Consider the following 87,083-nt stretch of genomic DNA (forward strand, 5'->3'; position numbering starts at 1 on the left):
AAATAAACCGCAAACCATCAAATCAAAGGAGAATTCGTATTAGGCCTTTGCCTTTTACTTCAGTAAAAGAACGTTCAGGAACAGACCGATCAAGCTCTGCGCGGCAGAGGTCTTGGCCAGTTTGACGAAACCGGCGGCTTCGATTTCCAGCGCCTTGTCACGACCGAAGTTCGCGGCTTTCTGGATGGTCTTGATCGCTTCGACCGGTGCCGGGTAGTTCGGACCGGCTTGACCAGCCACGAAACCTTTGGCGGTTTCGAAAGCCATCATTTGTTCGATGGCGTTCAGTTTCAGCTTTTCCAGCTTCGGCTGACGCTTGGCCTTGTAGTCAAACTCGCCGGAGATGGCGCGCTTGATCAGCTCCAGGGCCGCTTCCTGCAATTTCTCAGGGGCAACCACTGCATCGACGGCGCCGACTTTCAGCGCGTCTTCAGGACGGTTTTCCTTGCCGGCGGCAATCCACTCGATGGCGTTGTCGGCACCGATCAGGCGCGGCAGACGCACGGTACCGCCGAAGCCCGGGTAGATGCCCAGTTTGACTTCCGGCAGACCGATCTTGGCCTTGGTGGACATGACGCGGTAGTCCGCCGCCAGGCACATTTCCAGACCGCCACCCAGAGCGATGCCGTTGATCGCGGCGACAGTCGGGACGTTGAGGTCTTCGAAATCGCTGAAAATCTTGTTGGCTTCCAGGTTGCCAGCAACAAGCTCTGCATCAGGCAGCTTGAAGTTCTCGACAAATTCGGTGATGTCGGCGCCGACGATGAAGACGTCCTTGCCACTGCTGACGATCACACCCTTGATCGAAGCATCTGCCTTGATGGTGTCTACGGCCTGACGCAGTTCGTTCAGGGTTAGACGGTTGAACTTGTTGTCGGACTCACCCTTGAGGTCGAATTTCAATTCGACGATGCCACTTTCAAGAGCCTTAACCGTGATGGCTTTACCTTCGTAAATCATCAACTGATCTCCACGATATGGAAGCTGAACAGTACACGTCGGACGCAGGCGAATGGCTCGGCAGGACGCTTATCGTCGATGCTAACGCCAATCCACCCGGCACACCCGCCAACGCGATAGTCGGGATTCTGTAGGAGCGGTCTGAAATACAAACGCTCAATTCATACGCCCGTTTGATTTGGGTACGCCACCTTCACGGAATTTCCGACAATTGTCAATCGCCCAAAATGCTGGTTGAAACGCGACTTTGCGGTCACTTCCGTACTGCGAAGATCTTCAACACGCATCTGCATGTGAAGCCATTCATAGGATCAATAGTTAGAAAAGTCGCCCTAATTCGCTGCAGCCTTTGTTTAAAAGGCTACGCTGGCGGGAACCTGAGGAAAAAATATTGAACACTTTTGGTGAACGCCCGGCGTAAGATCAGCGGCACAAAGAATTACCGGCCTGCCTGGCCAACCCCGGCCCGATGATGATGTCGGGCTTTTTATTGCCTGTCTGTCGGAGGTTTCGCACCATTGCAGCGCGAAATGTCCGTGAGTCATGCCAGCGCTTTCAGCACCCCATCGATGTCCTGCAACACCGTCGCTTCGCCCTTCTCGCCCCAATACAGAGTGATCATCTGTTTGTCAGCTTCAACCTTGTAGACGTTGGCTGGCAATTTTTCGAAATGATTGAGCAGCGCACGATCTTCGCAAACCTCCTGCCACTGGTTCACCCACACACCCGGCGACTTTTGCCAGTAACTCCAGCACGCCGGCTGATTGCCACGACGCGGCCGATGATACTGAGCGCAAGGGCTCGGCGGCTCCTGGCTCAGCCAGTGCGGCCACTCCTGGGGCGCAAGCTGCATGGCCAGGCCGATACGCCGCGCCTCCATGCGCAGGGCCATGCGTCCGCTCTGTCCACGGGACGGTCGCAACCATGCCAGCGGACTCAGTACCACCAGCAGGATTGACACCACTATCCAGACCGTCATATCTGTACTCCCGATTCTTGATGGGCGCTTTGAGTCACTTTGAAACCATTGCGCTTGAAACCAGCCATACTTACCAATATTGCAATCCTCAGGAGGAGCACCTCATGCCCTACAACCACATTCTGGTCGCTGTAGATCTAACCGAAGAGTGCGACCCTGTAATCCACCGTGCTCGCGAGCTTTCAGTGAGCAATGGCGCGAAATTATCCCTGGTCCATATCGTCGAACCGATGGCGATGGCCTTCGGCGGCGATGTCCCCATGGACCTGTCACAACTGCAACAGCAGCAGTTCGATCAGGCCAAGGAACGCCTGGACCGACTGATCGTGAAGTATCCGGAGCTCTCCAAAGAATACAGCCACCTGACCTACGGCCAGCCACGCCAGGAGATCCACCACCTGGCCAAGGAACAAACCTGCGACCTGATCGTGGTGGGCAGCCATGGCCGACACGGCCTGGCATTGCTGCTGGGCTCGACGGCCAATGATGTACTGCACGGTGCGCCATGCGATGTGCTCGCGGTGCGCCTGATCAAAAGCTGAAACACTGCGCCCCTGTGGGAGCGAGCTTGCTCGCGATGAGGCCCTATCAGTCGATATCAGTGTTGGCTGACAGACCGCCATCGCGAGCAAGCTCGCTCCCACAGTAATCTTTGTCGACCCGTAGATCGCATTCCATATGAAAAGCCCGGCGCTCATCACTGAACGCCGGGCTTTTTTATTACAGGATCAATCAGGCATCCAGCTCGGCCCAACGCTCGACCATCACGTCGAGTTCAGCCTGCAACTGCTCAAGCTGAGCGATCACGGCAGCGGTCTCGGCCGCAGGACGCTGATAGAAACCGGCATCGGCCATCTGGGCCTCGACGGCAGCGATCTGCTGTTCCATGGCTTCGATCTGGGCCGGCAACATTTCCAGCTCACGCTGCAACTTGTAGCTGAGCTTCTTCTTCGCCACCGGCGCTTCGACTGTCGCAGCAACCGGTGCCGCTTCCGCCGTCACGACCGCAGAGGTCAGATCGGCCTTGCCGGACTTGCTCTCGGTCACGCCCAGCAGGCGCGGCGAACCGCCCTGACGCAGCCAGTCCTGGTAACCACCGACGTATTCGCGCACCTTGCCTTCACCTTCGAAGACCAGAGTGCTGGTGACCACGTTGTCGAGGAATGCCCGGTCGTGGCTGACCATCAGCACGGTACCGTTGAAGGTCAGCAAGACCTCTTCCAGCAGCTCGAGCGTTTCGACGTCGAGGTCGTTGGTCGGTTCGTCGAGGACCAGCAGGTTCGCCGGTTTGCTGAACAGTTTCGCCAGCAACAGACGCGCACGCTCACCACCCGACAGCGCCTTGACCGGCGTGCGGGCACGCTGCGGACTGAACAGGAAGTCGCCGAGGTAGCTCAGCACGTGACGGCTCTGACCATCGATATCGATGAAGTCGCGACCTTCGGCCACGTTGTCGATCACGGTCTTTTCCAGGTCCAGTTGATGGCGCAATTGGTCGAAGTACGCCACGTCGATGCGCGTCCCCTCTTCCACTGTACCGCTGGTCGGTTGCAGACCGCTGAGCATTAGCTTCAACAGGGTGGTCTTGCCGGTACCGTTGGCACCCAGCAGGCCGATACGGTCGCCGCGCGTCAGGACCATCGAGAAATCCTTGATCAGGAACGGGCCACCCGGGTGAGCGAAGCTCACGTTCTCGAGGACCATCACCTGCTTGCCGGATTTGTCAGCGGTGTCCAACTGAATGTTGGCCTTGCCGGTGCGCTCGCGACGTTCGCTGCGCTCGACGCGCAGGGCTTTCAATGCGCGTACACGGCCTTCGTTACGGGTGCGACGGGCCTTGATGCCCTGGCGGATCCAGACTTCTTCCTGGGCCAGTTTCTTGTCGAACAGCGCGTTGGCGGTTTCTTCAGCGGCCAGGGAGGCTTCCTTGTGCACCAGGAAGCTGGCGTAGTCGCCGTTCCAGTCGATCAGACCACCACGGTCCAGCTCCAGAATGCGCGTCGCGAGGTTTTGCAGGAAGGAACGGTCGTGCGTGATAAACAGCACGGCGCCCTGGAAATCCTTCAGTGCTTCTTCGAGCCAGGCGATTGCACCGATGTCCAGGTGGTTGGTCGGTTCGTCGAGCAGCAGCAGATCCGGTTCGGAAACCAGGGCCTGGGCCAGCAGGACGCGACGGCGCCAGCCGCCGGACAATTCGGCGAGGGTCTTGTCGGCCGGCAACTGCAGACGGCTCAAGGTGCTGTCGACCAGTTGCTGCAAACGCCAGCCATCGCGGGCTTCGAGGTCATGCTGGACATGCATCAGCTTGTCCAGGTCGGCGTCGGTGACGATGTTCTGGCTCAGGTGGTGATACTGCGCGAGCAGCTCGCCGACACCGTCCAGGCCTTCAGCCACGACGTCGAACACGGTCCGCTCGTCGGCTACCGGCAATTCTTGCGGCAATTCGCCAATCTTGAGGCCGGGTGCACGCCAAACGGAGCCTTCGTCGGGCTTCTGGTCGCCCTTGACGAGCTTCATCATGCTGGACTTGCCAGTGCCGTTGCGGCCGATGATGCACACCCGCTCACCACGGGCGATCTGCCAGGACACCTTGTCCAACAACGGCATAGCGCCGAAAGCAAGGGACACATCGCTGAATTTGAGCAGGGTCATGAGCTTCTCCAAAAACCGGGCGCGCATTCTACCTGACTTGAGGCTTCAGAAGGCCGGCAATTTCAATGTCGAAGCACTCTGCATGACAATTGTTGCGAACTTGTGCAGAGAGGGCGGCAAAGCTTTCGCCCGTTGCTGGCAAAAGGCTAAGCTACAGACAATTCAGTGCAGGTTAAGCCTGCACTTGTCGTGATTTCTCTGCCCGGACGTCTCATGCGCAGTCGCCTTTTCAGTCTTTTATCTTGTTTGCTTCTTTCTGCCACTGCCGTTCAAACCGCCCAGGCGGTGGACCTGTCCACCCAGCGTCAATATTACGATGAGGCCAAGCGAGCCCTGGCCAAGGGCGATACCGGCCCTTACTTTCGTTATAGCCAGGCCCTCAGCGATTATCCGCTGGAGCCGTACTTGGCCTACGACGAGCTGACTGCGCGACTGAAATCCGCCAGCAATGCAGAGATCGAAAAATTCCTCGCCGAACACGGTGACCTGCCCCAGGCCAACTGGATGAAGTTGCGCTGGTTGCGCTGGCTGGCGGAGCGCGGCGACTGGGCGACCTTCGTCAAGTACTACGACCCCAAGCTGAATTTCACCGAACTGGACTGCCTGAACGCGCAGTACCAGATCGGTCATAACCAGAAAACCGAAGGCTACGCCAACGCCAATAAACTCTGGCTGACCGGCAAATCCCAACCCGCCGCCTGCGACGCGCTGTTCGGACAATGGGCCGCCGAAGGTCAACTGACCGAGCAAAAACGCTGGGAGCGCGTCAAGCTCGCCGCCCAGGCGCGCAACTATCCGCTGGCCAACAGCCTGGTCAACGGCCTGAGCACCCTCGCCCCTCGCGGTCGTTTGCTGGTGGATGTGGCGCAAAAACCTGAATTGCTGAACCAGCCATCGCGCTTTACTCCGGCCGACGAACCGATGTCCGACGTGGTCAGCCTCGGCCTGCGCCGCCTGGCCCGCCAGGACCCCGACAAGGCCATGGACCTGCTCGACGGCTATGCCAGCAGCATGCACTTTTCCCGCGATGAAAAAGTGGCCATCGCCCGCGAAATCGGGTTGACCCTCGCCAAACGTTTCGACCCTCGCGCGCTGGACATGATGACCCGGTACGACCCGGAACTGCGCGACAACACCGTGTCCGAATGGCGTTTGCGTTTGCTGTTACGGCTGGCCCGCTGGGACGATGCCTATGAGCTGACTCGCCGCTTGCCGCAGGACCTGGCGACCACCAACCGCTGGCGCTACTGGCAGGCCCGCAGCCTGGAACTGGCGCAGCCGCAAAACCCGGAAGCGCAGACGCTCTACAAGAACCTCGCCCGCGAGCGGGATTTCTACGGTTTCCTTGCGGCCGATCGTTCGCAATCCCCTTATTCGCTGGTCAACAAACCGCTGGTCCTGAGCCAGGCGCTGATCAACAAGGTGCGCAACACGCCAGGTGTGCGTCGCGCCCTTGAGTTCCACGCCCGCGGGCAGATCGTCGACGGTCGCCGCGAGTGGTACCACGTCAGCCGGCATTTCAGCCGTGACGAAATGGTCGCCCAGGCGAAACTGGCCTACGATCTGAAATGGTATTTCCCGGCGATCCGCACCATCAGTCAGGCGAAGTACTGGGACGACCTGGATATCCGCTTCCCGATGGCCCACCGCGAAACCCTGGTGCGCGAAGCCAAGGTGCGTGGCCTGCATTCGAGCTGGGTGTTCGCGATCACCCGTCAGGAAAGTGCCTTCATGGCCGACGCCCGCTCCGGCGTCGGCGCCAGCGGCCTGATGCAACTGATGCCCGGCACTGCCAAGGAAACCGCGCGCAAGTTCAGCATCCCGCTGGCCTCACCGCAGCAAGTGTTCGATCCGGACAAAAACATTCAGCTCGGCGCCGCTTACCTGAGCCAGGTCCACAGTCAGTTCAACGGAAACCGCGTACTCGCTTCCGCCGCCTACAACGCCGGCCCCGGCCGTGTTCGCCAGTGGCTGCGCGGTGCGGATCACCTGAGCTTCGACGTGTGGGTGGAAAGCATTCCGTTCGACGAAACCCGTCAGTATGTGCAGAACGTGTTGTCGTACTCGGTGATCTACGGCCAGAAACTCAACTCGCCACAGCCGCTGGTGGATTGGCATGAGCGGTACTTTGATGATCAGTGAAATTGGTTTGACGCTCTAAAAAAATGCCCGCATTGAAAAATGCGGGCATTTTTTATGATGTTCAAACGTTGATCAGTACCGCGCAGCCGTTCGTTCGCCAAGCTCGGTCAGGCGATACCTTTGAACTGGACTGCGGGGGGAATCAGGGTCAGTCATTTCAATCAAGCCGACAGCCAATGCAGGCTTGAGATAGTTAGCCCGAAAGGTCGCCTTGTGAGCTAGCCCGACCTCAGTCATCAGCTCGTTAACCTTGAGTGGAGCGCCTCCACGCAGAGCAATGAGCAGTTTCGTTACTTGGTCGGTTACTTGGTCGGTCGCAGGTTCGCTTTGGGCCCCGTAGCAGATCGGCCCGGTTGCTCGACCGCCACTCAGGCATGGCTTCATACGCCGCAAAAGCGTTACGCACTTCCTGGATTTCTCGTGGCAGGCCAAGTACTCGTCGCCCAGCCAGAACGGCGGTCACCTGCTCGATACTAAGCGTGTTGTTCTCGATCGCCAAGGAAGCCTGAATCGTGCGAATTCGATTGCTACGACGCAGTTGAGGTGTCTGCAGGCGTTCTTCCACAGCCGTTAGCTGACCGATTTGTTCGCTGACCCCGGCGATCAACGCCAGCATTCGGGTGGTCAGGGTCAACGGTGGTTGATAACGGCTCATATCCTCATCCAGGCTCGCAACTGAGGTCGACATAATGCCCGAACCCGATCGCATTCAGCAGCTCTCATTCATGCCGCTTCGTGCCCATCACTAAACTGCAACGCCGCCAACCGCGCATACAGCGCGTTACTTGCAATCAACTCCTGATGCGTCCCTACCGCCACCAGTTTTCCTTGGTCCATCACCGCGATCCGGTCGGCATTTTTTACCGTGGCCAAGCGGTGAGCGATGACCAGGGTGGTGCGGTTTTTCATCAGGCTCGGCAGGGCTTGCTGGATCAGGTGTTCGCTTTGGGCGTCGAGGGCGCTGGTGGCTTCGTCCAGCAACAGGATCGGCGCGTCCACCAACAGCGCCCGTGCGATGGCCAGGCGTTGGCGCTGGCCGCCGGACAACCCGAGGCCGCCATCGCCCAGATGGGTCTGGTAGCCGTTGGGCATTTGCTCAATGAAGTCGTGGGCGTAGGCGATTTTCGCCGCTTCCTGGACCTGGGCCAGGGTCGCCGTCGGGTTGCCGTAGCGGATGTTCTCTTCGATGCTGCCGAAGAATAGTGCCGGGTTTTGCGAAACCAAAGCAAAGCAGCGACGCAGGTCGAGAGGATCTAGTTGGGTCAGTGGCACGCCATCCAGCAGGATCTGTCCGGAGGCGGGATCGTAAAAACGCAGCAGCAGGTCATACACGGTGGATTTACCGGCACCGGACGGCCCGACCAAAGCGAGGGTTTCGCCCGCTTTGATGGCCAGATTCAAGCCATCGACGGCATAGCTTTCCGGCCGCGACGGGTAGGAAAAGCGCACATCGTGCAATATCAGATTGCCTTCCACCCGATCAGGCAAGGTGACCAAACCTGAGGTGGGCGGCTGGATGATGTTTTCCGAGCGCAGCAATTCGGCAATCCGCTCGGCGGCGCCCGCCGCGCGCTGCAACTCGCCGATCACTTCGCTCAACGTGCCGAAGGCGCTGCCGACGATCAGGCTGTAGAAGACGAAGGCCGCCAGCTCACCTGCCGAGATCCGTCCGGCGATTACGTCCATGCCGCCAACCCACAACATCACGCCCACCGCACCGAGCACCAGCACGATCACCAGCGTAATCAGCCAGGCCCGTTGGAAAATGCGTTTGCGCGCCGTGTTGAACGCCTCCTCCACGGTCACGGCGAAGCGTTGCTCGTCCTGGACCTGATGGTTGTAGGCCTGCACGGTTTTGATCTGGCCGAGGGTCTCGGAGACGTAGCTGCCAATGTCGGCAATCCGGTCCTGACTCAGGCGCGACAGGCTGCGTACTCGACGGCCGAAAATCAGGATCGGCGCGATCACCAGCGGCAACGCCACGACCACGATGCTGGTGAGTTTGGGGTTGGTGATAAACAGCAAGACGATCCCGCCGATCACCATCAGCAAATTGCGCAGGAACAGCGACAACGAAGAGCCGATCACTGATTGCAGCAACGTGGTGTCGGCAGTCAGTCGTGACTGGATCTCGGAGCTGCGATTGTCTTCATAGAAACCCGGATGCAGATAAACCAGGTGGTTGAATACTTGCTTGCGGATGTCCGCGACCACACGTTCGCCAATCCACGACACCAAATAAAAGCGCGCAAAGGTGCCAATCGCCAGCCCGACCACCAGCACCATGAACAGGCCGATGGTCTGGTTGAGCAAATGCGCCGACTGAGTCATGAAACCCTGATCCACCAGCAAGCGAATGCCCTGCCCCATCGACAAGGTGATGCCGGCGGTGATGATCAGCGCGAGCAAGGCGCCAAGGGCCGGCCAGCGATAAGGGGCAAGAAAACGGCTGGTCAGGCGAATCGCGCGGCGGTGACGGGCAGAGAGCATCGGGTTATCCAGTACGCAATTGATGGGGCCAGCCTATACCGCTTAAGTGGGGTGGAACTCTGTAAATCACAATGAGTCAGGTTAATTATGACCACAACGACTAGCGCCTAGACGCTATTGGTCTAAAGTCCGGGTGGCAACACCGCGGTATTTCTGGTGGACTGATGTTGCCGCCTTGGAAAGATCGCAGGGAGTTGTCACAGCCCGGTCACCTGGCGGTTTTAAAGTAGGCACACAACCTGATGAGGAGACAGGCCATGTCCTTGCAAAACAGCAGCGAAGACAAGATTGAAGTGATCCGCACGCAGCCAAACCAGTCTCTGGGTTGCTCAATTATTGATAAGGAAGGGCGCGAAGTACCGATCACTGAAGGCATGATCCAGGACGCTTGCTGCGAACTGGAAAAGTTGTTGGTCGAGCCTGCCGAACAAAAGTGATATAGCCACCGTCTTCTTGACCCGGCCCTGATGGCCGGGTTTTTTATGGGTGCTTATCCGGGAATTGCGGTGCGGCCATTCGCGGACAAGCCACGCTCCCACATGTTTTGCGTCGTCCGCCTATTTAGCGAACGCCCAAATCCTGTAGGAGCGAGGCTTGCCCGCGAAAGGGCCAGCTCGATCTCTAGACAGCCGCCGCACCCAATGCCGCCACAATCTTCAGCAACTCCGGCGAATCCCCCTCAATCCGCACTTGCAACCCATCAATCTCCCTGCGCGAAGGATAATGCTTGCGCAACGCATCAAACGCCGCACGCTGCTCACTCACGTTGCCTACAAGGCTGCGACGGAAATCCGCATCGTCCCGGCGCGGGTCGTACACGCCGCGGCACAACATCGCCAGTGCCCAGGCCGGATCGCTGTCAGCGTGAAGGGTCACGTGCGACAACCACGGCGCCGGCAGCAGATCGCTCAAGCTGACCTGGGCCGGTTGCCCGATGAATTCGCAAAACGCCTGATAGATCTGTGCTGTCCCCCGTTGTTTGCCATCGAGGCTATAACCGGCGATGTGCGGCGTCGCCAGCACGCAGAGTTCCGCCAACGGCACATCGACTTCAGGCTCGCCCTCCCAAACGTCGAGCACCGCTTGCAAGTCTTCGCGCTGCAACAACACCTGGCGCAGGGCGGCGTTGTCCACCACCGGGCCGCGACTGGCGTTGATCAGCCAGGTGCCAGGCTTGAGTTGGTTCAGGCGATTTTTATCGAACAGATGCCAGGTCGACTGTGAGCCGTGTTTCTTCAAAGGGGTGTGCAGACTGATGACATCGCACTGCTCGATGATCTGCTCGAGGCTGACGTAATCGCCACCTTCTGCCGCTTGCCGTGGCGGATCACACACCCGCACGTTCCAGCCCAGACCTTTCAAGACCTTGACCAATCGGCCGCCCACTTCGCCGGCACCGACGACGCCGTAAGTGCGCTGAGTCAGGTCAGCGCCTTCGATTTCGGCCAGGGTCAGCAGACTGCCGAGCACATAGTCGACCACGCCCCGGGCGTTGCACCCGGGTGCGCTGGACCAGGTGATGCCGGCCTGCTGGAAGTAATCCAGATCCAGGTGATCCGTGCCGATGGTGCAGGTGCCGACAAAGCGCACCTTGCTGCCTTCGAGCAACGCTCGATTGACGTTGGTCACCGAACGCACCAGCAGCACATCGGCCTGCTCGACGGTGGCGCGGTCGATGGAACGTCCCGGCACCCGGCGGATTTCGCCGAAACCTTCGAAGAAGGCATCGAGCAGCGGGATATTTTCGTCGGCAACAATCAGCATGGCAGGCTCCTTTGGCGGGTTGGCAGTGTAGGCGGAGATGACTGTAGTGGGCCAGCGGGCATTGCGCGCCCTCTGTAGCAGCTGGCGAGCCTGCGTTCGGCTGCGAAGCAGTCGTGGAATCAGACGCTGCGGTGATTCAGGAAAACCGCATGCTCAGGCCTCGCGACTGCTACGCAGCCGAATGCAGGCTTCGCCAGCGGCTACAAAGTTGTGCTCCACAGGGAATGTCGCTACGTTCGAAAACCGATTACAAATAGCTAACACAGCACTTTTCCTGACCACTGCGTCAAGGCGTAGAATGCGCCGCCTCGTGCCTCAAACTCTTTGGACGTTTCGCCCTTGAATTCCGTGACTGACCGCCCCGCCGCTACTTCCCTCACCCGCCCGGCCCGGGTTCGCCTGGAGCTGAAAAACCTGCTCGGCCTGGCGCTGCCGATCATGATCGCGCAACTGGCGACCACCGCCATGGGCTTCGTCGATGCGGTGATGGCGGGTCGGGTCGGCCCGCACGACCTGGCGGCCGTGGCGCTCGGCAACTCGATCTGGGTGCCGGTGTTCCTGTTGATGACCGGCACCTTGCTGGCCACGACCCCGAAAGTCGCCCAGCGCTTCGGTGCCGGCACCCACAGCGAGATCGGCCCGATTGTGCGTCAGGCACTGTGGCTGGCGTTGGTGGTGGGTTTGATGGCGACCGGCATGCTGTTCAGCGCCGAGCCGATTCTGCACTTGATGAAGGTTGATCCCGAGCTGATCGGCCCGTGCATGCAGTACCTGCACGGCATCGCCAGTGGTCTGCCCGCCGTCGCCCTCTATCATGTGTTGCGTTGTTTCAGTGATGGCCTGGGCCGAACGCGTCCGGCGATGGTCCTCGGCCTGTGCGGGTTGGCGCTGAACATTCCGCTGAACTACATCTTCATTTATGGCCATTTCGGTGTGCCGGCCATGGGCGGCGTCGGTTGCGGCTGGGCTACGGCGATCGTGATGTGGGTGATGGCGCTGGGCATGGCCGGCTGGGAGCGCTGGGCACCGGCCTACCAGTCGAGTCAGTTGTTCAGCCGTTTCGACTGGCCGCAATGGTCGGTGATCAAACGCCTGCTCGGTATCGGCCTGCCGATCGGCATCGCGGTGTTCGCCGAGTCGAGCATCTTCGCCGTGATCGCCCTGCTGATCGGCAGCCTCGGCGCCACCGTGGTGGCCGGACATCAGATCGCACTGAACTTCAGCTCGCTGGTGTTCATGATTCCTTACTCCCTTGGCATGGCCGTAACCGTGCGCGTCGGCCAGGCACTCGGTCGTCAGGAGCCGCGTGAAGCCCGCTTCGCTGCGGGTGTCGGCATGGGCACGGCGCTGGCTTATGCCTGTATTTCGGCGAGCATGATGCTATTGCTGCGCGAGCACATCGCAACGATCTACACCGCTGACCCGACGGTCATACGCGTGGCGGCGATGTTGATTGTGTATTCGGCGCTGTTCCAGTTTTCCGACGCGATCCAGGTCACCGCGGCCGGCGCACTGCGCGGCTATCAGGACACTCGGGTGACGATGATCCTGACCCTGTTCGCCTATTGGGGCATCGGTTTGCCGGTGGGATACGCCTTGGGCCTGACCGACTGGTTCGGCACGCCAAGCGGCCCGAGCGGGCTGTGGCAGGGTTTGATCGTGGGTCTGAGCTGCGCGGCGCTGATGCTGTCGATCCGCCTGACGCGCAGTGCACGCAAGCGGATCCGCATCAGTCATTCGGCGGGTTAAGCAAGTTTCTTGCGGATCCAGTAGAGGTAGGTGCCTGCCTCTTCGTGCTGCGCGACCAGCTCGTGGTCGAGAAACACGCAGAACTTGGGAATATCGCGACGGGTCGAGGGATCGGTCGCGATCACCTTGAGCAGGCCGCCGGGCGCCAGGTCACGGATGTGCTGGTGCAGCATCATGACTGGTTCCGGGCAGTTGAGGCCGGTGGCGTCGAGGGTGCCGTCTACCGGCGTATCAATCATTTCACTCATGATTCACTCCTGAAACTGGCCGACATTGTCGCGCATTGCCGGGATAAACGTCATCTGTGGCATACACCGCTGATCGTTCCCACGCTCTGCGTGGGAATGCCGCCGGGGACGCTCCGCGTTCCGCCTTTGGATGTGACGCAGAGCGTCACGGGATGCATTCCCACGCAGAGCGTGGGAACGATCAGTGCACAAAATCAACGGGACTTGGGTTTCTTCACATCGAGTCGGCGCAAATGGCAGGTCACTTCTTCACGGTCGTGATACAGCTGCTTGCAGCCGATCTCGACCCGAATGCCGCGCTCCTTGAACCCGTCGGCAATACGCTCCAGCAAGCGTTTCACTTCGGCGTAACGCTGTTTCATCGGCAGTTTCAGGTTGACCACCGCCTCGCGGCAATGTCCCTCGCCAATCCATTCTTCCAGCATCGCGGCGTTGCGCGCCGGTTTCTCGACGATGTCGCAGACCATCCAGTCCACCGGCTGCTTGGGCTTGAAGGTGAAACCGTCGGCCATCAAGTGCTGCACCAGACCGGTGTCCATCAGGCTTTCGGCCATCGGACCGTTGTCGATCGCAGTCACCAACATGCCACGGTTGACCAGTTGCCAGGTCCAGCCGCCGGGGGCGGCACCGAGGTCGACGCCGGTCATGTCGCTGTGCAAGCGCTCATCCCACTGATCGCGGGGGATGAAGTGGTGCCACGCCTCTTCCAGCTTCAGCGTCGAACGGCTTGGCGCTTCACGCGGGAACTTCAGACGCGGAATGCCCATCGGCCACATCGCCGAGTTGTTGGATTCGGCCAGGCCCATGAATACTTCGCGGCCGCTTTTGAAGGTCAACAGCAGGCGCGGCTTGTGTGCATCCTCGACCAATTTGCCGGCCGCCATCAGCGCCTTGCGTAAGTGGCCTTCGAATTTCTTGCAGAAGTTCGACAGCTCCTTGCCATCGTTGGTGTCGACCATTTCCAGCCACAGGCTGCCGCACAGCGGGAAGTCCGCCATGTGCGCGAGGATCACGCTGATGCGGTCGGTTTCCGGCAAATCGATGAAGATCCCGCGCGCCCACTGGCGCGGGAAGATCAGCTCGGCGAAACGCTGTCCGCGCATCAGGCGCTCGGCGCCGTCTTCTTCGGTGCAGATGAATTCGGCGCAGGCGCTGGCGGTCTTGGCCTTGGCATAACCGGCCACGTTCAGCCGTGCGGCGTGTTCGGAAATCTCGGAACAGACTTCGCTTTCGAAGCCCGGCCGGCAATGCATAAAGAGGGTGTTCATTCTTTACTCCTGGGCAGTTGGCGAATAATTCAGCCACTGCGCGATGCCCAGGCTTGCGTTGAAGCAAAGCCTGTCACGAAAACCGGCGCATGATAGCCGAGTTCGGAACCTCGGACTTGGCCATAGAGTCCAGTTATTAGCTTTAACGAATGAACAGGGCTAGGTTAAAGGCTCTGTCTGTCCCGTCAGTCCGTAGCCGTGCGGACCCAAAGGAGTCATTTCAATGCCGTCCCTCGATAGCCTGAAAACCCTTAAAACCTTACAAGTCGACGACAAGACCTATCACTATTTCAGCTTGCCGGATGCCGCCAAAAGCCTGGGCGACCTGGACAAGCTGCCGATGTCGTTGAAAGTGCTGCTGGAAAACCTGCTGCGCTGGGAAGATGAAAAAACCGTCACCGGCGCCGACCTTCGGGCGATTGCCGCCTGGCTCAAGGAGCGTCGCTCCGACCGCGAAATTCAATACCGTCCCGCCCGGGTATTGATGCAAGACTTTACCGGCGTGCCTGCCGTGGTCGACCTGGCCGCCATGCGCGCCGCCATGGCCAAGGCCGGCGGTGACCCGCAGCGCATCAATCCGCTCTCCCCCGTGGATCTGGTGATCGACCACTCGGTGATGGTCGACAAATTCGGCAGTTCCAGCGCCTTCGAACAGAACGTCGACATCGAAATGCAGCGCAACGGTGAACGTTACGCGTTCCTGCGCTGGGGCCAGAGCGCCTTCGACAACTTCAGCGTGGTGCCGCCGGGCACGGGCATTTGCCACCAGGTCAACCTGGAATACCTCGGTCGCACGGTCTGGACCAAGGATGAGGACGGCCGCACCTATGCTTTCCCCGACACCCTGGTCGGCACTGACTCCCACACCACCATGATCAACGGCCTGGGCGTGCTCGGCTGGGGCGTTGGCGGGATCGAAGCGGAAGCGGCGATGCTCGGGCAACCGGTGTCGATGCTGATTCCGGAAGTGATCGGTTTCAAACTCACCGGCAAGCTCAAGGAAGGCATCACCGCCACCGACCTGGTGCTGACCGTCACGCAGATGCTGCGCAAGAAAGGCGTGGTCGGCAAATTCGTTGAGTTCTACGGTGACGGCCTCGCCGACCTGCCGCTGGCCGACCGCGCGACCATCGCCAACATGGCCCCCGAATACGGCGCCACCTGCGGCTTCTTCCCGGTCGACGACATCACGCTCGAGTATCTGCGCCTGTCCGGTCGCCCACTTGCAACCGTGAAACTGGTCGAGGCCTACAGCAAAGCCCAGGGCCTGTGGCGTCTGCCGGGCCAGGAACCGGTGTTCACCGACACCCTGGCGCTGGACATGGCCAGCGTCGAAGCCAGCCTGGCCGGGCCGAAACGCCCACAGGACCGGGTTTCGCTGCCGAATGTCGCGCAAGCGTTCAGTGACTTCATCGACCTGCAATTCAAACCCACCAGCAAGGAAGTCGGTCGCCTGGAAAGTGAAGGCGGCGGTGGCGTCGCGGTGGGCAATGCCGATCTGGCGGGCGAAGCCGACTACGAGTACGACGGTCAAACCTATCGATTGAAAAACGGCGCGGTGGTGATCGCCGCGATCACCTCTTGCACCAACACCTCCAATCCGAGCGTGATGATGGCCGCCGGGCTGGTGGCGAAGAAAGCGGTGGAGAAAGGTCTCAAGCGCAAACCGTGGGTCAAGAGCTCGCTGGCCCCCGGTTCGAAAGTGGTCACCGACTACTACAAGGCCGCCGGGCTGACCCAGTATCTGGATGAGCTGGGTTTTGACTTGGTCGGCTACGGCTGCACCACGTGCATCGGCAACTCCGGCCCCTTGTCGGAACCGATCGAAAAAGCCATTCAGGCCGCCGACCTGACCGTCGCCTCGGTGCTGTCGGGTAACCGTAACTTTGAAGGTCGGGTGCATCCGCTGGTGAAAACCAATTGGCTGGCGTCCCCGCCGCTGGTCGTTGCTTATGCGTTGGCCGGTACGGTTAGGACCGACATCAGCAGCGAGCCGCTGGGCAACGACAAGGACGGCAATCCGGTGTACCTGCGGGACATCTGGCCAAGCACCAAAGAAATTGCCGATGCCGTGAGTCAGGTCAACACCGCAATGTTCCACAAGGAATACGCCGAGGTGTTTGCCGGCGACGAGCAATGGCAGGCAATCGAAGTGCCGCAAGCAGCGACCTATGTCTGGCAGGACGATTCGACTTACATCCAGCATCCACCGTTCTTCGATGACATCGGCGGCCCGCCGCCCGTGGTCAAGGACGTCGCCGGCGCCAGGGTCCTTGCGCTGCTGGGCGACTCGGTGACCACTGACCACATCTCCCCCGCCGGCAACATCAAGGCGGACAGCCCGGCCGGTCACTACCTGCGCGAGAAAGGCGTGGAGCCGCGGGACTTCAACTCCTATGGTTCCCGTCGCGGCAATCATGAAGTGATGATGCGCGGCACTTTCGCCAATATCCGTATTCGCAACGAGATGCTCGGTGGCGAAGAAGGCGGCAACACGATCTACATCCCGACTGGGGAAAGGATGCCGATCTATGACGCGGCCATGCGCTATCAAGCGTCGGGCACACCGCTGGTGGTGGTCGCCGGGCAAGAATACGGCACCGGCTCGAGCCGCGACTGGGCGGCGAAGGGCACCAATCTGCTGGGGGTTAAAGCGGTCATCGCCGAAAGCTTCGAGCGGATTCACCGTTCCAACCTGGTGGGCATGGGCGTGCTGCCGTTGCAGTTCAAGCTGGATCAGAACCGCAAGAGCCTGAACCTGACCGGCAAGGAGACGCTGGAGATCCTCGGTTTGACCGGCGTGGAGCTGACGCCGCGGATGAACCTGACACTCATCATCACCCGCGAGGACGGCAGTCGCGAGAAAGTCGAGGTGCTGTGCCGGATCGATACGCTCAATGAAGTGGAATACTTCAAGTCAGGGGGGATTCTGCATTACGTGTTGCGGCAGTTGATTGCGTCGTAACCGCTTGCTGACACAGACACCGCCTTAAGGGCGGTGTTTTTGTTTCAGGCGCGTACGTCCCTATAATTGCGCGCCTATTTGGCATTGTTCACGAGTATGTGCCCCACACAAACCACTGTGGGACCGAGTCAACCCGCAACACTTCGGACACAAGGATTTTCAATGATTGCCCTGCCATGGACTTACCTGGCCCTTCTCTCCCTCGGCTACGCCCTCGCTCTGACCTACGGCCAACTCGGCTGGCTCGCCGGCATCTCGGTCGCGTTGCTGCTGGTCGCCGGTTTCGCTGTCCGCCAGCAAAAGATTCCCGTTGCTCGCTACATCGGCCATGGCGTGTTTATCATCCTCGCCCTGGCGCTGGCTATGCACTGGCTGCCCGGTTTCTACAACGGTCGCGGCATCGCCCCGCAACGCTTCACCGTCGATGCCGTGCCGTTTTCCATGTACCTGAATCAGGACAAACCCCTGATCGGCTTCTGGCTGTTGCTGGTGTGCCCGTGGATTGTCGGCCGGCATTCACTGCGCCTTTCCATCTACGCCACCGCGTTGGCGCTGACGTTGAGTGCCGTGCTGGCCTTGGGTGGTGCGCTCTTGCTGGGGGTGATCAGTTGGGCGCCGAAGTGGCCGGATCAAGCCGGGTTGTGGGTGCTGAACAATCTGCTGCTAGTGACGTTGGTGGAGGAAGCGCTGTTTCGCGGGTACGTCCAGGGTGGGCTGAGCCGACACTTCAAACACCTGCCCTACGGTGAAAACCTGGCATTGCTGCTCGCCTCGCTGTTATTCGGCCTGGTGCATGTGGGGGCGGGTTGGCATTGGGTGCTGCTGGCGGGTCTGGCAGGTGTCGGCTATGGTCTGGCCTACCGTTTCGGCGGATTGGGGGCGGCCGTCGCCACCCATTTCGGCTTGAACCTGCTGCATTTCGCCCTGTTCACGTACCCGATGCTCGCCGGCTGATGCAATGGCCGTTTTGCGACGCGCCACTGATTATTGAAAAATATTTTCAATAAAATCCTGACGCCGCCGACAACCTCTGAAAGCCTTGCGGATTGAAAAAGCCATGCGTAACAACCAGCCCACCACACAACGCGAACGGACCTTCCCGGCTCAGCAACGGTTGATTTCCACCACCGATGCCAAGGGCGTGATCACCTACTGCAACGACGCCTTCGTCGAAATCAGCGGGTTTTCTCGTGAAGAACTGATCCGTGCGCCGCATAACCTGGTCCGTCACCCCGACGTCCCGGCCGCGGTGTTCGCGCACATGTGGGGCACACTGAAACAAGGCTTGCCATGGATGGGCATTGTCAAGAATCGCTGCAAGACCGGTGACCACTACTGGGTTAACGCCTATGTCACACCGGTGTTCGAAGGCAATCAGGTGGTCGGTTACGAATCGGTGCGGGTCAAACCCACCGCCGAGCAGATCCGCCGTGCCGAAGCGCTCTACCAACGCATCAACCAGGGCAAGTCGGCGATTCCATCGACGGACAAATGGCTGCCGGTGCTTCAGGACTGGCTGCCGTTCATTCTGGTCAGCCAGCTGAGTTTCATGATCGGTGCGTCGCTCAACTCCCAGTGGGGCTTCGCCCTCGCCGCCGGCCTTTCGGTGCCGCTGGGCCTGTTGGGCTTGAGCTGGCAACAGCGTGGCCTCAAGCGCTTGCTGCGCCTGGCCGAGCAGACCACCTCCGATCCGCTGATCGCGCAGATGTACACCGACAGTCGTGGCGCCCAGGCACGTCTGGAGATGTCGATTCTCAGCCAGGAAGCGCGTCTGAAAACCTGCCTGACACGTCTGCAGGACACCGCCGAACACCTGAGCGATCAAGCGAAACAGTCCGACACCCTGGCTCACAGCAGCTCCAGTGGCCTGGAACGTCAACGCGTCGAAACCGAACAAGTGGCCACCGCCGTCAATCAGATGGCCGCCACCACGCAGGAAGTCGCCAGCCACGTACAGCGCACCGCCGACGCCACTCAGGAAGCCAATCGCCTGACCGGTCGCGGTCGCGACATCGCCGGGGAAACCCGCGAAGCCATCCAGCGCCTGTCGGTGGTGGTCGGTGAAACCGGGCTGACCGTGACCCAACTGGCCAAGGACAGCGACGAAATCGGCGGCGTGGTCGATGTGATCAAAGGCATCGCCGACCAGACCAACCTGCTGGCCCTGAACGCCGCCATCGAAGCGGCGCGTGCCGGCGAGATGGGCCGTGGTTTTGCGGTGGTGGCTGACGAAGTGCGTCAACTGGCGCAACGCACCAGTGAATCCACCGGGCAAATCCACGCCCTGATCGCCAAGCTGCAGCAAACCGCCAGCACCGCGGTGCAAACCATGGAAGCCGGGCATCGCCAGGCTGAAGAAGGCGTGGCGCGGGTACTGGAAGCGGATCAGGCACTGGTGGGGATCAGCGAAGCGGTGGCCAACATTACCGACATGACCACCCAGATTGCGGCGGCGACCGAAGAGCAAAGCGCAGTGGCCGAGGAAATCAGCCGTAACATCAGCAACATCTCGCAGCTGGCTGACCAGACTTCGGAACAGGCACAGCACTCGGCGTTGTTGAGTGAAGAGCTGACGAAGACGGCGAATACGCAGTATTCCTTGGTGGAGCGGTTTAATCGCTGATTAGTGCTGGAATGAAAAAAAACCGGAGGTTGATACTTCCGGTTTTTTTTGGCTCATGGAAAGTAATACCGGGATGCACGATTGGCCGCTAGCCAGTGCACCCACATTTGAAATCCGGCGTCTAGCTGTCAGGTCTGACAGTAGACGCACCCGTACGGGCGGGATATCAATTGAGTGCCGGTATAGCCCGTCGGCATTTACTTCATACCCATTCCAGAGAAGGATTTCGCAATGACCACTAAAGATTTTTTCATCCCTAAGGAAAATACTATTCAGGTACCAGGAGACGAATTTAACTGGAACTTCGAAGGTAAACCGATTCATGCAAAAGACACCTCTTTTTACCGAAGCCTATTCGAACCTACCGGCGAAGAAAGCTGGGTTTTCGCCGGCTCGATCGGCTCAGGTGATGAAGAGAACTACTTCAGTTTTCTCCTGATAGTGCCTTACATCGATGACAACCCGCTGGAACAGACCTACAAGCTTGGCGACGGGCAGGATCTGCACCTGTCACATACCCACTCAATTCCCGCCCCTCCAGGGTTCACCGGCTTTAGGGTTGTATACGCGGATGATGCGGAACTGACAATCACACTCGATCCGGTCAAGGGAACTGTAAAAGGTGACTACAACGCCACGTTCAAAACCTATCGTTTGAGTCCCAACGGTACTTTCAATCTGAAAAGAGACGATCAACAAGCAAATACAAAAAAGGTGGATGTGCTGTCGTTGTTTATTACCAGATCGTTGAACAATGACGCCTGACTGATCGCCTTCGCGGGCAAGCCTCGCTCCTACAAGTAATCAGTGTCCGTGAAATCGGCGAACCGTCTGTAGGAGCGAGGCTTGCCCGCGAAGGGGCCCTGACAGGCACCGCACCTCTCACTGAAAAAATGCAGCAACCTTGTCAGCCGCAGCCGCCAAATGCTGCTCATGCGTAAACCCCGAAGCCTTCAACGGCTTCAAATCATGATCACCCGCCACCAGCCAAAACACCTCAATACTCGGTGCCAACGTATAAGCCTCGACCGCCTCACGATTGCCCAGCGCATCCCGCTCACCCTGCACGATCAATGTCGGCGTCTTCAACGAAGACAAATGTTCGACCCGAGGTTTCTCCGATTTACCCACCGCATAAAACGGATAACCGAGGCACACCAGCGCATCCACCTCCAGCTCATCCGCCAAAAGACTGGCCATCCGCCCGCCCATGGACTTGCCGCCAATGGCCAGACGCCCAGTGACATGGCGTCGCACCTCGGCGTACACCTCTCGCCAGCATTCCAGCAGTTTCGGCGCCGGATTCGGTGGACGCTTGCCCCCGTCAATACGCCGCTGCGCCATGTACGGAAACTCGAAGCGCAGGACGTTGACGCCTTGATCGGCAAGGCGCGCAGCCATGTCGTTCATCCAGCCGCTGTCCATCGGCGCACCGGCACCATGGGCGAGGATCAACGTGGCCGATGCAGGTCCTGAGGCGGCGTTCCACAACCATCCATGATCCTGCACACACCGCGCCCATTGATCCCCGTCAATACTGGCCTTGTGCTCTTTGTCCATGCTTGCCTCGCTTTTAGTCTGCCTATAACTCCAGGCGAAGGACACGCTGCCTTTTTGTTGCAAGCGTGCTCACTTCGGCTGAACCGTGGATGGGGAACCATGAACACTTCTATCAGTACCGCCTACAACTACAAGGTGGTCCGCCAATTCGCCATTATGACGGTGGTGTGGGGCATCATCGGCATGGGGCTCGGGGTTTTTCTCGCGGCCCAATTGGTCTGGCCTGAACTCAACTTCGATTTGCCGTGGACCAGTTTCGGCCGGTTGCGCCCGCTGCACACCAACGCGGTGATCTTCGCCTTCGGTGGTTGCGCCCTGTTCGCCAGTTCGTTCTATTCGGTGCAGCGCACCTGCCAGACCCAATTGTTTGCGCCGAAAATCGCCGCGTTCTGCTTCTGGGGCTGGCAAGTGGTGATCCTGCTGGCGGCCATCAGCCTGCCGCTGGGGTACACCAGCTCCAAGGAATACGCCGAGCTGGAATGGCCGATCGACATCCTGATCACCATCGTCTGGGTCGCCTACGCCATCGTGTTCTTCGGCACGCTGGCCAAGCGCAAGACCAAACACATCTACGTCGGCAACTGGTTCTTCGGTGCGTTCATCATCACCGTGGCCATTCTGCACATCGTCAACAACGTTGAGCTGCCGGTGAGCTTCACCAAGTCCTACTCGGTGTATGCCGGTGCCACCGATGCCATGGTCCAGTGGTGGTACGGCCACAACGCCGTGGGCTTTTTCCTCACCGCCGGTTTCCTCGGGATGATGTACTACTTCGTGCCGAAACAGGCCGAGCGTCCGGTGTATTCCTATCGCCTGTCCATCGTGCACTTCTGGGCGCTGATCACCCTGTACATCTGGGCCGGTCCGCACCACTTGCACTACACCGCGCTGCCGGACTGGGCGCAGTCGCTGGGCATGGTGATGTCGCTGATCCTGCTTGCACCGAGCTGGGGCGGGATGATCAACGGCATGATGACGCTCTCGGGCGCCTGGCATAAGTTGCGTAGCGACCCGATCCTGCGCTTCCTCGTGGTCTCGCTGGCGTTCTACGGCATGTCGACCTTCGAAGGGCCGATGATGGCCATCAAAACGGTCAACGCCCTCTCCCATTACACCGACTGGACCATCGGCCACGTTCACGCCGGCGCCCTCGGTTGGGTGGCGATGATTTCCATCGGCGCGCTGTACCACATGATCCCGAAAATCTTCGGTCGTGCGCAGATGCACAGCATCGGCCTGATCAACGCGCACTTCTGGCTCGCGACCATCGGCACCGTTCTCTACATCGCCTCGATGTGGGTCAACGGCATCGCCCAGGGCCTCATGTGGCGCGCCGTCAACGAAGACGGCACGCTGACCTACTCCTTCGTCGAAACCCTGGTGGCCAGCAACCAAGGCTTCGTCGTGCGCCTGGTCGGCGGTGCGATCTTCTTCAGCGGCATGTTGCTGATGGCCTACAACACCTGGCGCACCGTGCGGGCCTCGCAGCCTGCCGAAGTCGCCGCTGCCGCGCAGATGGCCTGAGGAGTCCGCCATGAAACACGAAACAATCGAGAAAAACGTCGGCCTGCTGATGCTGCTGATGGTCCTGGCCGTGAGCATCGGCGGTCTGACCCAGATCGTCCCGTTGTTCTTCCAGGACGTGACCAACAAACCGGTGGAAGGCATGAAGCCCTACACCGCCCTGCAACTGGAAGGCCGCGACATTTACATCCGCGAAGGCTGCGTCGGTTGCCACTCGCAGATGATCCGGCCTTTCCGCGCCGAGACCGAGCGCTACGGGCACTACTCGGTGGCCGGTGAAAGCGTCTGGGATCACCCGTTCCTCTGGGGCTCCAAGCGCACCGGACCGGACCTGGCCCGGGTCGGCGCGCGTTACTCGGATGACTGGCACCGTGCGCACTTGTACAACCCGCGCAACGTGGTGCCGGAGTCGAAAATGCCTGCCTACCCATGGCTGGTCACGCAAGCGGTCGACAGCAACCACACGGAAACCAAGATCCGCACCATGCGCACCCTCGGCGTGCCGTACACCGATGACGACATCAGCGGCGCCGTCGCCAGCCTCAAGGGCAAGACCGAAATGGACGCACTCGTCTCTTACCTGCAAGTGCTCGGCACTGCCATCAAGAGCAAGAGGTGAGCCATGACCATACCCTTCGAAATAGTGACCGTGATAAGCAGTGGAATGATCCGCGGTCTCGGTACGGTCGTCGTGTTCGTGGCCTTCGTCGGCCTGACGCTGTGGGTGTTCAACAGCAAGCGCAACCCGGAATTCGCCGAAGCGCGCCTGCTGCCGTTCGCCGATGAGCCACAACCCCCTAGCACCCAAGAACCTGTCACAAGGAGTACCCGGCCATGACCACCTTCTGGAGTACGTGGATCTGCGTACTGACCATCGGCAGCCTGATCGGTCTGACCTGGCTGCTGATTGGCACCCGCAAGGGCGAAACCAAGGGCAGCGTCGACCAGACCATGGGCCACAGCTTCGACGGCATCGAGGAGTACGACAATCCGTTGCCGCAGTGGTGGTTCATGCTGTTCGCCGGCACGCTGGTATTTGCCGTGGGTTACCTGATTCTTTATCCGGGCCTGGGCAACTGGAAAGGCATCCTGCCGGGTTATGAGGACGGCTGGACCGGCGTCCACGAGTGGGAAAAGGAGATGAACAAGGCAGACGTCAGGTTCGGGCCGATCTTCGCCAAGTTCGCGGCGATGCCCGTTGAAGAAGTGGCCAAGGACCCGCAAGCGCTGAAAATGGGTGGGCGCCTGTTCGCTTCGAATTGCTCGGTGTGCCACGGCTCGGATGCCAAGGGCGCTTTCGGCTTCCCGAACCTGGCCGACAGCACCTGGCGCTGGGGCGGTGAGGCCGAGATGATCAAGACCACGATCATGGGTGGTCGCATGGCGGCCATGCCGGCCTGGGGTGAAATCCTCGGTGATGCCGGCGTCAAGAACGTAGCCGCGTATGTGCGTCACGAATTGGCCGGCCTGCCATTGCCGGCTGACGACACTGCCGATCTGCACGCCGGACAGCAAGCGTTCAGCACCACGTGCGTAGCCTGTCATGGTGCGAACGGCCAGGGCACTGAGGCCATGGGCGCGCCGAACCTGACGCAACCGGCCGGATTCATCTACGGTACAAGCCTGGCGCAACTTCAGCAGACCATCCGCCATGGCCGCCAGGGCCATATGCCGGCGCAGAACGAACTGCTCGGCAACGACAAAGTGCAACTGCTGGCCGCTTACGTTTACAGCTTGTCTCACGGTCTGAGCACCGAGCGTTTGCAGGCTGAAGGCAAACACGAATAAATCTCGACCGCTCTGCTGCCGTATTCTCCCGGATGCGGCAGTTCCCTGCCTCTTTGCGACCAAGTGTCGCACCCCTCCGCTGGTCCTCCTTTCGGTTCCCCGGATTCGGGGCTAAGCTTGCTCCGATGCGGACTGGCATGAGCCGGTTCCAGGTCATCCTTGCCCGATGTGTTCGACGAATCTGCTCGATGACAGGCCGCAAAGGCTGGTAGATACCGGCTGTCGTGCCAATTGCCGTCGGTCACCCGATCGTTGGGTTTGAACACACCCCGTAACAACTGACCTGACCCCCTCACCCTTTTCGTTCGCTGCGACATTTTGTCCGAGGCCAATTTTGTCCTTACGCGGCGCATGGAAAGGCCGCAGAATCAGCTTTTGAAAGCATTGACCCAGGTCATGGCGCGTTGCAATGACCCCCCGCTTTCTCCATACTTGCGGCCGATTTTTACTCCTAATAAAACACCCAAACCGTGGAACCTTAGAATGAGCACAGCAATCAGTCCGACTGCTTATAACTATAAGGTAGTCCGCCAGTTCGCCATCATGACGGTGGTCTGGGGGATCCGGGGCCTGGGGCTCGGTGTCTTCCTCGCCTCGCAACTGGTCTGGCCGGAGTTGAACTTCGGTCTGCCGTGGACGAGCTTTGGACGCCTGCGCCCGTTGCACACCAACCTGGTGATTTTTGCCTTCGGTGGTTGTGCACTGTTTGCCACTTCTTATTACGTCGTGCAGCGAACCTGCCAAACGCGACTGATTTCCGACAGCCTCGCGGCCTTCACCTTCTGGGGTTGGCAAGCGGTGATCGTCGGCGCGATCGTTACCTTGCCGCTGGGTTACACCACCACCAAGGAATACGCGGAACTGGAATGGCCCCTGGCTATTCTGCTGGCCATCGTCTGGGTGACTTACGGTCTGGTGTTCTTCGGCACTATCGTCAAGCGCAACACCAAGCACATCTATGTGGGTAACTGGTTCTACGGTGCCTTCATCGTCGTGACGGCGATGCTGCACATCGTCAACCACGCGTCCCTGCCGGTGAGTTTCTTCAAGTCCTACTCGGCCTACGCCGGTGCGACTGACGCGATGATCCAGTGGTGGTACGGCCACAACGCGGTGGGTTTCTTCCTGACCACCGGCTTTCTGGGGATGATGTACTACTTCGTTCCTAAGCAGGCCGAGCGTCCGATCTACTCCTATCGCCTGTCGATCGTGCACTTCTGGGCGCTGATCACCCTGTATATCTGGGCCGGTCCGCACCACCTTCACTACACCGCGCTGCCGGATTGGGCTCAATCCCTGGGCATGGCGATGTCGATCATCCTGCTGGCTCCAAGCTGGGGCGGCATGATCAACGGCATGATGACCCTGTCAGGCGCCTGGCATAAGCTGCGCACCGACCCGATCTTGCGCTTCCTCGTTGTGTCGCTCGCCTTCTACGGCATGTCGACCTTCGAAGGCCCGATGATGGCCATCAAGACCGTGAACTCGCTGTCGCACTACACCGACTGGACCATCGGCCACGTACACGCCGGTGCCTTGGGCTGGGTAGCGATGATCTCGATCGGCGCCATCTACCACATGATCCCGAAACTGTTCGGTCGCGCGCAGATGCACAGCATCGGCCTGATCAACGCGCACTTCTGGCTCGCGACCATCGGTACCGTCCTGTACATCGCTTCGATGTGGGTCAACGGCATCACCCAAGGCCTGATGTGGCGTGCAATCAACGACGACGGCACCCTCACCTACTCGTTCGTCGAAGCCCTGCAAGCCAGCCACCCGGGCTTCATCGTTCGCGCCCTGGGCGGTGCGTTCTTTGCCAGCGGCATGCTGCTCATGGCTTACAACGTATGGCGGACCGTACGCGCCTCGAACCCGGCTGAAGCCGAAGCCGCCGCTCAGATTGCTGTAGTTGGAGCTCACTGATGAAGCATGAAGCAGTCGAGAAGAATATTGGCCTGCTGGCCTTCTTCATGGTTATCGCCGTCAGCATCGGCGGCCTGACCCAGATCGTTCCGCTGTTTTTCCAGGACGTCACCAACAAGCCGGTCGAAGGCATGAAGCCGCGCACGGCCCTTGAACTGGAAGGCCGCGACGTGTACATCGCCAACGGTTGTGTCGGCTGCCACTCGCAGATGATCCGCCCGTTCCGTGCTGAAACCGAACGTTACGGCCACTATTCGGTTGCCGGTGAAAGCGTCTGGGACCACCCGTTCCTGTGGGGTTCCAAGCGTACCGGTCCGGACCTGGCCCGTGTCGGCGGTCGTTACTCCGATGACTGGCAGCGTGCGCATTTGTACAACCCGCGCAACGTAGTGCCCGAGTCGAAAATGCCGGCCTACCCGTTCCTCGTGGAAAACAAGCTCGACGGCAAAGACACCGCCAAGAAAATGGAAGTCTTGCGCACGCTCGGCGTCCCTTACACCGACGAAGACATCGCCGGCGCCAAGGATGCTGTGAAGGGCAAAACCGAAATGGACGCGCTGGTGGCCTATCTGCAAGGCCTGGGCACCATCATCAAAAGCAAACGGTGAATTAGATGGATATCGGGATGATTCGTGGCCTGGGCACCGTTGTTGTGATGGTGGCCTTCATCGGTCTGGCGTTGTGGGTGTTCAGCCCCAAGCGCAAGTCGGAGTTTGAAGACGCGACCTTGCTGCCTTTCGCGGATGATCCCGAAGCCATCAAGCACGTCGAGCAAGCTTCTAGGAGTAACAAAGAATGACTACGTTCTGGAGTCTGTACGTCACAGTCCTCAGTCTCGGCACCATCTTCGCCCTGACCTGGCTGCTGCTGTCCACCCGCAAGGGCCAGCGCAGCGAAGCCACCGAAGAAACGGTTGGCCACTCCTTCGACGGGATCGAGGAGTACGACAACCCACTGCCGAAATGGTGGTTCATGCTGTTCGTGGGCACCATCATCTTCGCCCTGGGCTACCTGGTGCTGTACCCGGGCCTGGGCAACTGGAAAGGCCTGTTGCCAGGTTACAACTACCTGGATAACGAGAAGCAGACCGCGTTCGCCAACGGCCAGACCGGCTGGACCGGCGTTCACGAGTGGGAAAAGGAAATGGCCAAGTCGGACGCCAAGTTCGGTCCGATCTTCGCCAAGTTCGCTTCGATGCCGATTGAAGAAGTCGCCCAGGACCCGCAAGCCCTGAAGATGGGTGGCCGCCTGTTCGCCTCCAACTGCTCGGTCTGCCACGGCTCCGACGCCAAGGGCGCTTATGGCTTCCCGAACCTGACCGACGCCGACTGGCGCTGGGGCGGTGAGGCAGAAACCATCAAGACCACCATCATGGGTGGCCGCCACGCGGTCATGCCGGCGTGGGCTGACGTGATCGGCGAGCAAGGCGTTGCGAACGTTGCCGCGTTCGTACTGACCAACCTCGATGGCCGCAAGCTGCCGGAAGGCACCAAGGCCGACCCGGTTGCCGGCCAGAAGCTGTTCGCCGCCAATTGCGCGGTGTGCCACGGGCCGGAAGGCAAAGGCACCCCAGCGATGGGCGCACCTGACCTGACTCACCCGGCAGCGTTTATCTACGGTTCGAGCTTCGCTCAACTGCAGCAGACCATCCGTTACGGCCGTCAGGGCCAGATGCCTGCGCAAGAACAGCTGCAAGGCAACGACAAGGTTCACTTGCTGGCCGCTTACGTCTACAGCCTCTCTCACGGTGAGAAAGCGCCGGCGGAAGACGCTCAGTAAGGCAAACGCCTGACGCAACAAAGAAGGCCCCGCCAGTGATCTGGCGGGGCCTTTTTCATGGGCGGCTGGCCCAGATCGATTTCACCGGTACCGTATCCAGCAGCTTGCGGGTCTGCCATTGATTGTCCTTCACCAGGTTGATGTGCAACTGCTTGCGATCCTCCGAGAAACTGGCAACCAGGTAGGTTTGCTGAGAAGTGGCACCACTCAGGTACATCGGCACGCCATTCACGTCATAGGCATCGCCACCTTGATCATGGAGATGGCCGGCGAAAATAGCAGTGACCTCATACTTCCTGATCATCTGGTAGAAGCGCCACACTTGCTCACTGTCACCCATCATTTCCATTGGCTTGTGCATGTTGATAATGATGGCGTAACCCTGAGTCCGAGCGACTCTCAAATCGTTTTCAAGCCAATCCAGAGTACTGGTGATGTCGAACGTCGTCGGGTTTAACGCGTGAGAAATCCTGGTGGCATAGGTCGGCTCATTATTGAGTTGCACCATATGGACGTCACCCATGTTCTTGGAATAGGCGAGACTGCCGGAATACAGCCGGCTCAGGAAATTACCGGCAACTTTCAAATCAAAATTATCAACCTTATTCTCATGATGCTCTTTAAACTCCACGATACTGCCGGCTGCACAGTTATTACTGAAGCAATCATCCACGTTATTCTCATAATCGTGGTTACCCAGGCCATACAAGAAATCGCCATTGAAGTATTTTTTCAACATCGAACTCATGTAAGAGCGCTGCCAGCCGTGACCAAAAGCGGTGATATCGCCATTGATCATCAGTGGCACATGGGATTGCGCATGGTTTTTCCTGAAGTCGACAATACTTGCAAACTGGGTCTCCACCAGCCATTTCGAGCGCTTATCGAAATCCGCCTCGGACTCGGGCTCTCTGCGGTCGAGTTTATCCGTCCACGGGTATTGCGTATCCGACGCGAAGATCATATGACGTGGAGCACCGTCTATTGAATAAGCCAAAGGCGCCATAGACAGCAGGCACACGCCTAGAACAAACCGCTTAACTTTTTTAGAAATCATAGAATTCCATTTCCATTAGTATTAGATAAAATGCGCAACCAACCAGCCGCGCCCAATCAATTTATTGGAAACAGACCAAAACTTCAAACAACCAACTAATCTTAATTAAATAAATATATTTCCATCACTCACCGACAAACAATCGCTCCGCCAACTTAAACTTGGCCAGCTATGAGTTTTGCTGATTTGAAACTGCTGTGCATTACACTATGAAGTTACTGCTGCCATGGCGTGCACTCCAGCGGCAGACCTGCCGGACGGATGAGATCCGCAGCTCGCCCTCACCTCGTCGGCCACGCGACGACCAGGAATCGCCCCAACCTCTGATTCTGCATCACGAAAAACCGTCCATAATCCACAAGTCAATTGATTCAAGTCACTACACCATCAATTGAATTTGCCCAACGCGACCAAAGGTCGCACCCTTGAGCTAGAGCGACAGGCGTATCATTGCGCCACTGCAACACCTCTTTTTGACCGCGGTCGGCATGTACTGACCGAGGCATTTTTCCACTGCCGTGGGATGCAATGATGAGCAATCAGATTCCGGTACACGACGTCACACCGCCCGCCAAAGACGCGAACAACAGCGTCGATCTTTATGCCTCTCGAGAAAAAATCTACACCCGCGCTTTCACTGGCCTGTTCCGCAACCTGCGGATGTTTGGCGGTGCCGGTTTGTTTCTGCTGTATTTCGGTACGGTCTGGCTGAACTGGGGCGGTCATCAGGCCGTCTGGTGGAACCTGCCGGAGCGCAAATTCTTCATCTTTGGCGCGACCTTCTGGCCCCAGGACTTCATCCTGCTCTCCGGGATCTTGATCGTCAGCGCCTTCGGCCTGTTTTTTATTACCGTGTACGCCGGTCGCGTGTGGTGCGGTTATACCTGCCCGCAGAGTGTCTGGACGTGGATATTCATGTGGTGCGAAAAGGTCACCGAAGGCGACCGCAACCAGCGCATCAAGCTCGACAAGGCGCCGATGAGCGCCAACAAATTCCTGCGCAAACTCAGCAAGCACTCGATGTGGCTGTTGATCGGCTTCGTCACCGGCATGACCTTCGTCGGTTACTTCTCGCCGATCCGCGAGCTGACCATCGACTTCTTTACCGGCGAAGCGGATGGCTGGTCGTATTTCTGGGTCGGGTTTTTCACCCTCGCCACCTACGGCAACGCCGGCTGGCTGCGTGAGCAGGTGTGCATTTACATGTGCCCGTATGCGCGTTTCCAGAGCGTGATGTTCGACAAGGACACGCTGATCGTTTCCTACGATCCGCGCCGTGGTGAAAGCCGTGGCCCGCGCAAGAAAGGTATCGATTACAAGGCCCAGGGCCTGGGCGATTGCATCGATTGCACCATGTGCGTCCAGGTCTGCCCGACCGGCATCGACATTCGCGACGGTCTGCAGATCGAATGCATCGGCTGTGCGGCGTGCATCGATGCCTGCGACAGCATCATGGACAAGATGGACTACCCGCGCGGACTGATCAGCTACACCACCGAGCACAACCTGTCCGGGCAAAAAACCCATAAACTGCGCCCGCGCCTGATCGGCTATGCCCTGGTGCTGCTGGCCATGATGGGATTGCTGGCGGGTGCGTTTTTCATGCGTTCGCTGGTCGGTTTCGACGTCAGCAAGGACCGCGTGCTGTACCGCGAGAACGCCGAAGGCCGGATCGAGAACGTTTACAGCCTGAAGATCATGAACAAAGACCAGCGCGACCATACCTACGTACTGGAAGCCTCCGGTCTGCCGGACCTCAAGCTGCAAGGCAAGCGCGAGATCAAAGTCGCTGCCGGGGAGATTTTCAGCCAGCCAGTGGAACTGTCCATGGCACCGGAAAAACTGCCGTCGAGCACTAACGAGGTGAAATTCATCCTCAAGGATGCCGACGACAACAGCGTCCACGTTGAAGCCAAGAGCCGATTCATCGGCCCACAAATTCGTTGAGAGAAATGATCATGCCCGCAGCAAACGCCGCAAGCCCTTGGTACAAGCATCTTTGGCCATGGATCATCATCGCCATCCTGGCCTGTTCCGTGACCCTGACCTTGTCCATGGTGACGATCGCGGTGAACAACCCGGATAACCTGGTCAACGACAACTACTACGAGGCCGGCAAAGGCATCAACCGTTCCCTTGACCGTGAGCTGCTGGCGCAGACCCTGTTGCTGCGGGCCAGCGTTCATCTGGATGACGTCACCGGCGAAGTCGACCTGCGCCTGAGCGGCAACAGCCGACCTGAAACCCTGGAGCTGAACCTGATCTCGCCGACCCAGCCGGAGAAGGATCGCAAGATCACCCTCGCCCGCAGCGAAACCGAACAGGGCCGCTACATCGGTCAGTTGAGCGACAAGGTCGACGGTCGTCGCTTTGTCGAATTGCTGGGCACTCAGGACGACCACATCTGGCGTATGTTCGAAGAAGAGCTGGTCAGCCATGATAAGGACCTGCTGCTCGGGGATGAGCCGCTGCAAGGCGCCGAAGACCTGAAAAAGTAAAAGCCTCACCTGATCGTTCCCACGCTCTGCGTGGGAACGCAGCCAGGGACGCTCTGCGTCCCAGCCGAAGCGGACGCGGAGCGTCCGGGGAGGCATTCCCACGCAGAGCGTGGGAACGATCATCGGACAACACGCTGTGAAAACCCCATGACCACGCCAACCCCCTGCTACCACTGCGCCCTGCCCGTCCCGGCCGGCAGCCGCTTCACCGCTGCGGTCCTCGGTGAAACCCGCGAGTTCTGCTGCCCGGGTTGCCAGGCCGTGGCTGAGGCGATCGTCGCCGGTGGGCTGGAAAGCTATTACCAGCACCGCAGCGAGTCATCGGCCAACCCCGAAGCCTTGCCGGTGCAGTTGGTGGATGAGTTGGCGCTTTACGACCGCGCCGACGTGCAAAAGCCCTTCGTGCGCCACGACGGCGAACTCGCCGAAACCACCCTGTTGATGGAAGGCATCAGCTGCGCCGCCTGCGGCTGGCTGATCGAGAAACACCTCCGCGCCTTGCCGGCGGTGGCCGAGGCGCGACTGAACCTGTCCAACCATCGCTTGCACGTGCGCTGGACCGATGCGCAATTGCCATTGAGCCAGGTGCTCAGCGAATTGCGCCACATCGGCTACGCCGCGCACCCCTATCAAGCCGACCGCGCCAGTGAGCAACTGGCCAGCGAAAACCGCCTGGCCTTGCGCCAACTCGGCGTCGCCGGATTGCTGTGGTTCCAGGCGATGATGGCGACCATGGCCACTTGGCCGGAATTCAACATCGACTTGAGCCCCGAGCTGCACACCATCCTGCGCTGGGTCGCACTGTTCCTCACCACGCCGATCGTGTTCTACAGCTGCGCGCCGTTCTTCAAGGGCGCCATGCGCGACCTGCGCACCCGTCACCTGACCATGGATGTGTCGGTGTCACTGGCGATCGGCGGTGCCTACATCGCCGGAATCTGGACTTCGATCACCGGCGTCGGCGAGTTGTATTTCGATGCAGTGGGAATGTTCGCGCTGTTCCTGCTGGCCGGCCGATATCTGGAACGTCGCGCCCGGGAACGCACCGCCGCCGCCACCGCACAGCTCGTCAACCTGTTGCCCGCCTCATGCCTGCGTCTGAGTGCCGATGGCCAGAGCGAGCGGATCCTGCTCAGCGAACTGCGCGTCGGCGATCAGGTGCTGGTGCACCCGGGCGCGATCCTGCCGGCCGACGGCAAGATCCTCGATGGCCAGTCGAGCATCGACGAATCGTTGTTGACCGGCGAATACCTGCCACAACCGCGCACCCAGGGCGACGCGGTCACCGCCGGTACCCTGAACGTCGAAGGCGCGTTGACCGTGGAAGTGCTGGCGCTGGGTCAGGACACACGGTTGTCAGCCATCGTCCGCCTGCTGGACCGCGCCCAGGCGGAGAAGCCGCGACTGGCGGAAATCGCCGACCGCGCCGCGCAATGGTTCCTGTTGCTGTCATTGATCGCGGCAGCGGCAATCGGCCTGTTGTGGTGGGAACTGGATTCGTCGAGAGCCTTCTGGATTGTCCTGGCGATGCTTGTTGCAACGTGCCCGTGCGCCTTGTCGCTGGCCACGCCGACTGCCCTCACTGCCGCTACCGGCACGTTGCACAAACTCGGTTTACTGCTGACCCGTGGCCATGTGCTGGAGGGGCTGAATCAGATCGACACGGTGATTTTCGACAAGACCGGCACGTTGACCGAGGGTCGCCTGGCGTTGCGCTCGATCCGTCCTCTCGGCGCGCTCGACAGCGATCAATGCCTGAGTCTCGCCGCCGCCCTGGAAAACCGTTCCGAACACCCGATCGCTCGCGCATTTGGCCGGGCGCCATTGGCGGCCGAAGAAGTCCTCAGCACGCCAGGGCTTGGCCTCGAAGGCGTGGTCGGCACGCAACGCCTGCGCATTGGCCAGCCGGGTTTTGTCTGCGAACTCAGTGGCGCGGCCGCACCAGTGATGCCCGATGAAGCGGGCCAATGGCTGTTGCTTGGCGACGACCAGGGGCCGCTGGCGTGGTTTGTCCTCGATGACCGTTTGCGTGCCGATGCACCGGCGCTATTGGAAGCCTGTAAGGCCCGTGGCTGGCGCACCTTGCTGCTGTCCGGCGACAGTTCGCCGATGGTCGCCAGCGTGGCGGCCGAACTGGGCATCGACGAAGCCCGGGGCGGTTTGCGTCCAGATGATAAATTGCAGGTCCTGCTGCAGCTGCGCAAGGAAGGCCGCAAGGTGCTGATGCTCGGTGACGGCGTCAATGACGTGCCGGTACTGGCCGCTGCCGACATCAGCGTAGCGATGGGCTCGGCCACCGATCTGGCGAAAACCAGTGCCGATGCGGTGTTGCTGTCCAATCGTCTCGATGCGCTGGTGCAAGCCTTCAGCCTCGCGCGGCGCACCCGTCGGGTAATCATCGAGAACCTGCTGTGGGCCGGGCTGTACAATGGCCTCATGTTGCCGTTCGCCGCCCTCGGCTGGATCACCCCGGTATGGGCCGCGGTCGGCATGTCCATCAGTTCGTTGACCGTGGTACTGAACGCCCTGCGCCTGACTCGCCTGCCGAGTGCGCCTGGCGCCCGCCCCACGCCAGAAACCCGCCCGCTGCCGGCCTGAGCCGCGCGGGCATGGAGTCCAGATGCCAGCTCTCTACGTGATGATCCCGGCCGCGCTGCTGATCGTGGCCATCGCTATCTATATCTTCTTCTGGGCGGTCGACAGCGGTCAGTACGATGACCTCGACGGCCCGGCCCACAGCATTCTGTTCGACGACCAGGACCCGAACCACAAAGCCGCGGTCGATGAAGCCAGCGGCCATCCGGCCAAACCGGACGACAAGGCGCCTCCGCATGCTTGAGTTGGCGCCACTGCTGGTGTCTGCGGTGATTCTCGGCCTGCTCGGCGGTGGACATTGCCTGGGCATGTGCGGCGGCTTGATGGGCGCGCTGACCCTGGCGATTCCCAAGGAGCAGCGCAGCCGCCGTTTTCGCCTGTTGCTGGCGTACAACCTGGGGCGAATTCTCAGCTATGCAACGGCCGGTCTTCTGATCGGTCTGGCGGGCTGGGCGGTGGCTAATAGCCCGGCGGCCATGTTCATGCGCGTGATCGCCGGATTGTTGCTGATTGCCATGGGCCTGTACCTCGCCGGCTGGTGGAGCGGCCTGACCCGTATCGAAAGCCTCGGACGCGGCCTGTGGCGGCATATCCAGCCGGTTGCCAACAAACTGCTGCCGGTGTCGAGCCTGCCCCGCGCGTTGCTGTTGGGCGCGCTGTGGGGCTGGTTGCCGTGCGGGTTGGTTTACAGCACGTTGCTGTGGGCAGCGAGCCAGGGCAATGCGCTGGACAGTGCGTTACTCATGCTCGCGTTCGGGCTCGGTACGTGGCCGGTGCTGCTGGCCACGGGGTTGGCGGCTGAGCGGGGCACGGCGATGTTGCGCAAGCGCAGCGTGCGCATGACCGGTGGGTTGCTGGTGATGTTGTTCGGCATCTGGACCTTGCCGGGGCCGCATCAGCATTGGCTGATGGGTCATTAGATCAGCGGTGCGCCCTTCGCGGGCAAGCCTCGCTCCTACAAAGGGATGCGAACTCCTGTAGGAGCGAGGCTTGCCCGCGAAGCGGCCTTCATCAACAACACAAATCCTGACCGTTGATGCAAATCAAGATGCCCCGGCGTCGCACCCCATAGACTTGCGAACACTGCCAGCCTATCCGGGGGAATGCCCGCATGATGCTCGACGCCATTCGTTGGGACACCGATCTGATCCGCCGTTATGACTTGGCGGGTCCGCGCTATACCTCTTACCCGACCGCGGTGCAATTCGACGGACAGGTCGGCACGTTCGACCTGTTCCACGCCCTGCGCGACAGCCGTAAGGCCCTACGCCCATTGTCGCTGTACGTGCATGTGCCGTTCTGCGCGAACATTTGCTACTACTGCGCCTGCAACAAAGTCATCACCAAGGACCGTGGCCGCGCCCTGCCCTATTTGCAGCGCCTTGAGCAGGAAATCCAGCTGATCGCCTGCCATCTCGACCCGGCGCAAAAAGTCGAACAACTGCACTTTGGCGGCGGCACCCCGACCTTCCTCAGCCACGACGAACTGCGCCAGTTGATGGCTCAGTTGCGCAAGCACTTCAATCTGCTGGACGACGATTCCGGCGACTACGGTATCGAGATCGACCCGCGCGAAGCCGACTGGTCGACCATGGGCCTGCTCCGTGAACTGGGTTTCAACCGGGTCAGCATTGGCCTGCAAGACCTCGACCCGGCGGTGCAACGGGCGGTCAATCGCCTGCAAAGCCTGGAAGAAACCCGCGCCGTGATCGACGCCGCCCGGACTCTGCAATTTCGTTCGATCAACATTGACCTGATCTACGGCTTGCCGAAGCAGACCCCGGAAAACTTTGCGCGCACGGTCGACGAGGTCATTGCGCTGCAACCGGATCGGCTCTCGGTGTTCAACTACGCGCACCTGCCGGAACGCTTCATGCCGCAACGGCGGATCAACAGCAACGAGCTGCCGACGCCGGCGCAAAAGCTGGAAATGCTCCAGCGCACCATCGAACAACTGACCGCTGCCGGTTACCGCTACATCGGCATGGACCACTTCGCCCTGCCCGACGATGAGCTGGCAATCGCTCAGGAAGAATCGACCCTGCAGCGCAACTTTCAGGGCTACACCACTCACGGTCATTGCGATCTGATTGGGCTGGGGGTGTCGGCCATCAGTCAGATCGGCGACCTCTACTGTCAGAACAACAGCGATCTGAATCAGTATCAGAACACGCTGGCCTCCGCCCAACTGGCCACCAGCCGTGGCCTGCTGTGCAACGCCGATGACCGCGTGCGACGAGCGGTGATTCAGCAGTTGATCTGCACGTTCAATCTGGAGTTTGCGGACATCGAACAAGCCTTCAACATCGATTTTCGCGGTTACTTCGGTGACCTGTGGCCGCAACTATTGACCATGGCCGATGACGGTTTGATCAGCCTCGATAACGAGCGGATCAGCGTACTGCCCGCCGGTCGCTTACTGGTGCGCTCGGTGTGCATGGTGTTCGATGCCTATTTGCAACAGCACAATCACCAGCGGTTTTCGCGAGTGATCTAGTCATCCATCCACTTACTGGTTGGCAAAATGCTGGCTTTACGACCCTGCGGCAAAATCGCCGCGTGCCTGAATGTCCTCCCGTGAGTTACCCTTACGGCTTATGTGTGTTTTCCCACAAGGATTGAAGAAATGTCCGAGCCAGTAAAACTGCGCGCTCAAAGCCAGGTCCATTGCAAGGATTGCAGCCTGGCCCCCCTCTGCTTGCCACTTTCTTTGAATCTGGAAGACATGGAAGCGCTGGACGAAATCGTCAAACGGGGTCGCCCACTGAAAAAAGGCGAGTTCCTGTTCCGCCAGGGCGACACCTTCGATTCCGTTTATGCAGTACGTTCCGGCGCCCTCAAAACCTTCAACCTGAGCGATGGCGGTGAAGAACAGCTCACCGGCTTCCACTTGCCGAGCGAATTGGTCGGCCTATCGGGCATGGACACTGAAAAGCACCCGGTCTCGGCGCAAGCCCTGGAAACCACGTCAGTGTGCGAAATCCCCTTCGAACGTCTCGACGAACTGGCCCTGCAACTGCCGCAACTGCGCCGTCAGTTGATGCGGGTGATGAGCCGCGAGATTCGTGACGACCAGCAAATGATGTTGCTGCTGTCGAAAAAAACCGCCGACGAGCGCATCGCCACGTTTCTGGTCAACCTCTCGGCACGCTTCCGCGCCCGGGGCTTCTCGGCCAACCAATTCCGTCTGAGCATGTCGCGTAACGAAATCGGCAATTACCTGGGCCTGGCAGTGGAAACCGTGTCCCGGGTGTTCACGCGCTTCCAGCAAAACGAACTGATCGCCGCCGAGGGCAAGGAAATCCACATCCTCGACCCGATCCAGCTCTGCGCCCTGGCCGGTGGCTCGCTCGAAGGCTGATGGCAATGATTGCGGCTGAGCGAAACGGTTCAGCCGCCGTTATACTGCGTCGTTTGCAGCCTGCCAGGACACCTCGACGATGGTCATCGACTCCTTCGACATCAAAACCCTGATCCGCCCCGTGATCGACTTCCCCAAGCCGGGCGTGATCTTTCGTGACATCACGCCTCTGTTCCAGTCGCCCAAGGCCCTTCGCCTGGTGATGGACAGCTTCGCCCACCGTTATGTCGAGGCGGACTTCACGCACATCGGCGCGATGGATGCCCGTGGTTTCCTGATCGGCTCGGTGCTGGCTTATCAGCTGAACAAGCCGCTGGTGCTGTTCCGCAAGCAAGGCAAATTGCCGGCCGACGTGTTGGCCGAGGGGTATGCGACCGAGTACGGCGAAGCCTTTCTCGAAGTGCACGCCGACAGTTTGTGCGAAGGCGACTCGGTGGTGATGTTTGATGATTTGATCGCCACCGGCGGTACGCTGATTGCGGCGGCGAACCTGATTCGACGCATGGGCGCGCGGGTTCATGAAGCGGCGGCGATTATTGATTTGCCGGAGCTGGGTGGGTCGCAGCGGCTGGAAGAGATGGGGATTGCGACGTTCTGCCTGACGCAGTTTGCGTTGAGCGAGAAGTAAAGCGGCGTTCGCACTGACGCCTTCGCGGGCAAGCCTCGCTCCTACAAGATCAGAGTCGTGTCGGAAATTCGGCTTCGACCGAAACCCGTAGGAGCGAGGCTTGCCCGCGAAGGCGCAAGCCGACACACCGCAAAATTCAAAGCCCTATCTGCTTGCTGATAATCTCGTTCATCACTTCCCGCGTCCCGCCGCCGATCGACAGAATCCGGTTATCCCGATACAGCCGCTCCACCAGGCTCTCGCGCATGTAGCCGAGGCCACCGAGGATCTGCACCGCATCCGTGGTAATCCGGTCAGCCGTGTCGGTCGCGAAGTTCTTGGCCATGGAAATCTCCTTGATCACGCTCTGTCCCGCCGCCATTTTCGCCGCCTGACGGTAAGTGAACTCCCGCGATACCTCCAGGGCCGTGGCCATTTCCGCGAGGCGGTGCTTGAGCACCTGGAACTTGCAGATGGGTTTACCAAAGGCTTCACGCTGACGCGCCCATTTCAGGCTTTCCTCCAACGCCAGCTGCGCCGTCATGTTGGCCATTAACGCCAACGCCAGGCGTTCGCTCTGGAAGTTGCCCATGATGCAGGCGAAGCCCATGTTTTCGGCGCCAATCAGATTTCCTACAGGCACCCGGCAATCATCGAAGAAGAGTTCGGCCGTGTCTGACGCCCACCAGCCCATTTTCTTCAACTGCCGACCGACGGTGAAACCGGGTGTGCCTTTTTCGATCAGCAGCAGACTGATGCCACCAAAACCCGGCTCGCCGGTACGTACCGCCACGGTATAGAAATCCGCGCGCACGCCACTGGTGATAAAGGTTTTGCTGCCACTGACCCGGTAAAAATCGCCGTCACGCACAGCGCGGGTTTGCAAGTTGGCCACATCGGAGCCGCCGCTGGGCTCGGTGACTGCCAGTGCGCTGATCTTCTCGCCGGCCAACACTTGCGGCACGACACGATCACGGATTTCGGGCCTGGCCCACTTGAGAATCGGTGGCAGTCCGATGTCCAGCGAACCGAGACCGGCCACCAAGCCGCCGGAGCCACAGCGCATCAGCTCTTCGCTGGCTGCGACCTTGGCGAACAGATCGCCTTCGTGACTGCCGCCCAGGGATTCGGGATAGCCAATCCCCAGGATTCCCGCCGCACCGGCCTTGAGATAGAGCTCGCGGGGAAAGCTTTCCGCTTCTTCCCACTGATCAATGTCCGGAAGGATCTCACGCTCGACGAAACGTCTGACGCTGTCGCGGACCAATTGGTGGCTGGGATCGAAGTATTCCTGAAAGGCAGGCATCGGCGAACTCCACTGAAGGTTCAGCGAAGTTAACCGAGCGCTTGCTTGGTTTTCAACAGGATTGTTGTGAATCAGATGGACCGAGTTGCGCCCTTCGCGGGCAAGCCTCGCTCCTACAGGGTCAACGGTCCTTCTGTAGGAGCGAGGCTTGCCCGCGAAGGCGTCAGATCAAACACCACAAGACTCAAAGAGCGATCGGCTTACGCCCCGCAAACGAATGCGCCAACGTCCCGCCATCGACCAGTTCCAGCTCGCCACCCAACGGCACTCCGTGGGCAATACGCGAAGCAACCAGGCCTTTATTGCTCAGCAACTGCGCGATGTAATGCGCCGTCGCCTCACCTTCCACGGTCGGGTTGGTCGCCAGAATGACTTCGGTAAAGGTGCCCGCCTCTTCAATCCGCGCCAGCAGCTGCGGAATACCGATGGCCTCCGGACCCAGCCCGTCGAGCGGCGAGAGATGGCCCTTGAGTACAAAGTAGCGACCACGGAAACCGGTCTGTTCCACGGCGTATACGTCCATCGGACCTTCCACCACGCAGAGCAAAGTGTCGTCACGGCGCGTGTCGGCACATTGCGGGCAGAGGTCGTCTTCGGTCAGCGTGCGGCACAACCGGCAATGCCCCACCCCTTCCATGGCCTGGCTCAATGCCGAGGCCAGTCGCGAACCACCGCTGCGATCACGCTCCAGCAGTTGCAGCGCCATGCGCTGGGCGGTTTTCTGACCGACACCCGGCAAAATTCGCAGGGCATCGATCAGTTGGCGAATCAAAGGGCTGAAGCTCATGGGGAAACGTCCGACAAATCAACGAGACGCGGTTTATACCCGCGCCTCTGTATAGCGTCAATTATTCAGTCCTGGGCGACCCGCACCACCAGTTTGCCGAAGTTGCGTCCTTCCAGCAGACCGATGAAGGCCGCGGGGGCATTCTCAAGGCCATCGACCACGTCTTCGCGGAACTTGACCTTGCCGTCACGCACCCACGGCGCCATGGCACTGACGAACTCCGGCTGACGATCACCGTAGTCGTCGAACACAATAAAGCCCTGGATTCTTACGCGCTTGGTCAGCAATGTGCGTTGCAATTGCGGCAGGCGATCCGGGCCGGTCGGTGCTTCGTGGGCGTTATAGGATGCGATGAGGCCGCACAGTGGAATCCGCGCCTTGGCGTTGAGCAGCGGCACCACCGCGTCGAACACCTTGCCACCGACGTTCTCGTAATAAATATCGATACCCTCGGGGCACGCCTGGGCCAGTTCATTGGCGAAGTTCGGGCTTTTGTGGTCGACGCAGGCGTCAAATCCCAATTCCTCCACCACGTAGCGGCATTTTTCCGCGCCACCCGCCACGCCCACCACGCGCAGACCTTTGATCTTCGCGACTTGGCCGACTACTGAACCCACCGCACCCGACGCGGCCGCAACCACCAGGGTTTCACCAGCGCTGGGCTGGCCGATGTCCATCAGGCCCATGTACGCGGTCATGCCCGGCATGCCCAGCACCCCCAAGGCCATGGACGGGGACGGCAAACCGCTCGGCACCGGAATGATGTTGCGACCGTCGCTGATGCTGTGGCTCTGCCAGCCGGTGGCGCCCACCACCAGATCGCCTTCGTGGAATTTCGGATTCAGCGAGCGCTCGACACGGCTGACAGCGCCACCGGTCATCACCTCGCCGATTTCCACCGGTGCGGCGTAGGACGGCGCGTCACTCATGCGACCGCGCATGTAGGGGTCCAGCGACAGGTATTGCGTCTTGAGCAGAACCTGGCCGTCGGCAAGTTCCGGCAGTGCTTCCCGTTCCAGGCGGAAATTCTCCGGTGTCGGCGCGCCTACGGGGCGGGACGCCAGGACGATACGTTGGTTGAGGGTCAATGCGTCTGGCATGTGAGCGTCTCCTGTGATCGATGAATTCGGCGGTATAGGGGAGCAGACCTTTGTGGTGGTGTGGCGTTCGATGTTTCGTCAGTTGTACCGAGGTGACTTCTTCGCGGGCAAGCCACGCTCCCACAGGATACCGATCGTTCCCACGCTCTGCGTGGGAATGCAGCCCGGGACGCTCCGCGTCCCATCCAGAAGCGGACGCAGAGCGTCCATCGAGGCATTCCCACGCAGAGCGTGGGAACGATCGTGTGGGCTAGAAACAAAAATGCCAGGCGCGATGCCTGGCATTTTTTTGTAGCTCATCCGACACGCTTTGGCGAATCAGAACGGCAGTTTCATACCCGGTGGCAGTTGCATGCCAGCGGTCATGTTGCCCATTTTGTCCTGGCTGTTGGCTTCGATCTTGCGCACGGCATCGTTGACGGCGGCGGCGACGACGGCTTCGAGCATCTCTTTGTCGTCTTCGCTCAGGCCTTCGACCAGGCTCGGGTCGATGGTCACGCTTTTAACGTCGTGACGACCGGTCATCACCACGGTGACCATATCGCCGCCGGCTTTACCGGTGACCTCGGCGTTGGCCAGTTCTTCCTGCATCTTGGCCATTTTTTCCTGCATCTGCTGTGCCTGCTTCATCAGGCCGGCCATGCCACCTTTCATCATGGGAATCACCTCAAAAGTACTTGGATTTAAACAGCGCCCGGCCCTGGGGACCAAACGCCTTCAGTTATTAGCCCTGACTGATCAGGGCTTCGACAGGTTCAATAGTATCGTTGCGGACCACCGCACCGAACTGCTGCATCATTTGCTGGATGAACGGATCACCGTGGATCGACTCCTCGGCCTCGCGCTGACGGTTCGCACGACGACGGGAAGCGGCCTGGGCCGGGGTTTCCTGCTCCGGCTTGATCAGCTCCATGCTCAGGGTCAGCGTACGCCCGTGAAACTGGTTCAACGCATCGTTGAGACGGCGTTGCTGGGTCGCGTTGAACAAGGCGCTGTGGGCCGGGTCCAGGTGCATCAGCCAGTTGTCGCCATCAACGGCGATCAGGGTGCAGTTGGCGGCGATGCTGCCGGTCATGCCGGAGATCGGCAGTTTCGGGAACAACTCCAGCCATTGCAGAGCCAGACCGGTGGCGGGCATGGCGGCCGGCTCAGGCTCGGCTTCCGGCGCGGGTTCGGCCGTGTGTTCGCTGGCCAGTTCATCGAGGTAGCTGTAGGCCGAATCCATGTCCGGCTCGATGTAGTCTTCGTCCAGCGGCGGCTCGTCATCCAGGTCCACGCCCGGTGTGGCAGCGTCGACTTCGGCCACCGACGGTTCCGGGATTGGCGCCGCGGCCCACTCCGGCGCGTCCGGCACTACGCTGTCAGGCGTCGGCAACGGCATGGGCGGCAGATCGGGTTGTTCGCTGGCGGTTTCCAGGACCGGCTCGATGGCGGGTTGCTGGACGGGTTCCGGCTCGACCGGGTCATTCCACGGCAAGTCGACCACCGGCTCGACCGCGACAGGCTCAACCACAGGCTCGGCCACGACAACGGGTGCAACCGGTTCAGGCGCTGGAGCAATAACAGCTGCAACAACGGGCTCAGGCACAGGCGTAACGGGTGCAACTGCCGCAGCGACTACCGGCGCCACCACCGGCGCGGCAGCCACTGAATTTGCGGAATCAACTGTGGCCTGGTTGATCCCCACTGGCTTTAGCGGTTGCCTCGGGGCGTCCGCGGTGTCCGCCGGTCGGAACGCGAGCATTCGCAGCAGGACCATTTCGAAGCCACCACGAGGGTCCGGCGCCAGCGGCAAGTCGCGGCGGCCGATCAGGCCCATCTGGTAATAGAACTGCACGTCTTCGGCCGGCAGGGCCTGGGCCAGGGCCAGCACCCGATCGCGGTCGCCATGACCGTTGTCGACGCCTTCAGGCAACGCCTGGGCGATGGCGACACGGTGCAGCACGTTGAGAATTTCCGAGAGTACGCCGTTCCAGTCCGGACCTTGTTCCGCCAGATGCCGGACACCTTCGAGCAAGGCCTTGGCGTCGCCTTCGATCAACGCATGCAGAACGTCGTAGACCTGACCATGATCGAGCGTGCCCAGCATGGCCCGCACGTCGGCAGCCATGACCTTGCCTTCACCGAAGGCGATGGCCTGGTCGGTCAGGCTCATGGCGTCACGCATCGAGCCGTCGGCGGCGCGGCCCAGCAGCCATAGAGCATCGTCTTCGAACGGCACGTTCTCGACGCCCAGCACGTGGGTCAAATGCTCGACCACGCGCTCCGGGGTCATGTTCTTGAGGGAGAACTGCAGGCACCGCGACAGAATGGTTGCAGGAAGTTTCTGCGGGTCGGTGGTCGCCAGGATGAACTTGACGTAGGGCGGCGGCTCTTCAAGGGTTTTCAACAGCGCATTGAAGGAATGGCTGGAGAGCATGTGCACTTCGTCGATCAGGTAGACCTTGAAGCGGCCACGGCTCGGCGCGTATTGCACGTTATCGAGCAGCTCGCGGGTGTCCTCGACCTTGGTCCGGCTCGCGGCGTCGATCTCGATCAGGTCGACAAAGCGGCCCTCATCGATTTCGCGGCACACCGAACACTCGCCGCACGGCGTCGAAGTGATACCTGTTTCACAGTTCAGGCATTTGGCGATGATCCGCGCGATGGTGGTCTTGCCGACCCCGCGTGTACCGGTGAACAGGTAGGCGTGGTGCAGCCGCTGGCTGTCCAAGGCATTGATCAGAGCCTTGAGCACATGGGTCTGGCCGACCATTTCGCGGAACGAGCGCGGACGCCATTTACGTGCAAGAACCTGATAACTCATCGAAAACCGTCGCAACGAAGGAACAGAAGCGGCTAATGCTAGCGGAGCAAGGCCAAAATTGCATCCGGTGTGCTCGTCTAATCTGGCTAAGATGCACTTTGGGGGGCTTTTACCGGCTCAGGTTTGCGACGTACCGGAGCGTTTATGCGTTTTGCTTTGGGGGCACTGCTGTGGATAAGTCTGAACGTCGCCGCCGCCCAAGCGCCGCTGCGTTTTGCAGTGCCCGACAGCTGGGCGATGCCGATGGTGCAACTGGAACGCGGGCAAGTGACCCAGGGCATCCTGTTTGACGTGATGCTCAGCCTCGCGACCCAGGTCGGCGTCCCGGCCGAATTTCACGTGCTGCCGCGGGCGCGAGTGCAAAGCGCCATGGAACACGGCGGGGTCGATGTCCGCTGCTATGCCGCGCAGTCCTGGCTGCCGAATCAGTCCGGAGACTACATCTGGAGCATTCCCCTGTGGTTTCAGCGTGACATGCTGATCAGCCGGCAAGATCCGGGGCCCTCGGTGGTGCCTGCGAACCTGTCGCGACAAGCCGTCGGTACCGTGCTCGGCTACTCCTACCCGACGCTGCAACCGTTGTTCGACGCCGACCGACTGCACCGCGAAGACGCGCGCAACCAGGAACAAGTGCTGGAAAAACTCCACGCCGGGCGCTATCGCTATGCCGTGAGCAATCAATGGACACTGGACTGGTTCAATCAGCGCCTGTTACCCGACCGGCAACTCAAAGGGGTGGCGGTGTTGCAGGAACAGAGTGTCGGATGCTACGTGCGCAACGACCCCAAGGTGCCGGTGCAACGCATACTGCGCACGTTGCTGCGGATGAAAATGTCGGCGGAGATTGATGACATTATCCGGCTTTATATTGGTGGAGAACCCAGAGCCAATCCATAACCTGTGGGAGTGAGCCTGCTCGCGATAGCGGCATGTCAGTCACCATCAATGTTGAATGTCAGACCGCTATCGCGAGCAAGCTCGCTCCCACAGGGGTCGGTGTCGATTATGGGACTTCAGCCAACCTGATCCAGAGCCTGCCATTGCGGCGGCGCGACAAACCCCGCGACCCAACCCGGCACGTCGGCGGGCGGCATTGGCCGGGCAATGAAATAGCCTTGAGCCACTTCGCACCCCAGTCGCAACAGCAATTCCCCGTGCTCGATACTTTGCAGCCCTTCAGCAATCACCTGCCGGCCAAACGCGCGGGCCAGGCCGATCACCGCGGTGGTCAGCGCCAGGTCATCGCGATCATCCAGGATGTCGCGCACAAAGGATTTATCGATCTTGATGGTTTGGGTGCGCAAACGCTTGAGGTAGCTCAGCGACGAATAGCCGGTGCCGAAGTCGCCCAGTGAAAACTGCACCCCCAGCGCCTGACAGGCCTGCAAACAGGCGCTGACGTGCTGGATATTCTCGACCGCCACCGACTCGACGATTTCCAGGTCGAGCATCTGCGGCGCAACGTCGGCATGCCGGGCGAGGACGTGCCTGAGCCGGTCGACGAAATCCGCGCGCTGAAAATGCCGTGCCGCGATATTAATGCTGATCGGCCAGCCCTGCCCCGCCTGCTGCCAGCGGTGCAACTGCGTCAGCACCTGATCCATCACCCATTCGCCGATGTCGACGATCAGGTCCGTCTCTTCCACAAACGGCAAAAACTCCCGGGCCGGCACCATGCCGTTTTGCGGATGTTCCCAGCGCAACAACGCCTCGAAGCCGACCACCACGCCGAGGCGCATGTTGACCTTGGGCTGGAAATGCAGACGCAGCTCATCGGCGGCCAGCGCCTGGCGCACGCGCTCGACCGTCTGGTGAGTGGCCTTGACCTCCTGATCCCTGGACACGTCGAACAGATGGAATCGGTTACGCCCACGCTGCTTGGCCACGTACATGGCCTGATCGGCGTGACGCAGCAGGGTTTCGGCATCTTCATAGTCGAGGGGAAACAGCGTGACGCCGATGCTGGCGAACACATTGATGTCCTTGCCATGCAACGTATACGGCGCCGAAATCGCCCCCAGCACCCGGTTCAACGCCGCGCGCAATTCCGGCAGATCCCGCACGTAACGCAACACCAGCACGAACTCGTCGCCGGCCAACCGCGCCACGACATCTTCGCCACGCACGATGTGGCGCAAGCGCTTGGCGACTTCCACCAGCAATTGATCGCCACTGGCGTGACCGTATCCATCATTGACCGCTTTGAACCCGTCAAGGTCGAGCATGCAGACGGCGAGCGGGATGTTTTCCTGCCGGGAGAACTCCAGCGCCTGATCCAGCAGATCCGAGAGGAACGCACGATTGGGCAGCCCAGTCAGCACGTCGTGCCCGACCCGCCATTGCAGGGAATGCAACAACTGGCGTTTTTCGCTGATGTCGAAACGAATCGACAGGTATCGATCGATACGTCCGGTGTCGTCATTGAGAACCGGCACCATGGTGCTTTCGACCCAGTACAGGCTGCCGTCCTTGGCGCGATTGCAGATATCGCCCTTCCACACGTTGCCCAGCGCGATGGTGCGCCACATGCCGGCGAAGAACTCCGCGGAGTGCACGCCGGAATTGAGGAGACGATGATTCTGCCCGAGCAACTCGTCGCGGCTATAGCCGGACACGGCGCAGAACTGATCATTGACGTGGGTGATCCGGCCGCTCAGGTCGGTCTCGGAAAAAATGGCGGCGGCATCCACGGCCCTGCGGTATTTCTCATCCATGAATCAGGCTCGCTGTCGCTAGCGGTGGGACTGCGCAAACACGTTTTCACTCCATGGCCCGCATTTGATGACCGCGCAGAACCGAAGATCAGCTAGTCTCAAAAACCTCGTGCAAGGCTGGCAAAGGAGCGCAATGCTGGCGGTTTCGCATCGCCCATTTTCTGGAAACAGGTCACCAATCACCCCTTATTGGCGGCGATTCTACGAAACGCATCACATTTTGCAAAGCAAGGTGATGGATCATGCAGTTGTCTAATGCAAAAATCTATCGTTAAGTTCTTGATTCTAAATGGGAATTGAGCGATGCAAATTTCAAGTTTGGGTCCAGCCATCCGACGCTACCGCAAGGTCGCGGGGCTTACTCAGGCTGAACTCGGCGAAAAAACCGGTTTTGACCCCAAAACCATCAGCCGCTTTGAAACCGGAACCTATACCCCCAGCGTCGAAGCCTTGTTCCTGCTTGCCGACGTGCTGGACGTAAAGCTGAAAGCCTTTTTCGCGGATTTAGGCGATGAAGATGAACAGCGGGCGTATCTGTTCGGTGTCATCCACAAAGCCACCCCGAAGGATCTGGGAAAGCTGATCGCAGCGGTTGACCAGGCCTTGTCCAAGCCTTAGTGGCGGAAATGAAAAAAGGAGGCCGATGTGTCTGACACGACACATCGGCCTCCTTTTTTACGTTCATTCGGTAAATCGAACACGACAAAAAACCGCCCGGAACAAACGCCATGGCAGCACAAAAAAAGTCTTTTGGATAGATAACGCGAGAGAGGACTCGCGGTGCGTTATGGAGGCAACCCCACCAGCCACACCCCGGCACACAATGTTCCCGCTGTGGCTGCTTCCTTCCGGATCTGACCAGGTTCACGGGTAATCGTTGCGGGGGGACCGATGGGGTCACCATAACGACGCTCACCTGACGGCGAGCCGCGCCATTGTACCTATCTGAGACGAAGTTACAACCGTTCGATCCAGATTAAAAATATGAATCAGGTCAAGGACATGCACAGGCAGCGAAACACCACCGCCTGTAGCAGCTGTCGAGCCTGCGAGGCTGCGAATGCAGGCGGATGCAGGCGGCTACAGGTCTTGCAGCACTTCATCCGCCCTGCCGCCCTCTTGCTGGATCACCAGGTGGATGAAGTGCAGTTTGGCGATGACCGCTGGTGGCAGCACGAACGGATAGAAATCCGGCTGCCCCATGCTGCGCGACAACTCGTTGAGCATGCCGGCCAGTTCGATCCACGCGTTGACGAACGACAGGAACGCCGCGCCGCCGGGGTGCTGTGGATCGTAGAGCGTGCTGGACGGAAACGGCTGGTAGTCGAAATCCATCTCCCGCGCGCTCATGCCGAACCCCAGCGCCGTGTCTACCGCGTCCATCATGTGCAGGTAATGCGCCCAGGTTTCCGCCCAGTCTTCCCACGGATGCATGGTGGCGTAGGCGCTGACGCACTGTTGCTGCCAGTCGAGCGGTGCGCCTTGCTGGTAATGGCGCTCGAGGGCGTCGGCGTAACTGGAACGCTCATCACCGAACAGACTGCGGAACGGGTCCAGCCAGTGACTGTTGGCGATCAACCGGTCCCAGTAGTAATGCCCGACCTCATGACGAAAATGCCCGAGCAGCGTGCGATAAGGCTCGTGCATTTGCACCCGGACCTGTTCGCGGTGGGCGTCGTCGGCTTCCTTGATATCGAGGGTGATCAGGCCGTTAGCGTGCCCCGTGGTCGGCGGCTTGCCTTCAAGGTCGACACCGATGAAGTCGAAGGCCAGACCGGCCTGTTCATCGACGCTTTTGGGAATCACCTGCAAACCCAGGCTGACCAACTGCGCGACCAGCCGACGCTTGGCGGTTTCCACCTGGCGCCAGCGTTCGTGGTTTTCGGCAATCGACAGATCAGGGATGGTGCGATTCAGGCTACAGGCAATGCACAGCGCATCGTGGTCATTGGCCGGCAGCAGCCAATTACACGCGGCCGGGGAATCGAGGTTGGCGCAGCGCCGGAACAGACCGGCTTCGGGGTCGACGTCGAGGGACCAGGTGTCGACCTGAACACCCGGTTGCAGCGAGGACAAGCGGCTTTGCTCGGGCTGATAGCCCAACGCCGCCGAACAGGCCAGGCACTGGCTGTTGCGAAAGAACAGCGACTGCCCGCAGCGGCACTGCCAGACCTTGCTGTTGCGCGAACTTTCGCCGATGAAGGGCGCGGCGATGCGTGAGCTGAGCTGTTCGAAGAAGCGGTACATGACGATCTCTCCCTGGGGCTTGCCAAGACTAGATCATTGCTGCGCGAAGATCGTTCCCACGAGAACACACCTGTGTGAATTGCCTTTGTGGCGAGGGGGCTTGCCCCCGTTGGGCTGCGCAGCAGCCCCAGACCCGGCAATCGCATTATCACAGACAGATTGCGTGCCGGTTTTGCGACGACTGCGTCGCCGAACGGGGGCAAGCCCCCTCGCCACAGGTCCAGCGTCAGACAGAGATGCCGTGTTTTTTCAGAAAATCGACGAACGCCTCTTCATCGAGCACCTTCAATCCCAACTCATTAGCCTTGGTCAGCTTCGAACCGGCACCCGGCCCGGCCACTACGCAATGGGTCTTGGCCGACACCGAACCCGCTACTTTGGCCCCGAGACTTTCGAGTTTGTCCTTGGCGATGTCGCGGCTCATCAATTCCAGCGAACCGGTCAGCACCCAGGTCTGGCCGGCCAACGGCAACCCTTCGACGACTTTCTTTTCGCTCTGCCAATGCATGCCAAAATCGCGCAGCTGCTTTTCGGCAGCCTCGGCAATCTGACGATTTTCTGCCACGGCAAAAAACTCTCGAACCGAATTCGCCTGCTTCTCCGGCAGCGCCTGGCGCATATCCAGCCAGTCAGCGCCGAACACACCTTCCAGCGAACCAAACTTGTCCGCCAGCTTCTGCGCCCCACCCGGCCCGACCGACGGAATGTGCAGCTTGTCGAGGAAACCACCCAACGTCGTGCTGGCAGCAAACTCGGCACCCAACTCGACCTGATCCTGAATCTGCAGACCGTGCTTGAGCAGCTGCGTAATGACCTGCTGGTTATGCGCATCTTCAAAGAAGCTGTGAATCTCGTGAGCCACTTCCAGGCCGACATCCGGCAAGTACGTGAGCACTTGCGGCAACGCCTGCTGAACCCGCTCCAACGAGCCGAGAGAGCGCGCCAGGACCTTGGCCGTCTCTTCGCCGACATCAGGAATCCCGAGGGCGTAGATGAACCGCGCAAGGCTCGGTGTCTTGCTGTCCTTGATCGCGGCGAGCAGCTTATTGCTCGACAGCTCGGCAAAGCCTTCCAGATCGACAATGTCCTCAAACTTCAAGGCATACAGATCGGCAGGAGAACTCACCAGACCTTCATCCACCAATTGCTCAACACTCTTGTCGCCCAGGCCTTCAATGTCCATCGCACGACGGGAGACGAAGTGAATAATCGCCTGCTTGAGTTGCGCACCGCAGGCCAGTCGACCGACGCAGCGGTAGACCGCGCCTTCGCTGACGGTCTCGCGGCCCTTGCTGCGCTTGACCAATTGCGTGCGCTCGACATGCGAGCCGCAGACCGGGCACTTCTCGGGAATTTGCACTGGACGCGCATCATCCGGACGGCGTTCCATGACCACTTGCACCACTTGCGGAATCACATCGCCCGCGCGGCGGATGATCACGGTGTCGCCGATCATCAGGCCCAGACGCGCCACTTCGTCCATGTTGTGCAACGTCGCATTGGCCACGGTGACACCGGCGACTTTGACCGGTTTCAAGCGTGCCACAGGCGTCACGGCGCCGGTGCGACCGACCTGGAATTCCACGTCGAGCAGTTCGGTGAGTTCCTCCATGGCCGGGAATTTGTGAGCAATCGCCCAGCGCGGCTCGCGAGCGCGGAAACCCAGTTCACGTTGAGAGGCGATGCTGTTGACCTTGAACACCACGCCGTCGATTTCATAGGCCAGCCCGTTGCGGCGCTCACCGATGTCGCGGTAGTAATCCAGGCATTCGTCAATGCCGTGCGCCAGTTTCAGCTCGCGACTGATCGGCATGCCCCAGCCTTGAAGCTGCTTCAGATTGCCAATGTGGGTGTCGGCAATGTCCTCGGAAATCTGACCGATGCCGTAGCAGCAGAACTCCAGCGGGCGGTTGGCGGTGATCTTCGAATCCAGCTGGCGCAAGCTGCCGGCCGCCGCGTTGCGCGGGTTGGCGAAGGTCTTGCCGCCGACCTCCAGCTGCGTGGCGTTCAGTCGCTCGAAACCGGCCTTGGACATGAACACTTCGCCGCGCACTTCCAGGGTCGCTGGCCAGCCGGAGCCTTGCAGTTTCAGCGGGATGTTGCGCACGGTGCGCACGTTGACGCTGATGTCTTCGCCGGTGGTACCGTCGCCGCGTGTCGCGCCGCGCACCAATACGCCGTCCTGATAAAGCAGGCTGACCGCCAGGCCATCGAGTTTGGGTTCGCAGCTGTACTCCACCGCCGCGCCGCCGCCAAACAAATCGCCGGCCGGCAGGTCCAGGCCTTCCGTCACCCGGCGATCAAACTCGCGCATGTCGGTTTCTTCGAAGGCGTTGCCGAGGCTGAGCATCGGCACTTCGTGGCGCACCTGAGTGAACGCCGACAGCGCTGCGCTACCGACGCGCTGGGTCGGCGAGTCGCTGGTGATCAGGTCGGGATGGGCCGCTTCCAGAGCCTTGAGCTCGTGGAACAACCGGTCGTACTCGACGTCCGGAATGCTCGGCTCGTCCAGCACGTGATAACGGTAGTTGTGCTGATCCAGCTCAGCGCGCAGCTCTAGAATGCGGGTTTTGGCGGCGGTCATGGGTGTTCTCTCATAAAGCAAAAGAGCAGCCGAGGCTGCTCAATCTGTAGATTTTTTTTGTAGGAGCCAGGCTTGCCGGCGAAGGCGTACTTGAGATCGCCTTCGCCGGCAAGCCTGGCTCCTACAGATCAACGCTTCTGGGTCAGCGCACGACGTTCGAACTCGACGATGCGCTGACGGTAATGCTCAATCGTCTGGGCGGTCAGCACGCTGCGCTGGTCGTCTTTCAGTTCGCCGTTCAGCTCCTGGGACAGTTTGCGCGCCGCAGCCACCATCACGTCGAAGGCTTGCTTCGGATGACGTGGGCCTGGCAGGCCGAGGAAGAAGCTCACCGCCGGCGTGCTGAAGTGATCGATGTCGTCCAGATCGAAGATGCCCGGCTTGACCGCATTGGCCATGGAGAACAGCACTTCACCGTTGCCGGCCATGCTTTCGTGGCGGTGGAAGATGTCCATCTCGCCAAAACGCAGACCGCTTTCCAGAATGTTCTGCAACAGCGCCGGGCCTTTGAAGCCGGCAGCGTCACGGCAGATCACGCTGATCACCAGCACTTCTTCGGCTTGCGGTTGTTCCTTGTCGCTGACCGACGGCGAAGCCTTGGTGTCATCCGGGAAATCGTCGTCACGGCTGCTGAAGCTCGGGCCGCCGTCCAGGTCCAGGCTGAGGTTCATGTCGCCTTGGGAAGGTTCGCCATGACCACGTTTGCCGCGCTTGGAACCCGACTCACGCGGCTCACGAGCAGGCATGCTCACCGACGGCAGATCATGCTCGTCGAGTTGCGGCTCTTTATGCGTGTCCAGCACGCGGGGCGGGCCCAACAGCTCGGCGCTGGTGTCCTCGTCCGGCAGATTGGACAAACTTCGGTCAAGACGGAATTTCAGTTTTCCCTTGCCGCCGCGCATGCGACGCCAGCCATCGAAAAGAATACCGGCAATGACAATAATGCCGATGACGATCAGCCACTCGCGCAGACCGATTTCCATGTAATCCCGTGCCTCTATAAAAAATGCTGAAAAATAAGGGGTTTACAACTCGCAAACCGCTTTAAAACGTGGCGCCAACTCTATGTTCTGACAGGCGTTTTGCCCACGTATACGAAAAATTGACATTAAACTAGCACGACCAAAGGCAACTTTACACCGTCTGTCCACAATGGCTTGCGCGAATATGTCGATTGGCCAGCAAGTCGAGGCAAGTAAAAAACTCCTACAGACCAAAAATACTTGCCCTACAAGCGCTGACTCAAGCCTCCACCATCGCCATCGCCTCCTCGACATCCACGGCCACCAGACGCGAACAACCCGGTTCGTGCATCGTCACCCCCATCAGTTGCTCGGCCATTTCCATGGCGATCTTGTTGTGGGTGATGTAGATGAACTGCACCGTCTGCGACATCTCTTTGACCAGCCGTGCGTAGCGTCCGACGTTAGCGTCATCCAAGGGTGCATCAACTTCATCGAGCATGCAGAACGGCGCCGGATTCAACTTGAAGATGGCAAACACCAGGGCCAATGCGGTCAGGGCTTTTTCGCCACCGGAGAGCAAATGGATGGTGCTGTTCTTCTTTCCTGGCGGCTGCGCCATGATCGTTACCCCTGTATCGAGTAGATCTTCGCCCGTCAGTTCCAAATACGCGCGTCCTCCACCGAAAACTTTTGGGAAAAGGGCCTGTAAACCGCCATTGATCTGATCAAAGGTATCTTTGAAGCGGTTTCGGGTTTCCTTGTCGATCTTGCGGATCACGTTCTCCAGGGTGTCCAGCGCTTCCACCAGATCCTCGTTCTGCGCATCCAGATAACGTTTACGCTCGGATTGTTGCTGGTATTCGTCGATGGCCGCCAGGTTGATCGCACCGAGGCGCTGAATCCGCGCGGCAATGCGTTCGAGTTCTTCTTCGGCATCCTTCTCGCTGGCCTCGGCGGTCAGCGTGGCGAGCACGCCGTGCAAGTCGTAGCCGTCTTCCAGCAATTGATCTTCGAGGGTCTTGCGGCGCACGGTCAGGGCTTGCCATTCCATGCGCTGGGTTTCCATTTGCCCACGAATCAACTGCGATTGCTGCTCGGCCTGGTTGCGACGTTTTTCCGCATCACGCAATTCACGGTCAGCATCTTCCAGAGCGATCTGCGCCGTTTTCAGTTCTTCGTCGACGGTCATGCGCTTGTCGAGCAACTCTTCAAGTTTCAGGCGCAGTTCTTCCAGCGGCGCTTCGCCCTCCTCCAGATTGAGGCTCAGCTGTTCGCGTTTCTCGGTCAGGCGCTCGGACTGCATCTCCAGCCGTTCCAGCGCCTGACGCGTCGAGTCGTGTTGCGCCTTGAGCGACCCCAGACGCACCGCCAGTTGATGGGCGTGATCCTTGTGTTGCCGGGCTTCCTGACGCACCCGATCAAGTCGCTCGCGCAGGCTGTCACGCTGGGCCAGCAGCAACTCACGCTGCTCGGTGTCCAGCGCCATGGCGTCGAGGGCTTCCTGCAATTGCAGACGCGCCTCACCGATGTTTTCGTGCTCCAGCGCACGCTGCTCGGCCAACTCGGTGAGTTCTTCATCGAGGCGGGTTCGACGCAATGTCAGCTGTTCAACCTTGGCTTTGCCGGCGGACAACTGGGCTTTCAATTCGCCTTGCTGACGCGCCTCGTCTTGCAGCAAACGACGCAAATGTTCGCGACCGTTTTCCTGCTGACGCTGCTGCGCCCTGAGCGTCTGAAGTTGGGTTTCCAGGGTTTCGACCGTGGCTTCGCGCTCTTCGCGCTCGATGCTCAGACGCTGGATTTCCTGACCGCGGGCGAGCACGCCGCTTTCCGCTTCGCTGGCCCGGCGCACACGCAAAAAGTGTCGGCCGACCCAATAGCCGTCGCGACTGATCAGGCTCTGGCCGGCGGTCAGCTGACTGCGCAGGGCCAAGGCCTGTTCGAGACTTTCGACCGGTTTGACCTGCCCCAACCAAGGCGACAGATCGATCTGTGCTTCAACCTTGTCGAGCAGGCTGCCGGGCACGCGCACGCCATCGCTCGCCGGGCTGAGCAAACGCAAATCGCCCTGGGCAAAACCGGCCAGATCGAAATCGCCGAAGTCATCCACCAGCACCGCTTGCAGGTCGGCGCCGAGCACGGTTTCCACCGCCAGCTCCCAACCCGCTTCTACTTTCAAACCTTCGGCCAGACGCGGGCGATCCGCCAAGTGCTGTTCGCGCAGCCATTCAGCGGTGCCGGTGCCCGGATCGAGCGCGGCTTGCTGCAAGGCTTCGAGGGACGCGAGACGACCGTTGAGGCGCTGCAAATCGCCTTGAGCCTGCTGTTGATTGTGCAAAGCCAACTGCAATTCCTGACGCAGTTGCTCAAGGCGTTCGACCTGGGCTTCTTCGCTGGCCTGCAAATCTTCGAGGGTCGCTTCGCTCGCGGCCAGTTGCTCGCTGAGCTCCATGATCGCTGCATCTTCCGGATCCGCCGAGAGCAACGCGCGCTCTTCGCCAAGGCGCTTCTGGCGATCGGCCAGACGCTCCATGCTGGTTTCGAGTTGCTGAATGCGCGACTGCTGAACCTCGGACTGGCGACGCGGCTCGGCGGCGGTCAGGTTGAAGGTGTCCCACTGCTCCTGCCAGCCGTGCATGGTGGTTTCGGATTCTTCCAGCGCGGCGGCGGCTTCCTCGGCGGCGGCGCTGGTGACCTCCTGCTCCGGCGTGAGCATGGCAAGCTCTTCGCCGAGGGTCAGCAGCAACGTGCGGTCGTGACCCAGGTGCGATTCGGTTTCCAGGCGCGCGCGCTCGGCCTCTTTCAAATCATCCTGCAACTGCCGCAAACGCTGCTGACCGTGCTGGATGCTCTGCTCGACCCGGGCAATGTCGCCGCCGACCGAATAGAAGCGCCCCTGCACCAGATTGAAGCGCTCGGACAGGTCATGGTGCCCGTCACGCAAGCGTTCGATAGCCGCGTCGGCGTTGCGCTGCTCGGCGACCAAGGCTTCAAAAGTAACTTCCTGATTACCGATGATCGCTTCGCGCTGCCCGACCTGTTCGTTCAACGCCTGCCAGCGCAGCGCCGACAGTTGGGCCTTGAGCTGACGCTCCTCGCCTTTGTATTCCTGATACTTCTTGGCGGCCTCGGCCTGGCGATGCAAACGCTCAAGCTGACGCTCGAGTTCTTCACGCAGATCGGTCAGGCGGGCCAGGTTTTCGTGGGTGCGGCGGATGCGGTTCTCGGTCTCGCGCCGACGCTCCTTGTACTTGGAGATGCCCGCCGCTTCTTCGATGAAGTTGCGCAGGTCTTCGGGCTTGGACTCGATCAGCTTGGAGATCATCCCCTGCTCGATGATCGAATAGCTGCGCGGGCCCAGGCCTGTGCCCAGAAAGATGTCGGTGATATCGCGACGACGGCATTTGGTGCCGTTGAGGTAGTAGGTGGTCTGGCTGTCGCGAGTCACTTTGCGGCGAATGGAAATTTCCGCATAGGCGGCGTATTCACCGAGCAGGGTGCCGTCGGAGTTATCGAACACCAGCTCGATACTCGCCTGGCTCACGGGCTTACGGCTGGTCGAACCGTTGAAGATGACGTCGGTCATCGACTCGCCGCGGAGGTTCTTGGCCGAACTTTCGCCCATCACCCAGCGAACGGCGTCGATGATGTTCGACTTGCCGCAGCCATTAGGCCCGACCACGGCCGCCATGTTGCTGGGGAAGTTCACCGTGGTCGGATCGACGAAGGATTTGAACCCTGCCAGTTTTATGCACTTGAGCCGCACGCTTAAGCGTCCGTCAGGGCAGAAACCACCAGATCGCTGCTGCGCTGGGCATAAGCCGTCAGCACTTCGCGGATCTGCGGAAAGTCACGGGCCAGCACGGCGGCGAGCAAGCGTTCGAACAGTTCGAGGAACTCGCTCATCGAGGCCTTGCGCTGGTCCAGGGCGAGGAAATACGCACGGCTCATGGCCGGCTGCAGGTTCTCGACGGTTTCCTGCAAGTACGGATTGTTGGCGAACGGGTACGCGGCGCGCATCACGTTGAAGCTGTCGTCGACGAAGGTGCGGATGTCCTGGCGCTCGTAGCTGGCAGCCAGGCGCTGCTGGATCTGCACGAACGGCGCCATGTCAGACTGGACCTGCCAGCCTTTGGCGACGGCGTTGCCGAGCAGAATATACAGCTCGCTCATCAGCGTGCACAGGCTCTGCACCTTGTGGGCGGTGAGCTCGGTGACGTGGGCACCGCGTCGCGGCAGGATCGCGATCAGGTGGCGGCGCTCGAGGATCAGCAAGGCTTCGCGGACCGAACCGCGGCTGACATTGAGGGCCAGCGTGACCTTCTGTTCCTGGATGCGCTCCCCGGGCTTCATTTCGCCACGAATGATGCGTTCGGCGAGGTGGTGAGCAATTTGCTCGGCGAGGCTGTCCGGCGCCTTGAACGTCATGGTTGTCCTTCAAACTCTTCGATCTGCACAAGCGGCGCAGTGTAGCGCACATGAAGGGTCATGGCGGAGTGCCCACTCAGCGGTTTTTGGCACGAATCAAGCAAAAAGCAGGCTAACCCGCGAGGGTCAATAATGTAGGAACGAGTTGTTGATCGACAAAATGCTTTTTCCTGACCCTTAAGTCAGAAAATCATTGACCGCAAAGTCAGACCTGATAAATTCGGTCCAAGTCGCTTAACAACAATAATGAGTCTGCGAGGCCTTCCGTGATCCAGTTTTTACTAAACCAGGAACTCCGTAGCGAGCACGCCCTGGACCCGAACCTGACCGTGCTCAATTATCTGCGCGACCATGTGGGCAAACCCGGCACCAAAGAAGGCTGCGCCAGCGGTGACTGCGGCGCCTGCACCGTGGTGATCGGCGAGCTGCAAACGGATGACGATGGCCGCGAACACATTCGCTATCGCAGCCTCAACTCGTGCCTGACGTTCGTTTCGTCATTGCACGGCAAACAGCTGATCAGCGTCGAAGACCTCAAGCACCAGGGCGAACTGCACAGCGTGCAGAAAGCCATGGTCGAGTGTCATGGCTCGCAATGCGGCTTCTGCACCCCGGGCTTCGTGATGTCGCTGTTCGCGCTGCAAAAGAACAGCGACGAGCCCGATGCCCACAAGGCCCACGAAGCGCTGGCCGGCAACCTCTGCCGCTGCACCGGTTATCGGCCGATTCTGGCCGCCGCCGAACAATCCTGCTGCGGCAAGCAAACGGATCAGTTCGATGCTCGCGAAGCCGACACCATCGCTCGCCTCAAAGCTATCGCCCCCACCGACATCGGCGAACTCAACAGTGGCGACAAGCGCTGCCTGGTGCCGCTGACCGTGGCCGATCTGGCCGACCTCTACGACGCTTATCCACAGGCCCGCCTGCTGGCCGGCGGTACGGATCTGGCACTGGAAGTCACCCAGTTCCACCGCACCCTGCCGGTGATGATCTACGTCGGCAACGTCGCTGAAATGAAGCGCATCGAACGCTTCGACGATCGCCTGGAAATCGGCGCCGCGACCGCCCTTTCCGATTGTTACGAAGCTTTGAAAGCCGAATACCCGGACTTCGGCGAATTGCTGCAACGCTTCGCCTCTTTGCAGATCCGCAACCAGGGTACTCTCGGCGGCAACATCGGCAACGCCTCGCCGATCGGTGACTCGCCGCCCCTGCTGATCGCGTTGGGCGCGCAGATCGTTTTGTGCAAAGGCGAAACCCGCCGGACGATGGCGCTGGAAGATTACTTCATCGATTACCGGGTCACCGCACGCCAGGAAAGCGAGTTCATCGAGAAAATCATCGTGCCCCGTGCCAGCGCCGAACAACTGTTCCGTGCCTACAAGGTTTCCAAGCGTCTGGACGATGACATTTCCGCAGTTTGCGCCGCATTCAACCTGCGCATCGACAACGGCGTGATCGCCGATGCCCGTGTGGCGTTCGGTGGCATGGCCGCGATTCCGAAACGCGCCAACAACTGCGAAACCGTGCTGCTCGGTGCGCCGTTCAACAACGCCACCGTCGAACGCGCCTGCGCCGCACTGGCCGAAGATTTCACGCCGCTCTCGGACTTCCGTGCGAGCAAGGAATATCGCCTGCTCAGCGCGCAAAACCTGCTGCGCAAATACTTCATCGAACTGCAAACACCGCACATCGAGACTCGGGTGACCGCTTATGTCTAATCATCAAGCCGCAGAGAAGACCCAGGCCGAATTGGCTGAACTGTTCGCCAAGGACCTGACCACCGGTGTCGGCCGCAGCGTCAAGCACGACAGCGCCACCAAGCATGTGTCCGGGGAAGCGCAGTACATCGACGACCGGCTGGAGTTTCCGAATCAGTTGCACCTTTACGCACGCCTGTCGGACCGCGCCCACGCGAAGATCATCAGCATCGACACCCAGCCCTGCTACGCCTTCGAAGGCGTGCGCATCGTCATCACCCACGAAGACGTGCCGGGCCTGAAAGACATCGGGCCATTGCTGCCGGGCGATCCATTGCTGGCCATCGATGATGTGCAATTCGTCGGTCAACCGGTGCTCGCCGTTGCTGCAAAAGATCTGGAAACCGCACGCAAAGCCGCCATGGCCGCGATCATCGAATATGAAGATCTCGAGCCGGTGCTGGACGTCGTTGAAGCGCTGCGCAAACGCCATTTCGTGCTCGACAGCCATACTCATCAGCGCGGCGATTCGGCCGGCGCATTGTCGACCGCCGAACACCGCATTCAAGGCACGCTGCACATCGGCGGCCAGGAACACTTCTACCTCGAAACCCAGATCTCTTCGGTGATGCCGACCGAAGACGGCGGGATGATCGTCTACTGCTCCACTCAGAACCCCACGGAAGTGCAGAAGCTTGTCGCTGAAGTGCTGGACGTGTCGATGAACAAAATCGTCGTCGACATGCGCCGCATGGGCGGTGGTTTCGGTGGCAAGGAAACCCAGGCCGCGAGCCCGGCGTGCCTGTGCGCAGTCGTCGCCCACCTCACCGGCCAGCCGACCAAGATGCGCCTGCCGCGTGTCGAAGACATGCTGATGACCGGCAAGCGCCACCCCTTCTACGTCGAGTACGACGTCGGCTTCGACAGCACCGGTCGCCTGCATGGCATCGCCCTGGAACTGGCCGGCAACTGCGGTTGCTCGCCGGACCTCTCGGCGTCGATTGTCGACCGCGCAATGTTCCACGCCGACAACTCGTACTACTTGGGCGATGCGACCATCAACGGTCACCGCTGCAAGACCAACACCGCGTCGAACACCGCTTACCGTGGCTTCGGCGGCCCGCAAGGCATGGTCGCTATCGAAGAAGTGATGGACGCCATCGCCCGCCATCTGGCCCTCGATCCGCTGGCCGTGCGCAAGGCCAACTACTACGGCAAGACCGAGCGCAACGTCACCCATTACTACCAGACCGTCGAGCACAACATGCTCGAGGAAATGACCGCCGAACTGGAAGAAAGCAGCCAGTACGCCGAGCGTCGCGAAGCGATTCGTCGCTACAACGCCAACAGCCCGATCCTGAAAAAAGGCCTGGCGCTGACCCCGGTCAAATTCGGCATTTCCTTCACTGCCAGTTTCCTCAACCAGGCCGGTGCGCTGATCCACATCTACACCGACGGCAGCATCCACCTCAACCATGGCGGCACCGAAATGGGCCAGGGCCTGAACACCAAAGTCGCGCAGGTCGTGGCTGAAGTGTTCCAGGTGGAAATGGACCGGGTACAGATCACCGCGACCAACACCGACAAGGTGCCAAACACCTCGCCGACCGCCGCTTCCAGCGGTGCCGACCTGAACGGTAAAGCGGCGCAGAACGCAGCTGAAATCATCAAGAAACGCCTCGTGGAATTCGCCGCGCGGCAGTACAAGGTCAGTGAAGAAGACGTGGAATTCCACAACGGTCACGTGCGGGTTCGCGATCACATCCTGACTTTCGAAGCGCTGATCCAGCAGGCGTATTTCGCCCAGGTGTCGCTGTCGAGCACCGGATTCTACAAAACCCCGAAAATCTTCTACGACCGCAGCCAAGCGCGGGGTCGGCCGTTCTACTACTACGCCTTCGGTGCAGCCTGTTGCGAGGTGATCATCGACACCCTGACCGGCGAGTACAAGATGCTGCGCACCGACATCCTCCACGACGTCGGCGACTCGCTGAACCCGGCCATCGACATCGGCCAGGTCGAGGGTGGTTTCATTCAGGGCATGGGCTGGCTGACCATGGAAGAACTGGTGTGGAACAACAAGGGCAAGCTGATGACCAACGGTCCGGCCAGCTACAAGATCCCGGCCGTGGCCGACATGCCGCTGGACCTGCGGGTGAAGCTGGTGGAAAACCGCAAGAACCCGGAAGACACGGTGTTCCATTCCAAGGCCGTGGGTGAGCCGCCGTTCATGCTGGGCATCGCGTCGTGGTGTGCGATCAAGGATGCGGTGGCAAGCCTGGGTGACTACAAGCATCAACCGAAGATCGACGCACCGGCGACGCCGGAGCGGGTGTTGTGGGGGTGTGAGCAGATGCGGCAGTTGAAGGTGGCCAAGGCCGTGGAAGCCGAATCCGAGGTGGTGGTTTGATCGTTCCTACGCTCTGCGTGGGAATGCAGCCCGCGACGCTCTGCGTCGCATTGTGAACAGCGGACGCGGAGCGTCCAGAGATGCATTCCCACGCAGAGCGTGGGAACGATCTTGAGAGGTGAAACATGTACAACTGGATCGACGCCCTCGCCGACCTGCAATCCCAGGGTGAACCCTGCGTGCTGGTCACCATCATCGAAGAGCTCGGCTCGACGCCGCGCAATGCCGGTTCGAAAATGGTCATCAGCGCCACCCAGACCTTTGACACCATCGGTGGCGGGCACCTGGAATACAAAGCCATGCAGATCGGCCGCGAGATGCTCGCCAGCGGCAAGCAGGACACCCATCTGGAGCGCTTCAGCCTCGGCGCCAGCCTGGGCCAGTGCTGCGGCGGCGTGACCGTGTTGCTGTTCGAACCGATGGGCCAGGTCCAGGCGCAGATCGCCGTATTCGGTGCCGGCCACGTCGGCCGGGCGCTGGTGCCACTGCTCGCCAGCCTGCCCTGCCGGGTGCGCTGGATCGATTCGCGGGAAGCGGAATTCCCCGAGCAGATCCCCCACGGCGTGCGCAAAATCGTCGCCGAAGAACCGGTGGATGAAATCGACAACCTGCCCGCCGGCAGCTACTGCATCGTCATGACCCACAACCACCAGCTCGACCTCGAACTCACCGCCGCGATCCTCAAGCGCAACGACTTCGCCTACTTCGGCCTGATCGGCTCGAAGACCAAACGCGTGAAGTTCGAACACCGCTTGCGCGACCGTGGTTTCGACAGCGCTGTGCTGCAACGCATGCGCTGCCCGATGGGCATCGGCGAAGTCAAAGGCAAGTTGCCTGTGGAAATCGCCATCTCCATCGCCGGCGAAATCATCGCCACCTATAACGCCAGTTTCGGCCAGCACACTGCCAGCGCCGGATCATCGATCGCCAAACTGCTGCCTGCCTCACGCCGCAGCCAAGCCACGAATTGAGAAATTTTATGCCTCTGACTCGCAAAGCCTACCGCGCCGCCATTCTGCACAGCATTGCCGACCCCGCCGAAGTGGGCATCGAAGCCTCCTATGAGTATTTCGAAGACGGCCTGCTGGTGGTCGATAACGGCCAGATCAGCGCCCTCGGCCACGCCAGCGAATTGCTGCCGACCCTGCCCGCCGATATCGAGATCACTCATTACCAGGACGCGCTGATCACCCCCGGCTTCATCGACACCCACATCCACTTGCCGCAAACCGGTATGGTCGGTGCTTATGGCGAGCAGTTGCTGGACTGGCTCAACACCTACACTTTCCCGTGCGAAAGCCAGTTCGCCGACAAGACTCACGCCGATGAAGTCGCGGGCATTTTCATCAAAGAACTGCTGCGTAACGGCACCACAACGGCGCTGGTGTTTGGCAGCGTGCACCCGCAATCGGTGAATTCATTCTTCGAAGCCGCCGAACAGCTGGACCTGCGGATGATCGCCGGCAAGGTGATGATGGACCGCAACGCGCCGGACTACCTGACCGACACCGCCGAATCCAGCTACGTCGAAAGCAAGGCGCTGATCGAGCGCTGGCACGGCAAGGGCCGCTTGCACTACGCGGTCACCCCGCGCTTCGCCCCCACCAGCACCCCGGAACAACTGACCCTCGCCGGCCAGCTGCTCAGCGAATATCCCGACCTGTACATGCAGACCCACATCAGCGAAAACCTCAAGGAAGTCGAGTGGGTCAAGGAACTGTTCCCCGAGCGCAAGGGCTACCTCGACGTTTACGATCACTACCAGTTGCTGGGCGAGCGCTCGGTGTTCGCCCACGGCGTGCACCTGTGCGACGACGAATGCGCGCGGCTGGCTGAAACCGGTTCGGCAATTGCGTTCTGCCCGACTTCGAACTTCTTCCTCGGTAGCGGCTTGTTCAATTTGCCGATGGCCGAGAAGCACAAACTCAATGTCGGCCTGGGCACGGACGTGGGCGGTGGCACCAGTTTCTCGCTGCTGCAAACGTTGAACGAAGCGTACAAAGTCATGCAGCTGCAAGGCGCTCGACTGAGTCCGTTCAAATCGCTGTACCTGGCGACCTTGGGCGGTGCGCGTGCTTTGCGTCTGGAAGACAAGATCGGCACCCTGCAACCGGGCACCGATGCGGACTTCCTGGTGCTGGATTACAACGCCACGCCGTTGCTGAGTTATCGTTTGAAGCAGGCCAATAACATTGCCGAGACGTTGTTTGTGTTGATGACGCTGGGGGATGACCGGACCGTGTTGCAGACGTATGCGGCAGGGAATCAGGTGCATCAGCGCTAGGTTTTTTCGGTATAAAAAAATCCCCCGCAATCGATGGTTGCGGGGGATTTTTTTGTGTCCTTGAGGACGCCTTCGCGGGCAAGCCTCGCTCCTACACGGGTCACGCTGTACCTGTAGGAGCGAGGCTTGCCCGCGAAGGTCGCGACTCGGTCTGACTTACAACTTCGCGGTCGAACGCCCAGGCTTCTTGGTCTGCAACAAATGCGAAAACACCGCATGCAAATCATCCGACGCGCTTTCTTCGTCGAGGTTGAGTTTGCTGTCGATGTGATCCATGTGATGCATCATCAGGTCCACTGCCAGCTCAGCGTTGCGCGCTTCGATGGCGTCGATCAGTTGGGTGTGCTCGTCGTAGGAACAGTGCGAACGGTTGCCACTTTCGTACTGGGCAATGATCAACGAAGTCTGGGACACCAGGCTGCGCTGGAAGCTGATCAGCGGCGCATTCTTCGCCGCTTCGGCCAGTTTCAGGTGGAATTCGCCCGACAGACGGATACCGGCACCGCGATCGCCGCGGGAGAAGCTGTCGCGTTCGTCGTTGACCATCTGCCGCAACTCGGCAATCTGCTCGGCGGTCGCGTGCTGAACCGCCAGTTCAGTGATCGCCCGCTCCACCAGACGCCGCGCCAGGAACACCTGACGGGCCTCTTCGACACTCGGGCTGGCGACGACGGCGCCACGGTTCGGACGCAGCAGCACAACGCCCTCATGGGCCAGGCGCGACAGCGCGCGGCGAATGATGGTGCGACTGACCCCGAAAATTTCCCCCAGCGCTTCTTCGCTCAACTTGGTGCCGGGCGCCAGACGCTGTTCGAGGATGGCCTCGAAGATATGCGCGTAGACAATATCGTCCTGGGTACCGCTGCGGCCAGCTTTGCCTGCTCGCGGTTGTTTCTTTAGGGGCTGCAACTGTTCGTTCATGGGCACTCGAGTCGGGAGAACTGCGGCGAATTGGCCGTGACTGTAATACGGCACAGTGGGTCGCTGGCAAGTATCGCGTAAAAAACACCGCGATTGTACACAATGGATGGTGGCAACACGACTGTACGGCTGTTTGTCGCTTCTGCTGTATCGCAACGGTTGGTTACTTTTGAGTTTAGGCTTGATCGCAGAATCCGCCGCTTCCACAATCCTTTGTAGGAGCGAGGCTTGCCCGCGAAGGCGTCGTACCGGTCGACATCAATGTTGAATGATAGGACGCCTTCGCGGGCAAGCCTCGCTCCTACAGGGGGTTCGGCATTTTTGTCAGAACAAGGAACACCGCTGTCATGAACGACGCCACGAACACGCAGCTCCGCCCCTTGGCCGATACGTCTCCGTCGGCGATCGTCGCCGGCTTCATCGCGATGATGACCGGCTACACCAGCTCCCTGGTCCTGATGTTTCAGGCCGGACAAGCAGCGGGCCTGACCAGTGGGCAGATTTCGTCGTGGATCTGGGCCATCTCGATTGGCATGGCGGTGTGCTCGATTGGCCTGTCCCTGCGTTATCGCACGCCGATCACCATCGCCTGGTCGACCCCCGGCGCGGCGCTGCTGATCACAAGCCTGGGCGGCGTGAGTTACGGCGAGGCCATCGGTGCCTACATCACTTGCGCAGTGCTGGTGACGATTTGCGGCCTGACCGGCAGCTTCGAACGGCTAGTGAGAAAGATTCCGGCGTCATTGGCCGCCGCCCTGCTGGCGGGGATTCTGTTCAAGATCGGCAGCGAAATCTTCGTCGCCGCCCAGCATCGCACCGGGCTGGTGCTGGGTATGTTCTTCACCTATCTGCTGGTCAAGCGCCTGTCGCCGCGTTATGCCGTGCTCGCAGCGTTGCTGATCGGCACGGCGCTGTCCGGGTTCATGGGGTTGCTGGACTTCAGCGGTTTCCATCTGGAAGTGGCAACGCCGGTCTGGACCACGCCGCACTTCTCCCTGGCCGCGACCATCAGCATCGGTATTCCGTTGTTTGTGGTGGCGATGACTTCGCAAAACATGCCCGGCATCGCCGTCTTGCGCGCCGACGGCTACACCGTGCCCGCCTCGCCGCTGATCACCACCACCGGCATCGCCTCGCTGCTGCTGGCACCGTTCGGCTCCCACGGGATCAACCTGGCGGCCATCAGCGCGGCGATCTGCACCGGGCCGCATGCCCATGAGGATCGCAACAAACGCTACACGGCGGCGGTCTGGTGCGGGATTTTCTACGGGATTGCCGGGGTGTTCGGCGCAACGCTGGCGGCCTTGTTTGCGGCGTTGCCTAAAGAGCTGGTGCTGTCTATTGCGGCACTGGCGCTGTTCGGCTCGATCATCAATGGCCTGAGCATTGCCATGACCGAAGTGAAAGAACGTGAGGCGGCGTTGATTACCTTCATGGTCACGGCGTCGGGGCTGACGCTGTTTTCCATTGGTTCGGCGTTCTGGGGGATTGTCGCGGGGGTGTTGACGCTGGTGATTCTGAATTGGCGTAAAGCCTGAGGGACCCTTCGCGGGCAAGCCTCGCTCCTACAGGTTCAGCGTGAGGCTTTTGTAGGAGCGAGGCTTGCCCGCGAAGGCATCCCCGAGATCGACATCGCAAGCCAAGCCAAGCCATGCACCTACAAAAATCAGGCATAAAAAAACGGCGACCCTTGGGTCGCCGTTTTTCAGAACATCAAGCTACCGGATTGATCGGCTTTTCCGGGTACCAGACGTCGATCAGCGGGCTGACGGTTGCTTCGGTCAGTTCGCTGCGGCCCTTGAGCCAGGCTTCAACAGCAGCGCGCTGCTCTTCGGACACCGAGCCACGCTTCTGCAGGCAAACCAGACCGAAGTCGTCGCCGCCAACATAACCCAGACCGTTGGCTTCCATGGCTTCTTTCAGGAACGCGTCGAGGAAAGCATCAATGGCTTCATCAGCCAAATCTTCTTTGAAATCCAGGTTCAGTTCGAAACCCAGCTCTTGAAATTCATCGACGCACAGTTTTTTGCGCAGACGCTGGGAACGGTTAGTCGCCATTGGAACAATCCTCATAAGTAATAACGGGCGGCACTTTAGCAGTTTAAGCCGCTAATTGCCCGACTCTCTGGGGTGCGTCGCTGACCGTCTGTAAAAAAATTGCGGATTAGAGGGCCACGGCAAGGCACAAGCCGTTACACCTTGGGGCATAATGCCGACACTTTCATGACCACTGAGGGAATTTATCTTCATGCCCTCGTCTTTTTTCCCCTCGAATGTAGGGTTTTATTTCACATGATCAAATCTTTGCGTCCATTGTTGCTGGCCGGCTTTCTTCTTCCTCTGGCCTTCTCCGTTTCCGCTGCCTCCATCAACACCGGTCTGTCCCCCAACGTCGAAAAGGCCCTCAAGGCCAGCAAGCTTCCGGACAACGCCCTGTCGCTGGTAATGATTCCGCTGAACGGCCCGGGCACCCCGACCATCTACAACGCTGACGTGTCGGTCAACCCGGCCTCGACCATGAAGCTGGTAACCACCTATGCCGCGCTGGAAATGCTCGGCCCGAACCATCAGTGGAAAACCGAGTTCTACACCGACGGCACCCTCAGCGGCGGCATTCTCAACGGCAACCTCTACCTCAAGGGTGGCGGCGATCCGAAACTGAACATGGAAAAACTCTGGCTGCTGATGCGTGACTTGCGCGCCAACGGCGTAACGCAAATCACCGGTGACCTGGTGCTCGACCGCGGCTTCTTCGTGCAACCGCAACTGCCGGTGTTCAACGACGACGGCAATGACGACAACAAGCCGTTCCTGGTCAAGCCCGACTCGCTGCTGGTCAACCTCAAGGCCTTGCGCTTTGTGGCGCGCAACGACAACGGCCGGGTCCTGGTGTCGGTGGAGCCACCGATTGCCAGCATCAACATTGAGAACCAGGTCAAAGCGGTCAATTCCAAGCAATGCACCGGTGGAGTGCGTTACAACCCGGTGACTCAGCCTGATGGCAGCGTGACCGTGACGGTCGGCGGTCAGTTGGGCGATGGCTGCAGCTCGCAGACGTATCTGTCGCTGCTTGACCACGCGACCTACACCGCCGGTGCCGTGCGGGCGATCTGGAAGGAACTGGGCGGCAGCATCCAGGGCAAGGATCGTCTGGCGCCGACGCCGAGCAACGCCAAGGTACTGGCCCGGGCCTACTCGCCGGATCTGGCGGAAATCATTCGCGACATCAACAAATACAGCAACAACACCATGGCTCAGCAGTTGTTCCTGAGCCTGGGCCAGAAATTCCGCACCGACGCCGACGGTGACGACGCCAAGGCCGCCCAGCGCGTGGTGCGTCAGTGGCTGGCGAAGAAAGGCATCACCGCGCCGCACCTTGTGATGGAGAACGGCTCCGGCCTGTCCCGCGCCGAACGGGTGAGCGCCCGTGAGATGGCGGCGATGCTGCAAGCCGCGTGGCGCAGCCCCTACTCCGCCGAGTTCATCAGTTCGATGCCGATTGCCGGCACCGACGGCACCATGCGCAAACGCCTGAAGACCACGGCGATGCGCGGTGAAGCCCACGTCAAGACCGGCACCCTGAACACCGTGCGCGCGATCTCCGGTTACAGCCGTGACGTCAATGGCAACACCTGGGCGGTGGTGGCGATCCTCAACGACAAAGCCCCGTTTGGCGCATCGTCGGTACTGGATCAGGTGCTGCTGGACCTGTATCGCCAGCCGAAAGTGCCGGAAACGGCTTCGGTGCTCTAACCCGCCCCTCCAAACACTGAAGATCAACTGTGGGAGCGAGCTTGTGTGGCGAGGGGATTTATCCCCGTTGGGCTGCGAAGCGGCCCCAGCACTTCATAGTCAAACCGCATGGGATGGGTTGACGACTGCTGCGCAGCCGAACGGGGATAAATCCCCTCGCCACAAAGACCAGCTCCTACAGGGGTTTTGCATACACCTTTAGCTGGTCTGCGGCTCGACTCGATCCCGTCCCGCCTGCTTCGCCGCGTACACCCCCGAATCCGCCCGCAGCAACAGCGCATCAGCGCCCTCCCCGACTCGCCAACTGGCAATCCCGAAACTCGCAGTCACTGTCCCCACGCCTTCGATCGGTGAACTGCGCAACCCTTGCCACAGTTGCAAGGCCAGCACATGCGCCTGTTCACCGTCGATGTCCGGGCACAGCACCATGAACTCCTCGCCACCCAGGCGGCAGAACACGTCGGTACGACGCAGACGATGACCGATGCGCTCGCACACGACCTGCAACACCCGATCGCCCACGGCGTGGCCATGCAGGTCATTGATGCGTTTGAAGTGGTCGATGTCGAGCATGATCACCGACAACTCGCCGCCACCGCGCTCCACCCTGACCATCTCGGTGGTCAGGCGCTCTTGAAAGTAGCGGCGGTTGTGGATGCCGGTCAGAGAGTCGGTGATCGACAGCGCCCGCAGCTCTTCCTCCACCCGCTTCAGATCGGAAATGTCCGAGATGTAGCCATGCCAGAGCACGCCGCCGCCCGGCAGTTCCTCCGGGGTCGCCTCGCCGCGAACCCAGCGCAGGCCACGCTGAGGCAGTTGCACCCGGTATTCCTCGCGCCACGGGCTGAGGGTGTCCGCCGACGCGCGGATCGAGGCGCGAACGCGGGTCGTGTCCTGGGGATGAATTCGCGTGAAAATCGCTTCTGCATTGAGCAACAGCACATCCGGCTCGAGTTCGTAGATCTCGCGAATCCCGTCGCTGGCGTAGATCACGCTGAAGCGACCGTCGAATTCCATCTTGAATTGATAAATGCCACCGGGCACATGGGCGCTGAGTTTTTTCAGCAACAGGTCGCGCGCAGCCAAAGCCTCGTGAACACGCTTGCGCTCAGTGATGTCGATGCAGACCGCCAGATGCCCGACCCACAGGCCTTGCTCGTCGAGGACCGGGGTCGCGAGCATGTTCACGGTCAAATGGCTGCCATCCTGACGAACCAGCGTCCACTCCCGCGCTTCGTGACCGCCCTCTTCCCCGCCTTCGACCAACATCGCCTGACAGGTCGGAATCGGCTTGCCATACCGCGCACTCAGCTCCGCCGAGCGTGCAACCAGCTCCCGGGGAAAGTGCAGGTTTTCCAGGGTCATGCGCCCCACCACTTCAGCGCTGGAATAGCCCAGCATTTGCTCGGCTCCGGCGTTGAAGGTGCTGATGACGCCTCGCAGGTCGGTAGCGATGATCGCTACCTGGGTCGCGGCATTCAGCACGCCGTGCAACTGGCCGTGGGTGCCGCGCAATTCCTGCTCACGGGCGTGTAATTCCTCGGTGCGCTGCTCGACCATCTTCAGCGCGCGCTGGCGCTGGCTGACCAGCACGTAGAGCAACGCACTGAGCAGCACACTGAGCAAACCACCGAGCACCACCAGGCTGGTCACCGAGGAATGGTTGGCTTTCAGAAAGGTTTCGCTGGGCAGGATGTCGACTTGATAGTCGTGGTCGGCCATACGCAGCAGGCGTGTCGCGGACAATTCACTGGGCGCAGGCGAGTTAAAGGACTCGTAAAGCACTTCGTGCTGATCGTCGGTGGACAGGTCGAGAATGCGCACCGAGAGATAGTCATAACTGGCCTCCGGCAACCCGTCCGCCAGCAACTGGCGCATGCTGATCACTGCCATCACATAGCCGTAGGGTTTCGCGGCCGCCGTCGCCGCATCACTCTGACGCTTCACCGGCGCCACCAGCAGCACCCCCCGCGCATAGGCCGGTTCGATGCCGACCAGATGCATCGGTTGCGAGACGGCCATGCTGCCCAGTTTGTCAGCCCGGTCAAGGGTGGCGCGGCGCAACGGCTGAGCGAACAAGTCGTAGCCGAGCGGCGAGCCGAGTCGGCTTAGGGTCTGGCTGTAGAGCACCACCACGTATTCATCCCGTTCGGCGGCCAATTGCAGTTGGCCCTCGGCATTGAGCTCACGCAGGGTGAAGTCGCTCAAACCTTCTTCTTCGCGCACCTTGCGCTCGAACTCTGCCCGCTCGGCACGGGTGACCCGTGCAGCGAATGAATACGCCTGGGTGCGGTGCAGCAACGGTTGGGTGTAACCGTCGAACTCCGCGCGGGAGACCGACTCGGAATTGGCGAAGAACCGGCGCAGGCCGTCGAGGCGCTGCTCCTGATCTTCGAAACGTTCTTCGATGCGGCTGTAACGTTCGCTGGCGAGCAGCTGGAAACGTTGCCGCAATTGCTGGTGAAACAGATTCAGTGTCGACCAGGCCAGCAATCCCGTCAGAATTCCGCCGACGAGCAATACCAGCAGCGCGACCAGCCAGGCCGAGACATCTTCACTGATAAAACCCAGGATCTTGGGGCGCACGGCCTGAAACGACATAGAGGCAACTCAAAATGCCAGGTGCCGGAAAAGCCCATTGGCCATGAGTGAGTTATAGCCATTAGCCACTAATTTGACCAGCACTGAAAGGACCCAAGAGCCTTTAAAAATCAAGGCCCTGTGGATCCAATCACTTATCTGTCAACGGGCTGTGATTTTCCAGGCACGGTGGATCTTGCCATTACGGGCGAAATCCGGATCGATGGTCTGGGCGGTGATTTCTTCAACGGCATAACGCGAGGCGAGGTTTTCCTCGAGCGTGAACTTGCGGAAGTTGTTGGAGAAGTACAACACGCCGCCCGGCGCCAGGCGCGCCATGGCCAGGTCGATCAACTGAACCTGGTCGCGCTGCACGTCGAAGATCCCTTCCATGCGCTTGGAGTTGGAGAACGTCGGCGGGTCGATGAAGATCAGGTCGTACTCGTCACGGCAGGCATCGAGCCATGCCATCACGTCACCCTGCTCCAGACGGTTCTTGTCGGAGAAACCGTTCAGCGACAGATTGCGACGCGCCCAGTCCAGGTAGGTTTTCGACAGGTCGACGCTGGTGGTGCTGCGCGCACCGCCCTTGGCCGCGTGAACGCTGGCGGTCGCGGTGTAGCAATACAGGTTGAGGAAGCGCTTGCCGGCCGCCTCTTTCTGGATGCGCATACGCATTGGGCGGTGGTCGAGGAACAGCCCGGTGTCGAGGTAATCCGTGAGGTTCACCAGCAACTTCACGCCGCCTTCGTTGACCTCGACGAACTTGCCTTGCGCCGCTTGGCGCTCGTACTGCTTGGTGCCGCTCTGACGCTCGCGGCGCTTGACCACCACGCGGCTCTTGTCGATGTTCAAGGCCTGCGGAATGGCGGCCAGGGCATCGAACATGCGCGCCGAGGCTTTTTCCGGGTCGATGGATTTAGGCGCGGCGTATTCCTGGACGTGGACCCAATCCTGATACAGGTCGATGGCCATGGAATATTCCGGCATGTCGGCATCGTAGACGCGGTAGCAATCAATGCCCTCGCGCTTGACCCACTTGCCCAAAGCCTTGAGGTTCTTTTGCAGGCGGTTGGCAAACATCTGACCGCCTTCGCTCAAGCGCGGTTGCTCGATCACCACCGGGGCCGGTTTGATCGGGTTACCGTTCTTGTTGTACTTCTCGTATTTGCCGGGTGCCACGTCATTGTCTGCGACTTCGACTTCGGCCTGCTCACGCTCAACCTGACGCTGTTCCGGGGTGCGACGCTCGCCGGTGACGAACTGGTCCGGAGTGACTTTGATCAGCAGCAATTTGCACGGCAAGGCGCCGTTCCAGAACGAATACTGTTTGTGACTGCGGATGCCCATGCGCTTGCCCAGGTCCGGGGCGCCGGTGAACACCGCCGCTTCCCAGTTCAGGCAGGCCTGACGCAGACGCTCGCCAAGGTTCTGGTAGAGGTAGAGCAAGCTCGCCTCGTCGCCCAGACGCTCGCCGTAAGGCGGGTTGCAGATCACCAGACCTTTCTGATTCTGGTCCGGGCGCGGTTCGAAGGTGCCGACTTCGCCCTGGTAGATCTTGATCCACTCGCTCAGACCCGCACGCTCGACGTTGTTGCGGCCCGGTTGAATCAGGCGCGGGTCGGCTTCGTAACCGCGAATCCACAGCGGTGGCTTGGCCAGACCGGCTGCGGCGCGCTCGGTGGCTTCTTCGTGGAGTTTTTTCCACAGCGCCGGCACGTGACCGAGCCAGGCGGTAAAGCCCCACTGTTCGCGACGCAGGTTCGGCGCCATGTCGGCGGCGATCATTGCCGCTTCGACGAGGAACGTGCCGACACCGCACATCGGGTCAGCCAGTGCGCCGCCATCGGCCGCAATGCGTGGCCAGCCGGAACGGATCAGGATGGCGGCCGCGAGGTTTTCCTTCAGCGGCGCCGCGCCCTGCTGCAAACGATATCCGCGCTGGTGCAGGCTGTGGCCCGAGAGGTCCAGGGACAAAATGGCTTCGCCACGGTCCAGGCGCAGGTGAATGCGCAGGTCCGGGTTGAGCTTGTCGATGGAAGGACGGTCGCCTTGGGGGGTGCGCAGTTTGTCGACGATGGCGTCTTTGACTTTCAAGGCGCCGAAGTGAGTGTTGTCGATACCCGAGCCATGACCGCTGAACTCAACGGCCAGGGTGCCGTCGTTGAGCATGTGGTCTTGCCACTCGATGTCGAGTACGCCGTGGTACAGGTCTTCGGCGTCCTTCATCGGGAAACGCTTGAGCACCAGCAGCACCCGGTTCGCCAGACGCGACCACAGGCACAGACGATAAGCGGTTTCCATGGTGGCCATGCCGCGCACGGCAGAGGTGTGCTCACGTGCTTCTTCAAGGCCAAGCCCGACGGCTTCCTCGATCAGCAGGCCTTCAAGGCCTTTGGGGCAAGTGAGGAAGATTTCGAATTGATCGGACATTGGAATTTCAGAGCCTTTAGCTAAGTGAACCGGCAACGCATTGCCGGCCCGGTTTTCAATCAGGCGCTTTTCTAAAAGAGCGCCCGCGTGGCACGAAGGTGTGCCGTCCCACCTGTGCTGCTCAGGTTAGAAGAGCTTAGATGCACAGGCAGATAAAAAAGTTGATGCAACAAAATGTCATAAGCCGACCCTTCGTCGAATAGTCTTCCTGCTCAACAGGAGCCATTCTCACTAAAGGATTAACCCCAACATCCTGCGGGGGGCCGATCATACAGGGCTTTGACCAATAAACACGGGACAAACATCGTGTTACTTATGGCCTTAGCATCTTTATGGTTACGTTCTTATGACAAAACGGTCATTCCCTCGATGTGACGCATTGGTTAGAACTCAACACAGGTTGACGCCGCAACGACGTCAACACCTTGGCTCGCGACGCCGGCAGCGAGCCCCAACGGCAGGAGTTTTTCTGCCAGACCTCAATTGAGGTCGACGCGATAAATACAGTCAACAAGTGAGGGCAACACCCTATGAGAAGACTTAAGCGTGATCCGTTGGAAAGAGCATTTTTGCGCGGATATCAATATGGCGTTGGTGGCAAATCCCGTGAGCTTTGCCCATTTACTCTACCGTCGGTACGCCAAGCCTGGATTAACGGCTGGCGAGAAGGACGCGGCGACAACTGGGACGGTATGACCGGCACTGCGGGAATCCACAGACTCAACGAACTTCACGCCGTCGGCTAACACAGGGCACACACTCCGACACGACAATCTGATTACGTAACGACTTACCACGCACGCCCCATCCGGGCGGCGGGCTCCGGCCCAGGGGCTCCTTCGAGGAGCCCTTTTTTATGCCTGTAAAAATTGCGGTAGGCTTTTGTGGCGAGGGGATTTATCCCCGTTCGGCGGCGAAGCCGTCGCAAATCCTGCCAATGAGTTTTGACTGATTCACCGAGTTGACTGGTTTTGGGGCCGCTTCGCGACCCAACGGGGATAAATCCCCTCGCCACAAAGAACTCACCTCAGCCCAGAAGCACTCTTGCCACAGGGGTTCAGCGCAGGGCGGCGATGGCGTCGACGGACTCGCGAATCAACGCCGGGCCTTTGTAGATGAAGCCGGAGTAGATCTGTACCAGGCTTGCCCCCGCGGCGATTTTCTCGGCCGCGTGCTTGCCCTCGGTGATGCCGCCCACGGCGATGATCGGCAAGCGACCAGCCAGTTCCGCTGCCAGCACCTTCACGGTGTGGGTGCTCTTGTCGCGAACCGGTGCGCCGGACAGACCGCCCGCTTCGTCACCATGCTCCATGCCTTCGACGCCCACGCGGCTCAGGGTGGTGTTGGTGGCGATCACCGCGTCCATCCCGGTTTCGATCAACGCCTGCGCGACCTGTGCGGTTTCTTCGTCGGTCATGTCCGGAGCAATCTTGATCGCCAGCGGAACATGTTTGCCGTGGCGCAGGGCCAGTTCTGCGCGACGGGTCGCCAGATCAGCCAGCAATTGCTTGAGCGAATCGCCGAATTGCAGGCTGCGCAGGCCCGGGGTGTTCGGCGAGCTGACGTTGACCGTCACGTAGCTGGCATGGGCGTAGACCTTGTCCAGGCAGATCAGGTAATCGTCGACGGCGCGCTCGACCGGCGTATCGAAGTTCTTGCCGATGTTGATGCCCAGCACGCCTTTGTATTTGGCCGCCGCCACGCGCGCCAGCAGGTGATCGACGCCAAGGTTGTTGAACCCCATGCGGTTGATGATCGCCTCGGCCTCCGGCAAACGGAAAATCCGTGGCTTGGGGTTGCCCGGCTGCGGACGCGGGGTGATGGTGCCGATTTCGACAAAACCGAAACCCAGCTGGGCAAACCCGTCGATGGCCGCGCCGTTCTTGTCCAGACCGGCCGCCAAACCTACCGGGTTCGGAAACTCCAGCCCCATGACGTTCACCGGCATATTCGCCGGCGCCTTGCACAGCAAACCGTTGAGGCCCAAACGCCCGCCCGCGCCGATCAGGTCCAGGGACAGATCGTGGGAGGTTTCCGGGGAAAGTTTGAACAACAGCTGACGGGCCAGGGTGTACATGGGCGGTTTTGACTCGAATGGCGGCGAAATGAGGCGGCGATTATAGCCGTGCATCGCGGTCGCAAGCGAGGTGCGCGACAAAATCAGCGGGCGATGGCATATGCCTTGCACCATCACTGACATCAGCACTCATGCCAACGGCGGGATGAGTCAAAAGACAAAGGCGTCGTCACCTGGCCTTGCCCTGGCAAGCAGCCCGGTACGGCGCTTTTTTTTGGAAGGTGTTTAGCCATGAATGAAACCACAGTAGGCCCACTGGCCTGGGTCAATGGCAGCGATGCCCCGGAAAAGACTGAAATCAACCTCGGCTTCATGGCCCTGAGCGACTGCGCCTCGGTGGTGGTCGCGGCCACGCAGGGTTTCGCGCAGCCTTACGGCCTGACCCTGAACCTCAAGCGCCAGTCGTCCTGGGCCAACCTGCGGGACAAACTGGTCAGCGGCGAACTCGACGCCGCCCACAGCCTGTACGGTCTGATCTACGCCGTGCACCTGGGCATCGGCGGCGTGGCGCCGACCGACATGGCGGTGCTCATGGGCCTGAACCAGAACGGCCAGAGCATTAACCTCTCTCATGGCTTGCAGGCCTTGGGGGTGACCAGTCCTGAAGCACTTCACCTGCACGTGCACCAAAGTCGCCCAAAACTGACCTTCGCCCAGACATTTCCCACAGGCACCCACGCCATGTGGCTGTATTACTGGCTCGCAAGTCAGGGCATCCATCCGTTGCAGGACGTCGACAGCGTGGTGGTGCCGCCGCCACAGATGGTCACGCACCTGCAAGCCGGGCGCATCGATGGTTTCTGCGTCGGCGAGCCGTGGTCCGCCAGCGCAGTGAAGCAGAACCAGGGATTCACGATGGCGACGAGCCAAAGCATCTGGCCCGACCATCCGGAAAAGGTCCTCGGCTGCACCCGCGCCTTTGTCGAGCAGTACCCGAACACCGCCCGGGCGTTGGTGATGGCGATCCTCGAAGCCAGCCGCTTTATCGAAGACAGCAGCGAAAACCGCCGCAGCACCGCGAAGCTGTTGAGCGCACCCGAATACCTTGATGCGCCGCTCGATTGCATCGAACCGCGCTTGCTCGGCGACTACGCCGATGGCCTCGGCAATCGCTGGCAGGACCCGCACGCCCTACGTTTCCATGCGGGCGGTGAGGTCAACGTGCCGTACTTGTCCGACGGCATGTGGTTCATGACCCAGTTCCGCCGCTGGGGCCTGTTGCGCGACGACCCGGATTACCTCGGCGTGGCCCGTCAGGTCCAACAACTAGACTTGTACCGAGAGGTCGCCAGCGCAGTCGGTGTTGCCTCCGAGGGCGAGGCAATGCGCAGCAGCCAGTTGATCGACGGCAAAATCTGGGACGGCTCCGACCCGACCGGCTATGCCCGCAGTTTCAAGTTGCACGCCATGAGCGACAGCTCGCCCCTTCTCGCCAGCCGCTGACAGGAGATTGCGAATATGTTGCGTATCCTGCTGATCAACGACACCGCGAAGAAAGTCGGTCGCCTGAAAGCGGCCCTGACCGAAGCCGGGTTCGAGGTGATCGACGAATCCGGCCTGACCATCGACCTGCCCGCGCGCGTCGAAACGGTGCGTCCGGACGTGATCCTGATCGATACCGAGTCACCGAGCCGCGATGTGATGGAGCAAGTCGTGCTGGTGAGTCGCGACCAACCGCGGCCGATTGTGATGTTTACCGATGAACACGACCCCGGTGTGATGCGTCAGGCGATCAAGTCCGGCGTCAGCGCCTACATCGTCGAAGGCATTCACGCACAACGCTTGCAGCCGATTCTCGACGTCGCCATGGCCCGCTTTGAAAGCGACCAGGCCCTGCGCGCCCAGCTCAACGCCCGCGACCAGCAACTGGCCGAGCGCAAGCGCATCGAGCTGGCCAAGGGGCTGCTGATGAAAATGAAGGACTGCAACGAAGAAGAGGCCTACACCCTCATGCGCCGCCAGGCCATGAGCCGGCAGCAGAAGCTGATTCAGGTGGCGGAGCAGATTATTGCCATGAGTGAACTGCTGGGCTAAGGCCTTGCGGAGCCTGTGAAGACGCCTTCGCGGGCAAGCCTCGCTCCTACAGGTTTTGTGTAACCCACAACTTCTGAACCCACCACAAAACCTGTAGGAGCGAGGCTTGCCCGCGAACCGCCACGACGCGGTTTCACCTGTTGGCACAGATCTGGCTAAGTAATCACTACAGGTAACCAACGGCGGTTGCCCCACCTACGACAAAGACGTCGCTCACCTCATTTGCCCACGGCGAATCGGGTGGCGGCGTTTTTTCGTTTTGGCCCCAGAGATCGGGGCCGGTGGTGCGGCCGAGGCGGCGCCCCACCTGCAAGCTCCTGACTCCTTCTCGAGACTCCCTACAGTTGAGGTGCGCGATGAATTCAAGCTTCTGGAAATCCGGTCATACGCCGACGTTGTTCGCAGCGTTCCTCTATTTCGACCTGAGTTTCATGGTCTGGTACCTGCTCGGCCCCTTGGCGGTGCAGATCGCCGCCGACCTGCACCTGACCACCCAACAGCGCGGGCTGGTGGTGGCCACGCCGATTTTGGCCGGGGCGGTATTGCGCTTTGTCATGGGCTTGCTGGCTGATCGCCTGTCGCCGAAAACCGCCGGGCTGATTGGCCAGGTGATCGTCATCTGTGCGCTGTTCGGCGCCTGGAAACTCGGCATTCACAGCTACGAGCAAGCGCTGGTGCTGGGCCTGTTCCTCGGCATGGCCGGTGCGTCGTTCGCCGTCGCGCTGCCGCTGGCCTCGCAATGGTATCCGCCGCAGCACCAAGGCAAGGCCCTGGGCATCGCCGGTGCCGGTAACTCGGGCACCGTGCTCGCCGCATTGATCGCCCCGGTGCTGGCGGCCGCCTTCGGCTGGAGCAACGTCTTCGGTTTCGCCCTGATCCCGCTGATCCTGACCATCATTGTGTTCGCCTGGCTGGCCAAAAACGCCCCTGAGCGGCCGAAAGCCAAGTCCATGTCCGACTACTTGAAGGCATTGGGCGACCGCGACAGCTGGTGGTTCATGTTTTTCTACAGTGTGACCTTCGGCGGCTTCATTGGCCTGGCCAGCGCCCTGCCCGGCTATTTCAACGACCAATACGGCCTGAGCCCGGTCACCGCCGGCTACTACACCGCAGCCTGTGTGTTCGGTGGCAGCCTGATGCGTCCATTGGGCGGCGCGCTGGCGGACCGATTCGGCGGGATTCGCACATTGCTGGGGATGTACACGGTTGCAGCGGTCTGCATCGCGGCGGTGGGTTTCAACTTGCCGAGTTCCTACGCGGCACTGGCGCTTTTCGTCTGCACCATGCTCGGTTTGGGTGCGGGTAACGGCGCGGTTTTCCAATTGGTCCCGCAGCGTTTTCGTCGGGAGATCGGCGTGATGACCGGTTTGATCGGCATGGCCGGCGGCATCGGTGGTTTCGCACTGGCGGCGGGCATGGGCGCAATCAAGCAAAGCACCGGCAGCTATCAACTGGCCTTGTGGCTGTTCGCCAGCCTTGGCGTACTCGCCTGGTTCGGTCTGCACGGGGTGAAACGTCGCTGGAGAACCACCTGGGGTTCGGCCGCTGTGACCGCTGCCCGGGTCTGAGACCTCAATGAGCCTGCAACTGAGTTTTGCCGAAGCGAGTGCCATCGGCCCTCGCGAGGAAAATCAGGACGCCCTGCGCCTGGTCACTCCGGCCCCGGCGCTGGCAGCGAGCAAGGGTTACCTGTTCGCCATCGCCGATGGGGTCAGTCAGTGCGCCGACGGCGGTCTCGCCGCCCGTTCGACCTTGCAGGCCTTGGCGCTGGACTATTACGCCACCCCGGAAACCTGGGGTGTCGCTCAGGCGCTGGATCGCCTGCTGCTGGCGCAAAATCGCTGGTTGCAGGCCAATGGCGGTGGGCAACCGTTGCTCACCACCGTCAGTGCTTTGGTCATGCGCGGCAGGCGTTTTACCCTGGCCCATGTCGGCGATTGCCGGGTGTATCGCTGGCACGCCGACACGTTGCAGCGAGTCAGCGAGGATCACGTTTGGGACCAGCCGGGCATGCAGCACGTGCTCAAGCGTGCCCTGGGGCTCGATCAGCATTTAGTCCTGGATTTTCTCGACGGTGAATTGCGCCTCGATGAGAGCTTCGTGCTGCTCAGCGATGGCATCTGGGCTGTTCTGGGCGACACCGCCATTGCGGCGATTCTGCGCGATCAACCGGACCTGCACAGCGCTGCGCAAACCCTGGTCAGCGCAGCGCACTTGGCCGGCAGTCAGGACAATGCCAGCGCTCTGTTGGTGCGAGTCGATGCCCTCGGTGAAACGAGCATCGGCGATGCGCTGATTCATTTGCAGCAATGGCCGCTGCCGCCCGCGCTGAAACCGGGCCAGACGTTCGAAGGTTGGCAGGTCGAAGGGATTCTCGGCCAGAGCCAGCAGTCGTTGCTTTATCGGGTTCGCGACAGCCAACAACAACCCTGGCTGCTGAAAACCTTGCCTGGGGCGCTGCGCGACGATCACTTGGCCGGGCAAGCATTGCTGTCGGAGGAGTGGTTTCTCAAGCGCGTGGCCGGACGGCATTTCCCTGAAGTCCATGCCGCCAGTCAGCGTCAGCATTTGTACTACGTGATGCGTGAATATTCCGGATCGACCCTGGCGGAGTTGCACGAACGGGTTGCAGCGCTGCCGCTGGCGCAATGGCAGGATTTGGCCGAGCGTCTGCTTAAGGCCGTCGGCATGCTGCATCGACGGCAGATTCTCCATCGCGATATCAAGCCGGAGAACTTGCTGTTGGGGGATGACGGTGAGTTGCGCCTGCTGGATTTCGGCCTCGCTTACTGTCCGGGCCTGTCCGAGGATCAGCCGACGGCCCTGCCCGGAACGCCGAGCTATATCGCGCCGGAAGCCTTTCGCGGTGATGCACCGACACCGCAACAGGACTTGTATGCCGTTGGCGTGACCTTGTATTTCTTGCTGACCGGGCATTATCCCTACGGCGAGATCGAAGCCTTCCAGCGCCCACGGTTCGGGGTTCCTGTCAGCGCCAGTCGCTATCGACCCGACCTGCCGGAATGGATTGCGCAAAGTCTGGAGCGCGCCGTGGCGGCGGATCCGGGTCAACGCTTTGAAACAGCGGAAGAATGGTTGCTGCTGTTGGAACAAGGCGAGCGGCGCAGTTTGAGCGTGCGACCCAGACCGCTGCTGGAGCGCGAACCGTTGAAGGTCTGGCGGACATTGGCGCTCGTGTCGTTGCTGGTGAACCTGGTGCTGCTGGTTGTAGCGCTCCATTAATGGGCAATGCGCTTTGATTCGGTGCAATAAATCACAGACCTCGGTTTGAGACCGCGACCCAACCCCAGCAAATTCGGGCATCTGAAGAACCTGGCACAACCACTGCATTACCTCTCCCAACAGACATAAAGCCCAGCCTTCAACGATGAAGGGTGCGCTTCCCGAGAGAACGGGACCAGGACAAAGGCGTCCTCGCTAGGCAACTAGCGGGACGCCTTTTTTTGTTTGCGCAAAATTTGTCGAGCAAGACCTGACAGCCCTGCTGAGGCGGGTCCGAGCTCCCCGGAGAACCTGATGAAAAAACTAAAACTGGTGATGATCGGCAACGGCATGGCCGGGGTTCGTACCCTGGAAGAACTGCTCAAGCTGAGCACCGAGCTGTACGACATCACGGTCTTCGGCGCCGAACCCCATACCAACTACAACCGCATCCTGCTGTCGCCGGTACTGGCCGGTGAGCAGACCTTTGAAGAGATCGTGCTGAACGACCTCGACTGGTACCTGGACAACCACATCAAATTGCTGCTCAACCGCAAAGTGGTGGAGATCGACCGGATCAAACGCAGGGTCATCGCCGACGACGGCACCGAAGCGGAATACGATCGCCTGCTGATCGCGACCGGCTCGACTCCGTTCATCCTGCCGATCCCCGGCAACACCTTGCAGGGCGTGATTGGCTATCGCGACATCGCCGACACCCAAGCCATGATCAACACCGCGAAAACCCACAAGCACGCGGTGGTGATCGGTGGCGGCCTGCTCGGCCTGGAAGCCGCCAACGGCCTGATGCTGCGCGGCATGCACGTCACCGTGGTGCACATTGGCGAGTGGTTGCTGGAGCGGCAGCTGGACAAAACCAGTGGTCAACTCCTGCAAACCGCCCTGGAAGCCCGTGGCCTGCATTTTCGTCTGAGCGAACAGACCCAGGCCCTGCACGATGCCGGTAATGGCCGGATCGGCTCGGTTGAATTCAAGAACGGCGACATCATCCCCGCCGATCTGGTGGTCATGGCCGCTGGCATCCGCCCCAGCACTGACCTTGCGGAAAAATCCGGCCTCCCCTGCAATCGCGGGATTCTGGTCAATGACACACTGCAAACCTACGACCCACGGATCTACGCGATTGGCGAATGCGCCAACCACCGTGGCACCGCCTACGGCCTGGTCGCGCCGCTGTTCGAGCAAGCCAAGGTCTGCGCCAACCACCTCGCCCAACTGGGCTTCGCCACCTACAAGGGCTCGGTGACGTCGACCAAACTGAAAGTCACCGGCATCGATCTGTTTTCCGCTGGCGACTTCATGGGCGGCGAAGGCACTGAAACCATCACCCTCTCCGACCCGATCGGCGGAATCTATAAAAAACTGGTGATCAAGGATGACGTGCTGGTCGGCGCCTGCCTGTACGGCGATACGGAAGATGGCGGTTGGTATTTCCGGCAGATCCGTGAGAATCACGCCATCGACGAGATCCGCGATCACCTGATGTTTGGCAGCTCTTCTTTTCTGGGGCTGGCCCTCGGCGATGCAGGACACCAAGGCCGGGAAGCAAGCTGATGAACCAGATCACCGCTTCCACCTGCTGCTACTGCGGGGTCGGCTGCGGCGTGCTGATCGAGCATGACGGCGAGCGCATCCTCGGCGTCAATGGCGATCCGAGCCACCCGGCCAACTTCGGCAAGCTGTGCAGCAAGGGTTCGACCCTGCACCTGACGGGCGACTTGACCGCGCGAGCGTTGTACCCCGAATTGCGCCTGGGCAAAGGCTTGGCCCGCAGCCGCACCGACTGGGACACCGCTCTCGATCATGCGGCCAATGTCTTCACCCAAACCATCGCCGAACACGGCCCGGACAGCGTGGCGTTCTACATTTCCGGGCAACTGCTGACCGAGGACTATTACGCCTTCAACAAACTGGCGCGAGCGCTGGTGGGCACCAACAACATCGACAGCAATTCGCGGCTGTGCATGTCGTCCGCGGTGGTCGGCTACAAGCGCAGCCTGGGCGCCGATGCGCCGCCGTGCAGTTACGAAGACCTGGAACTGAGCGACTGCGTGATGATCGTCGGCAGCAACATGGCCTACGCCCACCCGGTGCTGTTTCGTCGCCTGGAAGAAGCCCGGTCCCACCGCCCGCAGATGAAAGTCATCGTCATTGACCCACGTCGTACCGACACCTGCGATTTGGCTGACCTGCACCTCGCGATCCTTCCCGGGACCGATGTCGCCTTGTTCCATGGGATTTTGCACCTGCTGCTGTGGGAAGACTGGGTCGACCGTGACTTCATCAAAGCCCACACCGAAGGCCTGGCCGAACTGAAAAATCTGGTACGCGATTACACGCCGTCAATGGTGTCGCAGCTGTGTGGGATCGAGGTCGAGCAATTACAGGAATGCGCCAAATGGATCGGCACCTCCAAGCGTTTTCTGTCGCTGTGGTGCATGGGGCTTAACCAATCCACATCCGGCAGCGCAAAAAACAGCGCGCTGATCAACCTGCACCTGGCCACCGGGCAAATCGGCCGGCCGGGCGCAGGACCTTTCTCCCTGACGGGTCAGCCAAATGCCATGGGTGGACGGGAAACCGGCAGCCTGTCGAACCTGCTGCCTGGCCATCGAGAAGCGGCCAATGCCGAGCATCGCGCGGAAGTGGCGGCTTACTGGGGTGTTGATCAACTGCCGGAAAACACCGGGCTCACCGCGATCGAGTTGTTTGAGCAGGTTCGCAGCGGAAAAATCAAAGCCCTGTGGATCGCCTGCACCAACCCCGCCCAATCGTTGCCGGACCAGACCGCCGTGCGCGCCGCCCTGGAGGCCTGCCCGTTCGTGGTGTTGCAGGAAGCCTTTCGCACCACCGAGACCGCCGCCTTCGCCGACCTGCTGTTGCCCGCCGCCAGTTGGGGCGAGAAGGACGGCACGGTGACCAACTCTGAACGGCGTATTTCCCACGTCCGCCGGGCCATCGTCGCACCGGGTGAAGCGCGTGCCGACTGGGCGATCACGGCGGACTTCGCACAACGCCTGGAAAAACAGCTGCGTCCTGGGCAAAACAGTCTGTTTGCCTTTGAAACGCCGGCGCAGGTCTTCGACGAATACAAATACCTGACCCGCGGGCGTGATCTGGACCTGTCCGGGATCAGTCATGAGCTGATCGACCGCCTCGGTCCACAACAATGGCCCTTTCCCACTGGCGCCAGCGAAGGTACTGCCCGGCTGTACCTCGACGGAATTTTCCCGACCGCCAGCGGACGCGCTCAGTTTGTGGCCGATCCGTATCGCGCGGCCAAGGAACAGCGCGACGCACACTTTCCGCTGACGCTGATTACCGGCCGCTTGCGCGATCAATGGCACGGCATGAGCCGCACTGGCACCGCCGCGCAGCTGTTCGGTCATGTCAGCGAGGCGGTGTTGAGCCTGCACCCGGATGAACTGCGTCGGCATCGCTTGCAATCTGGCGATCTGGTCAGCCTGAAAAGTCGGCGTGGCGCGGTGATTGTGCCGGTCGCCAGCGACGACAGCGTGCGGCCCGGCCAAGCCTTTATGCCGATGCATTTTGGTGACCGTTTCCTCAAGGGCGGCGTGAACACCCTCACCCTGCCCGCCTTCGATCCGCTGTCGAAACAACCGGAACTCAAACACAGCGGCGTGCGACTTGAACCTGTGCAACTGCCGTGGCAGCTGTTCGCCTTGGTTGAAGGCAATGTTCAACAACATTTCGAGACGCTACGACCGCTCTGTGAGGCGTTTTCCTACGCCAGCCTCAGCCTTATCGGCCGCGAACGCCCTGCGCTGCTGATACGCGCTGCCAGCGCGATCGCGCCTGATCCGCAACTGCTGCGTGATATCGACCAATGCCTGGCGCTCAACCACGGTCCGGTACTGGCCTACGACGACCCGGGGCGTTCCATCGGCAAACGCGTGCGGATCGAGAACGGGCGGATCACCGTGATTCGCCTGGCCGGCGAAACCCTCGCCCAGCACTGGCTGCAAAACCTCTGGCTTGAGGGCCGCGTCGACGAACAACTGCGGCGCTGGCTGCTGGCACCGCTGAGCATGCCACCGGGCAACGCGGGTACAGCGGCCACGGCCACGAAAACCCTGTGCAACTGCAAGAACGTCAGTCAAGGCGCGGTCTGCGCCGGCATTAGCCGTGGCCTGGATTTACAGGGTTTGAAACAAGAATTGGGCTGCGGCACGCAATGCGGCTCCTGCGTACCGGAAATCAAACGTCTGCTGGCTGCCACTGCGCAGCCGGTCGCCGTCATCTCGTGAGGAAAATACGATGAGCGCAAAAGTCTGGCTGGTGGGTGCGGGCCCTGGCGACCCTGAATTACTGACCCTCAAGGCTGTTCGGGCGTTGAGAGAAGCGGATGTGGTGTTGATCGACGATCTGGTCAATGACGCGGTGCTGGAGCACTGCCCCGGCGCGCGGATCATTGCCGTGGGCAAACGCGGCGGCTGTCGCTCCACGCCTCAAGCCTTCATTCATCGCCTGATGCTGCGTTATGCCCGCCACGGCAAATGCGTGGTGCGGCTCAAGGGCGGCGATCCGTGCATCTTCGGTCGCGGCGGTGAAGAGGCGCAGTGGCTGCGCGAGCGCGGTGTTGAAGTCGAACTGGTCAACGGCATCACTGCCGGGCTGGCGGGTGCGACGCAATGCGCTATTCCATTGACCCTGCGCGGCGTTGCTCGGGGTGTGACGCTGGTCACCGCCCACACTCAGGATGGCAGCAGCCTGAACTGGCAAGCCCTGGCCCAAAGCGGCACGACGTTGGTGATCTACATGGGTGTGGCGAAGCTGAGCGAGATTGGCGAGCAACTGCTGGCCGGGGGAATGGCCGCGGATACGCCGGTGGCAATGATAGAAAACGCTTCCCTGCCGCACCAACGGGAATGTCGGAGCGATTTGACGGCCATGGAAGAAGATGCCCGTAGCTTTGAATTGAAAAGCCCGGCGATCCTGGTGATTGGCGCTGTTGCAGCATGCGGCACTCAATCCCTGTGGGAGCGCGACTTGCCCGCGATGACGGCTGATCAGTCAGCCTGAATCCACCTGACTCACCTCCCTCACCAAATCGCAGACAAAGAAAAGCCCGGCCTAAGCCGGGCTTTTCAGAGCTGCGCGCTAATTACTTAGCGTTAGCTTCAACCTGCGCTTCTACGCGACGGTTTACAGCGCGGCCAGCGTCAGTTTTGTTGTCAGCAACTGGGCGGGATTCGCCGTAGCCAACAGACTGAACGCGAGTCGATTCAACACCGTACTGGTTGGTCAGAACTTGCTTAACGGCGTTTGCACGACGCTCGGACAGTTTCTGGTTGTAAGCGTCAGGACCGACGGAGTCAGTGTGACCTTCAACAGTAGTGCTGGTAGATGGGTACTGCTTCATGAAGTCAGCGAGGTTTTTGATGTCGCCGTAGCTGTTAGGCTTGACTACCGACTTGTCGAAGTCGAATTTCACGTCCAGTTCAACACGAACAACTTCAGCAACTGCTGGGCAGCCATCAGCGTCAACAGTTACGTTGGCTGGGGTGTCCGGGCACTTGTCAACGTTGTCGCACACGCCATCGTTGTCGCTGTCGGAGCAGACTTCAGCTGGTGCTGGAACTGGAGCAGCAGCAGGCTTGGAGCCGCCACCGAAGTTCACACCGATACCGACGCTTGGAGCCCACTCGGTGTCGCCCTGGTCGATGTTGTATTGAGCTTCAACGCCAGCACGGGCGTAGAAGTTGTCGGTGAAGTACAGTTTTGCACCGCCGCCAACGTTGGCGAAGGTGGAACGGTTACGACCGCCCGAACCGTTCTGACCGATGCTTTGATCGGAGAAACCAGCCGATACGTAAGGACGCAGCATGTCGCCTGGGTTGTTGAAGTGGTACAGAGCGTCCAGAGCGGTGTTAGCACCCTTGATGTTACGACCGTCGTCGGAACGTACGTTGTGCACTTCGTCGTAGGCCAGACGCAGTTCAACGTCGTCGGTCAGGAAGTAACCGATCGAACCGCCGAACAGGTTGCCGTTGTTCTTGAAGTTACGAGCGCTGTCGAATTGTTCTTTCTTGGCGAAGCCTTCGATTTCAACTGCGCCTTGGCCTTGTGCCAGAGCGCCGAACGAAGTGGCGGCAATCAAAGAACCAATGGCCAAGCCCAAGGTGTTTTTCAGTTTCAGCCGTGAAATCCCCATC

General features: G+C 60.3%; 64 protein-coding genes, 1 other RNA gene and 3 pseudogenes. 40 read left to right on the forward strand and 28 right to left on the reverse strand.

The window, feature by feature from the left end:
• Window positions 1-50: 50 nt before the first annotated feature.
• Together ACIQV9_RS09855 and ACIQV9_RS09860 are read right to left on the reverse strand one after the other, a co-directional pair.
• Window positions 51-960, reverse strand: a pseudogene (locus ACIQV9_RS09855) (enoyl-CoA hydratase-related protein); the annotation flags it as partial.
• A gap of 541 nt (window positions 961-1,501) precedes the next feature.
• Window positions 1,502-1,939: a hypothetical protein gene (locus ACIQV9_RS09860; protein ID WP_403100568.1), complete on the reverse strand. Its 438-nt coding sequence runs from the start codon at window positions 1,937-1,939 to the stop codon at window positions 1,502-1,504.
• A 104-nt stretch (window positions 1,940-2,043) separates the two neighbouring features.
• Here ACIQV9_RS09860 and ACIQV9_RS09865 point away from each other — a divergent pair, with 104 nt between their 5' ends.
• A complete protein-coding gene (locus ACIQV9_RS09865; RefSeq protein ID WP_008151425.1) occupies window positions 2,044-2,481 on the forward strand; it encodes a universal stress protein in 438 nt (145 codons plus the stop codon).
• A gap of 190 nt (window positions 2,482-2,671) precedes the next feature.
• Here ACIQV9_RS09865 and ACIQV9_RS09870 read toward each other — a convergent pair whose 3' ends face one another.
• Window positions 2,672-4,591, reverse strand: coding sequence for an ATP-binding cassette domain-containing protein (locus tag ACIQV9_RS09870; protein ID WP_403100571.1), 1,920 nt, complete (start codon window positions 4,589-4,591; stop codon window positions 2,672-2,674).
• A 213-nt stretch (window positions 4,592-4,804) separates the two neighbouring features.
• Here ACIQV9_RS09870 and ACIQV9_RS09875 point away from each other — a divergent pair, with 213 nt between their 5' ends.
• A complete protein-coding gene (locus ACIQV9_RS09875; protein WP_403100575.1) occupies window positions 4,805-6,733 on the forward strand; it encodes a transglycosylase SLT domain-containing protein in 1,929 nt (642 codons plus the stop codon).
• Window positions 6,734-6,805: 72 nt separating this feature from the next.
• Here ACIQV9_RS09875 and ACIQV9_RS09880 read toward each other — a convergent pair.
• Window positions 6,806-7,388, reverse strand: a pseudogene (locus ACIQV9_RS09880) (Fic family protein).
• Between the two features lie 68 nt (window positions 7,389-7,456).
• Window positions 7,457-9,223, reverse strand: a complete 1,767-nt coding sequence (locus tag ACIQV9_RS09885; RefSeq protein ID WP_403100578.1) for an ABC transporter transmembrane domain-containing protein — start codon at window positions 9,221-9,223, stop codon at window positions 7,457-7,459.
• Between the two features lie 257 nt (window positions 9,224-9,480).
• On the opposite strand from ACIQV9_RS09885, the gene ACIQV9_RS09890 reads away from it, so the two are divergent.
• Window positions 9,481-9,660: a PA1571 family protein gene (locus tag ACIQV9_RS09890; RefSeq protein WP_403100580.1), complete on the forward strand. Its 180-nt coding sequence runs from the start codon at window positions 9,481-9,483 to the stop codon at window positions 9,658-9,660.
• 184 nt (window positions 9,661-9,844) lie between these two features.
• On the opposite strand, the gene pdxB is transcribed toward ACIQV9_RS09890, so the two are convergent.
• A complete protein-coding gene (gene pdxB / locus ACIQV9_RS09895; RefSeq protein WP_403100582.1) occupies window positions 9,845-10,987 on the reverse strand; it encodes a 4-phosphoerythronate dehydrogenase PdxB in 1,143 nt (380 codons plus the stop codon).
• A 339-nt stretch (window positions 10,988-11,326) separates the two neighbouring features.
• On the opposite strand from pdxB, the gene ACIQV9_RS09900 reads away from it, so the two are divergent.
• A complete protein-coding gene (locus ACIQV9_RS09900) occupies window positions 11,327-12,736 on the forward strand; it encodes an MATE family efflux transporter (RefSeq protein ID WP_403100585.1) in 1,410 nt (469 codons plus the stop codon).
• On the opposite strand, the gene tusA is transcribed toward ACIQV9_RS09900, so the two are convergent.
• Window positions 12,733-12,984: a sulfurtransferase TusA gene (tusA, locus tag ACIQV9_RS09905; protein ID WP_095052036.1), complete on the reverse strand. Its 252-nt coding sequence runs from the start codon at window positions 12,982-12,984 to the stop codon at window positions 12,733-12,735. The genes ACIQV9_RS09900 and tusA overlap by 4 nt on opposite strands.
• Window positions 12,985-13,178: 194 nt before the next feature.
• Window positions 13,179-14,252: a 23S rRNA (cytidine(2498)-2'-O)-methyltransferase RlmM gene (rlmM, locus tag ACIQV9_RS09910; RefSeq protein WP_403100589.1), complete on the reverse strand. Its 1,074-nt coding sequence runs from the start codon at window positions 14,250-14,252 to the stop codon at window positions 13,179-13,181.
• A 223-nt stretch (window positions 14,253-14,475) separates the two neighbouring features.
• On the opposite strand from rlmM, the gene acnA reads away from it, so the two are divergent.
• The 4 genes from acnA to ACIQV9_RS09930 all read left to right on the forward strand — a co-directional run bounded on the left by acnA (window position 14,476) and on the right by ACIQV9_RS09930 (window position 20,605).
• The gene (gene acnA, locus ACIQV9_RS09915; protein WP_403100592.1) at window positions 14,476-17,217 is read left to right on the forward strand and encodes an aconitate hydratase AcnA; all 2,742 of its coding nucleotides are present in this window, start codon (window positions 14,476-14,478) and stop codon (window positions 17,215-17,217) included.
• Window positions 17,218-17,379: 162 nt separating this feature from the next.
• Window positions 17,380-18,171 (forward strand): lysostaphin resistance A-like protein, encoded by a 792-nt coding sequence (locus ACIQV9_RS09920; RefSeq protein ID WP_403100595.1) that lies wholly within the window; start codon window positions 17,380-17,382, stop codon window positions 18,169-18,171.
• Between the two features lie 103 nt (window positions 18,172-18,274).
• A complete protein-coding gene (locus ACIQV9_RS09925) occupies window positions 18,275-19,840 on the forward strand; it encodes a methyl-accepting chemotaxis protein (RefSeq protein WP_403100598.1) in 1,566 nt (521 codons plus the stop codon).
• A gap of 231 nt (window positions 19,841-20,071) precedes the next feature.
• On the forward strand, window positions 20,072-20,605 hold the full coding sequence (locus ACIQV9_RS09930) for a hypothetical protein (RefSeq protein WP_403100600.1): 534 nt from the start codon (window positions 20,072-20,074) through the stop codon (window positions 20,603-20,605).
• Between the two features lie 117 nt (window positions 20,606-20,722).
• Here ACIQV9_RS09930 and ACIQV9_RS09935 read toward each other — a convergent pair whose 3' ends face one another.
• Window positions 20,723-21,400 (reverse strand): alpha/beta family hydrolase, encoded by a 678-nt coding sequence (locus ACIQV9_RS09935; RefSeq protein ID WP_403100603.1) that lies wholly within the window; start codon window positions 21,398-21,400, stop codon window positions 20,723-20,725.
• A gap of 99 nt (window positions 21,401-21,499) precedes the next feature.
• Here ACIQV9_RS09935 and ccoN (ACIQV9_RS09940) point away from each other — a divergent pair, with 99 nt between their 5' ends.
• From ccoN (ACIQV9_RS09940) to ccoP (ACIQV9_RS09975), 8 genes are all read left to right on the forward strand, one after another.
• Entirely contained in the window at window positions 21,500-22,924 is a 1,425-nt protein-coding gene (gene ccoN / locus ACIQV9_RS09940) for a cytochrome-c oxidase, cbb3-type subunit I (RefSeq protein ID WP_403100605.1), read from the forward strand.
• 10 nt (window positions 22,925-22,934) lie between these two features.
• Window positions 22,935-23,543 (forward strand): cytochrome-c oxidase, cbb3-type subunit II, encoded by a 609-nt coding sequence (ccoO, locus tag ACIQV9_RS09945; RefSeq protein ID WP_403100608.1) that lies wholly within the window; start codon window positions 22,935-22,937, stop codon window positions 23,541-23,543.
• Window positions 23,544-23,546: 3 nt separating this feature from the next.
• On the forward strand, window positions 23,547-23,762 hold the full coding sequence (locus ACIQV9_RS09950) for a cbb3-type cytochrome oxidase subunit 3 (RefSeq protein ID WP_403100611.1): 216 nt from the start codon (window positions 23,547-23,549) through the stop codon (window positions 23,760-23,762).
• Window positions 23,759-24,712: a cytochrome-c oxidase, cbb3-type subunit III gene (gene ccoP, locus ACIQV9_RS09955; protein ID WP_403100614.1), complete on the forward strand. Its 954-nt coding sequence runs from the start codon at window positions 23,759-23,761 to the stop codon at window positions 24,710-24,712. Before ACIQV9_RS09950 ends, ccoP (ACIQV9_RS09955) begins: the two co-directional genes overlap by 4 nt.
• A gap of 483 nt (window positions 24,713-25,195) precedes the next feature.
• Complete coding sequence (gene ccoN / locus ACIQV9_RS09960; protein WP_403100616.1) at window positions 25,196-26,638, forward strand: cytochrome-c oxidase, cbb3-type subunit I; 1,443 nt, start codon at window positions 25,196-25,198, stop codon at window positions 26,636-26,638.
• A complete protein-coding gene (gene ccoO, locus ACIQV9_RS09965; RefSeq protein WP_009042961.1) occupies window positions 26,638-27,246 on the forward strand; it encodes a cytochrome-c oxidase, cbb3-type subunit II in 609 nt (202 codons plus the stop codon). The genes ccoN (ACIQV9_RS09960) and ccoO (ACIQV9_RS09965) overlap by 1 nt, the downstream gene beginning before the upstream one ends.
• A 5-nt stretch (window positions 27,247-27,251) precedes the next feature.
• Entirely contained in the window at window positions 27,252-27,437 is a 186-nt protein-coding gene (locus ACIQV9_RS09970) for a CcoQ/FixQ family Cbb3-type cytochrome c oxidase assembly chaperone (RefSeq protein WP_003175465.1), read from the forward strand.
• Window positions 27,434-28,417 (forward strand): cytochrome-c oxidase, cbb3-type subunit III, encoded by a 984-nt coding sequence (gene ccoP / locus ACIQV9_RS09975; RefSeq protein WP_403100620.1) that lies wholly within the window; start codon window positions 27,434-27,436, stop codon window positions 28,415-28,417. The genes ACIQV9_RS09970 and ccoP (ACIQV9_RS09975) overlap by 4 nt, the downstream gene beginning before the upstream one ends.
• A gap of 55 nt (window positions 28,418-28,472) precedes the next feature.
• On the opposite strand, the gene ACIQV9_RS09980 is transcribed toward ccoP (ACIQV9_RS09975), so the two are convergent.
• Window positions 28,473-29,474: a metallophosphoesterase family protein gene (locus tag ACIQV9_RS09980; protein WP_403100623.1), complete on the reverse strand. Its 1,002-nt coding sequence runs from the start codon at window positions 29,472-29,474 to the stop codon at window positions 28,473-28,475.
• 531 nt (window positions 29,475-30,005) lie between these two features.
• Between ACIQV9_RS09980 and ccoG the strand changes: the two genes are divergently transcribed.
• The 8 genes from ccoG (at window position 30,006) to ACIQV9_RS10020 (ending at window position 38,556) form a co-directional block, all read left to right on the forward strand.
• The gene (gene ccoG / locus ACIQV9_RS09985) at window positions 30,006-31,421 is read left to right on the forward strand and encodes a cytochrome c oxidase accessory protein CcoG (RefSeq protein ID WP_403100625.1); all 1,416 of its coding nucleotides are present in this window, start codon (window positions 30,006-30,008) and stop codon (window positions 31,419-31,421) included.
• A gap of 11 nt (window positions 31,422-31,432) precedes the next feature.
• A complete protein-coding gene (locus tag ACIQV9_RS09990) occupies window positions 31,433-31,972 on the forward strand; it encodes a FixH family protein (protein WP_403100628.1) in 540 nt (179 codons plus the stop codon).
• Between the two features lie 147 nt (window positions 31,973-32,119).
• A complete protein-coding gene (locus ACIQV9_RS09995; RefSeq protein WP_403100631.1) occupies window positions 32,120-34,570 on the forward strand; it encodes a heavy metal translocating P-type ATPase in 2,451 nt (816 codons plus the stop codon).
• Window positions 34,571-34,592: 22 nt separating this feature from the next.
• Entirely contained in the window at window positions 34,593-34,811 is a 219-nt protein-coding gene (gene ccoS / locus ACIQV9_RS10000; RefSeq protein WP_007905420.1) for a cbb3-type cytochrome oxidase assembly protein CcoS, read from the forward strand.
• Window positions 34,804-35,487 carry a sulfite exporter TauE/SafE family protein gene (locus tag ACIQV9_RS10005; protein ID WP_403100634.1) on the forward strand — a complete coding sequence of 228 codons (684 nt, stop codon included), beginning with the start codon at window positions 34,804-34,806 and terminating at the stop codon, window positions 35,485-35,487. The genes ccoS and ACIQV9_RS10005 overlap by 8 nt, the downstream gene beginning before the upstream one ends.
• Window positions 35,488-35,681: 194 nt before the next feature.
• The gene (hemN, locus tag ACIQV9_RS10010) at window positions 35,682-37,064 is read left to right on the forward strand and encodes an oxygen-independent coproporphyrinogen III oxidase (RefSeq protein WP_403101027.1); all 1,383 of its coding nucleotides are present in this window, start codon (window positions 35,682-35,684) and stop codon (window positions 37,062-37,064) included.
• 129 nt (window positions 37,065-37,193) lie between these two features.
• A complete protein-coding gene (fnr, locus tag ACIQV9_RS10015) occupies window positions 37,194-37,928 on the forward strand; it encodes a fumarate/nitrate reduction transcriptional regulator Fnr (RefSeq protein WP_403100636.1) in 735 nt (244 codons plus the stop codon).
• 79 nt (window positions 37,929-38,007) lie between these two features.
• Complete coding sequence (locus ACIQV9_RS10020) at window positions 38,008-38,556, forward strand: adenine phosphoribosyltransferase (protein WP_403100638.1); 549 nt, start codon at window positions 38,008-38,010, stop codon at window positions 38,554-38,556.
• 136 nt (window positions 38,557-38,692) lie between these two features.
• Here ACIQV9_RS10020 and ACIQV9_RS10025 read toward each other — a convergent pair whose 3' ends face one another.
• The 5 genes from ACIQV9_RS10025 to dnaX all read right to left on the reverse strand — a co-directional run bounded on the left by ACIQV9_RS10025 (window position 38,693) and on the right by dnaX (window position 44,534).
• Window positions 38,693-39,841 (reverse strand): acyl-CoA dehydrogenase family protein, encoded by a 1,149-nt coding sequence (locus ACIQV9_RS10025; RefSeq protein WP_403100642.1) that lies wholly within the window; start codon window positions 39,839-39,841, stop codon window positions 38,693-38,695.
• Window positions 39,842-40,025: 184 nt separating this feature from the next.
• Complete coding sequence (recR, locus tag ACIQV9_RS10030) at window positions 40,026-40,628, reverse strand: recombination mediator RecR (RefSeq protein ID WP_403100645.1); 603 nt, start codon at window positions 40,626-40,628, stop codon at window positions 40,026-40,028.
• A gap of 65 nt (window positions 40,629-40,693) precedes the next feature.
• Window positions 40,694-41,728, reverse strand: a complete 1,035-nt coding sequence (locus tag ACIQV9_RS10035) for an NADP-dependent oxidoreductase (RefSeq protein ID WP_403100648.1) — start codon at window positions 41,726-41,728, stop codon at window positions 40,694-40,696.
• 318 nt (window positions 41,729-42,046) lie between these two features.
• Window positions 42,047-42,385 carry a YbaB/EbfC family nucleoid-associated protein gene (locus ACIQV9_RS10040; protein ID WP_403100650.1) on the reverse strand — a complete coding sequence of 113 codons (339 nt, stop codon included), beginning with the start codon at window positions 42,383-42,385 and terminating at the stop codon, window positions 42,047-42,049.
• A 67-nt stretch (window positions 42,386-42,452) separates the two neighbouring features.
• A complete protein-coding gene (gene dnaX / locus ACIQV9_RS10045; protein ID WP_403100653.1) occupies window positions 42,453-44,534 on the reverse strand; it encodes a DNA polymerase III subunit gamma/tau in 2,082 nt (693 codons plus the stop codon).
• 144 nt (window positions 44,535-44,678) lie between these two features.
• Here dnaX and ACIQV9_RS10050 point away from each other — a divergent pair, with 144 nt between their 5' ends.
• Window positions 44,679-45,431, forward strand: a complete 753-nt coding sequence (locus ACIQV9_RS10050; RefSeq protein WP_403100656.1) for a substrate-binding periplasmic protein — start codon at window positions 44,679-44,681, stop codon at window positions 45,429-45,431.
• Window positions 45,432-45,547: 116 nt separating this feature from the next.
• On the opposite strand, the gene ACIQV9_RS10055 is transcribed toward ACIQV9_RS10050, so the two are convergent.
• Complete coding sequence (locus ACIQV9_RS10055; protein WP_403100659.1) at window positions 45,548-47,248, reverse strand: putative bifunctional diguanylate cyclase/phosphodiesterase; 1,701 nt, start codon at window positions 47,246-47,248, stop codon at window positions 45,548-45,550.
• Between the two features lie 303 nt (window positions 47,249-47,551).
• Between ACIQV9_RS10055 and ACIQV9_RS10060 the strand changes: the two genes are divergently transcribed.
• Window positions 47,552-47,866, forward strand: a complete 315-nt coding sequence (locus ACIQV9_RS10060) for a helix-turn-helix domain-containing protein (RefSeq protein WP_094471480.1) — start codon at window positions 47,552-47,554, stop codon at window positions 47,864-47,866.
• A gap of 179 nt (window positions 47,867-48,045) precedes the next feature.
• Here ACIQV9_RS10060 and ffs read toward each other — a convergent pair.
• From ffs to ACIQV9_RS10090, 6 genes are all read right to left on the reverse strand, one after another.
• Window positions 48,046-48,142: signal recognition particle sRNA small type (ffs, locus tag ACIQV9_RS10065), an RNA gene on the reverse strand.
• 186 nt (window positions 48,143-48,328) lie between these two features.
• Window positions 48,329-49,495 carry a putative zinc-binding metallopeptidase gene (locus tag ACIQV9_RS10070; protein ID WP_403100662.1) on the reverse strand — a complete coding sequence of 389 codons (1,167 nt, stop codon included), beginning with the start codon at window positions 49,493-49,495 and terminating at the stop codon, window positions 48,329-48,331.
• 226 nt (window positions 49,496-49,721) lie between these two features.
• The gene (gene ligA, locus ACIQV9_RS10075) at window positions 49,722-52,079 is read right to left on the reverse strand and encodes an NAD-dependent DNA ligase LigA (RefSeq protein WP_403100664.1); all 2,358 of its coding nucleotides are present in this window, start codon (window positions 52,077-52,079) and stop codon (window positions 49,722-49,724) included.
• A 128-nt stretch (window positions 52,080-52,207) separates the two neighbouring features.
• On the reverse strand, window positions 52,208-53,062 hold the full coding sequence (zipA, locus tag ACIQV9_RS10080) for a cell division protein ZipA (protein ID WP_017337515.1): 855 nt from the start codon (window positions 53,060-53,062) through the stop codon (window positions 52,208-52,210).
• A gap of 259 nt (window positions 53,063-53,321) precedes the next feature.
• Window positions 53,322-56,810 (reverse strand): chromosome segregation protein SMC, encoded by a 3,489-nt coding sequence (gene smc, locus ACIQV9_RS10085; RefSeq protein WP_403100668.1) that lies wholly within the window; start codon window positions 56,808-56,810, stop codon window positions 53,322-53,324.
• Window positions 56,811-56,812: 2 nt separating this feature from the next.
• On the reverse strand, window positions 56,813-57,472 hold the full coding sequence (locus tag ACIQV9_RS10090) for a GntR family transcriptional regulator (protein WP_403100670.1): 660 nt from the start codon (window positions 57,470-57,472) through the stop codon (window positions 56,813-56,815).
• A 266-nt stretch (window positions 57,473-57,738) separates the two neighbouring features.
• Here ACIQV9_RS10090 and xdhA point away from each other — a divergent pair, with 266 nt between their 5' ends.
• The 4 genes from xdhA (at window position 57,739) to guaD (ending at window position 63,866) form a co-directional block, all read left to right on the forward strand.
• Complete coding sequence (gene xdhA, locus ACIQV9_RS10095) at window positions 57,739-59,193, forward strand: xanthine dehydrogenase small subunit (protein ID WP_403100673.1); 1,455 nt, start codon at window positions 57,739-57,741, stop codon at window positions 59,191-59,193.
• Window positions 59,186-61,582 (forward strand): xanthine dehydrogenase molybdopterin binding subunit, encoded by a 2,397-nt coding sequence (gene xdhB, locus ACIQV9_RS10100; RefSeq protein ID WP_403100676.1) that lies wholly within the window; start codon window positions 59,186-59,188, stop codon window positions 61,580-61,582. Before xdhA ends, xdhB begins: the two co-directional genes overlap by 8 nt.
• A 125-nt stretch (window positions 61,583-61,707) precedes the next feature.
• Complete coding sequence (gene xdhC / locus ACIQV9_RS10105; protein WP_403100679.1) at window positions 61,708-62,553, forward strand: xanthine dehydrogenase accessory protein XdhC; 846 nt, start codon at window positions 61,708-61,710, stop codon at window positions 62,551-62,553.
• Between the two features lie 8 nt (window positions 62,554-62,561).
• Window positions 62,562-63,866, forward strand: coding sequence for a guanine deaminase (gene guaD, locus ACIQV9_RS10110; RefSeq protein ID WP_403100682.1), 1,305 nt, complete (start codon window positions 62,562-62,564; stop codon window positions 63,864-63,866).
• Window positions 63,867-64,022: 156 nt separating this feature from the next.
• Here guaD and ACIQV9_RS10115 read toward each other — a convergent pair whose 3' ends face one another.
• Complete coding sequence (locus ACIQV9_RS10115) at window positions 64,023-64,787, reverse strand: GntR family transcriptional regulator (RefSeq protein ID WP_403100685.1); 765 nt, start codon at window positions 64,785-64,787, stop codon at window positions 64,023-64,025.
• Between the two features lie 347 nt (window positions 64,788-65,134).
• On the opposite strand from ACIQV9_RS10115, the gene ACIQV9_RS10120 reads away from it, so the two are divergent.
• Window positions 65,135-66,325 (forward strand): benzoate/H(+) symporter BenE family transporter, encoded by a 1,191-nt coding sequence (locus tag ACIQV9_RS10120; RefSeq protein ID WP_403100688.1) that lies wholly within the window; start codon window positions 65,135-65,137, stop codon window positions 66,323-66,325.
• Between the two features lie 175 nt (window positions 66,326-66,500).
• On the opposite strand, the gene ACIQV9_RS10125 is transcribed toward ACIQV9_RS10120, so the two are convergent.
• Window positions 66,501-66,845: a YggL family protein gene (locus tag ACIQV9_RS10125; protein WP_007896965.1), complete on the reverse strand. Its 345-nt coding sequence runs from the start codon at window positions 66,843-66,845 to the stop codon at window positions 66,501-66,503.
• Between the two features lie 234 nt (window positions 66,846-67,079).
• Here ACIQV9_RS10125 and dacB point away from each other — a divergent pair, with 234 nt between their 5' ends.
• A complete protein-coding gene (gene dacB / locus ACIQV9_RS10130) occupies window positions 67,080-68,540 on the forward strand; it encodes a D-alanyl-D-alanine carboxypeptidase/D-alanyl-D-alanine-endopeptidase (protein ID WP_403100692.1) in 1,461 nt (486 codons plus the stop codon).
• A gap of 198 nt (window positions 68,541-68,738) precedes the next feature.
• Here the strand turns inward: dacB and ACIQV9_RS10135 are convergent, their stop codons facing one another.
• Window positions 68,739-71,141 (reverse strand): diguanylate cyclase, encoded by a 2,403-nt coding sequence (locus ACIQV9_RS10135; RefSeq protein ID WP_403100695.1) that lies wholly within the window; start codon window positions 71,139-71,141, stop codon window positions 68,739-68,741.
• A 141-nt stretch (window positions 71,142-71,282) separates the two neighbouring features.
• Complete coding sequence (gene rlmKL / locus ACIQV9_RS10140) at window positions 71,283-73,553, reverse strand: bifunctional 23S rRNA (guanine(2069)-N(7))-methyltransferase RlmK/23S rRNA (guanine(2445)-N(2))-methyltransferase RlmL (RefSeq protein WP_403100698.1); 2,271 nt, start codon at window positions 73,551-73,553, stop codon at window positions 71,283-71,285.
• A 530-nt stretch (window positions 73,554-74,083) separates the two neighbouring features.
• On the opposite strand from rlmKL, the gene rmf reads away from it, so the two are divergent.
• Entirely contained in the window at window positions 74,084-74,299 is a 216-nt protein-coding gene (gene rmf, locus ACIQV9_RS10145) for a ribosome modulation factor (RefSeq protein WP_003223300.1), read from the forward strand.
• A gap of 311 nt (window positions 74,300-74,610) precedes the next feature.
• On the opposite strand, the gene ACIQV9_RS10150 is transcribed toward rmf, so the two are convergent.
• Entirely contained in the window at window positions 74,611-75,630 is a 1,020-nt protein-coding gene (locus ACIQV9_RS10150; RefSeq protein WP_403100701.1) for a quinone-dependent dihydroorotate dehydrogenase, read from the reverse strand.
• A 231-nt stretch (window positions 75,631-75,861) separates the two neighbouring features.
• Between ACIQV9_RS10150 and ACIQV9_RS10155 the strand changes: the two genes are divergently transcribed.
• The 7 genes and pseudogenes from ACIQV9_RS10155 to cobA all read left to right on the forward strand — a co-directional run bounded on the left by ACIQV9_RS10155 (window position 75,862) and on the right by cobA (window position 85,950).
• Window positions 75,862-77,073 carry a CmpA/NrtA family ABC transporter substrate-binding protein gene (locus ACIQV9_RS10155; RefSeq protein WP_403100704.1) on the forward strand — a complete coding sequence of 404 codons (1,212 nt, stop codon included), beginning with the start codon at window positions 75,862-75,864 and terminating at the stop codon, window positions 77,071-77,073.
• A gap of 15 nt (window positions 77,074-77,088) precedes the next feature.
• A complete protein-coding gene (locus ACIQV9_RS10160) occupies window positions 77,089-77,664 on the forward strand; it encodes an ANTAR domain-containing response regulator (RefSeq protein WP_403100707.1) in 576 nt (191 codons plus the stop codon).
• 356 nt (window positions 77,665-78,020) lie between these two features.
• A complete protein-coding gene (locus ACIQV9_RS10165) occupies window positions 78,021-79,232 on the forward strand; it encodes a nitrate/nitrite transporter (protein ID WP_403100710.1) in 1,212 nt (403 codons plus the stop codon).
• Window positions 79,233-79,239: 7 nt separating this feature from the next.
• Window positions 79,240-80,907, forward strand: a complete 1,668-nt coding sequence (locus ACIQV9_RS10170; protein WP_403100713.1) for a protein kinase — start codon at window positions 79,240-79,242, stop codon at window positions 80,905-80,907.
• Window positions 80,908-81,201: 294 nt separating this feature from the next.
• Window positions 81,202-82,458, forward strand: a pseudogene (locus ACIQV9_RS10175) (NAD(P)/FAD-dependent oxidoreductase); the annotation flags it as partial.
• A 2-nt stretch (window positions 82,459-82,460) separates the two neighbouring features.
• Entirely contained in the window at window positions 82,461-85,175 is a 2,715-nt protein-coding gene (locus tag ACIQV9_RS10180) for a molybdopterin-dependent oxidoreductase (RefSeq protein WP_403100716.1), read from the forward strand.
• A 10-nt stretch (window positions 85,176-85,185) separates the two neighbouring features.
• A complete protein-coding gene (cobA, locus tag ACIQV9_RS10185; RefSeq protein ID WP_403100718.1) occupies window positions 85,186-85,950 on the forward strand; it encodes a uroporphyrinogen-III C-methyltransferase in 765 nt (254 codons plus the stop codon).
• Between the two features lie 82 nt (window positions 85,951-86,032).
• On the opposite strand, the gene ACIQV9_RS10190 is transcribed toward cobA, so the two are convergent.
• Window positions 86,033-87,067 carry an OmpA family protein gene (locus ACIQV9_RS10190; protein ID WP_403101029.1) on the reverse strand — a complete coding sequence of 345 codons (1,035 nt, stop codon included), beginning with the start codon at window positions 87,065-87,067 and terminating at the stop codon, window positions 86,033-86,035.
• Window positions 87,068-87,083: the final 16 nt, after the last annotated feature.

It is taken from the genome of Pseudomonas sp. NPDC099000 (genome assembly GCF_044759925.1).
In the GTDB taxonomy this organism is placed as follows: Bacteria; Pseudomonadota; Gammaproteobacteria; order Pseudomonadales; family Pseudomonadaceae; genus Aquipseudomonas.

Coding starts and splice junctions, on each gene's coding strand:
- ACIQV9_RS09860 (WP_403100568.1), bottom strand. CDS start 1,939: ATGACGGTCTGGATAGTGGTGTCAATCCTGCTGGTGGTACTGAGTCCG.
- ACIQV9_RS09865 (WP_008151425.1), top strand. CDS start 2,044: ATGCCCTACAACCACATTCTGGTCGCTGTAGATCTAACCGAAGAGTGC.
- ACIQV9_RS09870 (WP_403100571.1), bottom strand. CDS start 4,591: ATGACCCTGCTCAAATTCAGCGATGTGTCCCTTGCTTTCGGCGCTATG.
- ACIQV9_RS09875 (WP_403100575.1), top strand. CDS start 4,805: ATGCGCAGTCGCCTTTTCAGTCTTTTATCTTGTTTGCTTCTTTCTGCC.
- ACIQV9_RS09885 (WP_403100578.1), bottom strand. CDS start 9,223: ATGCTCTCTGCCCGTCACCGCCGCGCGATTCGCCTGACCAGCCGTTTT.
- ACIQV9_RS09890 (WP_403100580.1), top strand. CDS start 9,481: ATGTCCTTGCAAAACAGCAGCGAAGACAAGATTGAAGTGATCCGCACG.
- pdxB (WP_403100582.1), bottom strand. CDS start 10,987: ATGCTGATTGTTGCCGACGAAAATATCCCGCTGCTCGATGCCTTCTTC.
- tusA (WP_095052036.1), bottom strand. CDS start 12,984: ATGAGTGAAATGATTGATACGCCGGTAGACGGCACCCTCGACGCCACC.
- rlmM (WP_403100589.1), bottom strand. CDS start 14,252: ATGAACACCCTCTTTATGCATTGCCGGCCGGGCTTCGAAAGCGAAGTC.
- acnA (WP_403100592.1), top strand. CDS start 14,476: ATGCCGTCCCTCGATAGCCTGAAAACCCTTAAAACCTTACAAGTCGAC.
- ACIQV9_RS09920 (WP_403100595.1), top strand. CDS start 17,380: ATGATTGCCCTGCCATGGACTTACCTGGCCCTTCTCTCCCTCGGCTAC.
- ACIQV9_RS09925 (WP_403100598.1), top strand. CDS start 18,275: ATGCGTAACAACCAGCCCACCACACAACGCGAACGGACCTTCCCGGCT.
- ACIQV9_RS09930 (WP_403100600.1), top strand. CDS start 20,072: ATGACCACTAAAGATTTTTTCATCCCTAAGGAAAATACTATTCAGGTA.
- ACIQV9_RS09935 (WP_403100603.1), bottom strand. CDS start 21,400: ATGGACAAAGAGCACAAGGCCAGTATTGACGGGGATCAATGGGCGCGG.
- ccoN (WP_403100605.1), top strand. CDS start 21,500: ATGAACACTTCTATCAGTACCGCCTACAACTACAAGGTGGTCCGCCAA.
- ccoO (WP_403100608.1), top strand. CDS start 22,935: ATGAAACACGAAACAATCGAGAAAAACGTCGGCCTGCTGATGCTGCTG.
- ACIQV9_RS09950 (WP_403100611.1), top strand. CDS start 23,547: ATGACCATACCCTTCGAAATAGTGACCGTGATAAGCAGTGGAATGATC.
- ccoP (WP_403100614.1), top strand. CDS start 23,759: ATGACCACCTTCTGGAGTACGTGGATCTGCGTACTGACCATCGGCAGC.
- ccoN (WP_403100616.1), top strand. CDS start 25,196: ATGAGCACAGCAATCAGTCCGACTGCTTATAACTATAAGGTAGTCCGC.
- ccoO (WP_009042961.1), top strand. CDS start 26,638: ATGAAGCATGAAGCAGTCGAGAAGAATATTGGCCTGCTGGCCTTCTTC.
- ACIQV9_RS09970 (WP_003175465.1), top strand. CDS start 27,252: ATGGATATCGGGATGATTCGTGGCCTGGGCACCGTTGTTGTGATGGTG.
- ccoP (WP_403100620.1), top strand. CDS start 27,434: ATGACTACGTTCTGGAGTCTGTACGTCACAGTCCTCAGTCTCGGCACC.
- ACIQV9_RS09980 (WP_403100623.1), bottom strand. CDS start 29,474: ATGATTTCTAAAAAAGTTAAGCGGTTTGTTCTAGGCGTGTGCCTGCTG.
- ccoG (WP_403100625.1), top strand. CDS start 30,006: ATGAGCAATCAGATTCCGGTACACGACGTCACACCGCCCGCCAAAGAC.
- ACIQV9_RS09990 (WP_403100628.1), top strand. CDS start 31,433: ATGCCCGCAGCAAACGCCGCAAGCCCTTGGTACAAGCATCTTTGGCCA.
- ACIQV9_RS09995 (WP_403100631.1), top strand. CDS start 32,120: ATGACCACGCCAACCCCCTGCTACCACTGCGCCCTGCCCGTCCCGGCC.
- ccoS (WP_007905420.1), top strand. CDS start 34,593: ATGCCAGCTCTCTACGTGATGATCCCGGCCGCGCTGCTGATCGTGGCC.
- ACIQV9_RS10005 (WP_403100634.1), top strand. CDS start 34,804: ATGCTTGAGTTGGCGCCACTGCTGGTGTCTGCGGTGATTCTCGGCCTG.
- hemN (WP_403101027.1), top strand. CDS start 35,682: ATGCTCGACGCCATTCGTTGGGACACCGATCTGATCCGCCGTTATGAC.
- fnr (WP_403100636.1), top strand. CDS start 37,194: ATGTCCGAGCCAGTAAAACTGCGCGCTCAAAGCCAGGTCCATTGCAAG.
- ACIQV9_RS10020 (WP_403100638.1), top strand. CDS start 38,008: ATGGTCATCGACTCCTTCGACATCAAAACCCTGATCCGCCCCGTGATC.
- ACIQV9_RS10025 (WP_403100642.1), bottom strand. CDS start 39,841: ATGCCTGCCTTTCAGGAATACTTCGATCCCAGCCACCAATTGGTCCGC.
- recR (WP_403100645.1), bottom strand. CDS start 40,628: ATGAGCTTCAGCCCTTTGATTCGCCAACTGATCGATGCCCTGCGAATT.
- ACIQV9_RS10035 (WP_403100648.1), bottom strand. CDS start 41,728: ATGCCAGACGCATTGACCCTCAACCAACGTATCGTCCTGGCGTCCCGC.
- ACIQV9_RS10040 (WP_403100650.1), bottom strand. CDS start 42,385: ATGATGAAAGGTGGCATGGCCGGCCTGATGAAGCAGGCACAGCAGATG.
- dnaX (WP_403100653.1), bottom strand. CDS start 44,534: ATGAGTTATCAGGTTCTTGCACGTAAATGGCGTCCGCGCTCGTTCCGC.
- ACIQV9_RS10050 (WP_403100656.1), top strand. CDS start 44,679: ATGCGTTTTGCTTTGGGGGCACTGCTGTGGATAAGTCTGAACGTCGCC.
- ACIQV9_RS10055 (WP_403100659.1), bottom strand. CDS start 47,248: ATGGATGAGAAATACCGCAGGGCCGTGGATGCCGCCGCCATTTTTTCC.
- ACIQV9_RS10060 (WP_094471480.1), top strand. CDS start 47,552: ATGCAAATTTCAAGTTTGGGTCCAGCCATCCGACGCTACCGCAAGGTC.
- ACIQV9_RS10070 (WP_403100662.1), bottom strand. CDS start 49,495: ATGTACCGCTTCTTCGAACAGCTCAGCTCACGCATCGCCGCGCCCTTC.
- ligA (WP_403100664.1), bottom strand. CDS start 52,079: ATGACCGCCGCCAAAACCCGCATTCTAGAGCTGCGCGCTGAGCTGGAT.
- zipA (WP_017337515.1), bottom strand. CDS start 53,062: ATGGAAATCGGTCTGCGCGAGTGGCTGATCGTCATCGGCATTATTGTC.
- ACIQV9_RS10090 (WP_403100670.1), bottom strand. CDS start 57,472: ATGACGTTCAAGGCGCCGGACAGCCTCGCCGAGCAAATTGCTCACCAC.
- xdhB (WP_403100676.1), top strand. CDS start 59,186: ATGTCTAATCATCAAGCCGCAGAGAAGACCCAGGCCGAATTGGCTGAA.
- xdhC (WP_403100679.1), top strand. CDS start 61,708: ATGTACAACTGGATCGACGCCCTCGCCGACCTGCAATCCCAGGGTGAA.
- guaD (WP_403100682.1), top strand. CDS start 62,562: ATGCCTCTGACTCGCAAAGCCTACCGCGCCGCCATTCTGCACAGCATT.
- ACIQV9_RS10115 (WP_403100685.1), bottom strand. CDS start 64,787: ATGAACGAACAGTTGCAGCCCCTAAAGAAACAACCGCGAGCAGGCAAA.
- ACIQV9_RS10120 (WP_403100688.1), top strand. CDS start 65,135: ATGAACGACGCCACGAACACGCAGCTCCGCCCCTTGGCCGATACGTCT.
- ACIQV9_RS10125 (WP_007896965.1), bottom strand. CDS start 66,845: ATGGCGACTAACCGTTCCCAGCGTCTGCGCAAAAAACTGTGCGTCGAT.
- dacB (WP_403100692.1), top strand. CDS start 67,080: ATGATCAAATCTTTGCGTCCATTGTTGCTGGCCGGCTTTCTTCTTCCT.
- ACIQV9_RS10135 (WP_403100695.1), bottom strand. CDS start 71,141: ATGTCGTTTCAGGCCGTGCGCCCCAAGATCCTGGGTTTTATCAGTGAA.
- rlmKL (WP_403100698.1), bottom strand. CDS start 73,553: ATGTCCGATCAATTCGAAATCTTCCTCACTTGCCCCAAAGGCCTTGAA.
- rmf (WP_003223300.1), top strand. CDS start 74,084: ATGAGAAGACTTAAGCGTGATCCGTTGGAAAGAGCATTTTTGCGCGGA.
- ACIQV9_RS10150 (WP_403100701.1), bottom strand. CDS start 75,630: ATGTACACCCTGGCCCGTCAGCTGTTGTTCAAACTTTCCCCGGAAACC.
- ACIQV9_RS10155 (WP_403100704.1), top strand. CDS start 75,862: ATGAATGAAACCACAGTAGGCCCACTGGCCTGGGTCAATGGCAGCGAT.
- ACIQV9_RS10160 (WP_403100707.1), top strand. CDS start 77,089: ATGTTGCGTATCCTGCTGATCAACGACACCGCGAAGAAAGTCGGTCGC.
- ACIQV9_RS10165 (WP_403100710.1), top strand. CDS start 78,021: ATGAATTCAAGCTTCTGGAAATCCGGTCATACGCCGACGTTGTTCGCA.
- ACIQV9_RS10170 (WP_403100713.1), top strand. CDS start 79,240: ATGAGCCTGCAACTGAGTTTTGCCGAAGCGAGTGCCATCGGCCCTCGC.
- ACIQV9_RS10180 (WP_403100716.1), top strand. CDS start 82,461: ATGAACCAGATCACCGCTTCCACCTGCTGCTACTGCGGGGTCGGCTGC.
- cobA (WP_403100718.1), top strand. CDS start 85,186: ATGAGCGCAAAAGTCTGGCTGGTGGGTGCGGGCCCTGGCGACCCTGAA.